We start from the raw sequence: 113,279 nt of genomic DNA, 5'->3' as shown, positions 1-113,279 counted from the left end.
AAGCGTCTCGTGGTGACGCAACCCGTCGCCGGGGACTACCGGGCGTTCGTCGCGCTGTGCACCCACTCGGGCTGCAACATCACCGGCGTCGAGGCCGACGAGATCGTCTGCGACTGTCACGGCAGCCGGTTCCGTCTGGACGGGACCGTGAGCAAGGGTCCCGCCCGCAAGCCGCTCAAGGCACGTCCGGCCGCGGCCCGCGGTGCGGACGTCGTCGTCGACTGATGCGGGCGATTCGCTGAGCGGGCGGGCGGCGGCGGAGTAGATTCGACCGCGACATCATCATTGAAGTGCGGACCGGCGAGGGGACCCGATGGTGCGCAGGGGGCCGTTGATCACGTTGGCGGCGGTGGTGGTGCTCGCCGCGGTCCTGCTCGCGGTCAACGTCTCCAAGGAGGACGGCGGCCCCACGCCGCCCGCCCCCGGGCCGGCCGCCACGTCCGCGCCGGCCCCCACCACGACGGCTGCGCCCTCGACCGCCGTGGCCTTCCCCGCGCAGGCCACCTACGTCGCGCAGATCCCCGTCGCCACCGGAACCCTCACGCTCGCGATCGCCGTCGAGGGCGAGGACGCCGTCGCGTACGCGTGCGACGGCAGCGCAGTCGAGTCCTGGCTGTCCGGCGACGCCGAGGACGGCAGGCTCGAGCTCGAGGGCCGCGACGATGCCCGCCTCGACGGCGAGTTCGACGGCACGACGGTGCGCGGCACCCTGTGGCTCGGTGACCGGAGCTGGACCTTCGACGCCGCGCCGGCCGAACCCCCGGCCGGCCTCTACCTCGCGAACGTGGGCGACGTCCGGGCCAGCTGGATCGTCACGCAGGACGGGACGGTCACCGGTGTGCGCCGCGCCGGCGACGGCGGCACCGCGCCCGCCCCGGCCCTGGCGCCGGACGGGACGGCGGTCGTCGACGGGGTGGTCGTGACCGCCGACCCGGTGTCCGGCAGTGACACATTCTGACGGTGCCACCGCGCGGTGACACCGGGAGGAGGACGGATGAGCACACCGCAGGTCCATCCCGTCGCACCGCCGCGAACGGCCCCCGTCGTGGTCGCGTTCCTGGTGGGTGCCCTCGTCGCGGTCGGGCTCGGTGTGTACGGCAGTGTGCACGAGCCGACCTTCTTCTCGATCAACGTCGCCGGGTTCTCCAGTCCGACCGCCGTCAAGGCCTGGCTGGCGACCCTCGCCGGCGTGCTCGCACTGGTTCAGCTCGCCTCGGCGGCCGTGATGTACGGACGGATGCCGGGACTGCGGGCGCCGAGCTGGATCGGGACCCTGCACGTGTGGTCGGGCCGCCTCGCGGTGCTGGCCACCGTCCCCGTCGCGGTGCACTGCCTGTACGCGCTCGGTTTTCGCACCGGCGAGCCGCGGGTGCTGTGGCACTCGCTCGCCGGATGCCTCTTCTACGGGGCGTTCGTGGCCAAGATGCTGCTGCTGAGCCGGCGAGGCCTGCCGGGATGGGCGGTTCCGGTGGCCGGCGGCGCCCTGTTCACGGCGATCGTGGTCGTGTGGTCGACCTCGGCGCTGTACTTCTTCCGCACGACGGGCCTCACGTTCTGACGGCCCACCCCTACTGTCTTTCCCACCCCTACTGTCCCTCCCGTGATCGGAGCCGGAAAATGGATCTCGAGCAGTTTCCCGTCAGCCGTCGTTCGGTGCTCCTGGGTGCCGGCGTTGCCGCCGTCGCCGCCACGGCGGCCTGCAGCACCTACGGCGACGAGCCGGCCTCCGGGCAGACCTCCGCGGCGGAGGACGCCGGCACCGGGGCGGCCGCGGGACAGCCCCTCGCGGCCGTCGCCGACATTCCCGTGGGCGGGGGACGGATCTTCCCCGATCAGAAGGTCGTGGTGACCCAGCCGGCCGCGGGCGAGGTGCTCGCGTTCAGCGCGATCTGCACCCATCAGGGCTGCACGGTCGCGGCCGTGCAGGACGGCACGATCAACTGTCCCTGCCACGGCAGTCGTTTCAACCTCGACGGCACCGTCGCGAACGGACCCGCCGCGCGTCCTCTCGAAAGCAGGGCCGTCACCGTCGAGAACGGCGAGATCACCCTCGCCTGACCGGGTTCGCCGTCCCACCTCGACGGTCTCATCGGACGGCACCGGGATAGGGTCGACGGCGTGACCAGACCTCTGCGCGACTGGCGGCCGCGGGCGTTGCGTGAAGGCGCCGAACCCGACGCCCGCTTCACCCTCGCGAACGAACGCACGTTCCTCGCGTGGATCCGCACCGCGCTCGGCGTCATCGCGGCGGCCGTCGCGCTCGAGACCTTCGCCGGCGACGTCGTGGGGCCGGTGGTGCGGACCACGCTGTCGTGCACGTTGCTGGTGTTCTCCGCGCTCCTGGTGATCGCCGCCCTGCGGCGCTGGCTGCAGATCGAGGCCGCGATGCGCACCGAACGTCCCCTGCCGCCGCCGCGGATCGCCTTCCTGCTCGCGGCGATGCTGGCGGTCGGGGCCGTGGCCCTCGCCGCGGCCCTCCTGATATGACCGCGCCGCCGCGTTCGGGCCGACGATGAGACACGACGATCCGGGCCTGCAGCCCGAGCGCACCACGCTCGCGTGGCTGCGCACGGCGACCGGGCTGGGAGCGGTGGTCCTGCTGTTCCTGCGCCTGGCGCCCGGCCCGGCGCCCGTGGTGGTGGTGATCGGCCTGCTGTGCCTGGTGCCGGCGCTCGTGCTGCTCGTGACGAGCGGGCGCGAGCACCGGGCGCGCGTGAGGCGCTTCATCGAGGGCCGCGCGAGGCATCACTGGTGGCGCAACATCGTCCTGACCGTCACGGTCGTCGTTCTGGCCCTCGCCGCCGCCACGCTCATCGTCACGTCGCAGGCGTGACCGCCGCACCGTCGCCGTTCCAGCCGGGCTGGACGATCTACTCCTGTGTCAATCGGGCGCGGAGCCGTGGAAGGCCCACGCCCGGGCGGTCAGCGCGATCCGACCGGCTCGGTCGCGGCGCAGTCGGGCATCGAGTACCGTCCGCAGTTCGGCTCGGCGCCGTGCCGGCAGCGACATGCAATATCCGGGGGCGGGTCCCTGACCGCCGAGGAACGGCGCCCAGAAATCGTCGAAGTCGGCGAACACGGTGGGAACCTCGAGCGGCTGGATCCGCACCCCGGTGAGACCTGCAGACGCGAGCAGGTCGTGGAGGGGATCGGGCCGGCAGAGCGGGAAGCGGACACCCTCGTCCCGGTCCCGCGCCGCCTCGTCCAGTTCGACGGCCGCATCCCAGAAGGCGCGAATCATCTCCATGCCCTCGGCGTAGTCCCACACGTAGCCGCCGATCGTCCCGCCCGCTCGGGTGACGCGGCGCATCTCGACAAGACCCTCGATCGGATCGGGAAGAAAGTTGAGGACCAATCCGGATACGACGCGGTCGAACTCGCCGTCCACGGCCGGGATCGCCGCAGCGGTACCCGGCCGGACCTCGAAGCGGGGATCGTCGACCGTAGTGCGGGCCGCCGCGGCGAAGCCCTCGGAAGGTTCGACCCCGACGACCCGGGACGGTTCCTCGGCGACAAGGACGGCGTGTGCGAGAGCGCCGGTCCCGCACCCCACATCGCACCACGCGGCGCCCGCGCCGGCAGGGGGCAGCCATTGCAGGAACTTCGAGGCGACCGGGCGGCTCCAGCGACCTACATAGCGCTCGTACGCCGCGGCGATCTCCCAGGCGTCGGCGGTGTGATCCGTCATCGCGGTCTTCCTCTCTCCGGTCCCCGGTCAGTCGACCTGTCCGGGCCGGCGCCGTTGCCTACGAACCGGATCCGGGCTCACGGCCGGAACGGCGGTCGAGGTCGATCACCCGGGCCCCGCCCTGCGCCGCGGCCACCCGTGTCTCGGTGCCGTCCTCGGTCACGGCGACGATCTCGCACCGGCACAGCGCCTGTCGCCGGCTCGAGTCGACGACCGTCGCCGCGGCCCGCAGCAGCGTGCCGCGGCCCGGGCGCAGGTAGTCGATCGTGAACCCGGTGGTCACGATCGACGATCCGAGCACGGTTCCCGCCGCGAAGGTCAGGGAGTTGTCCGCGGCGTAGGCCAGCACGCCGCCGTGCACGAACCCGAACTGCTGCAGCAACTCCGGACGCAGCGGGATCTCGAGCACCGCGCGGCCCGGCTCGTACGCGGTGACCCGGGCGCCGACCAGCACGCTGAACGGTTGGGCCGCGAGCACCGCCGCCGCGTCGTCCACCCCTCGAAGTTCCACGGCCTGCAGTCTGCCCCACACCGCCGGGTCGTGGGCGGACATATCATTCGCGCATGACGCGGTCACCTCATTCGCCGACGGTTCGCTGGCCGGACCTCGCCGCTCTGGAGCTGCTCGTCGGCATCGACGACCACGGCGGCCTCGGCGCGGCCGCCCGGGCCGCCGGCGTCGCGCAGCCCAATGCCAGCCGGGCGGTGCGCCGCCTCGAGAAGCAGCTGGGGACCGTGCTCGTGCGCCGGGGGCGGGCTGGTTCCGCGCTCACCCCGGAGGGCACCGTGGTCGCGCACTGGGCGCGGCAGACCCTCGCCGACGCCCGTCGCCTGCTCGACGCCGCCGCGGCGTTGAGTGCCGACCGGCAGGCCGAGCTGACCGTGGCGGCCAGCATGACGGTCGCCGAACACCTCATCCCGCGCTGGCTGGGCCGCTTCCGCGGGCTCCGGGACGACGTGCAGATCCAGCTGCAGGTCCACAACTCGCGGCAGGTCTGCGACGCGGTCGCGGAGGGCCGGTGCCACGTCGGGTTCGTCGAGGCTCCCACCGTCCCACCGGGACTGCACAGCACCCCCGTGGCGCGGGACCGGCTGGTGGTGGTCGTCACGCCGGCGCACCCGTGGGCGCGGCGCCGGCGTCCGCTCACCGTCGCCGAACTGGCGGCGACGCCGCTCGTCGTGCGCGAGGAGGGCTCCGGGACGCGGCACACGCTGGATCTGGCCCTCCGGGAGTTCGCGCGGCCGGCGCCGCTGCTCGAGCTCGGCAGCGGCGCCGCGGTGCGCACCGCGGCCCTCGGCGGCGTCGGCCCGGCCGTGCTCAGCACCCTCGCCGTGGCCGATCACCTCGCGTCCGGCGAATTGCGGACCGTCGAGGTCGAGGACCTGGATCTGGCCCGCACGTTGCGGGCGGTGTGGCGCCCACCCCGTAAGCTCGCCGGCCCGGCCGGGGACCTGGTGCGGATGATCATCCGCGGCGCCTGATCGCGTACCGGTCGTCGCAATCGGCCCGAATCCGGCGCTCGGTGCGTCATCATGATCGTCGAGGACGCTGCTCGCCGGGGGTACGAGCGAACGCGGCGGGCGCCGAGCCGGCACCGGGAGTGGGACATGGACGCATCGCGGTACGACGGGTCGCGGCCGTGACGGCCGTCGAGGTCGATCGCAGCCCCCGGCGATCCGGGGCCGTCCTCGCGACGTTGATCCTGGTCGCCGCCGTCGCGAACCTCAATCTCTCGGTTGCCAACATCGCACTGCCGGCGATCGGCCGGGCCTTCGACGCGAGCCAGACGGAACTGAACCTGGTCGCCGTCGGGTATTCGCTGGGCCTGGCCGCGTCGGTGCTGTACCTGGGGGCGATCGGCGACCGCTACGGGCGCAAGCAGCTGCTCGTGCTCGGCGTCGCGCTGTCGATACCCGCGTGTCTGGTGGCGGCCTTCGCGCCGAGCGTCGAGGTGCTGTTCGCGGCCCGGCTGGCCGGTGGTCTCGCCGCGGGGCTGGCGTATCCCACCACGCTGGCGCTGATCACCGCGCTGTGGTCGGGAGCCTCGCGGACCCGCGCGATCGCGTTGTGGTCGGCGACCGGCGGTGCGGTCGCTGCGCTCGGACCGCTGCTGTCCGGCCTGCTCCTGGAGTACTTCTACTGGGGCTCGGCCTTTCTGATCACCGTGCCGCTCGCCGCCGTCGCCCTCGTGGCGGCGGCCGTGCTGATTCCCGCGCACGTCAACGAGACCTCCGGGCCGGTCGATCATGTCGGCGGTGTCGTGTCGGTGCTGTTCGTGGCGGCGCTCGTCCTGACGGTCAACCTCGCACCCGAGAGCGGCCGAGGCACGGCGGCGCTCGTCTGCGCCGCCGTCACCGCCGTGGCGGGCGCGGTATTCGTGTGGCGGCAGCGGCGGGTGCCCGAGCCGCTGTTCGACCTGAAGGTGGCCGCGCGGCCGACGTTCTGGGTGGCAGCGGTGGCGGGCATCATCGTGTTCGGCACCCTGATGGGGACGATGTTCGTCGGTCAGCAGTTCCTGCAGAACGTGCTGGGCTACTCCACGCTCGCCGCCGGGTCGACGATCCTTCCGGCCGCCGCGTGCATGCTCGTGGTGGCTCCGTACTCGGCCCGGATGGTGGAGAGCCGGGGTGCGCGCACCACCCTGCTGCTCGGCTACGCGTTCATCCTCCTCGGGCTCGCGGTCGCGCTGACGATGTGGGACGAGACCTCCAGTTACTGGCAGATCGCGCTCGCGTACGGCCTCGTGGGGATCGGGGTCGGTTTCGCCGGCACGCCCGCCTCCCGCTCGCTGACCGGCTCGGTCCCGGTGACCCGGGCCGGGATGGCGTCGGCAACGGCCGACCTGCAACGCGATCTGGGCGGGGCCGTGATGCAGTCCATCCTCGGGGCGTTGCTCACCGCCGGATACGTTTCGTCGATCTCGGCGGCGATCGCCTCGTCGCCGGAGGCGGACGAGATCAGCGACCAGACGCAGGCCGCGCTGACCAAGTCGTTCGCGAGCGCCGCCGACCTCGCCGAGCGGTACCCGCAGTACGCCGACGCCATCATGTCCGCCGCGCGCACCGCGTTCCTGGACGGGGACACGAAGGCGTATGCCGCCGCCATTCTCGTCGTCGCCGCCGGTGCGGTCCTGGTGTTCTTCGCCTTCCCGAAGCGCGACGCCGAAAGACGGCTCCTCGCGTCGTACCGCGCGCAGGACGAACGCGCCGAGCCGGCGGAGGACGAGCGGCAGGGGGCCGCGCCCGGGGACACGGACGGCTAGCGTTGGTCGCCGCTGCCGCGCAGGGCGCCGACGCCGGCGACGATCACCAGCGCGATGCCTATCGCCGCGACGGGCTGGACCCACTGGCCGAGCACCAGCGCGCCCGCCAGGGCCGCCGCCGCCGGTTCGAGAGCGATGAGGATCGCGAACACGTTCTTCGGCAGCTCGCGCAGCGCCCGCATCTCGAGGCTGTAGGGGACCACGGAGGACAGCAGGGCCACCGCCGCTCCGGCGGCCAGGATCGCGGGATCGGCCAGGCCGGCGCCGGCGGTCCCGAGGCCGAGGGGCAGCACGAGCGCCGCGGCGACGGTGGTGGCGACGGTCAGGCCCGCCGCGCCGGAGACGGTGGTGGCCACGTGCGAGCCCGCGACGATGTACCAGGCCCAGCCGGCGGCGGCGAGCAGCGCGAAACCGACCCCGGCCGGGTCGAGGGCGCCGCCGTCCCCGCCGAGGCCGCGTGCCCCGAGGAGCACCACCCCGGCCAGGGCGAGCGCCACCCACAGCGCGTCCCGCGGGCGGCGGGAGAGGACCGCGGCGAGGGCGAGCGGTCCGAGGAACTCGATGGTGACCGCCGCCGCGAGCGGCAGCCGGGCGATCGCCACATAGAAGAAGCCGTTCATCGCGGCCAGGCTCGCCCCGAGCGCGACCACGCCGCGCCACTGCGCCGGGCGCCAGTGCCGCACCGACGGCCGCACCACCGCCCACAGGATCACCGCGGCGAGCGTCAGCCGCAGCGTGACCGTGCCGAGGGCACCGACGTCGTCGAACAGGGTGCTGGCGAAGGCCGCGCCGAACTGCAGGGAGAGCACCGAGCCGAGCACGGCCGCGACGGGCACGGTCCGGCTGCCGCCCCGTGGCGCCGGTGCTGTGCCGCTCATCCGTCCTCCGAGGCCTGGGGGATCCGCCGTCCCGCGTGCGACGAATGTTGCCGCACGGGAGCACGATCGGCAGCACGCGCCACCTCAACCAGAAAAACAATCACGAGTGCTTGATTTTTTGCGCCCCGGGTGTGACTCTGGTCGCATGACGGAGCTACAACCGCTTCTCGACGACCTGCGTGCCGAGGGCGAGTCCCTCGACGCCCTCGTCGCGGACCTCCCGGACGAGCGCTGGGCGACCCCGACCCCCGCCGAAGACTGGACCATCGCCCACCAGATCGGACACCTGCTGTGGACCGATCGCGCCGCCCTCACCGCCGTCGAAGACCCGGAGGCGTTCGTCGCCGGGCTCGGCGAGATCACCGATCCGGACGGGTTCGTCGACGACGGGGCGCGGGCACAGGCCCGCCGCCCCCCGGCCGAGTTGCTCGCCGACTGGCGTGCCGCCCGCCGCGCCCTCGCCGACGCCCTCGCGGCCGTCCCCGCCGGAACCAAGATCGTCTGGTACGGCCCGCCGATGAGTGCGGCCTCCATGGCGACGGCACGGCTGATGGAGACCTGGGCCCACGGCGGCGACGTGGCCGACGCGCTCGGCGTCACCCGCCCGCCCACGCACCGGCTGCGCCACATCGCCCATCTCGGCGTCCGCACCCGCGACTTCGCCTTCGCCGTGCACGGCCGCACCCCGCCTGCCGAGCCGTTCCGCGTCCGCCTCACCGCCCCCGACGGGCAGGAGTGGACCTGGGGGCCCGACGCCGCCACCCAGACAGTCACCGGATCCGCCCTCGACTTCTGCCGGCTGGTGACCCAGCGGATCCACCGGGCCGACACCGACCTCGTCGCCACCAGACCCGACGCCGAGGCGTGGCTCGGCCTCGCGCAGGCGTTCGCCGGACCGCCCGGCGGCGGCCGCGCCCCGGAAGGAGCCACCGCGTGAGCGCCCCCACGGCCGGACGTGCGGTGCGCATCGGGAACTGCTCCGGCTTCTACGGCGACCGGCTCGCGGCCATGCGCGAGATGCTCGAGGGCGGGGAACTCGACTACCTGACCGGTGACTACCTCGCCGAGCTGACCATGCTGATCCTCGGCCGGGACCGGATGAAGGACCCGGCGCTCGGCTACGCCAAGACGTTCCTGCGCCAGCTCGAGGACTGCCTCGGGCTCGCTGTCGACAAGGGCGTGCGGATCGTCGCCAACGCCGGCGGACTCAATCCCGCCGGGCTGGCGACGGCCGTGCGCGAGCTTGCCGGCCGGCTCGGACTCGACGTCACCGTCGCGTACGTCGAGGGCGACGACCTGATCGCCCGCGCCGCCGAACTCGGCCTGGCCGCCGATCCGCCGCCGCTGACCGCGAACGCCTACCTCGGGGCGTGGGGCATCGCCGAGTGTCTCACCGCCGGCGCCGATATCGTCGTCACCGGCCGTGTCACCGACGCCTCCGTGATCGCCGGCCCGGCCGCCGCCCACTTCGGCTGGGCCCGGGACGATTTCGATGCCCTGGCCGGTGCGGTCGCGGCGGGCCACGTGATCGAGTGCGGTACCCAGGCCACCGGCGGCAACTACGCGTTCTTCACCGAGATCGCCGACCTCGACCGGCCCGGCTTCCCGATCGCCGAGATCGATGCCGACGGCAGCTCCACCATCACCAAGCACCCCGGCACCGGCGGCGCGGTCACCGTCGGCACCGTGACCGCCCAGCTGCTGTACGAGGTGACCGGTGGCCGCTACGCCGGACCCGACGTGACGACGCGCCTCGACTCCGTCCGGCTCACCCAGGACGGACCGGACCGGGTCCGCATCACCGGGGTCCGCGGTGAGGCGCCCCCGCCGACGCTGAAGGTCTCCCTCAACGCTCTCGCCGGATTCCGGAACGAAGCGGTGTTCGTCCTCACCGGACTCGACATCGAGGCCAAGGCGGCGCTGGTGCGCCGGCAGATGGAGGCGAGCCTGCCCGCGCGTCCGGCCGAGCTCGAGTGGACCCTCGCCCGCACCGACCATCCGGACGCCGACACGGAGGAGGCGGCCAGCGCCCTGCTGCGCTGCACCGTCCGCGACCGCGACCCGCAGGTCGTCGGCCGCGCCTTCTCCGCGGTCGCCGTCGAGTACGCGCTTGCCAGCTACCCCGGCTTCTCGCTGACCGCTCCGCCCGGCAACGGCCAGCCGTACGCCGTGTTCACGCCCGGCTACGTCGACGCCGCCGAGGTGCCGCACACCGCGGTCCTGCCCGACGGCAGCCGCGTCCCGATCCCGCCCGTCACCCCGACGCGCCCACTCGAACCCGTCGCCGAGCCCGAGCTGCCCGCGCCGCTCCCCGCGGGGCCCACCCGGCACGCGCCGCTCGGGCTCGTCGCCGGCGCCCGCAGCGGCGACAAGGGCGGCGACGCGAATGTGGGGGTGTGGGTGCGCACCGACGACCAGTGGCGCTGGCTGGTGCACACCCTCACCGTCGACGCGCTGAAAACCCTTCTGCCCGAGTCGAAGAACCTCGTCGTGACCCGCCACGTGCTGCCGAACCTGCGGTCGGTGAACTTTGTGATCGAGGGCATCCTCGGCCGCGGCGTCGCCTCACAGGCCCGCTTCGACCCGCAGGCCAAGGGCCTCGGCGAGTGGCTGCGCAGCAGATACCTCTACATCCCCGAGACCCTCCTGGAGGACCCCGAGATGGAGAACCCCGAGATGGAGAACCCCGAGTGAGCATCTGGGACACCCCCGAACGCCGCGACCTGCGCTCGACCGTCCACTCCTTCGTCCAGCGCGAGGTCCTGCCGCACCTCGCCGCGTGGGAGCGCGACGGCGAACTGCCCCGCGAACTGCACAAGAAGGCCGCCGCCCTCGGGCTTCTCGGCGCCGGATTCCCCGAGGCCGTCGGGGGGTCCGGCGGCGACGCGGCGGACACTCTCACCGTGTGCGAGGCATTCCACGAGGCCGGCGCCTCCGGTGGTGCCTTCGCCTCCCTGTTCACCTGCGGCATCGCCCTGCCGCACCTCGTCGCCGCCGGCGACGAGGTGCAGATCGCGAAGTGGGTCGAGCCGACCCTCGCGGGCGCGCTCATCGGCTCCCTCGCGATCACCGAACCCGGCGGCGGCTCCGACGTGGGGCACCTGACCACCACCGCCGTCCGCGACGGCGACCACTACGTCGTCAACGGCGCCAAGACCTACATCACCTCCGGCTGCCGCGCGGACTTCGTGGTGACCGCCGTGCGCACCGGCGGCAGCGAACGTCCCGGCGCTGCCGGGATCTCGCTGCTGGTGATCGAGAAGGGCGCCGAAGGATTCACCGTCTCGCGCAAGCTCGACAAGATGGGCTGGCGTGCCTCCGACACCGCCGAACTGTCCTTCGTCGACGTGCGCGTGCCCGTCGAGAATCTCGTCGGCACCGAGAACAGCGGCTTCGCGCAAATCGCCCAGGCCTTCGTCTCGGAGCGGATTGCCCTTGCGGCCCAAGCCTATTCGAGCGCACAGCGGTGTCTGGACCTCACCGTGGCGTGGTGCCGCGACCGCGAGACGTTCGGCCGGCCGCTGATCTCCCGGCAGTCGGTGCAGCGCACCCTCGCCGAGATGGCCCGGCGCGTCGACGTCGCGCGCGTGTACGGCCGGCGGGTCGTCGAGCGAGCCCTCGTCGGCGACGGCGACCTCGTCGCCGAGGTGTGCTTCGCCAAGAACACCGCCGTCGAGGCCGGCGAATGGGTCGCGAACCAGGCCGTGCAGCTGTTCGGCGGACTCGGCTACATGGCCGAGTCCGAGATCGAACGGCAGTACCGCGACATGCGCATCCTCGGCATCGGCGGCGGCACCACCGAGATTCTCACCGAGCTCGCGGCGAAACGATTGGGGTACACCTCGTGAGCATCCTGCAGACGACCCTCGACCCGGCCTCGGCAGAGTACGCCGCCGCGGCCTCGGCGATGAGCGCCGAACTGGCCGCACTCGAGACCGAGCACGCCCAGGCCCTCGCCGGCGGCGGGGAGAAGTACGTCCGGCGCCACCACGAACGCGGCAAGCTGCTCCCGCGCGAACGCATCGAACTGCTGCTCGACCCGGATTCCCCGTTCCTCGAGCTGTCCCCGCTCGCGGCGTGGGGCACCGAGTTCCCGGTCGGCGGCAGCACCGTCACCGGGATCGGCGTCGTCGAGGGCGTCGAATGCCTGATCGTCGCCAACGACCCCACCGTCCGCGGCGGCACCAGCAACCCGTGGACCCTGCGGAAGGGGTTCCGCGCCAACGACATCGCGATGCAGAACCGGCTGCCGGTGATCTCCCTCGTCGAGTCGGGCGGCGCCGACCTGCCCACCCAGAAGGAGGTGTTCATCCCCGGCGGACGCATGTTCCGCGACCTGACGCAGCTGTCCGCCGCCGGCATCCCCACCATCGCGCTGGTGTTCGGCAACTCCACCGCGGGCGGCGCCTACATTCCCGGCATGTCGGATCACGTGGTGATGATCGAGAAGCGCTCGAAGGTGTTCCTCGCCGGACCGCCGCTGGTGAAGATGGCCACGGGCGAGGAATCCGACGACGAATCCCTCGGCGGCGCGGAGATGCACGCCCGCACCTCCGGGCTGGCCGACTACTACGCGGTCGACGAGCCCGATGCGATCCGGATCGGCCGGGGCATCGTCCGTCGCCTGAACTGGCGCAAGCAGGGCCCCGAACCCCACCCCGACGTGCGCGAACCGCGTTACGACCCCGAGGAACTGCTCGGAATCGTGCCCGCCGACCTCAAGGTGCCGTTCGACCCCCGCGAGGTGATCGCCCGCATCGTCGACGATTCCGACTTCGACGAGTTCAAGCCGCTCTACGGGTCGTCGCTCGTCACCGGCTGGGCCCGTCTGCACGGGTACCCGGTGGGCATCCTCGCCAACGCCCGCGGCGTGCTGTTCAGCGAGGAATCCCAGAAGGCCACCCAGTTCATCCAGCTCGCCAACCGCGCGAACACGCCACTGCTGTTCCTACACAACACCACCGGCTACATGGTCGGCCGCGAGTACGAGGAACGCGGCATGATCAAGCACGGCTCGATGATGATCAATGCCGTCTCCAACTCGACGGTGCCCCACATCTCGATCCTGCTCGGCGCCTCCTACGGGGCCGGCCACTACGGCATGTGCGGCCGAGCCTTCGACCCGCGGTTCCTGTTCGCCTGGCCCAGCGCCAAATCCGCGGTGATGGGCGGCGCCCAGCTCGCCGGTGTCATCTCCATCGTCGGACGCGCCGCCGCCCAGGCGCGCGGCCAGGCCTTCGACGAGGCCGCCGACGAGGCGATGCGTGCGGCGATCGAGAACCAGATCGAGGCGGAGTCGCTGCCGATGTTCCTGTCCGGCCGGCTCTACGACGACGGGGTCATCGACCCGCGCGACACCCGCACCGTGGTGGGGATGTGCCTGTCGGCCATCGCCAACGCGCCGATCGAGGGCACCGACAGCTTCGGTGTCTTCCGGATGTGAGGCAGCAGTGAACCACACCGATACCGTCACCACCGTGCTCGTCGCCAACCGCGGCGAGATCGCCCGCCGGGTGTTCGCCTCCTGCCGGCGCGCCGGCCTCGGCACCGTCGCGGTGTTCTCCGACGCGGACGCCGGCAGCCCCCACATCGCCGAGGCCGACGCCGCGGTGCGCCTGCCCGGCACCGCCCCCGCCGACACCTACCTGCGCGGCGAGGCGATCATCGCCGCCGCCCGCGCGGCGGGGGCCGACGCGATCCACCCGGGTTACGGGTTCCTCTCGGAGAACGCCGAATTCGCGCGGGCGGTCCTCGACGCGGGGTTGACCTGGATCGGGCCGGGCCCGGACTCGATCGCCCGGATGGGTTCGAAGGTCGAGGCCAAGAAGATCATGGCCGACGCCGGTGTGCCGGTGCTGGCCGAGCTGGACCCTGCCGCGGTGACCGAGGCCGACCTGCCCGTGCTGATCAAGGCGTCCGCCGGGGGCGGCGGCCGCGGCATGCGGGTGGTCCGCGACCTGGCCGAGCTGCCCGACCAGCTCGCCGCGGCCCGGCGCGAGGCGCAGTCCGCGTTCGGCGATCCGACGGTGTTCTGCGAGCGCTTCCTCGAAACGGGCCGGCACATCGAGGTGCAGGTCCTCGCGGACCGGCACGGGACCGTGTGGGCGGTGGGGGAGCGGGAGTGCTCGATCCAGCGCCGCCACCAGAAGGTGGTCGAGGAGGCGCCGTCGCCGCTCGTCGAGGCCACGCCCGGGATGCGGGAGCGGCTGTTCGCGGCGGCCCGGCGCGCCGCGCAGGCCATCGACTACGAGGGCGCGGGCACCGTCGAGTTCCTCGCGACCGGGGCGAGCGGAGCGACGGGGAATGTCACCGGGGCGAGCGGAGCGACGGGGAATGTCACCGGGGCGAGCGGAGCGACGGGGAATGTCACCGGGGCGAGCGGAGCGACGGGGAATGTCACCGGGGCGAGCGGAGCGACGGGGAATGTCACCGGGGCGAGCGGAGCGACGGGGAATGTCACCGGGGCGAGCGGAGCGACGGGGAATGTCACCGGGGTGAGCGAAGCGACGGGGAGCTCGGCGGACGGCGAGTTCTTCTTCCTCGAGATGAACACCCGCCTGCAGGTCGAGCACCCGGTCACCGAGTGCACCACCGGCCTCGACCTCGTCGACCTGCAGTTGCAGGTCGCCGCCGGCGCCCGCCTCGAGCCCGAACCCCCGCCGGCGAGCGGACATTCGATCGAGGTGCGGCTCTACGCGGAGGACCCGGCGCAGGACTGGCGGCCGCAGTCCGGCACGGTGCACCGTCTCGCGCTGCCCGGCCGCGTCGCCGCGTTCGAGGTGCTGCGCGAGCCCGGGCTGCGCCTGGACTCCGGCGTCGAGGACGGCTCGGCGGTGGGCGTGCACTACGACCCGATGCTCGCCAAGGTGATCTCGTACGCCCCGACCCGGGGCCGCGCGGCGCGGATGCTCGCGACGTCGCTGGCCCGCGCCGAGGTGCACGGCCTGCGCACCAACCGGGACCTGCTGGTGAACGTGCTGCGGCATCCCGAATTCCTCGCCGGCAACACCGACACCGCCTTCTTCGACACCCACGGGCTCGACACGCTCGCCGCGCCGCTCGCCGACGCCGGGGCCGAATCGCTGTCCGCGCTCGCCGCGGCCCTGGCGGACGCCGCCGCCCACCGCGCGGCCGCGACGGTCGCCCGCGGCCTGCCGAGCGGCTGGCGCAACCTGCCGTCGCAGCCGCAGGTCAAACGGTACGAGGGCGATCGCGGTGCACACGAGGTGCGGTACCGGCTCACCCGGTCCGGCCTGATCGCCGACGACCACCCCGGCGTCGTCCTCGTCGCGCACACCGAGCGCCGGGTGGTGCTCGCGATCGACGGCGTGCACCGGCAGTTCGACGTCGCGCGGTACGGCGACGCGGTGCATGTGGACTCGTCGCTCGGCCCGGTACGGCTGCGCGCGATCCCCCGGTTCGTCGAACCCTCCGCCCACGTCGCCGCGGGTTCGCTGCTCGCCCCGATGCCCGGCTCGGTGATCCGGATCGGGGCCGCGGTCGGCGATGCGGTCACCGCCGGGCAACCGGTCCTCTGGCTCGAGGCGATGAAGATGGAACACATTGTCAAGGCCCCCACCGCGGGCGTGCTCACCGAGCTGCCCGTCGCCGTCGGCACCCAGGTCGAACTGGGCGCCGTGCTGGCCGTCGTCACCCCCGCCGAGTCCGGCGAACCGTCCGCCCCGGCCGACATCGAGGAGTAACCATGAGCGTCATCGAAACCGACGAGCAGAAGCAGCTACGCGCCGCGGTCGCGGGCCTGGCCAAGCGCTACAACAACATCGACTACGTGCTGCCGAAGGCCCGCAAGGGCGAACCGCTGACCGAGCTGTGGCGCGAGGCCGCCCAGCTCGGCTTCCTGGGCGTGAACCTGCCCGAGGAGTACGGCGGCGGCGGGGCCGGCATCTACGAACTCGCCCTGGTCCAGGAGGAACTCGCCGCGCAGGGCTGCGGGCTGCTGCTGGTGGTGGTCTCGCCGGCCATCTGCGGCACCATCATCGCCAAGTTCGGCACCGACGAGCAGAAGCAACGCTGGCTGCCCGCGCTCGCCGACGGCTCGAAGATCATGGCGTTCGGCATCACCGAGCCCGACGCCGGCTCGAACTCGCACGAGATCACCACCGTCGCGCGGCGCGACGGGGAGGACTGGATCCTGCGCGGCAGCAAGATCTACATCTCCGGTGTGGACCAGGCCGACGCGGTGCTCATCGTGGCCCGCACCGAGGACGCGAAGAGCGGCAAGCTGCGGCCGGCGCTGTTCATCGTCCCCACCGACGCGGACAACTTCGTCAAGACGCCGATGGAGATGGACATCGTCGAACCGGACCGCCAGTTCACCCTGTTCCTCGACGACGTGCGCCTGCCGGCGGACGCGCTGGTGGGGGAGCCGGACGCCGCGCTGATGCAGCTGTTCGCCGGCCTGAACCCCGAGCGGATCCTCGGCGCGGCGATGGCCGTGGGCATGGGCCGCTACGCGCTGGACGCGGCGGTGCGGTACGCCAACGAACGGACCGTGTGGAAGTCGCCGATCGGGGCGCACCAGGGCATCGCGCATCCGCTCGCGCAGTGCAAGATCGAGCTCGAACTGGCCAAGCTGATGATGCAGAAGGCTGCGGTGCTGTACGACAGCGGCGACGACTTCGGCGCCGCCGAGGCCGCGAACATGGCCAAGTACGCCGCGGCCGAGGCCAGCATCAAGTCGCTCGACCAGGCGATCCAGACGCACGGCGGCGGTGGGCTCACCCGCGAGTACGGGCTTGCCGCGATGCTCGGCGCGGCGCGGATCGCGCGGGTGGCGCCGGTGAGCCGGGAGATGATCCTCAACTTCGTGTCCCAGCACTCGCTGGGCCTGCCCCGGTCGTACTGAGGGGAGCGCCGGTGTCCGAGACGTTCGTCCGGTACGACGTGAGCGAGGGATTCGCCACCCTGACCCTCGACTCGCCGCACAACCGCAACGCGATCTCCGCCAGGCTCGTGGCGCAGCTCCGGCAGGGCCTCGCCGACGCGGCCGCCGACGGCGGGGTCCGCGCGGTCGTGCTCACCCATGAGGGCGGCACCTTCTGTGCCGGCGCCGACCTGAGCGAGGCGAGCACCGCGGAGGGCGGCGCCGCGGCGGCGGCTGCCGCCCGGACGCGGGAGATGACGGCGGTGCTGCGGTCGATCCTGGAGCTGCCCAAGCCGGTGATCGGGCGGATCGACGGGCACGTGCGCGCCGGCGGCATGGGGTTGGTCGGCGCATGCGACCTCGCCGTCGCCGGGCCCCGGTCGACGTTCGCGTTGACCGAGGCCCGGCTGGGGCTGGCGGCGTCGATCATCTCGCTGACGGTGCTGCCGCGGCTCACCTCCCGTGCCGCGAGCCGCTACTTCCTCACCGGTGAGCGGTTCGGGCCGGAGGTGGCAGCGGCGATCGGCCTGGTCACCGTCGAGACCGACGATCCGCAGGCGTCGGTGGGGGAGATCCTCGCCCAGCTGCGGGAATGCTCGCCGCAGGGGCTCGGCGAATCCAAGCGGCTCACCACGATGCGGATGCTCGCCGACTTCGACCGGTACGGCGACGAGCTGGCGGAGCAGTCGGCGCGGCTGTTCGGCTCCGCGGAGGCGGTCGAGGGGATGACCGCGTTCCTGCAGAAGCGGCCGCCGTCGTGGAGCCGGTCGTGACACGGTCCGTAAAACGGTCAGGGTTGACTGGATAGTGGTGGGTGTACGACAGTGGCTGTCATGAAACTCGGCATCCAGCCCGACTACGCGGGTGACTTCCGGCAGGTCGTCGACGAGATCGTCGAACTCGAATCGGTGGGGCTCGACATCGCGTTCGTCGCCGAGGCGTACAGCTTCGATGCCTTCAGCCAGCTCGGCTACCTGGCCGCGCGCACCTCGACGGTGCAGCTCGGCACGGGCGTCGTGCCGATCTACACCCGCACGCCGTCGCTGCTCGCGATGACGGCCGCCGGCATGGACTACGTCTCCGGCGGCCGCTTCGTGCTCGGCCTCGGGGCGTCCGGCCCGCAGGTGATGGAGGGCTTCCACGGCGTGCCGTACGACGCGCCCCTGCAGCGGACCCGCGAGGTCGTCGACATCTGCCGGGCCGTGTGGCGGCGCGAGAAGCTCGAATACGCCGGCCGCAAGTACACGATCCCGCTGCCGGCCGACCGCGGCACCGGGCTCGGCAAGCCCCTCAAGCTCATCAATCAGCCGGTTCGCGAACGCATTCCGATCATGATCGCCGCGCTCGGCCCGAAGAACGTCGCCCTCGCCGCCGAGATCGCCGAGGCCTGGGAGCCGGTGTTCTTCTTCCCCGAGCACGCGCACCGGGTATGGGGCGACGCGCTCGCCGAGGGCAAGGCGAAGCGGGACCCGGCGCTCGGGGAGCTCGAGGTGGTGGTCAACGTCCAGGTCGGGATCGGGGACAACGTCGCCGAGCTGCGCGACCGCGCCCGGCCCCACCTGGCGCTGTACCTGGGCGGAATGGGCGCCAAGGGCAAGAACTTCTACAACCAGCTCGCCCGCACCTACGGCTTCGAGCGCGAGGCCGAGACCGTTCAGGACCTCTACCTGGCCGGGCGGAAGAAGGAGGCCGAGGCGGCGATCCCGGACGAGTTGATCGACGGCGTGTGCCTCGTCGGCCCGCGCAGTCACGTCGCCGAGCGCCTCGCCGCGTTCGAGGCCGCCGGAGTCACCACGATCAACATCATGGCCCTCGAGGACACCCGGGCCGGGCGCCTCGCCTCGACGGTCACCCTCCGCGAGCTGACGCGCCGGCCTGCCTAGTCTGATCGCCATGAGCAGCCCGTCCCCGGATGTCCGCCGTCGCGGCGAGCAGGAGCGCAGCCGTGCCACCCGCAAGCGGATCCTCGACGCGGCGGTGGCCGTGCTCGTCGAGCACGGTTACTCCAACGCCACCACCGTGCGCATCCAGGAGGCGGCCGGCGTGTCCCGCGGGCGGCTGCTGCACCATTACCCGTCGCGGGACGCCCTGCTCGTCGCCGCCGTGCACCACCTCGCCGCCCAGGGGGTCCAGGGCCTCGACGGCGACCATCCCTGGCCCGCCGACCCGGTCGAACGTATCGCCGCCGCGGTCGACCGGATGTGGTGGAACTTCCGGCAGCCGTACTTCTGGGCGTCGATGGAGCTGTGGCTCGCCGCGCGCGGCCACGAGGAACTTCGGGCCGAGCTGCTGCCGCTCGAACGCCTCCTGGGCCGGATGATCAAGGAGCAGACGACCGCGAACTTCGGTCCGGAGATCGCGAACCGCCCCCGGTTCGCCGAGGTGCGCGACCTGATCTATCAGGCGATGCGCGGGGCGGCCCTCGGTTACGCCATCGACCCCCGCGACCCGCTGACCGAACCCCAGCTGGCGGTGTGGCGTCGCCAGATGGAACGGGTCCTGGTGGACGACGAACCCGGGGATTCCGCCGCCGGGGGCGCGCTGCGATGACCCGGCAGCCCAAGCAGGATCGGAGCCGGGTCACGCGCCGCCGGCTGCTCGAGGCGAGCATCGACTGCCTCGCGGAGCTGGGGTGGGGCGCGACCACGGTGGGGGTGGTCGCCGAGCGGGCGGGCGTGTCCCGCGGCGCGGCCCAGCACCACTTCCCGACCCGGGAGGACCTCATCACCGCGGCGCTCGAGTTCATGTTCGACAGCCGTATGGATCTCGCCCGCCGCGACACCGTGGACCTGCCCCTGGGGGCCGCCCGCACCGAGGCCGTGGTGCGCCGGCTCGTCGACTACTACACCGGCACCCTGTTCAAGGCGGCGCTGCAGGTGTGGACGGCCGCGGCGGCCGATCCGGAACTGCGGGCCCGCATCGTCCCCCTCGAGGAACACTTCGGCCGCGTCGCCCACCGCGTCGCCGTCGAGCAACTCGGCGTGGACGAGTCCGACGCGACGGTGCACCGCATGGTGCAGGCCACCCTCGACCTCGCACGTGGCCTCGGCCTCGCCGACGTCCTCACCGACGATTCGCGGCGCCGGGCCGAGATCGTCCGGCACTGGGCCGCGCAGCTCGACACGGTGCTCGACGCGGCCCGGCAGCGTTCGGCGGCGCAGCACCCGGCCGGTTAGGTTTGTGGCATGCCTCCCAAGCTGGCCACGGTCGCGGTCCTCGGACTCGTCGGTGCCGTCGTCGCCGGGTGCGGCTCGGACCCGGCCGAGGGCCCGGCCGGCGCGTCGCCCACTCTGCAGGTGACCGAGCCGGGCCCGTTCTTCGGCGCGTGCGGGTCGGTCACCGACGACGAGGTGGCCCGGGCCTTCGGGCTGGGGTCGTTCGTGCAGGTCACCCGCAACTCGGTGGGATGTGAGTGGGAACTCGTCGGGGCGGGCGGCCCGAGCGTGACGTTCTCCTGGTACCGCGGCAGCCCGATCGGCCGCGAACGCGCCGGTTCCGACCTGATCGGCCGGCCCGCGATCGACGTGGAGATCGACGGCAACCCGGGCTTCCAGGGCTCGGCGCAGAACGACTTCGGGCAGACCGTGCTGTGCGAGATCGGCGTGCAGTTCGGGGGCGACTTCGTGCACTGGTCCGTCACGTACGGGCTCTTCACGCCGGCCGCGGACGCGTGCGTGGTGGCCCGCGACCTGGCCGAGCTCAGCGCGGAAAGGGCACAGCGGTGAAGCGGACGACGCGGACGACGCGGGTGGCGACGCTGCCGTCGCTGCTGGCCCTGGCCGCGGTGCTCGCCGGGTGCGGCAGCACGATCGAGGGGCAGGCCGTGCCGGAGGGGGCCGGAGCGGGCGGCGCCTCCGCCGAGTTCACGCGCCTGCTCACCGAGTGCGATGCCGTCACCGACGAACAGATCGCGGAGGCGGTTGGCGTCGAGGCGATCGAGCGCGGGTTCTTCGGGGCGATCTGCCGGTGGGACACCGCAGGTGCGGGCGCGACGGCGAAGGTCACCTTCAACTGGTTCGAGACCGGGTCCCTCGACACCGAGCGGGGGACGGCGCAACGGCTGGGATACGCGGTGGAGAACACGACCGTGGAGGGCCGGCGGGCCGTGCTGATGCGCCCGCCCGACGACCCGGCGTCCTGCGGGATCTCCGCCGGAGCGTCCACGACGGGGATCTTCGGCTGGTGGGTGCAGTACGCGCCCGGTTCGGCGCCTCCCGATCCGTGTGCGGCGGCCGTCACGCTGGCCCGACTGACCCTCGACCTCAGCAGTTGAGCCACGAGCGGACCCCCGCAGCTCGCTTTGACCTTGCGCCGCGCCGCCGGGTATCGTTGTGGGTCGTGTCCGGCATGCCCGGGCCGATCTGTGTGCCTATGCGAGGTAGTGCCGTGCGCGCGGTCTGTGGAATCACCGCAGGAGCGAGCCCCCGGCTGCCTGTGTGGGGGTACGCGACACGCCCGACCTCGTGTGCACACGAGGGGTGGGTGCGGGGCAGCGGCTCTCTTGCCCCAACCGATGGATCCCTAATTTCAGAACAGCCAAGGTTGCTCGTGCGAGCAGTCTTCAGACAACGAGAAAGCCGGTAGATGCCAACCATCAATCAGCTGGTCCGTAAGGGCCGCCGCGACAAGGCCGCCAAGGTCAAGACCGCGGCCCTCAAGGGCAGCCCGCAGCGCCGCGGTGTGTGCACTCGCGTGTACACCACCACCCCGAAGAAGCCGAACTCGGCGCTCCGGAAGGTCGCCCGCGTGCGTCTGACCAGCTCCGTCGAGGTCACCGCCTACATCCCGGGTGAGGGTCACAACCTGCAGGAGCACTCGATGGTGCTCGTGCGCGGTGGTCGTGTGAAGGACCTCCCCGGTGTCCGCTACAAGATCATCCGCGGTTCGCTCGACACCCAGGGTGTCAAGAACCGCAAGCAGGCGCGCAGCCGCTACGGCGCGAAGAAGGAGAAGGGCTGATGCCACGTAAGGGTCCCGCTCCGAAGCGTCCCCTGATCGCCGACCCGGTCTACGGGTCGCCGCTCGTCACCCAGCTGGTCAACAAGATCCTGCTGGACGGCAAGAAGTCCACCGCCGAGCGCATCGTCTACGAGGCACTCGAGCGCGCGCGCGAGAAGACCGGCACCGATCCGGTCGTCACCCTCAAGCGCGCTCTGGACAACGTCAAGCCTGCCCTCGAGGTGCGCAGCCGCCGTGTCGGTGGCGCCACCTACCAGGTGCCGGTCGAGGTTCGTCCCGGTCGTTCGACCACCCTCGCCCTGCGGTGGCTGGTCACCTTCTCGCGTCAGCGTCGTGAGAAGACCATGGTCGAGCGCCTCGCGAACGAGCTCCTCGACGCCAGCAACGGTCTGGGTGCGTCCGTGAAGCGTCGCGAGGACACCCACAAGATGGCCGAGGCCAACAAGGCGTTCGCGCACTACCGCTGGTGAGTCGATGCCGGTCGGGAGGAACCGGTATTCCCGAAATCCTCCCGGCCGGCCGTTCGCACAACTGTGTCGGTCCCTGAAGGCCGGCTGAACATCCGAGAACACTGGTCCGCACCCTAGGACCGACACGAGCTACGAGCGGGGTTACCTGTGGCACAGGAAGTGCTGACCGACCTGAACAAGGTCCGCAACATCGGCATCATGGCGCACATCGATGCCGGCAAGACCACGACGACCGAGCGCATCCTCTTCTACACCGGTGTGAACTACAAGATCGGTGAGACCCACGACGGTGCCTCGACCACCGACTGGATGGAGCAGGAGAAGGAGCGGGGTATCACCATCACCTCCGCCGCCGTGACCTGCTTCTGGAACAAGAACCAGATCAACATCATCGACACCCCCGGCCACGTCGACTTCACGGTCGAGGTCGAGCGGTCGCTGCGCGTCCTCGACGGCGCGGTCGCCGTGTTCGACGGCAAGGAGGGCGTCGAGCCGCAGTCCGAGCAGGTCTGGCGGCAGGCCGCCAAGTACGACGTTCCGCGCATCTGCTTCGTCAACAAGATGGACAAGATGGGCGCGGACTTCTACTTCACGGTCCAGACCATCATCGACCGCCTCGGCGCCAAGCCGCTGGTCCTGCAGCTCCCGATCGGCGCGGAGGACGCGTTCGACGGCGTCGTCGACCTGGTCGAGATGAAGGCCATCACCTGGCGTGGCACCGTCGAGATCGGCGCCGAGCCGACGATCGAGGAGATCCCCGCGGAGCTGGCCGACAAGGTCGCCGAGTACCGCGAGAAGCTGCTCGAGACGGTCGCCGAGAGCGACGAAGAGCTCATGGAGAAGTACTTCGGTGGCGAGGAACTCACCGTCGCCGAGATCAAGGGCGCCATCCGGAAGCTGACCGTCGCCTCCGAGCTGTACCCGGTGCTGTGCGGTTCCGCGTTCAAGAACAAGGGCATCCAGCCCATGCTCGACGCGGTCATCGACTACCTGCCGAACCCGCTCGACATCGGCGAGGTCGAGGGCCACAAGCTCGGCGACGAGGAAGAGACCCTCACCCGCAAGCCGAGCAAGGAAGAGCCCTTCTCCGCGCTGGCGTTCAAGATCGCCGCGCACCCGTTCTTCGGCAAGCTGACCTTCGTGCGCGTCTACTCCGGCCGCATCGAGCCGGGTGCCCAGGTGCTCAACGCCACCAAGGGCAAGAAGGAGCGCATCGGCAAGCTGTTCCAGATGCACGCCAACAAGGAGAACCCGGTCGACGAGGCGGTGGCCGGCCACATCTACGCGATGATCGGCCTGAAGGACACCACGACCGGTGACACCCTGTGCGCGCAGGACGCCCCGATCGTGCTCGAGTCCATGACCTTCCCGGATCCGGTCATCCAGGTCTCCATCGAGCCGAAGACCAAGTCCGACCAGGAGAAGCTGGGCACCGCGATCCAGAAGCTGGCCGAGGAGGATCCCACCTTCTCCGTCGAGCTGGACGAGGAGACCGGCCAGACCGTCATCGGCGGCATGGGCGAGCTCCACCTCGACATCCTCGTCGACCGCATGCGTCGTGAGTTCAAGGTCGAGGCCAACGTCGGCAAGCCGCAGGTGGCGTACCGCGAGACCATCACCAAGAAGGTCGAGAAGCTCGAGTTCACGCACAAGAAGCAGACCGGTGGTTCCGGCCAGTTCGCGAAGGTCATCATCGCCCTCGAGCCCTTCGTGGGCGAGGACGGCGCGACCTACGAGTTCGAGAACAAGGTCACCGGCGGCCGCGTGCCCCGCGAGTACATCCCCTCGGTCGACGCCGGTGCGCAGGACGCGATGCAGTACGGCGTGCTCGCCGGGTACCCGCTGGTGAACGTCAAGGTCACCCTGCTCGACGGCGCGTACCACGACGTCGACTCGTCGGAAATGGCGTTCAAGATCGCCGGTTCGCAGGCCCTGAAGGAGGCCGCGCGCAAGGCTGCGCCGGTCATCCTCGAGCCGCTCATGGCTGTCGAGGTCACCACCCCCGAGGACTACATGGGTGAAGTGATCGGCGACCTCAACTCCCGCCGTGGCCAGATTCAGGCCATGGAGGAACGCAGTGGTGCCCGTGTCGTGAAGGCGCTGGTTCCGCTCTCGGAGATGTTCGGTTACATCGGTGACCTGCGGTCGAAGACCCAGGGTCGCGCGAACTTCTCCATGGTGTTCGATTCCTACGCTGAGGTTCCCGCGAACGTCTCGAAGGAAATCATCGCCAAGGCGACCGGCGAGTAACCTCGGTTCCGACCCGGTCGGCTGCACGACCAAGTAAGTAACAACCGCACTGCTGCATACTGCAAGCAACAACAGTCCAGGAGGACCCTCAAGTGGCGAAGGCGAAGTTCGAGCGGACCAAGCCGCACGTGAACATCGGCACCATCGGTCACGTCGACCACGGCAAGACCACTCTGACGGCGGCGATCACCAAGGTGCTGGCCGACAAGTACCCCGAGCTGAACCAGAGCTTCGCGTTCGACCAGATCGACAAGGCTCCGGAGGAGAAGGCTCGTGGTATCACGATCAACATCTCCCACGTCGAGTACCAGACCGAGAAGCGCCACTACGCGCACGTCGACGCTCCGGGTCACGCCGACTACATCAAGAACATGATCACCGGTGCGGCTCAGATGGACGGTGCGATCCTGGTCGTGGCCGCCACCGACGGCCCGATGCCGCAGACGCGTGAGCACGTGCTGCTCGCCCGTCAGGTCGGCGTGCCCTACATCCTCGTCGCGCTCAACAAGTCCGACATGGTCGACGACGAGGAAATCCTCGAGCTCGTCGAGATGGAGGTCCGTGAGCTCCTCGCTGCGCAGGACTTCGACGAGGAGGCTCCTGTCGTCAAGGTTTCGGCCCTGAAGGCACTCGAGGGTGACCCGAAGTGGACCGAGAGCATCCTCGAGCTCATGAGCGCCGTCGACGAGTCGATCCCGGACCCGGTCCGTGAGACCGAGAAGCCGTTCCTCATGCCCGTCGAGGACGTCTTCACCATCACCGGTCGTGGCACGGTCGTCACCGGCCGCATCGAGCGCGGTGTCATCAACGTGAACGAGGAAGTCGAGATCGTCGGTATCAAGCCGACCTCGACCAAGACCACGGTCACGGGCATCGAGATGTTCCGCAAGCTGCTCGACCAGGGCCAGGCCGGCGACAACGTCGGTCTGCTGGTCCGCGGCATCAAGCGCGAGGACGTCGAGCGTGGCCAGGTCGTCGTGAAGCCGGGCACCACCACCCCGCACACGGAGTTCGAGGGCCAGGCCTACATCCTCAACAAGGAGGAGGGTGGCCGCCACACCCCGTTCTTCAACAACTACCGTCCGCAGTTCTACTTCCGTACCACGGACGTGACGGGCGTTGTGACCCTCCCCGAGGGCACCGAGATGGTCATGCCGGGCGACAACACCGAGATGTCCGTCAAGCTGATCCAGCCGGTCGCCATGGACGAGGGCCTGCGCTTCGCGATCCGCGAGGGTGGCCGCACCGTCGGCGCCGGTCGCGTCACGAAGATCATCAAGTGAGCTAGTTCTCGCTGACGTCGAACGGCGTCCACCCTTCGGGGTGGGCGCCGTTCGGCGTTTCCGTCCCCCGGGAACGAGCGAATGTATCGTTCATCTCCGTACGCCGACGAAATGCCACGTTCGCTCGGCGGCCTACCCCTGTCCGCCGGATTCGGGGTGGGCCGGATCCAGGTGCAGCAGAACCTGCGTCGCCACGCAGGCCCCGCCCAGCGCCCGGGCGGCCCGCTCGGCGGTCTCCTCGGCGCGGGCGGTGAAGTCGGCGACGTCGATGTTCGGGTCCGCGTACACCGTGACCGACAGGGTCGGCAGATGGCGTTCCACCACGGCCCGGCTACGCGTGGCCCGCACACCGGGCAGGGCCGCAAGCTCACCGGCGACGCCGTCGGCCACCGGCCCGAGCTCCACGGCCAGGGTGGCCTCGGTGACCTCGTCGTAGAGCTGCACCCGCGACGTCCGGCGCCGGGAGAAGTTGACCGCCAGGAGCACGATCCCGATCGTCACCCCCACCGCGACGGCGGTCCACAACGCGCCCTCCCACCAGGACTGGTCCGGGATGTCGATGATGCGCGGCCGGTCCAGGCGGGCCAGCCATTCCCGGGCGAAGCGCACCTGCCACACCCAGGCCAGTGCGAAGGCCCCGGCGCCGAGGAGCGCGGCGCCCACGGCGAACGTGAGCATCCGGTTGACCAGGACGGTGCGCAGCTTCATCGCGCCGTCCTCGGCCGGTGCACCTGCACCACGAGAGCGATCGGCTCCGCGAGCAGAGCCAGATTCGGCGCCACCGCACCCCGGACCGCGGCGACCAGATCGGCGGTCGACTCCTCACCCGAGCCCACGACGCTGACGAGCGCGCGACGGCGATCGACGACGGTGCGGGCCGCGTACACACCGGGCAGTGTGGACGCGTGCGCGCTGCACATCCGGGCCAGGTCGGTCCGGCGCATCCACACCGTCGGGACCGGACCGGACACCTGCAGGGGCACGTGGGTGCGGCGCCGCGGCTTGACCGCCACCACTACGAGCACGACCCCCAGCAGCACGAGGACCGCAGCGACGGGTGCGATCCAGCTCTGCCAGTGCAGCCGGCCGAACCACTCGAAGGAGTTCCGCAGCCACGGCGCGCCCGCGTAGGTGCCGCGGACGATGAGCAGTTCCCGGGCGGCGGCGAACGCGAGCGCCAGAGCGCCCACGGCGATGAGCGCGGCCGCCGGGGCCGCGGCCGGGTGGGCCAGGGGCGGCAGCGGCGAAACGACCGGTACGGGGGCCCGGTACTCCGTCCGGGCGACGATGTCGGCCTCGGTGTACTCGACCGGCACCGCCGGCTCGCTGCGCTCGGCCGGCCCGGCGACGGACGTGGCCGCGACGAGCACGTTGAGTTCGTGCACCGGCAGGCCGGTCAGCTCGTGGAGCTGCCGGTCCACCGCGTCGTGCACACGCCGGGTCAGGGCGGCGGCGTCGTAGGGCCATTCCGCGGCGATGTACAGGTTGATCGCGACGGCGCCGCCGCCGGTGGTGACGTCGGCGCGGGGCAGGTCCCGCCCGGTGAACAGGCTCAGGCCACCGCGTTGACGAACCACACCGGGCACCTGGAGGGCGGCGGCCGCGGCGATCCGTTCGACGGCGCGGTCCTTGATGACCAGTTGGCCGCGGTGCCCGACGGGGTCGACCGTCTCGGTGGCGACCGCGTCGGCGCCGGCCTGGGCCGGCAGGGTCCTCGGGCCGGTGGGCGTAGGGTCAGCCACGGCCCCGGCTCCGCAGCAGAGCGCCCAGGTCGAGAAGCCCGTCCCGGTGGGCACCGATCGCCATGCCGAGGGCGCCGAGCAGGATGCCGAACAGCAGGCCGCTGAAGCCCCCGAGGATGCCCGCGAGGGCCAGCAGCAGTCCCGCGAGGAGTCCGACGGCGGTGTTGCTGACAGGGGTGTGGTTCACTGGGTCACCTCACTGGTCGGGTGCTCGCCGTCGGGTGACGGGATCCGTATGTCTTCGATGGTCACATCCACGGGGACGCCGAGCAGCGGCTCGAGCCGGGCGCGGACGGCGGCCGCCACGGCGTACAGGTCGGCCGGGTACTCGACGACGATGTGCACCGCGCACGTGTCGGAGCCGAGGCGGATCCCGGTGACGCGCCGGCCCGGCAGATAGGTCGCGACCTCGCCGAACGCTCCGCCGTGGAGGTCGGCGACGCCGGGCACGGTCCGGGCGGCGGCCGCGGCGAGTTCTGCGGGCTCGGCGGGGGTGGTCATTGGACGCGGGGTTTCAGGTCGTCGGCGACACCGGTGGTCTCGTCGAACAGCACGACGTCGAAGACGGTGATATTGACCTCGGTGACCTCGAGGCCGGTCATCCGTTCGACGGCCGCGATCACGTTGTGGCGGATCGCGACGGCGAGTTCGTGCAGGGCCACGCCGTATTCGGCGACGATGCCGATGTCGATCGCGGCCTGTTTCTCCCCGACTTCCACCGCGACGCCCTGCCCGTGGTTGATCCGCGCGCCGGGAATGCGGTCCCGCAGGGCCCCGACCACGCGTGCGGTGCCCGCGCCGACGTCGTAGACGCCGCTGATCTCGCGGGTCGCGATTCCGGCGATCTTCGCCACGACCGCGTCGGCGATGATGGTGCGCCCCTGGGTGTCGACCGGTCCCGGCGCGATTCCGTTGCCGAACTGCACGCGGCTGACGCCTGCGCCGCTGTCGCTGGTCATGGGGGCTCCTCGTCGGCCTGCCGGATGAAGGTCTGTCCCCTCCGACTGTAGTAACTCCAGGCCGCCCCGGGTGCGGGGCACGCGGCTCGCATGAACGGCGCCCTGTCCGGAGGTCCCTGTATTTGGTAAAACAGTTGCACGGATTACGGTGGCGTGGGTCACTGCTGGCGGAGAGGGTGGAGCGGGTGGGTGAGACGGGAACACAGCGGATCGTCGTGGTCGGGGCGGGGCTGGCGGGGGTGCGTGCCGCAGAGGAACTGCGCCACGGTGGATTCGACGGCGAGCTCGTCCTGATCGGCGACGAGCCGCATCTGCCCTACGACCGGCCCCCGCTGTCGAAGGACGTCGTCCGTGGCGGGACCGACGACACCACCCTGCGGCCGCGGGAGTTCTTCGACGACCAGCGCATCGAGCTGCGCCTGGGTGTGCGGGTGCAGGCGCTGGACGCGGCGGCCCGCACCGTCGCGCTGTCCGACGGGCAGAGCGTCGGGTTCGACGAGTTGATCGTCGCGACCGGGTTGCGGCCGAGGCGGCTACCCGGCACGGCCGGGCTAGCCGGGGTGCACGTGCTGCGCTCCGTGGACGACAGCCGGGCCCTGCGCGCGGCGGTCGTCCCGGGCGGGCGGGCGCTGATCGTCGGCGCCGGGTTCATCGGCTGCGAGGTCGCGGCGAGCCTGCGGGCGCGGGGCATGGACGTGGTGCTGGTCGAGCCGCAGCCGACGCCGCTGGCGTCGGTGCTCGGCGAGCGGGTCGGCGCGCTGGTGGCCCGGTTGCACACCGACGAAGGTGTCGACGTGCGGGCCGGCGTGGGGGTGCGCGCTCTGCGCGGCGACGGGCGGGTCACCGGCGCGGTCCTGAGCGACGGCACCGACCTCGACGTGGACCTGGTGGTGGTGGGGATCGGCTCGGTGCCGGTCACCGACTGGCTCGACGGTTCGGGGGTGCGGGTGGACAACGGTGTGGTGTGCGACGGCGTGGGCCGCACCTCGGCCCCGCACGTGTGGGCGGTCGGGGACGTCGCGGCCTGGGAGGTCTCGGACGGTCGGTGCGCGCGTCTCGAGCACTGGACGAACGCGGGGGAGCAGGCGAAGGCGCTCGCCGGTGCGCTGCTCGGGTCCATCGTCGCCGACGCCGCGCGGGTGCCGTACTTCTGGAGCGACCAGTACGACGTGAAGATCCAGGCCCTCGGTGCGGTCCGCGCCGACGACACCGTGCACGTGGTGCGTGACGACGGCCGCAAGTTCCTCGCCTACTACGAGCGCGACGGTCGTCTCACCGGTGTGGTCGGCGCGGGACTGGCCGGGCCGGTGATGAAAATGCGAGGCAAGATCGCCGAGGGCGCGCCGATCACGGAGATCCTCGCGCCCACGTCCTAGCCGCCGGGACGGCGAGCGCTAGATTCGTGTGGTGATCGTTGCGCTCATCGACTCGGGTCTCGGCCTCCTGCCGACGTCTGCATGGCTGCGCCGATTGCGTCCCGAACTGGATCTGATGCTCTCGATGGACCCGGACGGCGCCCCGTGGGGACCGAAGCCCGGGGACTGGGTGATCGAGCGGGTCGTGAGCACCGCGGAGCGGGCCGTGACCCGGGGCGCCGAGGTGGTCGTGCTGCCGTGCAACACGGCATCCGTGACCGCGCTCGAGCACGTGCGCGAGACGCTCGGTGACGAGATCCCGGTGATCGGAACGGTGCCGGCGATCAAGCCGGCCGCCGCGGCGTGCGAATCGGTGGCGATCTGGGCCACCGCCGCGACCACCGCCAGCCGCTACCAGGCCGATCTGGTCGCCCGGTTCGCCGGGGACCGCGACGTGGTGGGGGTGGCCTGCCACGGGCTCGCCGATGCCATCGACCGCGGCGACACGACCGCCGCGGCCGCGGCGATCGCGGCCGCGGCGCAGCGAACCCCGCCCGACGTGGGTGGCGTCGTCCTCGGCTGTACCCACTACCCGCTGGTGGCCGACACCATCGCCGCGCACCTGCCGCCGGGTGTGCGCCTGTTCGACAGCGCCGAGGCGGTCGCGGCCCAGACCCTGCGCCGCATCGACGCCCTCGGCCGGCCGTGGGCGGGCAGCGGGCGGGTCGAGGTGTTCCTCAGCGGGCGGCCGGGCGAGCTGCCCCCCGGCGCCCTCAGCTTCCCGGCGGGCCGGCAGCTCGTCGACGGCATCGGCGACCCGACCGCCGGTCTGCCCGGCGACGAGGCTCCCCGGGCCGAGACGCGCTGATCCGCCGCCCTGCTCAGCCCATCCCGGTCATGCCCGCGGCGACGAGCCGCGCGATGCCGCCGAGTTCGTCGGGGGAAGGCCCGTCGAGGCCGAACAGCCGGTCGACCGTGGCGGCGGAGAACATCGCCGACACCCACGTCGTCGCGCAGGTGCGCAGGGTGCCCGGCTGTATCGGGCCGGGCACGCTGGCCTGCAGCACCCGCATGGTGGCCTCCTGCAGGGACGTCCGCAGCCGGCGCAGCGGGGTGCGCAGGCCCGGATGCGTCTCCGCCTCACGCCAGATCACCCGGAGCAGCGAGGAGTGGTGGGTGCGCAGGTCGAGGGCGGCGTCGAGGTTGACGAGGCTGGCCGCCGGGTCGCCGGGGGAGACGAGGCCGGTGACGTCCTGGATCGGTTCGGCCGGCAGCCGCTCGGCGACGAGCGTCTCGAGGATCGACTCCTTGGTCGGGAAGTAGTAGAAGATCAGTCCTTTGGGCACGTCCGCGGCGGCGGCGATCGCGGTCGTCGAGGTGGCGTCGAAGCCGTGGGCGGCGAAGAGGGTCTCGGCGGCGTCGAGGATGTGGACACGCGCGGCGTTGTCCCGCCGCGCGCGACGGCGCGGCGGTGTCGAGCCCGGGGTGCTCATGGCGCTCACTTCCGGGTGCACCGGCAAGGGTGTGAAGGCGCCGGGTTGTGGGACGGAGGGCGGTGTGGACGGAGGGCGAGGGCCTCGGCTCCCGCCCTCCGCGTGCGGAAGGCCGCTGTCGCGGCCTTCCGCACCGTGATCAGTGGTGCGTGGCCAGTCCGCCGTGTCCGTGCATCCGGGCACTCATCACGGGCAGTGCCGCCACCGCGACGACCACGGTGAGCACGCCCACCACCCAGGCCGTCCAGGATGCACCGCTGTACTCGGTGAAGCCCATGACCCAGGGGGAGAGGAACAGCAGCACGCCGAAGACGCCCATCGCGTAGTCGATCGCGGCCATGGTGGGCCGGACGATCTGCGCCAGTCCGGTCAGCGCGATCAGCACGCCGAGGACGATCAGGGTCCACATCGTCGTGTTGTCGTTGGCGACCCACAGCGGGGAGAGGGCGGTGAAGACGCCCAGGATCACGGCCACGTAGTCCTGTAGCCGGCTGTCGGAGAACATGTCGAGCCTCCTAGTGGGGATTGTGTCCTGACTTCGGTATAGACCTGATCGACCGGTCGGTCAATGGTGTGGGGGATTGCACTGCGGTAACGCTCCGGTGCAGTTGGGAGGGGTTTTTTGCGGATCGGTGACAGAGGGGGGAATGATCTCCGCGGTGCGTGTGTTCCACTAGATCGTTGCCTTGGCCAACGAACTGTCGGCCTTCCCGCACGAGTTCTCAGGAGGTCCGATGCCGGAGCCGACGCCGGGCCGCACCCTGCCACGCCGTTGCGGTTTCGCGGCGGTGGGCACGGCCAGCTTTCTACTCACCGCGTCGTCGTCCGCGCCCTCCCCGCTCTATCCGCTGTACCAGCAGCAGTGGGGTTTCTCCGCGGGAATGCTGACCGCCGTCTTCGCCGTCTACGCGCTTGCCCTGCTCGCCACGCTGCTGACGATCGGCTCGATCTCCGATCACGTCGGCCGCCGGCCGGTCCTGATCGGGGCGCTGCTGCTGCTCGTGGTGAGCATGGGCGTGTTCGTCCTCGCCGACGACGTGGGCTGGCTCGTGCTGGCCCGCGTGCTGCAGGGTCTCGCGGTCGGCGCGGCGACCGGCGCCGTCAGCGCCGCCGTGATCGATCTGCAACCGAACCCGCGCCTCGGATCCTTCGTCAACAGCGTGGCGCCGTCGCTCGGGCTCGCCCTCGGCGCCGCGGGGGCGGGCCTGCTCGTGCAGTTCGCGCCCCTTCCCACCGTCCTCGTCTATGCCCTCGTCGTCGTGATCGCGCTGGCGCTGTCCGTCGTGCTCGTCTTCGTCCCCGACCGGGCACCCGCGCCGGGCTTCGCGTCCCGCCGGGCCGCGCTGCGCAGCCTGCTGCCGAGCGCGTCGGTGCCCGCGGACGTGCGGGGCCCTTACCTGGTGATCCTGCCCGGTCTGCTGTCGGCGTGGTCGCTCGGCGGCCTCTACATGTCCCTCGGCCCGTCGATCGTGGGCACGGTCTTCGGTATCGGCAACCGCCTCGTCGCGGGGCTGGCGATCTTCACGCTCTTCGCCTCCGGTTCGGTTGCCGCGACGGTGCTGCGCGGCTCCGACCCGCGGCGCGTCGTCGTCGCGGGGACCGCGATCCTCGCCACCGGCGTCGGCGTCGTCGTGACCGCCGTGCTCGGTGGCTGGGCCGTCGCGTACTTCGCCGGTACCGCCGTCGCGGGCTTCGGCTGGGGGGCGGCGTTCCTGGGCGCGATGAACGTCATCGGCGCCCTGGCGGCGCCGCACGAGCGCGGGCGCCTGTTCGCCACCACGTTCGTCGTCTGCTACCTCGCGTTCTCCGTGCCCGCGGTGCTCGCGGGCCTGGCGACGGGCGCGTTCGGGCTGACCGCGACGACGCTGGGCTACGGCTGTGCCGTGATCGTGCTCGCCCTCGGGGCCGGGGCGGGCGTGGCGCTGCGCGGCCCGCGGCAGCCGGTCGCACAACTCGCGGAGGCACCGGTTCTCGTCCGCTGAGGCGGGGATTGCCGGCGCGTACACGCAGGGACCCTCCGTCCGGACGAGCCGGACGGAGGGCCCCTGCGCCGTCTCAGAAGACGATCTTGACCGTGTCCGTCACCGGGTGGGCCTGGCAGCCGAGCACGTAGCCGGCCTCGATGTCCTCGGGGTCGAGGATCTCGCAGTTGTCCATCTCGACCTTGCCCTCGAGGACGGTGCAGGCGCACGAACCGCACTCGCCCTCCTGGCAGGAGTAGGGCACGTCGATGCCCTTGGCGAGCATGATGTCGACCAGGGTCTGGGAGCGCGGCCACGGGATCGTGTGGGTCTCGCCGTCGAGCTCGACCTCCACGGTCGCGGCGTCGGCCGCCTCCTCGTCGCTCACCTCGACGGGGGTGTGGTCGGCGAACGGGTCTCCCGCGAGGGAGTTGAACACCTCCGCGTGCACCTGGGAGCGCGGCATGCCTGCGGCCTGCAGCGCCCGGTGCACGGCGTCCATGAACGGACCGGGTCCGCACATGAACGCCTCGTGGCTCGTGTACGGGGTCACCAGGGTGGCGAGCTGGTCGGCGGACGGCAGGCCCTGCACGGACTCGAGCCAGTGCACGACGGTGAGCCGGGTGGGGTACTTCTCCGCCAGCGCCCGCAGCTCGTCCGCGAAGATGATCGACGCCTCGTCGCGGTTGGCGTAGACCAGCACGACCGTGCCCGAGCCCTGGGTCAGTGCCGACTTGAGGATCGAGATGACGGGAGTGATGCCGCTGCCGGCGCCGAACAGCAGGAAGTCGTGGTCGAGGGACTTCGGGGTGAACACTCCCGACGGCGGCAGTACCTCGAGTCGGTCGCCGGCGGAGATCCGGTCGCACAGCCAGTTGGACCCGTATCCGTCGACGGTCCGCTTGACCGTGACCTTGGGGGCGTCGTCGGTGTACGGGGAGCTGGCCAGCGAGTAACAGCGGGCCACGGAGCCGGTCTGCTCGCTCGGGATGCGCAGGGTCAGGAACTGTCCGGGCTTGTACGCGAACTTGTCCTGGAACTCGGCCGGCACGTCGAAGACGATCGAGCGCGAGTCCGGCGTCTCCTCGATGACTGCGGAGACGGTCAGGATCGCGGATCGCGAGCCGTGCGGCACCTCGACTGTCGTCATGGCCAGGTCGGTCCTTCCGTGGAGCGGGCGAAGCAATCTAGAACGCGTTCTAGTTTCAGGGTATCAGCAAGACGACGCTACCGGGACGGGGTGCACCGGGGTCCGGTCGGCTCCCGATCAGCGGGAACCGCACCTGCCCGATCGGGTAGGCCCGCGCGCTCGACCGGACGGCTTCGGTCCCGCGACCGGACGGTTCGGGCTCGAACCCCTTTCCGGGAGCGTGATCGGGCCCGAGAGTGGGGAAGGGAAGAGACGCCGGTCACACCGGCCGCCCCCTTCGAACCACCACTTCCAGCCGACACACCAGGAGAAACGCGATGGCCATCGAACTCAACCAGATCTGGGACTTTCCCATCAAGGAGTTCCACCCCTTCCCCCGGGCGCTGATGGGTGTCGGCGCCCACGACATCATCGGTGTCGAGGCGAAGAACCTGGGCTTCAAGCGCACCCTGCTGATGACGACCGGCCTGCGCGGCTCGGGCATCATCGAGGAGCTCATCGGCAAGATCGAGTACCAGGGTGTCGAGGTCGTCCTGTACGACAAGGTCGAGTCCAACCCCAAGGACTACAACGTCATGGAGGCCGCCGCCCTCTACCAGCAGGAGAAGTGCGACTCCATCATCTCCGTCGGCGGCGGCTCGAGCCACGACGCCGCGAAGGGCGCCCGCGTGGTCATCGCCCACGACGGCCGCAACATCAACGAGTTCGAGGGCTTCGCCAAGTCCACCAACAAGGAGAACCCGCCGCACATCGCCGTCTCCACCACGGCCGGCACCGGCTCGGAGACCTCCTGGGCGTACGTCATCACCGACACCTCGGACATGGAGCACCCGCACAAGTGGGTCGGCTTCGACGAGGCCACGATCGTCACCCTCGCCATCGACGACCCGCTGCTGTACTACACCTGCCCGCAGCACTTCACCGCCTACTGCGGCTTCGACGTCCTCGCCCACGGCTCCGAGCCGTTCGTCTCGCGGCTGGACTTCGCGCCGTCGCTCGGCAACGCCCTGTACTCGATCGAACTCGTCGCCAAGCACCTGCGCGAGGCCACCTTCGAGCCGCGCAACCTCAAGGCGCGCGAGGGCATGATGAACGCCCAGTACATCGCCGCGCAGGCCTTCAACTCGGGCGGCCTGGGCATCGTGCACTCCATCTCGCACGCCGTGTCCGCCTTCTTCGACAGCCACCACGGCCTCAACAACGCCATCGCCCTGCCGCGCGTGTGGGAGTACAACCTGCCCTCGCGCTACGAGCACTACGCCCGCATCGCCACCGCGATGGGCGTCGACACCCGCAACATGACCACCGTCCAGGCCGCGGACGCCGCGGTCGAGGCCGCCATCCGGCTCGCCAAGGACGTCGGGATCCCCGACAACTTCGGTCAGGTGCGCGTCGACTCGTACGAGAAGAACCGCATGAACACCGGCAAGTACGCCGGCCGCGGCGACGTCATCAAGGGCGACGAGAAGACCGTGCGGGCCATCTCCGAGCACATCCAGGGCGACTGGTGCACCCCGGGCAACCCGCGCGAGGTGACGGTCGAGTCGATGATCCCGGTCGTCGACCACTGCATCAACCGGTCCTACTGACCCACCTGCTCGACCGATCCCGTGCCCGGGGCGGGGCGACCCGCCCCGGGCACACCCACCTCCCTCGAGTGCCGACGACACAGGAGCACCGATGACCAGCTTCGCCAGCGGACCGGAACTCGCCGACGCGCTGCGCCGCCACGACTACATCGCCGACGACGAGTTCGCGGTCGTCGTTCACCTCGCCACCGCGCTCCAGCGGCCCCTGCTGCTCGAGGGCCCGGCCGGCGTCGGCAAGACCGAGCTGGCCAAGGCGCTCGCCGCCGCCGGCGGGCGCAGGCTGGTGCGGTTGCAGTGCTACGAGGGCCTCGACGACAGCCGCGCGCTGTACGAGTGGGACTACGCCAAGCAGCTGCTGCACGTGCAGATGCTGCGCGACCGCATCGGCGAGCAGCTCGCCGCGTACCCCGACGTCGCCGAGGCGTCCCGGTTCCTCGCCGCGCAGGACTTCGGCCTGTACTCCGAGAAGTTCCTCGCCGTGCGCCCCCTGCTCGAGGCGATCCTCTCCCCGGAACCGGTGGTGCTCCTCGTCGACGAGGTGGACCGCACCGAGGAGTCCATGGAGGCGCTGTTGCTCGAGGTCCTCGCCGAGGGGCAGGTCACCATTCCCGAGGTGGGCACCTTCACGGCCCGGTCCTCGCCGTGGGTGATCCTGACCTCCAACGACACCCGCGAACTCTCGCCCGCCCTCAAGCGCCGCTGCCTGCACTACCACGTCGGTTATCCCACCCCCGAACGTGAGCGCGAGATCGTCACCGCCCGGGCCCCCGAGGTCGACACGGTGACTGCCGCCGAGGTGGTGGACCTGGCCCGCACCCTCCGGGACCTGCCGTTGCGCAAGAGCCCGTCCATCTCGGAGGTGATCGACGCCGCGCGCGCCGCGACCGTCCTGCGGCGAGGCGGCGGCGACCACACCTCCCTCCGGCAGATCCGCGACATCCTGCTCGCGACGCTCCTCAAGTACACCGGCGACGCCGACCTGGTCCGCGCACGTCTCGACGGGAGTCCGGCCGAGGCCGCCCCGGCCCCGGCCGAACCGGCGGGGGAGCGGCCCGAGCGGGCCACCGTCGCGTCCCGGCCGGCCAACACGACCACCGCGGTGTTCCGGGGGCGCGGCGGTGGCGGCGGCCGCGGCGGCGTCGGCATCGGCGCGCGGCGGTGACGCGATGCCCGTGACGCCGCTGGCGACGATGCGCACCTCGTATCCCCTCGACGTGGTCGCCGCCGTGTTCGGGCGCCTGCTGCGCCGGCACGGGGTGTCGGCCTCGCCCGCCGAGACCATCGAGGTGCGCCGCGTGCTCGGCCTGGTCGGGGCCCGCGACCGCGACGTCCTGCGGGCCTGCCTGCGTGCGGTGTGCGCGAAGTACCCGCACGAGCAGCCCGGCTTCGACCGGGCCTTCGACGCGCTGTTCGCGGCGACGGATGCGGCCGGGGCCGCGGGCGAGAAGTCCACGCCCCGGGCGCAGTTCGCCGAGGCCCTGCCCACCGCGCTCGAACTCGACGACGATCCGGAGATCGCCCGCTACGCCGAATACAACGATCGTGCCGCGGAGGTCGGCGACCACTTCGACACCCCCGAGGCGGACAAGGGTTTCAATCCGCACAAGGACGACGACGATGTCTCCATGACGTCGTCGGACGCCGCCCTGTCCGTGGACACCGGAGCCGACTCGGGGCGGCGCGGGGTCACCTACACCGTCGACGTGGATCGGGCCGGCGCCGCCGCCGTCGGCGAGCTGGCCGCGAATCCCGGGGCCGCCGTGGTCGGCTCGCTGTCCTGGGACGATCCGGAATCCATCCTCGCGTGGCTCGACACCTACGATCCGCGTCGTGCCTACGGCGACGACGAGGCCGACGAACCGCTCACCGCGGCGCAGCTGAACCGGCTCGTCGAGGCCGTCGAGGCGTTCGTCGCGGCACTGTCCCAGGCCGGACTCGGCGGCCCGCTGCCGGACGGCGAACCCGACGCCCCCGACACCGCCGGTGACGTCGCGTCCCGAGCCGAGATCGAGCTGGCGTGCCACGAGGTGCTGCGGCGGATGCGCGGACCGGCCCGGCCGGTGCCGCGCGAGTTCAGCCGCGGCCGCCTCGACATGCGCCGCACGGCCCGCGCCGGGATGCGCACCGACGGCGTACCGTTCCACCTGATCGTCCGCGCCCCGCGTCCGGACCGGGTCCGGCTGCTGATCCTGGCCGACGTGTCCCTGTCGGTGCGCCCGATCACCGCGTTCACGCTGCGCCTGGCCCAGGCCATGCACGGCCGGGCCCACCGCTGCCGGGTCCTGGCCTTCGTCGACCGGCCCGTCGACGTGACGCGGGAGCTGCTGGCGAGCACCGGTGACGGCGCCCTCGCCGCGGTCCTGGCGCACCCCGGCCTCGACCTCGAGGCGAGCAGCGACTACGGCCGGGTCCTCGACGAGCTGCTCACCGAGCACGCCGGGATCGTCGACTCGCGCACCAGCGTGCTCGTCGTCGGCGACGGCCGCTGCAACGGCCTGCCCTCCCGCGCCGACCGTCTCGCGGACCTGCGCCGTCGCGTGCACCGGCTCGCCTGGGTCACCCCGGAACCGCAGCGCTACTGGGCCCAGGCAACGTGCGCGATGCCCGAGTACGCGCCGGAATGCGATCGCGTCGTCGTCGCCCGGGACGCCGCCCAGTTGCTCTCCCGCGCGGCGGAGCTCGGGCACGCACTGCGTTGAGTGCGCGGCCCGTGCCGGCCGCCTCCGGCCCCGCTCCGGCGGGGGAACGGCCGATGGTTACCATGGACCGGTAAATACCCCCCGGGGTGTGTGTGCCGTCCGCCCACGCCACCGCCGGCGGACCGGCCGGCTTACGGGAGAGTGCTCCGGCACATCGGAATCCCGGGCACAGTTGAGGAAGACGACGATGCAGTTCGCGAAGAAGCACTATTCGATCCGTGAGGCCTACTGGATCTTCTACCGGGGCGTTCGATCGATGAAGCACCTGATCGGTGCCAGGAAGCGCGCCGAGCTGAGCCCCGAGTTCGTCGAACGGATCATGCTGGCGGTGACCGAGGTGAACGGCTGCGGCGCCTGCTCCTACGCCCACACGAAGATGGCCCTCGAGGCCGGAATGAGCAGCGCCGAGATCCGGAACATCCTGTCGGGGGTCCTCGACGACGTTCCCGACTCCGAGGTCGCCGCGGTCCTGTTCGCCCAGCACTATGCCGACACCCGGGGCAACCCCACGCCCGAGTCGTGGCACCGTCTCGTGGATGTCTACGGGAAGTCCGCCGCCGAGGGGATACTCGGGGCGGTGCGGGCGATCATGGTCGGCAACGCCCACGGAATCGCATGGACCGCGCTCCGCGGCCGGTTGAAGGGCAATCCGGATCCGCGCAGCAGCGTGGCGTACGAGGTCGTCATGTTGCTGATCGTCCTTGCGTTCCTGCCGATGTCCGTCGTGCACGCCTCGATCTCCGGCGTGCGCCGCGCGCCGATCGTGGAGTTCGCCAGGTAGGCCGGCGGGGGATCAGTGGTCGCGCTTCGTGAGCCGGACCCGGTCGGGGCGGAAGTGCTCGAGGGCCTCGTCGTAGTTCGCCCGTGCGAGCCGCTCCGACGTCCACCCCTGCGAGATCCACCGGTCCACGCCGAGCGGGTACCGGATCTCGACCCGGTGGGTGCCGCGGATCGCCAGGCGGCCCTCCGCGTCCTCCCGCGCCCTGACGTACGCGGCGAACTCACTGCCCAGCACCAGGGTGCGGTTGGGGCGTTCGATGACCGGATCCCCGACCCGCCGATCGGAGTGGAGCGCCCGGTACGCCGAGTCGAGCGCCGCGGTCTCGGTGTCGTGGACGTGCCATGTGACGCCGTCCACCTCGTGCCACCACACGATCCATCGGCCGTCGATGATGCTCTCCCAGGGTTGTTTCCGCCGGTGTGCAGCCCGTTTCCTGCGTATCCGGTCCACCCCTGCGACGTGCATCCTATATGTCCCGTTCCGGCGTGGTACGCGGTGGTGGCATTCACTTCGTATTCACCCCGCGGTCGGCGTCCGGAGGCTCCCGGGCACTCGGGCGTACCTACCCGATCGGGCAGGTACCGCACCTGCCGTTCGGCCCGGTGCCGCCCCGTCGTGGAGGGGCTAGGCTCGAAGCCACGTAAGCTGGATCACAGCAATCGGGATCGTCAGGAGTGCGTAGTGGCCGTCGCATCGGAGCACACCGCGACGACGCTGGCCAAGTTCCACGCCCCGGAGATCGTGTTCGGGATCGGTTCACTGGTCGAGGCGGCGCACGCGGCGGTGCGGCTCGGCGCGGTCCGGCCCCTGCTGGTCACCGACCCGGGCCTGATCGAGGCCGGCTGGGCCGACGAGCTTCGCGGCCACCTCGTCGAGCAGGGCCTCACCCCGATCGTGTGGGGTGACCTCACCCCCAATCCCAAGGACCACGAGGTCACGGCCGGGCACGAGACCTACCGGGCCCACGGTTGCGACGTGCTCGTCGCGCTCGGCGGCGGCTCGGTGATCGACGCCGCCAAGGGCATCGCGGTGCTCGCCGCCAACGGCGGCAGCATCCTCGACTACGAGGGCGTGGACCGGGCGGCGGCCCCGATCCCGCCGATGGTGGTGGTGCCGTCGACCTCGGGCACGGGCGCCGATGTCTCCCAGTTCTGCGTCGTCACCGACACCGTCCGCGGCACCAAGATCACCATCATCGGTCGTTCGCTGGTCCCGGACCTGACCGTGATCGACCCGCGGCTGCTCACGACCATGCCGGACGACCTGAACGCCGCCACCGGGCTGGACGCCCTGACCCACGGCGTCGAGGCCTTCGTCTCCCGCGCCCACAACCCGCTCACCGACCACCACGCCCTGCGTGCCGTCGGGCTCGTCACCGACACGCTGGTACGCACGATCGAGGACCCGCAGGAGATGGCGGCCCGATCGATCATGGCGCAGGCCAGCCTCGAGGCCGGCCTGGCTTTCACCAACGCGATCCTCGGCGCCGCGCACGCGATGAGCCACCAGGTCGGGGGCCTGCTCGACCTTCCGCACGGCGTCATCAACGGGGTGCTGCTCCCGCACGTCATCCGGTTCAACGCCGCGTCCGATCCCGAGCCGTTCGTCGCGATCGCCGCCGCTCTCGGACTCGAGGAGCACCGCGGCCCGGCCGTCGAAGCGGCACTCGCCGTCGCGGACCGGGTCGAACGGCTCGCCCGGGAGGTCGGGGTGCCGCGGGGGCTGCGGGAACTCGGGGTGCAGGCGACCGACCTCGAACGCCTGGCCGCCGGCGCGCTGCGCGACGCGTGCATGTCCACCAACCCGCGCGAGGCCACCCACGAGCAGATGGTGGCGCTGTTCCGGGCGGCGCTGTGACCGGGGCGGGCGGTGCCCGGTGACCGCGCCCGACCTGTCCCGGCTGACCGGCCTGCGCTCCGGCAAGCCCACGTTCTATCCCCAGTACCGCGGGGCTGCCGAACGCCTCGAGCGGGTCGTGCATGCGCTCGAGCTGATCTCGCGTGCCCTGGTGCGCACCGTCGAGGGCCCCGAGACCCTGATCTGCGCCGTGGCGGAGGCGGCACGCGCCCACCTGAGCGCCCGATGGGTGGTCTTCGCCCTCACCGACGGCACCCTGCCCGACGCGGGGCCGCGCCGCCTGGTCCTCGGCCCCGACGCCACCCCGTTCCTCGTCGACAACGTCGAGGGACCGCCCCTGCCGGACGACGTCGTGCGCTGCCTCGAGGACATCCGGTCGGGGTCGATCGGCCGGGACGCGGCCGTCGACACCCATCACGCGTTCGTGCCCATCGTCCTCGGCGGCGGAGTGGCCGGCGCGATCGCCGCGTGGACCCCGGAGCACCGCACGCTCGACGGCACCGATCACGCCGTGCTGTCGATCCTCGCCAGCCAGACCGCGGTGGCGCTGCAGAATTCCGCGCTCTATCAGCGGGGCCAGTTGTTGCTCGAGCGCGCGGAGCAGGCCTACCAGGAGGCGAACCGGGCGGCGGCGGACCTGCAGGCCCGTAACGCCGAACTCGAGGCCACGCTCCGGCAGTTGGAGCTGACCCAACGGCAGCTGGGCGCCGCCCACCGGCACCAGGCGCTCGACGAGGAACGCCACCGCATCGCGCGGGAGCTGCACGACAGCGTCACCCAGGCCGTGCTGTCCGCCGGCATGCAGATCGAGGTGTGCCGCAGCGACATTCCCGACACCGAGCGCGGCGAGCGCCTCGACCTGGCGAAGGAGCTCACGCGCCGCGCGGTCGAGCAGCTGCGGTCGGCGATCTACGCGCTCAACCACCCGTCCGACTCGGATCGCACGTCGCTGCCCGAGATGCTCGAGCAGCTCTGCGTCGCGCACACGCCGGGCGAACTCGACATCACGGTCCGGGTGGGCGGCACGCCGGTCGAACTGCCGGGCGAGGCCGAACACTCGCTGCTGCGCATTGCGGGGGAGGCGCTGTTCAACGCCGCGGTGCACGCCAACGCCCGGCGCGTGGTGCTGCGGCTGACCTACCGGCCCGACTCGGTGCTGTTGGCGGTCGCCGACGACGGCAACGGGGACCCGGCCCGGATGCGGCTGATGCTGCGCCTGGCCGCGGACAACGACTGGGACGGTCGGCATCGCGGTCTGGCCAACATGCAGGCCCGCGCACACGAGCTCGGCGGCACTCTCGAGGTGCGCCGCGCCCGCCTCGGCGGGGTACGGGTGGCGGTGCGCATCCCGGTGCCAGAACCGGCCCTCGATGCGGAGCGGGGCGCCGACGAGGCGACCGGAAACAACGGGAACAGTGCGGCGTCGGCACACGCGGCGCGGACAGGAGCACAGCGATGAACGTGGCAACCCCTCCCGGGACGGTGAACCGCACGGTCCGCATCGTTCTCGTCGACGACCACGCGATCCTGCGCCAAGGGCTGCGCTCGATTCTCGAACGGGAGCCGGACCTGGCGGTGGTGGGCGAGGCGTCGCACGAGGCCGAGGCGGTCGCGCTGGTGGACCGGGTCCGGCCCGACATCGTGCTGATGGACCTGAAGCTCTCGGCCGGCTCCGACTACGAGGGGCTGGCGTTGTGCGGGCAGCTGTCGGCGGCCCGCCCCGGCCTCGGGTTGCTGGTGCTCACCACGTTCCTCGATGAGCAGCTGGTCGTGCGGGCCGTGCACGCCGGGGCGCGCGGCTACGTCGTCAAGGACGTCGACACCACCGAACTCGTGCGCGCCATCCGCGCGGTGTCGCGCGGCGAGAGCGCCTTCGACTCGCGCAGTGCCGCGGCGGTGGTGCGGTCCCTCAACGGGCAGACCACGCCGCAGGAACAGCTCACCGATCGCGAGCTCGAGGTGCTGCGTCTGCTGGCCGCGGGCCTGTCGAACTCGAAGATCGGTGAGCGCCTTTTCATTTCGGGCACCACCGTGAAGTTCCACGTGAGCAACATCATGCGCAAGCTCGGGGTGAGCCGTCGCGCCGAGGCCGTGTACGCCGCCAGCAAGCGCGGGCTCATCTGACCGGTCCCTTCCGGGCGTGCCGGCGCACGGGCAGCGCGGGCGGGCGTGGACGCAGCGTGCGGTGCCCGGCCGGACGAGTCCGCGGCCTGCACCGGTGATCGGTGCAGGCCGCGGGTCGGGGCGAGTGGTCAGCTGCTGCCGAAGATCGGCGGGGTGCTGGGAACGGTGACGACGGGCGAGGCCTCCTGGACGATGTAGGCAGTGACGGGCAGGGGTGCCAGGTGTGGCAACCCCGCCGGGAGCACGCGGCGTGGGGTGCGGTGACTCGGTTCAGTCGAGGACTGCGGTGGCTTCGACCTCGACGAGGTGCTCGGGAGAGGACAGTGCTGCGACACCGATCAGCGTGCCCGGCGCTACGGGAGTGACGCCCAGCTTCGCGGCTGCCCGGGCGACGCCGTCGACGAACCCACTCATCTTGTCCGGAGTCCAGTCGACGACGTAGACGGTCAGCTTCGTCACGTCGGCGAAGGTGGCACCGACCGCGGCCAGGGCGGCTCCGACGTTGAGGTAGCTCTGCTCGACCTGGGTGGCGAGGTCGCCTGCGCCGATCGTGTTGCCGTCGGCGTCCCAGGCGACCTGCCCGGCGACGAAGACCAGCTTCGAGCCGGTGGCGACGGATACCTGGCGGTAGGCGTCGATCTTCGGCAGTTCGTTCGGGTTCACCAGGGTGATGGACATGCTGCCCACTTTCTCTCGGTCACTTGTGGTTACTCGGTAACCGTAGGAGAGTGTTGCCTGACGTGGAAGAACGCACTTTTCAGTAACTGGGGAACTCGATGGTGACCAAGCAGCTCAGCGGCCTGCCAGAAGATGCGGACCTGACGCGAGCAGACTCGCTGGCGCGGGAGATCTTCTCCGACGTCGCCAACAAGTGGGCGCTGTTGATCATCGAAACGATCGGTGACGGCACCCTGCGCTTCAGCGAGTTGCGCAAGGGCATCGACGGCATCAGCCACAAGATGCTCACCCAGAACCTGCGCATGATGGAGCGCAACGGCCTGGTCGAGCGGACGGTGTATCCCACGGTGCCGCCGCGGGTCGAGTACTGCCTCACCGAGCCGGGTCGGGCGCTCCGTGCGACGGTCGACGGAATGTGCGACTGGACGCAGCGATACCTCCGCGACATCGAAGAATCCCGCCGGCGCTTCGACGCCTGACCCGCCCGCGGGGGTGGCCCCGACCGTTGCGTCGGGCGGGGGAGGCGGGAAGCCCGGTGCGTAGTTCAGCAGGTCCCGGTGACGGCCACTCCGTCGAACCGCTCGCCGAGGAACTCGAACGCGTCCGGCAGGCCGAGCACCGCCGCCGACATGTGGTCGGGGCTCGGTGTCTCGACACGGCGTACCGGCGCACCCGCGGCGCAGTAGCGGTCGAGCGTGGCGTCGATGGCGCCCACCGGGATGAGTGCGTCGGTGGGGCTGTGCCATTCGAACACCGGCACGGTCGGCACGCCCGGATACAGCTCGAGGCTGTTCTCCTCCGCGATGGCGACCGCGTCGGCGTCGTCGGCCAGGCGGGCGTTGGTGCTCACCTGCCGCAGGCTGCCCCCGGCGCCGCGCGCGAGGATGTCGTTGGTGCAGGCATTGGCCAGCGCGTCACGCATCTCCACGCCCGCCGGGGTCAGGTCGGCGCTGATCCGCATCCGTTCGGGATACTCGCGTTCCAGACCCAGCGCGGCGGCGAACGCGAGACCGAAGGCGGGGTGCGGGTTCTCGCCGAGAGCCTCGGCCATCTTGCGGATGTTCATCGGCACGCCGCCCATCGCCGCACCCACCAGGTTCAGCTCGGGGGCGTAGGTCGGGGCCAGCGCCGCGGCCCACCCGGTGGCCATCCCACCGCCGGAGTAGCCGGCCAGCGCGACAGGGCTGTGGGCGAGCTGCAGTTCGGGGACCCGCTGCACGGCGCGGATGCCGTCGAGGGTGATCTGCCCGCCGAGGCGCGCCGCGCCGTAGGCGCTGTTCGGCCCGAGATGGTCCGGGATCGCGACCGTCCAGCCCCGCCGGAGAACGAGGTTGAGGGCGGGGGCTTCCCGGACGGCGAGGTTCGGGTCGCTCGCCCACAGCGTCTGCGACGGTGCGCAGTGCGTGCCGAGGGCGTTGATGACGTGCTGGAACGACAGCAGCGGGCCGTCCGGGGCCTTGCCGACGGGGGCGAGGACCGTCGTCACCGCGGGGATCGGGTGACCGGCCGAATCCGTCGACCGGAAACGCACCTGCCACGCCTCGACGTCGACGATGCCTGGCGGCGCGGGCACGCGCCGCACCTCGAGCGCATCGCCGGTGGGGGCGACGGCGATGTCGGCGGCCGCGCGGTAGAACGGGTCGGTCGGTGGCGCCGGGTAGACGGGTGCGGCCACCGCGGTTCCGGCACCGGCGAACGCGGCGCACGCCGCCACCGCGCCCGCCACCGCATTGCGGATTCCCCGACCGAGCCGTCCGGCCACGTCCCCCACCTCTCCAGCGCACCGACCGGTGCCGTTCCTCGAAACCAGTGATCCCGGCGAAGCCTAGGCGACCGATTTGCGAAGGTTCACCCGACCCCGCCCTCTCCGCGATTCGTCGCCACACGGACGCCGGTAGGGGCGTAGCCTCGGCAGCATGTCGGCGGCGATCTCCGTGGAACAGCTCGTCAAGTCGTTCGGAACCACCCGCGCTCTCGACGGCCTCGACCTCGAGGTCCGCCGGGGCGAGGTACACGGGTTCCTCGGCCCGAACGGCTCCGGGAAATCCACCACCATCCGTGTCCTGCTCGGGCTGCTGCGCGCGGATTCCGGCCGGGCCGAACTGCTCGGCGGCGACCCGTGGCGCAACGCGGTGGACCTGCACCGGCGGCTCGCCTACGTGCCCGGCGAAGTCAATCTGTGGCCCAATCTCACCGGTGGCGAGGCGATCGATCTGCTCGCCGGCCTGCGCGGCGGCATCGACGAACGCCGCCGAGCCGAACTGCTCGAACGCTTCGAACTCGACCCCACCAAGAAGGCCCGCACGTACTCGAAGGGCAACCGGCAGAAGGTCGCGATCGTCGCCGCGCTCGCCTCGGACGTGGAGCTGTTCCTGTTCGACGAGCCCACCTCGGGCCTGGACCCGCTCAAGGACGAGGTCTTCCGGGACTGCGTCCGCGAGGCCGTCGCCGACGGGTGTTCGGTGCTGCTGTCGAGCCACGTCCTCGCGGAGGTCGAGGCGCTGTGCGACCGGGTCACCATCATCCGGCAGGGCCGCACGGTCGAATCCGGCACGCTGACCGAACTGAGGCACCTGACCCGCACCTCGGTGGTGGCCGACACCGTGCGCCCGGTGGCCGGGCTGGACACGATGCCCGGGGTGCACGACCTGCAGGTGGACGGATTGCGGGTGCGGTGCGAGGTGGACACGGCGTACATGGACCCGGTGCTGCGCGAGCTGCTCGGCTTCGGCATCACGTCGCTCACCAGTACCCCGCCCACCCTGGAGGAGCTGTTCCTGCGGCACTACGGCGACGAACTGCCGGGCGAGCACATCCACCTGCCCGGCGAGCGGCTCGCGCACGGCCGGCCGGCCGCCGGCGAGGGAGCCGGCGCATGAATGCCGCCTTTGTCGGCACCGGCCGGCTGGTACGCCTGGCGGTGCGCCGCGACCGCGTGCAGCTGCCGGTGTGGCTGGCTGCGATCGCGATCGTCTACGCGATCTCGGTGTCGAGCCTGAAGGGGCTCTATCCGGCGCAGGAAGACCTGCACCTCATCGCCGTCAGCTCCGCTGTGTCCCCGGTGGTGCTGGCCACCAACGGCCTGGTCTCCGGCGACAGCCTCGGAGCGGTCGTCGCGGCCCAGACGCTGCTGTTCCTGGCGCTGGCGGCGGGCCTGATGAGCACCATGGCCGTGGTGCGGCACACCCGGCAGAACGAGGAGACCGGCCGCGCCGAACTGGTCGGGGCCAATGTGGTCGGTCGGCGGGCCCTGCTCACCGCCGCCCTGATCGTTGTCGCCGCGGCGAATGTCGCGCTCGCGTTGCTGCTCACGGTCGTCTCTCTCGGTTTCGGACTGCCGCTGTCCGGATCGCTGGCGCTCGGAGCGGCCACCGGGGCGGCCGGTGTCGCGTTCGCGGCCGTCGCGGCCGTGACCGCGCAGGTCGCCGAGGGCGCCCGGGCCGCGAACGGGCTGGCCGGCGCGGCGCTGGGGGTTGCGTTCCTGCTCCGCGCCGTCGGCGACAGCGCGGGCACCGTAGACCCGGGCGGGGTCAGCGTCACGAGCATGTGGCTGTCGTGGCTGTCACCGATCGGGTGGGCGCAGCAGATCCGGCCGTACGACGTGGACGCGTGGTGGATCCTGCTGCTGTTCGCCGCATTCACCGCCGCGACGACGTGGACCGCGTACGTGCTGACCGGCAGGCGGGATCACGGAGCCGGGTTGGTGCAGCCGCGGCCGGGGCCGGACCGGGCGGCGACGTGGCTGCCCACCGCCGCGGGCTTCGCGTGGCGGGTGCAGCGCACGACGCTGATGTGGTGGGCGCTCGGCATTGCGGTCCTCGCCGCCACCTACGGCAGTGTCGCGAACGAGATGGACAACTTCCTCGACGAGGAGGGTGCCGTCGCCGACATGATGAAGCAGCTCGGCGGCGGGGCCGAGGCGATCACCGACGCGTACTTCGCGATGATCTTCCTGATGATGGCGTTGTTCGCCAGCGGATACGCGGTGCAGGCGGTGCTGCGGATGCACGGGGAGGAGACGTCCGGCCGGGTCGAGCCGGTGCTGTCGACGGCCCTCGGGCGGGTGCCGTGGATGCTCGCGCACATCGCCGTGGTGACGGTGGGAGTGATTGTGCTGCAGGTCGTCACGGGCGTCGCGTTGGCCGTCTCCTACGGAATGACGATCGGCGACATCACCGGTCCGCTCGGCAATCTGCTGCCCGCCGCGCTGGCGTTCGTGCCGGCCGTGCTCCTGGTCGGCGCGATGGCGGTGCTGTGCGTCGGGGTGGCGCCGCGCCGGGCGTCGAGCGTCGCATGGGGCGTCTTCGCCGTGTGGTTGATCATCGGGCAGCTCGGCGCCCTGCTGGACCTGCCCCAGGCGGTGCTGGACCTGTCGCCGTTCGTCCACGTCCCGGCCCTGCCGGCCGCGGACATGCGCCCGCTGCCGCTGCTGGTGCTGCTGCTCGTCGCCGTGGCGACCGCGACGGCGGGTGTGAGCGCGATGCGCCGCCGCGACCTCGTCGTCCAGTGACCGCCCGCGGCGGCGACCGAATGTCACATCGCGGCGATCCGACTGCCGCGATGTGACATTCGGTCACTGCGGAGGAGGCCGACTCGGGATCAGCGCGCGTCGAGCACCAGCCAGCCGCCGTGGTGCTCGAACGCCTCGAACGCGAGACCCGTGGATTCGCCGAGTGTGCGCAGGGCGGGCAGGTCGAAGGTGCGCACGTGGCCGTGGCAGGCGGTGGCCTCGTCCTCGAACGGCACCGCGATCACCACGCGCTCCCGGGCGATGCGCAGCGCCTCCGCGACGACGGCCGCACCGGTCGCGGCGTCGACGTGTTCGAGCAGATGGATTGCGGTGACGGTGTCGGCGCTGTCGTCGGGAACGGGCACGTGGGCCGCGTCGCACACGACGGTGTCCACCTCGAGGCCCAGTCGCGGCGCGACGGCCTCGAGCAGGGTCATGGTGCCGGGCAGGATGTCGGTGGCGGTGACGGCGATCCCGGCGCGCGCCAGGCGCAGGGGGAGGAATCCGAAGCAGGAGCCGAGATCCAGCACGCGGCCGCGGACGAGTTCGGCGGCCTTGTCGTGGATCGGGGCGAACCCGGCGGTGCCGTCCAGCAGTTCGGTGAGCGAGTTGCGGTAGTAGGTGACCCACGCGTCGAGGGCGTCGGGCAGGGTGGAGCGCACCAGCCCGACCATCGTCAACTCGAACTCCTCCTGTCCGAGGTCGCTGTCGGCGATCGACGCGGTGACCCCGGCGACGAGACGTTCACTCAGGTCGTCGGGCCCGAGCGAGTGGGTCACGTGCAGCCGGTCGCCCTCGCGGCGCAGGGCGATCGGGCCCGAGCTCACCTTCTCGACGGTGACGTGGGCGTGGGACCACCGGCCGGGCGGGCAGGGGGCGAGTGAGTCGAGCACAGTCATTGCAGCGCAGCCTTTTTCGAGGAGGGGGAGGCGTCGGGACCGTCGAGGGACGGGACGGCCGCGTCGAGGCCACTGTAGAGGGCGCGCATGCCGGCGGACAAGAGTTCCGGCAGCGCGAGCGAGTCGTCGGCGAGCCACTGCTCGTACGCCGCCATCGCCACGCCGAGCACGAGATAGCCGACGGTGCGCGGGAAGTGGTCGTCGGCGGCGGCGCCGACGCGACGCGCGACGTACTCGGCGATCACCCGGCGCCAGCCCTCGTACATCACCACCGAGTACGCCTGCAGCGCCGGTACCCGCAGGATCAGGTCCATGCGATCGCGGTGCAGCGCCGCCTCGGACTCGGGGAAGGTGTTGAAGTCGAGCAGCGCCGAGGTCAGCGCCTCGGCGAGGGGGACGTGGCCCGGCAGCGCGTCGAGGTGGGCGCGCATCTGTTCGAGGTGGCCGTCGAAGTCGCCCCACGGCACCGCGTTCTTGGACGGGAAGTACCGGAAGAAGGTGCGGCGGGCGATTCCGGCGGCTTCGGCGATCTGGTCGACGCTGGTCTCGTCGAATCCCCGGGCGCGGAACAGTTCGATCCCGATCGCGCTCAGCCCCTCTCTCGTGGTGGAGGGGCGGCGACCTATCCGAGCGGACGGTTTCCGGCGGCTACGCATGGTGTGAGCCTTCCATGGGTGACATTGTGCACTCGATGCCATTACAGTGGTGAACCGAGTCACAGCGCAACGGGTCTGTGACGCCGGGCTCCGCTCGTGGAGTCCCCATCCGAGGAGGTAGTTGATGTCCGATCGTGACAACACCGTCGTCGAGTCCGACCTGGTCGAGGAGTCCCTCGTGGAAGAGGTGTCCATCGACGGCATGTGCGGCGTGTACTGATCGTGTCCGCCGACGCCGCCACCACAGTGTTCGACTCGCAGAAGGTCGACTCGGCAGGGTTCGATCCGGATACGACGTGGAGGCTGCACCCGCAGGTAGCGCTTCGCCCCGAGCCGTTCGGGGCGTTGCTCTACCACTTCGGGACCCGCAAGCTCTCGTTTCTGAAGAACACCACGATCGTCGAGATCGTCGAATCCCTGCACCAGCATCCGTCCGTGCGGGCCGCGCTCGCCGCGCACGGAATCGACGAGTCGGCTGCACGTCCGTACCTGCGGGCGCTGGCCACCCTGGCCGACTCCCACATGATCGTGCCGGCCTAGACCCCGCCGGTCCCCCTCCCGCCCGCCCCACCGACGAGGACGCAGCCCATGACCTCTGTGCTCGAATCCGCCGCAGTACGAGAAGCTTCCGGCCCGCCCAAGGTCGGCCGCCTGGTCGACCAGTTCGAGAAGGGTCTCGACGCCCCGATCTGCCTGACCTGGGAGCTGACCTACGCCTGCAACCTGTCGTGCGTGCACTGTCTGTCCTCGTCCGGCCGGCGTGATCCGCGCGAGCTGACCACCGAACAATGCAAGGCGATCATCGACGAACTGCAGCGTATGCAGGTGTTCTACGTCAACATCGGCGGCGGAGAGCCGACCGTGCGCTCGGACTTCTGGGAGCTGGTCGACTACGCCACCGAGCACCAGGTGGGCGTGAAGTTCTCCACCAACGGCGTCAAGATCGACAAGAAGGTCGCCGCGCGTCTCGCGGCCTCCGACTACGTCGACGTGCAGATCTCCCTCGACGGCGCCACCGCCGAGGTCAACGACGCCGTGCGCGGCCCCGGCTCGTTCGCGATGGCCGTGCGTGCCCTCGAGAACCTCGCCGAGGCCGGATTCCGCGACGCGAAGATCTCCGTCGTCGTGACCCGGCACAACGTCGACCAGCTCGACGAGTTCAAGGCCCTGGCCGACCAGTACGGCGCGACGCTGCGCATCACCCGCCTGCGTCCCTCCGGCCGTGCCGTCGACGTGTGGGACGACCTGCACCCCACCCACGAGCAGCAGCGGCAGCTCTACAATTGGCTCGTCGCACACGGCGAGGGTGTGCTGACCGGCGATTCGTTCTTCCACCTGTCCGCCTTCGGTGGCAGCGACGGCGCCGGTGCGCTGCCGGGGCTGAACCTGTGCGGCGCGGGCCGGGTGGTGTGCCTGATCGACCCCGTGGGCGACGTGTACGCCTGCCCCTTCGCCATCCACGACAAGTTCCTTGCCGGGAACATCCTGTCCGACGGCGGTTTCCAGCAGGTGTGGCAGCACTCCGAGCTTTTCACCGAACTCCGGTCGCCGCAGACCGGCGGGGCCTGCAGCAAGTGCACCTTCTACGATTCGTGCCGCGGCGGCTGCATGGCCGCGAAGTTCTTCACCGGTCTGCCGATGGACGGGCCGGATCCCGAATGCGTCCAGGGCTACGGCGAATCCGCGCTCAGCGCCGACCGCACCGTGCCCAAGTCCAGCGTCGACCACTCGCGCACCGGTGAGCGCCGCACCCCGCGCGCGCCCGTCCCGTTGCAGCTGATGGTGCGCCCGCCGTCGCGGGCCTGCGACGAAAACCCGCTCGCCGGAATGCAATAGCCGGCCCCGTTCGTGCAAGTAGGAGAGGCAGATCCATGTCCAAGGAATGGTTCGAAACCGTTGCGGTCGCGCAGCAACGGGCGAAGAAGAAGCTCCCCAGGTCCGTCTACGGCGCCCTCGTGGCCGGCTCCGAGAAGGGCATCACCGTCGAGGACAACCTGACGGCATTCGGCGAGCTCGGCTTCGCCCCGCACGTGGCGGGGTTGTCCGACAAGCGGGAGATGGGCACCCACGTGATGGGTCAGGACATCGCCCTGCCGGTGGTGATCTCCCCGACCGGCGTGCAGGCGGTGCATCCGGACGGCGAGGTCGCCGTCGCCCGTGCCGCCGCGGCCCGCGGTACCGCGATGGGGCTGAGCTCGTTCGCGAGCAAGTCCATCGAGGAGGTCGCCGCGGCCAACGACAAGACCTTCTTCCAGATGTACTGGGTGGGCAGCCGCGACGTGCTGGTCCAGCGGATGGAGCGGGCCCGCGCCGCCGGCGCGAAGGGCCTGATCATGACCCTGGACTGGTCGTTCTCCAGCGGCCGCGACTGGGGCAGCCCCGCCATCCCGGAGAAGATGGACCTCAAGGCCATGTTCCGGTTCGCCCCCGAGGGCATCCTGCGGCCGAGCTGGCTGCTCGACTGGGCGAAGACCGGCAAGGTGCCGGACCTGACCACCCCGAACCTGACCCCTCCCGGCGGCAGTGCCCCGACGTTCTTCGGCGCCTACGGCGAGTGGATGGGCACCCCGCTGCCTACCTGGGAGGACGTGGCGTGGCTGCGGGAGCAGTGGGGCGACGCGCCGTTCATGCTCAAGGGCGTCATGCGGGTCGACGACGCCAAGCGCGCCGTCGACGCGGGCGTCACCGCGATCTCGGTGTCCAACCACGGCGGCAACAACCTCGACGGCACGCCGGCTCCGATCCGGGCGCTGCCGGCGATCGCCGAGGCGGTCGGCAAGGACATCGAGGTGCTGCTCGACGGCGGCATCCGCCGCGGCAGTGACGTCGTCAAGGCCCTCGCCCTCGGCGCCAAGGCCGTGATGATCGGCCGCGCCTACCTGTGGGGCCTCGCCGCGAACGGGCAGGCGGGCGTGGAGAACGTCCTCGACATCTTCGCCGGCGGCATCGGGTCCGCGCTCATCGGCCTCGGCAAGACGTCGATCCACGAGCTGACCCCCGACGACATCGTCGTCCCGCCGGGCTTCCGGCGGGACCTCGGAATCTGAGCGGTCCACCTGCCGATGGGCACCCTCACCGAACCGATCACCCTGGCCGGACGCCACGCGCCGGCCAGGGTGCTCTTCGGGCCGCACGAAACCAATCTCGGTGTGGGGAGGACCTTTTCGTCCGAACACGTGGCGTACTACGAGCGCCGAGCGCGCGGTGGCGCGGGGGTGCTCGTGACCGAGGTCGCCTCCGTGCACCCGCACGACCAGCCCTACGAGCGGGCGCCCCTGGCCGCGGAGTGCGGTCCCGGATGGGCCGCCGTCGTCGCCGCCTGCCGGCCGCACGGCACCCTGGTGCTGGCCGGCCTCGGCCACGCCGGGCTGCAGGGCTCGAGCGCGTGGACCCAGGCACCGCTGTGGGCCCCGTCGCGGGTGGCGGACCCCGCGGTCCGGGAACTGCCCATGGAACTCGGCGACGACGAGATCGATGCGGTGATCGAGGGATTCCGCGCCGCCGCCGCGGTCGCGGTCGCCGCCGATGTCGACGGGATCGAACTGGACGCCGGGCCGACCGCGCTGCTGCGCCAGTTCCTCTCGGGCCTGACCAACCGGCGCACCGACCGCTACGGCGCCGACCGGTCGTTGCTGTTGCGGCGGGTGGTCGCGGCCGTGCGCGCCGAACTCGGCCCCGGGCGGATCCTGGCGCTGCGCCTGAGCTGCGACGAGGAGGCGCCCTGGGCCGGCATCACCCCGGAGCACGCCGCCGCCCACGCCCGCGACCTCGCGCCGGACCTGGATCTGCTCACCGTCGTGCGAGGCGGCCTCTACGCCCCCGGCGCGTACCGGCCCGACGCGCACACGCCGGCCGGGTTCAACGCCGGACTGTGCCGCGCCGTCCGCGACGCGGTGGCGGGCGCCGTCCCCGTCGTCCTGCAGGGCAGCGTCGTCGACCCCGCCGCCGCGCAGCGCGCCCTCGCCGAGGGGGTGGGCGACCTCGTCGAGATGACCCGCGCGCAGATCGCCGATCCGGACCTCGTCACAGCCGTGCGCGAGGGCCGCTCGCCCCGGCCGTGCGTGCTGTGCAACCAGGCCTGCCTGGTGCGCGACTTCCGCAATCCCCGGGTCGGCTGCATCGGCAACGCGGAGGCCGGGCACGAGACGCGCGCGCCGCAGCCTCCGGCCGCCGCCGCGCGGGACGTCCTCGTGGTCGGTGGGGGTCCGGCCGGGCTCGAGGCCGCCCGGGTCCTCGCGGAGCGCGGTCACCGGGTCCGCCTCGTCGAGCGCGCCGGACGCGTCGGCGGGATGCTGCGCACCGCGGCGGTGGGCACGGGACGCGACACGCTCTCCGCGCTCGTCGACTGGCTCGAGGCCCGCTGCCGCGCGCTCGGCGTGCGGATCGACACCCGTCGTGCCGTCACCGCCGGCGAACTCGAGGACGCCGTGGCCGCGGGCGAGGCCGTCGTGCTTGCCACCGGCAGCCGGGACCGGCCCCCCGAGTACCCGGCCGAGGAGGGCCACTACGTCACCGCAGCCGGCCTGCTGGCCGGTGGCCCGATCGCCGTGCGGCCGGTCGTGGTGTGGGATCCCGTCGGGGGTCCCGTCGCGGTGGGCATCGCGGAACAGCTTGCCGCCCAGGGCTATACCGTCTCGTACGCCACGACGGACCCGATCGCCGGGTCGCGGCTCGCGCCGACGGGCGACCTGGTCGCGGCGAACACCCGGCTGCAGCGGGCCGGGGTCGCCCGGCACCTCGGGGTCACGGTGCGACGGGTCGGCGCCGACGCGGTCGAACTCGAGCACCGGCTGACCGGACGGCGCACCGACGTCGCCGGCGCGCTGCTCGTCGACTGCGCCCCGGGGCTGCCGGAGGACACCCTGTACCGCACCGGGCTGACACGGATCGGCGACTGCCTGGCGCCGCGAAGTGTCCACCAGGCGGTACGGGAGGGTCACACGCTCGGATCCGAACTGTAACCTGTTGCAGACTGCTACGGATCGGAAGGATCGACGAATGGGCGAGTTCGACGGCAAGGTCGTGTTCATCACCGGCATTGCGCGCGGTCAGGGACGCAACCACGCGATCCGGTTCGCGCGGGAGGGCGCGTCGATCATCGGCGTCGACATTGCCGGTCCCGTCTCGGAGTACAACTCCTACGCGCCGGTCACCGAAGCCGACTTCCACGAGACCGTCCAGCTCGTCGAGGCCGAGGGGGCGAAGATCCACGCGCGCATCGCCGACGTGCGCGACAGCGCCGCCCTGAAGTCCGTCGTCGACGACGGCGTCGCCCAGTTCGGCCGCCTCGACGTCGTCGTCGCCAACGCGGGCATCTGCAACTGGAACCGCTTCTGGGAGATGCCCGACGAGCAGTTCGAGGAACTGATCGACATCAACCTCACCGGCGTCTTCAAGACCCTCAAGGCCGCCACGCCCGCCATGATCGAGGCCGGCAACGGAGGGTCGATCATCGTCGTGAGTTCCGTCGCCGGGCTGAAGGCCATGCCCGGCCAGGCCAACTACGCCGCCGCGAAGTTCGGCCTCGTCGGCCTGACCCAGAGCGCCGCCAAGGAGCTCGGCGAGTACCGCATCCGGGTCAACTCCATCCACCCGTACGGCGTGAACACCCCGATGGGCACCGACCAGGGCGCGCTGACACTCTTCGAGAAGTACCCGCACTGGCTGCCGAGCTTCGCCCCGATCCTCACCGAGAAGCCGATCGCCGACGTCGACGACATCACCGAGGCCGTGCTGTATCTCGCGAGCGACCGCGCCCGGACCGTCACCGGCAGCCAGATGGCCCTCGACCAGGGGAACTCGAAGGTGTGAGCGAAACCTGCTCCGCCGGACCGCACCCACGGCTGGCCGCCCCGCTGCGGCTCGGCCCGGTCACGCTGCGCAACCGGGTGGTGTTCTCCGCGCACCTGACCAACTTCGCCGAGGACGGGCTGCCCACCGCGCAGCACGCCGCGTACTACGCGGCGCGGGCCGGCGGTGGAGCCGGGCTGATCGTCTCGGAGGAACACACCGTGCACCCGACGGACCGGCCCTACGAGAAGCTGATCCGCGGGTACGACCCCGCGGTGGTGTCTGGGTACCGGCGGATCACCGACGCCGTGCACGCCCGCGGCGGGCGAATCTTCGCCCAGCTCAACCACAACGGCGCCCAGGGCTGCGGCATGTACACCGGCCTGCCGCTGTGGGCGCCCAGCGCCGTGCCCGACCCGCTGTTCCGGGAGGTGCCCAAGGCGCTCGAGGAGCACGAGATCCGCGACCTCGTCGAGGGGTACGCCCGCGTCGCCGAGCACTGCCGTGCCGGCGGATTCGACGGGGTCGAACTGCAGTGCTCGCAGGCGTCGATCGTGCGGCAATTCCTGTCCCCGGGCACCAACCTGCGCACCGACCGGTACGGCGGACCGCTCCGGAACAGGGCGCGGTTTCTGCTCGAGGTCGTCGGGGCGCTGCGCGCGGCGGTCGGGTCCGACCTGGTCGTGGGGGTCCGCCTCAGCGGGCACGACGGCACCGACGGCGGGATCACCCTCGACGACGCCGTCGCCGTCGCCGCCATGATCGAAGACAGCGGGCACGTCGACTACCTGAACACCTCGATCGGCGTGGCCACCGAGACGCTGCACCTGATCGAGGCGTCCATGGCCACGCCCCACGGCTACGCGTTGTTCGTGCCCGACGCGATCCGGCGGCGGGTGCGGCTGCCGGTCGTCGGCGTCGGACGCTTCACCACCCCCGCCCAGGCCGAGGCGGCCCTCGCCGAGGGGCGCTGCGACCTCGTCGGCGTCGTCCGCGGCCAGATCGCCGACCCCGACTTCGCCGCCAAGGCTCTCGCCGGCGACGACGAGGCCGTGCGTCCGTGCCTGGCCTGCAACCAGGAGTGCATCGGCCGGGTAGGGCTCGGCCGGTGGATCGGTTGCGTGGAGAACCCCCGCGCCGGCCGCGAGGCGCAGCTGCTACCCGATCCGGCGGTCCCCGGCCGGCGCGTGCTGGTCGTCGGTGGCGGACCGGCCGGCCTGCGCGCCGCCGCGACCGCCGCGCAGCGCGGGCACCGGGTCACCCTGTGCGAGCGCACCCCCGCCCTGGGTGGTCAGATCCGCACGGCCGCCACCGCTCCGGGCCGCGGCGAACTCGCCGGCATGGTGGACAGCCTCGAGGTCGAATGCCGCCGCGCGGGCGTCGATGTGCGTATCGGCGTGCACGTCGACGCCGCCTTCGTGCAGGAGCACCGACCGGACGCGGTCGTCGTCGCCACCGGGGCGCGCCCGCGGCGCCCGGACTGGGCCGGCGACACCGCGCTCGTCGTCGACGTCCGCGACGTGCTCGACGGCCGCGTGTCCCCGCAGGGCGACGTCCTCGTCGTCGACGACCTCGGCTTCCACCAGGCGACGTCGGTGGCCGCACTGCTCGCCGGCCGCGGCGCCGCGGTCACGGTCTGCACGGCCGGGATGATCGTCGGACAGGACCTCGGCCTGACCCTCGACATGGAGGACTGGACCCGCCGGGCACACGCCGAGGGCATCGCGCAGCTCACCGACACGCTCGTCACCGCCGTCACCGAGACCGGCGGCAGGCTCGACGTCGCGCTGTGGCACCACCCGACCGCCGTCGCGCACACCCGCACGGTGGACGCGGTGGTCGTGGCCACCCATCAGGACCCCGTGGACGATCTTTGGGTAGCGCTGCGCGACGGTGCCTTCCACGTCGTGCGGATCGGCGACGCGGTCACGCCGCGACGGGCACACGCCGCGATCGTCGAGGGGGAGCGGGCGGCGGTGGGGCTGTAGCCCGGTGCGTCCTTTGGGCGGCAGGAGCAACCCAAAGGACGCACCGGCCGCGCAGCGGCCTATCGGCTCGCGCGCTTGGTGGCGTCGGCCCACGACTCCACCGCCGCGTACCCGTCGCCCACACCCTGGGTGAATGCGACCAGCGCCCCGTACATCCGGGAGCCCTCCACGGCCAGTTCCGTCTTCGCCACCCAGTCCGCGGCGCGGGCCATGACGTGGGCCGAGATGTCGGCACCGTCCTGGGTGCCGCGCGAGGCGTGCAGGAACGACTCGTCGGCGATCTGAAAGGTCTGCACCACGGCGCGCCAGTAGTACTCCGCATCCATCGCCGCGCGGACCTCGTAGTAGTCCGTGGCGTTCTGCCGCGCCACCGACTCCTGCAGCGTCGCCGCCGCCTCGGAGATGCTGCGCAGCGGAACGTACACAGGGTCCTCGGACGCCCCCCGCGTGGTTCGTCTACCCGTCACCGGCACGATGCTTTCAGACAATGGCACCCCCTCGATGGTCCACAAGATCATCGCACGCGCAAGTGCCGGCACGGGTCAGCAGGTGAGCGCACCGCCCGGGGACGCCGGCGCGTGCCGCCGCGGATCGAACGGCTCGAACCAGGCATCGACGGTCGCGAACAGGGCGCGCTGAGGAATCCGGAAATCGCCGAGCCGCTCCTGTTCGGGCAGCGGCCCGTCGGGGCCGAGGTCGACGCCGCCCACCACCGCGGCGAGGGTGCGGGCGGACCACAACCGGCGCGGTGCGGCGCGGAACCACTGTCCGTTCGGCACGTTGCCGGTGAGCCGGATCCGGCCGGCGCCCAGGACCGGGCCGGCGACGCGCGCCACGGCGGCCAGGACCGCGGGGTTGTGCCGCGCCGCGTCCGGCAGCAGCCGGCCGGCCAGGGTCGCCAGGGTGGTGGCCGGCGACGAGAACACCCGTACGTCCCAGACGACGTCGTCGCCCGCCGTGATGTGCAACCGGGACGAGCCGGTCCACTCGGCGGCGACGTCGGTGCGCACCGTCCGGGTGAGGGCGGCGCCGAGGTAGCGGGCGCATCCGTGCTCCGGCGCGGCATCGCTGTAGACGGTCCAGTGGCCCTGCGGGTCGCGGTGCCAGACCGCGGTGAAGGCGGGGCCCACCGACCCGGCGGTGAACCGGCGCAGCGCCAGACAGTGCCCGCTGGCGAACGGCGCCCCGATCACGGCATACCCGGTGAACCGCTCGCCGGCGACCCGGGGCAGGGCGCGGGGCTCCTCGGCGGCTTCCTGCGGTGTGGTCTTCATCTCGTCCTCCCTCGGCGTACGAATACGGTCCTCCCGATCGTGCGCCGCGTCGTGACCGGAAGCATGGGGCCGATGCCTCATCTTCGGCATCCGTCCGGCCGGGCGCCCCGGCCCCGGCAGCGGAGGACAATGGGGCCGTGCAGCGCAGGAGCGAGTCGTCTCCGGGCCCGCAGGACGGGCCGCGGCGCGCCGAGCTGCTCGCCGCGCTGTCCCTGGCGATCGACCTGGGCCTGGGGCAGCCGATGGAGCACATGCTGCGGTCCGCCGTGCTGGCCGGACGGATCGCCGAGCGCATGGGCCTGGACGCCCAGCAGCAGGCCGTCATCTACTATGCGAACCTCGTCGCCTGGATCGGATGTCACGCGGACTCGCACGAGTTGGCGCAGCTGTTCGGCGACGACATCGCACTCCGCGCCGATACCTACGGGGTCGACATGAGGGGGCTGCCGTTCCTGCGGATGCTGACCAGCCACGTCGGGCGCGGGCTCGACGGCGCGCGTCGCGGGGTCGAGGTCGTCGCGTTCCTGCTGACCGCCCGCCGTCGCATGGCCGAGCTGATCGGTTCGCACTGCGCCTCGGCGGGGACGCTGTCCGACCGGGTCGGGCTCGACCGGCAGGTCGGCGCGGCCCTGGCCTACGCGTTCGAACGGTGGGACGGCGCCGGGCTGCCCGCGGGTGTGCGCGGCGACGACATCCCCCTCGAGATGCACATCGTGCACCTCGCGGAGGTCTCCGAGGTCCATCTGCGGGCCGGCGGACCGGGGCGGGCCGTCGAGGTCGCGCGGGCGCGCAGCGGGACCCAGTTCTGTCCGCGGGTGGCGCGGGTGTTCCAGGAGGCCGCGGGCGAACTCACCGACGGTCTGCTCGAGCAGGACGCGTGGGCGGCGGCGCTGGATCGGGCGCCCGACCGCGCGCGAGTCCTCGCCGGCGACGAACTCGACGCCCTGCTTCGTGCGATGGCAGACTTCGTCGACCTGAAAGTTCCCTGCCTGCTCGGGCATTCGCGGGCGGTGGCCGACCTGACCGCGGCCGCGGGCCGCCTGCGCGGCCTGCCGGCGACGGACGTCGAGGTGCTCTACCGGGCCGGGCTCGTGCACGGTCTCGGCCGGATGGGGGTGTCCAACCGGATCTGGGAGAAGCCCGGTCCGCTCACCGGCGCCGAATGGGAGCGGGTCCGGCTGTACCCCTACCTGACCGGGCGGATCCTCAGCCGCGTCACCGGCATGGAGGACGTCGTCGCCGTCGCAACCACGCACCGCGAACGCCTCGACGGCTCCGGGTATCCCAACGGCGTGCGCGGACGCGACCTGAGTGTCGCCGATCGTCTCCTCGCCGCGGCGGAGACGTACCAGCGCTTCGGGGAACCCCGGCCGCATCGCGGTGCGCTCACCCCCGAACACGCGGCGGGCCGCCTGCGGCAGGAGGCCCACCGCGGGCGCCTCGACGCCGAGGCGGTCGAGGCGGTGCTGACGGCGGCCGGGCACCGGCGGGTGCGGCGCGCGCCATGGCCGGCCGGGCTGACCGCCCGCGAGGTGGAGGTGCTGCGGCTCGTCGCCCGGGGCCGGTCCAACCGGCAGATCGCCGACGAGCTGTGCATCGCGGAGAAGACGGCCCGCAACCACGTCGAGCGCGTCTACGCCAAGCTCAGGGTGGACAACCGCACGCGGGCCGGCCTGGCCGCCGTCGATCTCGGGCTGGCCTGGTGACCCGCCGGCCCGCGGCGGGGCGACGGGAGCACCGCGGCCGGACCGGTCGTCATCGAACCCGGTTCGCTCGTCGAGGTTTTCCCGGCCGGCCCGTAGCCTCTGCGCACGGTTCAGCGGGTCGGGCGGGCCGGTACGCGTCGTTCACCCGGCAACTCGGTCACCAACACCGGCAGGTGGATTGGTGGACGCCACTGCTTGTGATGATCCGCCACCCCGTCGGATTGCCTGATGTGGTTCTGCCGGAAAGGTTTTCGAGGCTGGCGCGGAGACGGGTCGACGCACTGATCATCGTCGGCGACCTACCGGTCGGGGATCCGCAGGCAGGGCACGGCTGGACGGTATTGGGGCCGGCTCCGGGCCGGCCCCAATACCGTCGAGGACAGGCGAATGGATCAACTCGCATTTCCGCCGCCCTGTGCTACCACTCGGAGGGTCTCCGGCGGCAGCGGTTTCATGGTGCAGTGCTCACTTCGCAGAAGGTTCGGCCTCGTAGGTGACCCAGCTCGTTCGCGTGGCGAGGGTGTTGTAGAGCGCCTGGGCTTGGTGGTTGTCTTCGGCGGTCACCCACTGCACCACGGCGCGACCCTCGGCGGTGGCCATCTCGGTGAGACGGCCGATCAGTGCACGTCCGACGCCCCGGCCTCGGGCTGCGGGGTCGGTGAACAGGTCGTCGAGGAAGAGGCCGGTGGTGCCGGTGTAGGGCGAGGAGAACCGGCGATGGTGTGCAAACCCGAGGATCTCGCCGTCCGCTTCCGCAACGAGAGCCTTGCATTCGTGTCGGGGATCCATGAACCATCCCCATGCGCGGGAGACGATGTCCTCGGACTCGGGCAGCTTGTAGAACTCGCGGTACTCGCGGAAGAGGACACGCCAGCGGCACTCGTCGGCAGGGGCGAGCGGCCGGATCGTCGGAATGGTGGTCGTTGCCATGGGTGGCTCCTATCGGTGGTTGAGGTCTCGGCAGAGCGGTACTGCCAGGTACTGTCCGAGCGTTCTCCGCCCGCGAGGATCGAATATCCGATGCGGGATGCGCCGCGCTCAGGCTTCGGTCACGTCATCACTGCGTTCTCCTTTCTTTCCTTGCCTGTTCGGGTTCCCGGCTGGCGTGGGGCCAGCAGGAGGTACGCGGCGCTGCCCGCGACGAGGCCCCAGAACGCGGCACCGACGCTGAAGAACACGACGCCCGACATGGTGACCGCGAGCGTGGTCAGGGCCGCGATCCCGGTGCGGGTATCGCCGCCCATTGCCCCCTTCAGTGCGGTGAGGGCAGAGCCCAGCAGGGCGACGGCAGCAAGAACCGAAACCGTTTCGCTCGGGATCGCCTGGAACCCGGCCACGAGCACGCCCCCGAACGAGCCGACGAGCAGATAGGTGAGGCCGCCCGAGAGGCCCGCGATGTAACGCTGTGCGCGATCCGGATGCGACTCGGGGCCGAGCGCGATCGCCGCCGTGATCGCGCCGAGGTTGATGCCGTGGCAGCCGAAGGGCGCGAGGATCGCCGAGACCGTCAAGATGGCACCGACGAGCAGGCGGTCGTTCGGCTCGTACCCCTGCGAGTGGAGCAGTGCGAGCCCGGGTGCGTTCTGCGAGGCCATCGTGACAATGAACAGCGGCAGCGCGATGCTCACGAGCGCGGCCGGGGTGAATGCCGGCATCGTGAACACAGGGCCGCCGAGCGCGAGCGACGGCGCGACCTCGCGGAAGGATCCGGTCGCCCCGGTCGCCGCGAGCCCGGCGACGAGTCCGGCGAGCACTGCGTATCGGTCGAAGACGCGCTTGCCGAGGAAGAAGGCGACGACGATGCTCCCCGTGATCAGCGGCGCGCTCGTGAAGGCGCCCGCTGCGGTCACGACGAAGGGCAGCAGGATCCCGGCGAGCAGAGCCTGTAGCACCGGGCCGGGCACCCTGGCGAGTAGCCGGCCGAACCAGCCCGTGTACCCGACCACTGCGGCGGCGACCGAGGCGACGAGGAACGCGCCGACGGCCTCGGTGAACGAGAAGCCGCCGAGCGAGGCGATCAGCAGCGCCGCTCCGGGCGTCGACCAAGCGACGATCACCGGGATACGGGTGAACAGGCTCAGCGCGATGCTGCACACGCCGTTGCCGATCGCCACCGCCCAGACCCACGACGCGGTCTGCGCCTCGTTCAGACCCGCTGCGCGAGTGGCTTCGAGCACGATCAGGAACGGGCCTGCGAAGTTGATGAGCGCCGAGAGGAAGCCCGCGACGACCGCGGAGACTGAGACATCCCGCAGTACAGAGGAAGCCCGGCTCATCGGTGCGCCGCCGAGACTGCCGACGTCGCGCCCGCTCGATGGCGTAACAATCTTGCGGAAATTTGAGTAACGTTATTCACTATCGTCATGTCGAATGATAACAGAGCGTCGGAAATTGCGGCACGCCTCCGCCAGCGGATCGCGACGATGCATATCGGGGAGAAACTGCCGGGTGTCCGCGAACTCTCCGGAGAGTTCGCGGCGAGTGCAGCCACCGTCTCGGCAGCTCTCTCGGAACTGAGCGCATTCGGGCTGGTCCGGGCTGAGCCCGGACGGGGAACGTTCGTGGCGGGCCGCGAACGACTACCGGAACCGGACTTCTCCTGGCAGTCTCAGGCGCTCGGCCGCGCCAGAGTGGACGCCGACCGGGCCGCTCGCCTGGGCGGCTACGGTACTCCCGACCACATCCCGCTCTCCTGGGGATACCTCGCCCCCGAACTACAGCCGAACGAGGAACTGCATCGCATCGGCTCGCGTGCGGCGAAGAGCGGTCGTACCTGGATGATGACGCCGCCAGCGGGATCGCCGGAACTGCGGCGGATCCTCGCCTCCGAATACCGCGCCGACCCGAACGACGTGCTTGTGGTCTCCGGCGGGCAGCAGGGCCTCGTCTTCACGATGCGCACACTCGCCGAGCCGGGGTCGGCGGTCATCACCGAGAGTCCGAGCTATCCGGGCGCGATTCTCGCTGCGCAGAGCGCGGGCCTGAACCTCTCGTCGGTGCCCGCCGACGCCGACGGGATCCTGGTCGACCGTCTCGCCGACGAACTCGAACGCACGCGAGCGCGAGTGGTCTACCTCCAGCCGAGCTACGCGAACCCCACCGGAGCGGTCCTCGGTGCAGAGCGCCGGAAGAAGGTGCTCGAACTCGCCGCCCGACACGGCGCGTTCATCATCGAGGACGACTGGGCCAGACACCTCGGCATCGACGGACAGGCCCCACCCCCCCTCTTCACCGAAGACCCCCACGGACACGTCGTATCGATCCTCACCCTTTCGAAGCCTGCCTCCCCAGGTCTCAGGCTCGGCGCGGTCATCGCGCGCGGCCCGGCAGGCGAACGGCTCCGGGCCTCCCGCACCGCCGACGACCTCTGCGTCGCGCCGCTGGTGCAGGAAATCGCCTGCGGTCTCCTGACTTCGAATGCGTGGCCCCGGCACCTGAAACGCCTGCGCGCAGAGCTCGCGACGCGACGCGACGCACTTGCCTCCGCGATCCACGCCACGACGCCCGGCATCCGCATCCCGTGCGTCCCGCACGGTGGCATTCACCTCTGGGCCAGGCTGCCCCAGGGCGCAGATACCCGCGAGATCTGCACCGCCGCGTACGCGGCCGGGGTACTCATCGGAGACGGGAGTCACTTCTTCGTGGACGAACCACCCGCACCGTTCCTGCGCTTCTCCTACGGGGCCGCAACCGAAGCCCAGATCGCCGAAGGCATCAGGCGGCTCTCCGAAATCCTCCAGCGGTGAGGTTCGGTGGTGCGAAGCAGCGTCCCGCGCCGGGAATTGCGCCCGGTTGGTTGTTGATGTGTTGTGCAGCTCGGATCGCTCAACGTGGTGGCCGGCGGATGATCGACGGTGCCGGACTCTCCGCCGCCCGCAGGTGAGATGTTCCACGGGAATCTACTGGGGGTGCCTCGGTCCTGTCTCGACGAGGGTGTTGACGAGGCCGGCGGCGGTCGCGGCATCGTCGACCACGACCAGGGTGCGCGCGCCGTCGTGCCGGTGCAGCACCAGCGCGGGGCCGCCGCGCAGGACGAACCCTCGGGCACCGCGCAGCGGGCCCAGTACCGCCATGCGGTATCCGTAGCCACCGAAGTGCTTCAGCGGTGCCACGTCGGTGACGGAGGCGGAGGCGATGGCGTTGAGCGGGGTGTGCAGGTGCGGCCACCCGAACAGGCCCGCGACGGTGACCCCGCGGACGTCGACGGTGACGCGGATCGAGCAGGTCAGCGCGACCAGCACGGCGAGCAGCACGGCCAGGCCCAGCAGGATCCACAGGCGTGTGAGCACGCCGAGGGCGGCGACGATACCGATCGCCGCGACGAGCACGATCGTTGTGACGTTGCCGGTGGCCACCGATCGGGTCCACGCGACGAGTTCGTCTGCGCCGAGGGGAATTCGCGGTGCATCGGCGGCCGGGGGAGAGGCAGGTCCGCGCGACCACCGGGGCACCGCCGCGGCGGCAACGGCCCCGAGGGCGACGCCGATGCCGAGTGCTGCGAGGAGAGACGCCCCCGGCGGCGAGGCTGCGGCGGCGTCCGCGAGTCCCCGCTGAGAGCCGGTGACCAGCACGATCAGGGCGGTCACGAAAGCGACCGTCCCCGTGACGGTCGCGGCGACCGCGCGGGTGAGGGCAGGGTCGGTGTCGGCGGCCCGGGTGAGACCGAAACCGAGGGCGGCGAACAGGACACCGAACCCGAGCAACAGTGCGATCGTCGCAGGGAGGCCGGCGAATCCGTCCGCGGTGCCGTCGAGGTTCCAATGTGTTGCGATCGGATCCGGTAGCTGCGCATGCCAGCTCCGGAGCACGAGTGCGCCCGCGGCGGCGACGGCCAGGGGTGCGGCCGTGGAGCTGAGGAGGATGCGGCCGGTGGGGCGCCGGTCGGTGCCGGGATCGTCTGTCATCGGTACTCCGTTCTGATCAGGTCGACGAGATCGTCGGCGCTCAGGCCGACGCGTTTGGCGTGCGCGACGGCCTGAGCGACGGCGGAATGCAAAGCGGCATGCCCGGTTTCGGCGCGGTCGGTGACGACCGCGCCGCGTCCGCGGCGCAGCTCCACCAGGCCTTCGTCGCGCAGTTGCTGGTACCCCCGCAACACGGTGTGGACGTTGAGGCCGAGCGATGCAGCGAGGTCGCGCGCGCCGGGGAGGCGCTCGCCCGCCCGGACCTCGCCCCGGGCCACCGCGCCGCGCACGGCCGCGGCCAGTTGCACGAACAACGGGTCCGGCGAGTTCGGGTCCAGTCTGATGAGCACGGGACAAGCATATTGTTCTATTTGAAATAGAACAAGTCGGCTAACGGCGGCATCGGACCGGTGCGGTCACCGGCGACCCGGCGGCGACGGGGAAGACGGGTCCTGTCCCGGGATCCCGGCCGAGTCGCCGGCCTGCCAGCCCCGGTGGAGCACGTCGACGGCCTCGTGCAACAGGCCGTCGCGGTCGCCGGGGACCGACGCGGGGATCTGGTGCAGTGTGGTCAGCCGGGCGATGCCGTAGACGGTGCCCCACGTGGCAGCGCACCGCCGCAGCACCTCGGCCTCCTCCACACCCTCGGGCTGGCAGGCCGCCACGGTGCCGCGCAACAGACGCCAGTAGTCGGCGGCCGCCTGTTGCAGGCGCGGGTGATCGGCCTTGTCGACCGTGGGCCCGTAGGCCAGGTCGTGCACGTGCGGGCGCTCCCGGACGAACCGCAGGTAGGCGTCGGTGAGCGCGTGCAGCCGGCACCGTGGATCGGATCCGGCTGCCTCGACGGCGGCGGCCGCCTCTGCCGCGGCGCCCTGCAGCCCGGTGCCCGCCACGGCCGCGAGGAACCGGCGCTTGTTCCCGAAGTGCACGTAGGGCGCCTGGTGGCTCACGTCCAGCTGCTGCGCCACCCGGCGGAGGCTGAGGCGTTCGGCCGGCTGCTCCCTCAGCAGTTCGAGCGCGGCTCGGAGCAGCCGTTCGTCGAGCGTGTCGGTCATCCGTCCACCAGCCCTTCCCGGCGTGCGCGGCTCCGCCCATTGACAGTGTCAACCTACCGCGGGACCATAGCAATTGACAGTGTCAACCCGAGTCGCACCGGAGGTGGTGGCGGTCATGACACGGATGCAGAAGATCTCGACCGAGGTGGGTCCACTCGCCGTCCGCGTGCACGGGGAGGGCCGGCCCGCGGTGCTCTGGCACAGCCTGTTCGTCGACGAAAGATCCTGGAGCAGAGTCGAAGACGCGCTGGGAGTCGACCGGCGCCTCGTCGTGGTCACCGGTCCCGGGCACGGGGCGAGCGGTGACCCCGGCCGGCGCTACACCACCGGGGAATGCGCCGCGGCGGCCGTCACCGTGCTCGACGCCCTCGGTGTCGACGAACCAGTCGACTGGGTCGGCAATGCCTGGGGCGGCCACGTCGGCATCGTCTTCGCGACCGACGCGGCGTCGAGGTGCCGGACGCTGGTGACGCTGGGGACGCCCGTCCAGGCGCTGAACCGGCCGGAGCGCGCACGCACGCTGTTCCTCCTCGCCGCCTACCGGACGCTCGGCGCCGCCGGGTTCATCCGGTCCGGCGTGACGAACGTATTGCTCTCCGCCGCAACGAGGGAGCGCGACCCGCAGGCGGTCGCACTCGTCGAGGACTGTTTCGTCCGCGCGGACCGGGCCGCGCTGCGCAACGCCGTCGTCTCCATCTCGCTGCACCGGCCCGACCTCACCGAGCGGCTCCCACGGGTGTCGGTCCCGACCCTGTTCGTCACCGGCAGCGATCACAAGGGCTGGACGCCCGAGCAGGCACGCGCGGCGAGCCTGCTGCTACCCGACGGGTCCTGCGCCATCGTCGACGGCGCCGCGTACCTCGTACCGCTCGAGGCGCCGGCCGAGACGACGGACCTGGTGCGGCGATTCTGGGCCGCCGCGGTACCGCGCCGTACGTGAGACGTCTTGCAGAACTTCAGAGTTCGCGTCGCATGGCCGCGCGGGGCCACCGGTCCATACCCCCGGCGGCCTCGTCGCGCCGGATCTGCCGCAGCCCCGGGCCGAGTTCGTCGTCGCGCAGGTACCGGAAGCCGAGCCGCCGGTAGTACGGCCCGTTCCACGGGACGTCGGCGAAGGTGGTCAGCGTCAGGGCGGGCAGTTCGCGGACACGCGCCCAGCCGGCGAGATGGTCGATCAGGGCCCGGCCGAGCCCGCGGCGCGCATGGTCCGGATGCACCGACACCTGCTCGATGTGGGCGGTGCCGTCGACGACATCGGCGAGCAGGTATGCCACCGGGCGGTCGTGGCCGTCGAGGCACACCCAGGCGCGCCCGCCGGTCACATACTCGTGCAGCTCCTCGAGCGTGGGCGGCGGGTCGGCGGCGACGGCGTCCATTCCGAGGTCCGCGAACGCGCGGCCGGCCGCGCGCTCGATGTCCTGAAGAACCGGCAGCTCCGCCGCGAGTGCGGGACGGACGCGGGGCGCGTCGTCGCCGGGCAGCGCGAGGTCCTTGAAGAAGTACAGCGACGATGCGGAGTACGCGTACTTGCCGAACCGTTCGGGCAGCGGCTCGTATCCGGCGGCGGCATACATGGCGAGAGCCTCGGGCTGCTCGGTGCCGGTCTCGAGCACCATCCGACGCCGGCCCGCCTCGACGGCGGTGCGTTCGAGTTCGGCCAGGATCCGTCGGGCCACGCCCCGGCGGCGGGCGCCTTCCCGCACGTACATGCGCTTGATCTCGGCGTCGCCGTCGCGCAGTCCCGGATGCGCCGAGTCGCGGGCGCGCCAGCCACCGATCCCCGCCGGCGAGCCGCCGCCGTGGGCGAGCAGGAAGACGCCGTGCGGCGGGGTGAACTCCTCCGGATGCAGCGACGTGTGGTCCGGTCCGCCGTAGCGACGGACGTACTCGAGCTGCACCTCGTCGATCAGGGACTGCACCTCGGCGTCGTCGATGGGACGCGGTTCGATCTGCACGGCCGGAGGGTACCGCGCGTTCGCGGCGCCATACTGGGAAGGTGGGTTCTGCCGCCGGAACGGACTGTGGTGATTTCGCGGCCGCCCCCTGGCTCTATCCCGGGACGGCCGCGCCGGGCAGTGGCCTGCTCCGGGGGGACGGCTATCACCGGGCACGTCCCCGGCCGGGAGCCGGCCTCGGTGCGGCACGGCTGGACGGGCGCGAGGACTCGACGCTCGACGAGGCGCTGCGCCGGGCCGGCGTCGCCGGCGTCGGCGACCGGCACCTCGTCGTCGCGGTGGGCTCGAACGCGTGCCCGGCGGTCGTGCGGCGCAAGTTCACGGCCGGAAACGTCGACACCACCGTGCCGTTCCTGCGCGCGACGGTCGTGGGCATCGCCGTCGGGCACAGCGCCCACGTCAGCGTGGCCGGCTACGTCGCGGCGACCGCGTTCCGGCGGCCGGGGACCCGCACCCCGGTGTTCGCGTCGCTGCTCGACCGAGACCAGCTCGCGTGCCTCGATGCGACGGAGCCGAACTACACGCGACGTACCGTGACCGCGGACGAGTGCCGGCTGGAGATCGACGGCGGACAGCGGCCGGCGTCCTTCGGCGTGTACGTCTCGAAGTGGGGCGCCCTCGCGCCGCCGGGGGCGCCGCCGCTGCCGCTGCAGTCCCAGGAGGCGCTGTTCGCCGCGCTCCTGCGCCACTGTGCCGGGTTCGCCGCACTCGTCGGCCGGCGCCCGCACGAGTACCGGTCCGCGATGAAAGCCCTTGCGGGTGAAGCGGACCTGCGCGCCGCCCTGCGACAGTCGTTCGCCGCGTCGGGCTGGGCCGCCCACAGCGGCTTCGACGGCTAGCGGCAGGAGCAACGACTTCCGCGACAGCCGGGTCGACAACGGTGAGAACCCGGCGTTGACTGGAGAGATACATACTCCCCTGGCCATGGAGGCCGTCATGCTCATCATCTTCGGACTCGTCGTTCTCCTCGCCGCCGTGATCATCGGTGTGGCCGGGGTGTTGGGCAACACCGGCGCCGCCCATGCACTGACCGACGACAGCTTCGTCGTCTTCGGGTACCACGTCACCGGTTCGACCGGGGCACTGTTCCTCTACGGCATCGTCGTCGGTGCGATCGGAGCGGTCGGGCTGAGTCTCCTGCTCGCCGGTGCGCAGCGGACCTCGCGTCGAGGTCGGCTCGCTCGCCGCGAACTGAAAGAATCCCGCCTCGAGACCACCGCTGCGAGGCACGAGTACGACCGGTCTTCCGCACCGCAGCCCGGCAGCGCCGCCCCGCCGCCGCCCGGGGGCTCGCCGTCCAACTCACCCGATTGGCGCCATCCGTTCGGCAATCGATCCGGTGGGTCGACCGCCGCCCCCCACTGATCGTCCTCCCCGGCCCCCGAGGCGATCGGGGGCGGACCGCCGGCACCAGCGCCGGTTCGATGCTCGGGCTGTGATGTTCGGCCGGCAGCGGGCCGAAGTCACTGCACCGGCGGTGCCGGTGTGGGCGGTGTCGGCGCCCGAAGGTGGGTGGGGGTGCTGAACCGGGCTGCGCGCCGGTGGATCCGGTGTTCGTGACCGCGCCACCGCACTGCCGGCAGATACCGCATCGGTTCGGCGTAGAACACGCGCTTGGCATACTCGATCAGCACCAGATAGCCGATCACCAGCACGACCAGGGTGAGGAAGAACCCGATCGGCAGGGGCGTGAACCCCAGGTCCGCGCCGAGCGGGGAGACCGTGATCGCGATACCGACCGCAAGCACCCCGGCGACGGTGAGCACCAGTCCCAGGCTGGGCCGGCTGCGCAGGAACGGGACGCGGCGGGTGCGGATCGCGAACACGATCAGGGTCTGGGTGGCCAGGGATTCGACGAACCAACCGGTGTGGAACAGCTCCGGCCCGGCAGCGAACACCCCGAGCATGATCCCGAAGGTGATGAAGTCGAACAGCGAGCTGATCGGGCCGAAGAACAGCATGAACCGGCGGATGAACGCGATGTCCCAATGCGAGGGTGCGTGCAGTTGTTCCTCGTCGACGCGATCACCGGGAATCGCGAGCTGGCTGGTGTCGTAGAGCAGGTTGTTGAGCAGGATCTGGCTCGGCAGCATCGGCAGGAAATCCAGCACCGCCGAGGCCGCCGCGGCGCTGAACATGTTGCCGAAATTGCTCGACGTGCTCATCAGCACGTACTTGATCGTGTTGGTGAAGGTACGCCGCCCTTCCGTGACGCCGTCCGCCAACACTCCGAGATCCTTCTCGAGCAGCACCACATCCGCGGCGTCCTTGGCCACATCGGTGGCGGAATCGACGGAGATGCCGACGTCCGCGGTTTGCAGGGCCAGCGCGTCGTTGACGCCGTCGCCGAGAAATCCGACAGACCGGCCGTGGGTGCGCAGGGTCTCGACCAGTCGCGCCTTCTGCTCCGGGGAGACCCGGGCAAAGATGGTGGCCCGCAATGCTGCCTCGCTGAACTGCGCGTCGTCGAGACCTGCGAGGTCGGAGCCGGTCAGGCTGCCGCCGGAGACGAGCCCGAGGTCGGCGCAGACCTTCTCGGCGACCTGCGGGTTGTCGCCGGTGGCCACCTTGACGGTGATGCCGAGGGCGGCGAGCCGGGTCAGCGAAGCGGTCGCGGAGGTCTTCGGCCGGTCGAGGAACACGAGGAAGCCGGTCAGGATCAGGCCGTGTTCGTCGTCGGGGACGAGCCGATCGGCGTGGCCGGGCGCGGGTTTGGAGGCCACGGCGACGACGCGGCTGCCTTGGGCGAACAGGCCGTTCAGCACCGTGTGCGCGGCGGTACCGACGTCGGCGCAGCGATCGAGCACGGTCTCGGGCGCGCCCTTGACCACGATCAAGGACTCGCCGTCGGGACCGCGCACCAGCGTCGAGGACATGCGTCGCTCGTGGTCGAACGGCAGGGTGGCCAGCCGGGTGTACCCGTCCGCGACCGGGCCGGTGGGACCTGCCGCCGCCCACAGGGCGGTGTCCAGCGCGTTCGAACCGAGACGGACACCGCCGGCGGTGTCGGTGTCCGTCTCGGTGGCGAGCAGGCCGTGCAACAGCGCCGCCGAGCTGGGAGCACCGGAGGGGGCCAGCGCCTCGCGGAAACCGATCCGTCCGTCGGTGAGGGTGCCGGTCTTGTCGGTGAGGAGGATGTCGATGTCACCGAGGTCCTCGATGCACACCAGACGTTTGACCAGAACCTTGCGGCGGGCCAGGCGTCGGGAACCTTCGGCGAGGGAGGTGCTCACCACCGCCGGCAGCAGCTGCGGGGTGATGCCCACCGCGATGGCGAAGGCGAACAGCAGCGACTCGATCAGCGGGCGCTGCAGCACCAGGTTGGTGACCACGATCGTCGCGGTCAGAGCGACGGCGACCTGCAGCAGCAGCACCGAGAAGCGCCGCAGCCCGATCTGGAACTCGGTCTCCGGCTCGCGTTCACCGAGCCCGACCGCGATGCGCCCGAACTCGGCGTCCGCGCCGGTGGCGACGACCACCCCCCGTCCCGGTGCCGGCATGGACGACGGTGCCCATGAATGCGCACCCGGCCAGATCTGCCAGGGCCGTTCCCGGCGGCACCGGGTCCACGGACTTGGCGGCCGGCTCCGATTCACCGGTCAGGACACTCTCGTCGCATTCGAGCCCGGTCGCGCTGAGCAGGCGCAGGTCGGCGGGCACGAGCTCGCCCAGGACGAGGTGCACCACATCGCCGGGCACCAGTTCGGTGACGTCGATCGTGGCAGCGGCGCCGTCGCGCAGCACCACCACGGTGTGCCGTTGCCTCGAGTGCAGTGCGGCGCTGGCGCGTTCGGCGCGGTACTCGTTGACGAAGCCCAACCCGATGCTCGCCAGCAGGATGACCCCGATGATGACGGCGTCGTTGCGGTCGCCGAGAAAGAACGATGCAACCGCGGTCGCGGACAGCAGCAGCAACAGCGCGCTGCGCAGTTGCCGCCCCACCACCGCCAGGGCACTCACGCCGTGGCTGCGCACCGCGTTCGGTCCGGCCACCGCCAGCCGGGCGGCCGCGTCGGCGCTGCTCAGACCGGTGGACGAACTCTGCAGACGGGACAGCACGTCGGTGCTCTCACCGGCCGCGGCGTCGGCCGCGGCGATGTGCAGGACCGGGAGGCCGGTCATCCGGCCATACCGATCGGTGCCGCGACTCGCCCGTGCAGTGCGACGACAACGGACATCCTGCCCCTGCTCAACCGCGCAGGCACGTCACCCGCACCGCCGCACCCTGTGCGGCACAGCATCCGCCTCGCCGCTGCCTGCATGGCCGCAAACTTAACTGGTCCCGGCTACGTTCGGAGCGGTCCGCGTACAGACGCGGGCAACCACGGGTTCGTCCCGGTCACGACCTGCCGGTCTCGTCCAGCCGCCGGCGCAGGTGCTCCCGTTCGGGTTCGGTTCCGGCCTGCTCGAGCGCCCGCCGGTAGGCGACGGCGGCCTCGTCGTCGCGGCCGAGCCGGTGCAGCAGTTCGCCGCGCGCGGTGGAATACGGGTGGTAGCCGCGCAGCCGGGGCTCGTCGGCGAGTGCGTCGAGCAGCGCCAGGCCGGCCTCGGGACCGTCACGCATCGCCACCGCCACGGCGCGGTTCACCGCGACGACCGGCGACGGTGCCAGGGCGGACAGGACGTCGTAGAGCGCGACGATCTGCGGCCAGTCGGTGGATGCGGCGCCGGGGGCCTCGTCGTGCAGCGCCGCGATCGCGGCCTGCACTCCGTACGGACCCGGCGGGCCGCCGGTCAGCGCCACGGGCACGAGGGCGGTGCCCTCGGCGATCAGGGCGTGGTCCCACCGTGCGCGATCCTGATCCGCGAGCAGAACGATCTCGCCGTCCGGGCCGGTCCGGGCGGCGCGTCGCGCATGGATCAGCAGCATCAAAGCGAGCAGCCCGGTCACCTCCCGCTCGCCGGGCAGCAGTCGGCGCAGGATCCGGACCAGCCGGATCGACTCCTCGGCGAGGTCGAGACGTTGCAGGTCCGGCCCCGAGCTGGCTACGTATCCCTCGGTGAAGACCGAGTAGAGCACCTGTAGCACGCCCGGCAGTCGCGCCGGCAGCTCGTCCGGATCCGGCACCCGGAACGGGATACGGGCCTGCCGGATCTTCTTCTTCGCCCGTACGATCCGCTGGGCCATCGTCGCGGTCGGGACGAGAAAGGCGCGCGCCACCTCGGGTGTCTCGAGCCCGGCCAGGCATCGCAGGGTCAGTGCCATCCGGTCCTCGGCCGGCAGCGCCGGGTGGGCACAGGTGAAGAACAACTGCAGGCGTTCGTCGGGCATCTCACTGCCGGAGTCCGGGGTGTGGGAGGGGGCGGCCCGTTCCGAATCCACCTGCAGAACGGCGAGCCGGGCGGCGTACACCTGATCCCGCCGGAGCCGGTCCACGGCCTTGCGCCGCGCCGTCGTCAGCAGCCAGGCCCCCGGCTTGGCCGGTACGCCCCGGACGGGCCAGTGCACCAGCGCCGCCTCGATCGCCTCGGCGGCGACGTCCTCGGCCAGGTCGAGGTCGCCGAAGCGGTGTACGAGCGCGGCGAGCAGCCGACCGCGCTCCTCCCGGAACACCGCTTCCACGGCGGCGTCGACCCGGGCGCCGGCGCCCGGCCCGTCCGTCGCGGTCACTGCCCGAAGTCGGCGATCGGCCGCACCACCACGGATCCGCCGCCGCGCGCCCCGGGACAGCGGGCCGCCCAGTCCAGCGCGACGTCGAGGTCGGGCACGTCGACGACGTAGAAGCCCCCGAGGACCTCGCGCGTCTCGGCGAACGGCCCGTCGGTGGTGACGGCACGCGCACCGTCGGGGCCGACCCGCACGGTCGTCGCGGTGGTCAGGTCCGCGAGCGACTCCGAGGCAACGACGATTCCGGTCTCCTGGATCTGCTTGTCGTAGACCATCCACTCCTCGACGCTGCACTGGTCGCCTGCGTCGGCCGATGCGGCGTTGATCAGCAGCATGTACTTCATGGTGAGCACCTCTCGTTGGGTGAGTGTCCTGTGCGGCAGGGTTGCCGTACGACATGACGACGAACGGGACGGCGGCGGATCGACAGGGGTACCGGTTCATTGTCGACGGCGACCCCGACATCCGGTGGCACGTCCGGGCGCGGTCGCCGGATCGTCAGCCGGCATACCCCACGGTCGCGCCGGTGCGCTCCCGGGCGCGGGCCAGTCGCTGTGCCTCGGCCTCGAGTTCGTCCCGCGTCCGCACGGACAGCGGCTCGAACGGCTCGACCAACACCGCGAGCGTGTCCCGGGGCGTGGCCCTCGCCCGCCAGATCCCTCGTATCTCCCCGTCGACGAGGACGACACCGGGGCTGCCGATCGGGCGCCAGATCGCCTTCCGGCGCGCTCGGTCCGGGACCAGGAACTCTCTGTCCCGGGCCTGCAGCCACGGATCGCCGGGCGGCAGCAGGCGGGTCGCTCGCACGTCGGCGGCCCCGTCCAGGTCAGCGACCGCCGAGGCCGGCACCAGGCCCTTCCCGGCCGGGCCGTTCACCGGAACCAGATCGTCGGGCAGGACCGCGCGAATCGTTGCGATGTCGGTGCCCAGGAAGGCCGCCAGCCCGGCCGGTGTGACCGGCGCCAGCACGTCGGCGTACCGGTGCAGGGCGGCAGCGGTGCCCTCGGCGCGGTCGGGCACCGCATCGGGTCCGATCCCTTCGGGCAGGACGTCGAGGTGGGTGCTGCGGCCCTGTGGGCAGACCCGCACGCGCGCCGCGAGACCGACCTGCTGGAACAGCGCACCGGAGATGTGTCGGGTTCTGCACGAGGGGCAGTGATAGGTGAGGTCGGCGGGAACCGCCGCGCTGACCGCCGCACTCAGCTCTCCCTTGGTCATCGGGCCGGTGAGCGCGGCGCCCATGGCCTCGGCCGCCTCGGTGAATGCGCGCAGGCCGCGCTGGGCGCCCTCGCGGATCTGCCCGGTCCCGATACGTGTCGTGGCGTCGGTGTCGTTCACCGGCCAGAGGGCCGCGGCGAGAAACGCGAGATCCCCGGGCCGATGCAGGTGCGGCGCCCCGCGCCACGACCATACGAGGACGAGTGAATCATGTTCTGCCGCGGCGTCGTCCGATCGTGCGGCGAGCGCGTCGCGGGCCGATCCGTACGGGGTGTCCTGGACCCCGAGCGCAAGCACCCGATCTCGCCCGGCGGAGGTCCGGTCGAGTCCCTGGGCCGCGGCCCGGTAGCCGAGGATCCGACGTCGGCCGAGTGTCGTGACAACCACTTCCGGCCCTCCGATCCTGTCGTCGCCGTGGTGTCCCCGGACGCGCCGGTGCGGGCGATCCCGGCAACGACGATCCCGACCACGACATTGTCGGCGACCGCGGCCCGCCCGTGGTGCCGCGCGGACTACCGGCGAGTCCAGGGTCCGCCCAGAATATGTGGGCTCCGTTCCTCTGCGACAGCCCCGCTGCCTGCTCTATCGTTGTGACGGGTGACAGGGCGGGCGGGCGCCGACTCCGGGATGTGTTGCAGGGCCACGTGCCAGGCCGGTCCTGGCAGGGGACCGGGACCGGAGGGTTGCGATGGTGCTGTTGTACTCGCGCACGGGCCGGTGCGGACCCCGGCGGGGCGCTCGGTGAGTTCTCGAGCACGAGCGGTTCGATTCGGCGGTGGATCGACGAATCGGGCGGCCTCCGCCGATCCACGTGCGCGGCGACATCGGTACCGCCACCTCTCCGGTCTTGAACTCGGTCTTGCCCCAGCAGTTTCCGGGTGGCAACGGGGTGGCCGGCTTACCTCGGATCGGCTTCCCGGGACAGGGGGATCGATCGCGGTTGCGGGGTGAGGTGACGGCGCTGAGAAGGGGCAGGGGCTCGCGGTTCACAGGGGGACAGGGCGAGGAGCGGTCGAATGCAGGGGAAAGCTGTCGGTGACGAGGACGCGCTGGTGCTGCAGCCGTTGTCGATCGCGGTGCTCGACGGCCTGTGGGTGGGCAGCGGGATCACCGTCGGCATATGGGTGTTCGGATCACTGCTGTGGACGGTGGTCGTAGTGCTGGTCTGCGCCGGCACACACGCCGTCGGTTGCCGTACCCGCGGCGGTGGCGGCGCCGACAGGGTAGAGGCGACCGGTCCGTAGGAATTCGTCGCGGCCTCCGAATCGAATCTCGGCACTCGTCGAACAAGGGAGAGAAAGCATGGTCCGAGCAGTGATCTTCGCCGCCGGGACGGCCGTAGGCTTCGTCCTCGGTACCCGTGCCGGGCGGCAGACCTACGAGAAGATGAGGGATCAGTCCCTCGGCCTCTGGCACAACCCCGCGGTGCACGAGAAGGTGAGCGGTGCGACGCAGACCGCGAAAGACAAGGTGCCACAGGTGCAGCACAGGGTCGAGGCGCTGGCGAAGAAGGCGGCCCACCGCGGTTCGGGCACGGGCACCGGCACTGCCACCGGTGTACCGCTGACCGAGGCTGCGGCATCCGCTCCGGCGGCCATGGAACCGACTGTTCCTCCGACGACGGACGACCGGCCGAGCCTCGGTCCGAACAACTGAGCCCGCCGATGAGGCCCTCGGCGACGCGGCCCCCCGCGCGCCGGAATCACGGACGCGGGTGTGTTCGGGGCGCGGACGTCGCTGCGCACTCCCGCCCCGGAGGGAGGCCCGCGATACCGAGGATCTCCGGCGGAACGCCGGCTTTGCCCGGTCACGGTGCCGGCGGGTGTCCCGGATCGGGGTCGGCAACTCGGCGCGGTTGCGGCATGCGAGGTTGTGATGATGGTGAGCGAAGCAGATCGCGAACGCCGCCGGGCGCGCCGGACCGCGGCCGAACGGCTGCATCCGGACGTCGGTGGGGACGCGGAGGCGTTGGCCACCGCGCTCGAGGCGATAGATCGTGCGCGTGCGGTCCCTGACTCGGAATCGGTCCCTGCCTCGGAGCCGCCGCCTGCGGCGGTGGTGGTGCAGGGGCGCCGAGCCCTGTGGCGGCGGCACCTGCTGCGGGTACGGCCCCGCCGCAGAATCCGGCCCTACCGTCACGCCGGATGGTGAGGCCGCCGCCGGCGCGACGGATCGCCGTCTTCTTCGCGGTCGTCACGACGGCGTCAGGGCTCACCGCGCTCATGGCCTTCGCGTCGGACGTGGAGAACAACGCCGTGATCGCATGGGCGTCGTTGGGTCCGTACCTGCTGCTCGGGACGGTGGCGGGCGCGATCGCCGCCGCGCTCGCCCGGCGACCGGTACTGCTGGCGTCGGCACTCGTCGTCGTCGCGGCCGGCGCATGGACCCTGGGACCGCTGTACCTGCCCGGCGTCCCGGGCGACGGGCCGGACGCCGCATCCGGTCCCACCATCCGCGTGATGCAGGCCAATCTCATGGTCAGGCAGGCCGACTCCGATGCGCTGGTCCGGACGGTGCGCGAGCGACAGATCGACGTCCTCACCGTGCAGGAGCTGACCGACGGCGCGGTGGCCGCGCTGCAGGTCGCGGGGCTCGACGACCTGCTACCGCATCGCTTTCTGGCCCCGACGCCGACCGGCGGTGCGGGCGCCGGGATCTACAGCAGGTTTCCCGTCTCGGCCGGCCGGACGCTCGACGGGTTCGGGCCGACGAACCTGACCGCGACTCTGGACACCGGTCCCGGACGCCCGCTGATCCTGTACGCGGTGCATCCCGCGCCGCCGTACCTGACACCCGCTCCGGCGTGGGCGGCCGAGCTGGAACGACTGGACGCGGAGCTCGAGTCGGTGTCCGGCACGGCCCCGGTCGTGGTCAGCGGGGACTTCAACGCGACGTACTCGCACACCCGCTTCCGCGACCTGCTCGACGACGGGTACGTGCACGCCGCGGACCGGGTCGGCGGCGGGCTCGTGCCGACGTATCCGGCGGACCGCCGCTACCCGGCCCTCGTCGGGATCGATCACATCCTCACGCGGGACGCCACGGCGACCGCCCTCGAACGGATCGAGCTGCCCGGCTCCGATCATCACGGCCTCGTCGCCGGGATCCGGCTCCCTCCGCCGTCCGGTGACGAGAGTTCCGTCGAAGGTGGATAGCGACCTCACCGCACGACCCGCAGCCGGATGTCGGTCGCGACGGGCCCGCGGGTCGCGACGAGACGTTCCAGCGCGAGCGGGGTTCCGCCCGGGCGGTCGAACAGCCGGACGCCGTCGCCGAGCAGGACCGGCGCGATGCAGACGAAGATCTCGTCGAGCAGGCCGGCCTCGAGGCACTGCCGGGCGACGTCGGCGCCGAGCACGTTGACGTATTTCCCGCCCGCGGCCGTGGTGGCCGCGGCCACGGCCGCGTGGAGGTCACCGACGAACGTCACGCCCGGGACCGGCTCGGCCGGAGGGTGGTGGGTGAGCACGAACTGCGGTCCGCTCCAGCCGCCACCGAACGCCTCGCCCTCGGCGGGTGTGCCCTTGTGCGGGTCGTCGCCGCGGAAGGTGCGGTTGCCGACGAGGAGCGCGCCGATCTCGCCGACGAGTTCGTCGATCGCCGGATCCGGTCCGAGGTACGGCACCAGCCACGACATGTCGCCGCCGGGACCGGCGATGAATCCGTCGACCGACATCGTCGCCGAGTACAGCAGCTTGCTCATCGGCCTGCCTTCCGCTCGCGGTGTCTCGATTCTGTCCGCACCGACCGCCGAACGGACGGAAACTCCTCGCAAGGACGTGTAACTGGTTAATGTGGTTACGTGAGTCCGATCGACATGCGCTCCGCCGAGGGCACCGAGTTCGTCGTCGACACCGGAGCGCCGTGCCTGGATCTGCTCTACACCGGCGGCGAGGGGGAGCGGGCCCGGTGGGAGGCGCTGCACGCCCCGGGCGACCTCGCGCGCTGGGTCGCGACGCACCTGCTCGGGCGGGCCGTCGCCGCGGCAGCGGTCGACGTCACCGCCGAGGATCTGATCCGCGCCAAGGAACTACGCGAGGTGTTGTGGCGCACCGCGAACCGGTCTGCGGACGGAGACGGGCCGGCGGCCGCCGACAGCGCCGCCCTCGACGCGGCCGCCGCCCGGCCGGACATCGCCCCACAGCTGCGCCCGCCCGGCGTGGTCACTCCCGTCACCGGCAGTCAGGTGCTGTCGACGCTGGCCCGCGACGCGATCGGCCTGCTGACCGGTCCGTACGCCGAGCGCATCAAGCGGTGCGCCGCCGACGACTGCGCCATCGTCTTCGCCGACACCTCCCGCGCGGGAACGCGGCGCTGGTGCTCGATGGCGCGGTGCGGCAACCGTGACAAGGTTCGTGCCCATCGGATGAAGGAGAAGTGATGCCGGTCGGACAGACGAAGGACGCCGGATGGCAGATCGGGGTGTCGAAGACCGTGCCGCATCCGATCGACGCGGTGTGGCGGCTGCTCGTCGGCACGCCCGAGCTGTGGCTCGGCCGCGGCGCGACGGTCCCGCGCGCCCCGGGTGCCGAGTGGCGCAGCGACGACGGTGTCACGGGGGAGCTGCGCAGCCGCCACGAGGGGGACCGGGTGCGCCTGACCTGGCGGCCCGCGGGCTGGAACCACGACAGTACCGTGCAGGTGGCCGTCTCGGCCGCGCCCCGCGGCACCGTGCTCCGCTTCCATCAGGAGCGCCTCGCCGGCCCGGATGAACGCGCTGCTCAGCGCGCCCACTGGCAGGGGGCGCTGGCCCGGGTCGAGCGCGCTCTCGCCACCGCCGACGGCGACCCGGAGGGTGCACCCCTACCATCGGACCGGTGACCCGCGAACTCGCCACCGCCTACTGGCCCGACCTCGAACCGGGCCGGGCCACGGTCGCGGTTCCCGTCGGCGCGCTCGAGCAGCACGGGCCGCACCTGCCGCTCGACACCGACACCCGCATCGCCCGCGCGTTGACGGCCGCCCTACCGGGCGTGCTCGTCGCGCCGGCCCTCGAGTACGGGTCCAGCGGCGAGCACGAGGGCTTCCCCGGCACCGTCTCGCTCGGCGCGGAGGCGATGGAGACAGTCCTCGTCGAATACGGTCGTTCGGTGTGCCGGTGGGCCGCGCGCCTGCTGTTCGTCAACTGGCACGGCGGCAACGTGCACCCGCTGACCAGGGCGGTGTCCCTGCTGCGCTACGAGGGCCGCGACGTGGCGTGGCTGCCGTTCGCCGTGCCCGGCGGCGACGCCCACGCCGGGGTCACCGAGACCAGCCTGCTGCTGCACCTCGACCCGCGCGTGGTGGACACCGCCCGCGCCGAGATGGGCAACACCGGCACCCTCGCCGACTTGATGCCACGGATGCGCGAGGGCGGTATCGTCGCCGTGTCCGCGAACGGCGTGCTAGGGGATCCGACGCCCGCGAGCGCGGCGCAGGGGGCACGATGGTTCGCCGAACTCGTCGATCGAGCAACGGCACAGGTAACCCGGTGGGAGCCGGATGGGAAAGGAAGACTCCGTTGACGAGCACGGCCCGACTGCCCGACGGATTCGGCGTCCGTATCGACCCGCGGGTGCGCGCCTACTCCGACGGCCGCGTGCTCATCGGCGGCTCGCCCACCCGCATGCTCAAGCTCGCCCCGGCGGCCGCGGCGATGATCGGCGACGGCTACGTGAAGGTCGTCGACTCGCAGACCGCCGTCGTGGCGCGGCGGCTGCTCGACTCCGGCGTCGGAAACCCCCGTCCCACGGCCCTGCCTGCCACGTCCGACGTCACCGTCGTGATTCCCGTCAAGAACAACACGGCCGGGCTCGAGCGGTTGCTGGCGGCCGTCGAGGGACTGACGGTGATCGTCGTCGACGACGGCTCCGACGTCCCGGTGCCCGCCCCGGCCAGGGCGTCGGTCCGGGTGCTGCGGCACGAGCGATCCCGTGGTCCGGCCGCGGCACGCAACACCGGACTGCGCGCCGCCACAACGCCGTTCGTCGCATTCCTCGACTCGGACGTGGTGCCGCGGAAGGGATGGCTCGAGGTGATGCTCGGGCACTTCTCCGACCCTGCGGTGGCCCTGGTGGCCCCGCGCGTCGTCGCGCTCGAGCCCGACAAGGGCGCCCTGGGGCGCTACGAACACGCGCGCTCGTCGCTGGATCTCGGCCGCCGCGAGGCCGCCGTCAAGTCCGGCAGCCCGGTCTCGTACGTACCGAGCGCCGCGATCATCGTCCGCCGCGACGTGCTCACCGCGACCGGCGGCTTCGACGAGGCCATGCACGTCGCCGAGGACGTGGACCTGTGCTGGCGGCTGCAGGAGGCCGGCTGGCGGCTGCGCTACGAACCGGTGGCGCACGTGGCCCACGACCACCGCGTCGGATTCCGGAAGTGGTTCACCCGCAAGGCCTTCTACGGCACGGGTGCGGCGCCCCTCGCGAGCCGGCACCCCGGCTCGGTGCCCACCATGTCGATGTCGGGGTCGATGCTGTTCGCGTGTGTGGCCGCCGCGAGCCGCACCCGCCTCGGCGTCGTCGGTTCGGTCGCGTCGCTGTCGGTGACGATGCTCCGGCTGCGGCGGATGTTCACCGAACTCGACCAGCCGACCCGCATCGCGGCGGTGCTCACCGCGCAGGGGTTCGTCGGCGGGATGTGGCAGGTCGCCTCCGCGCTGTGCCGGCACTACTGGCCGGTCACGCTCGTCGCCGCCGTGGTCTCGCCGAAGGTGCGTCGCGCGGTCCTCGGCTTCGCCGTCGCCGAGGGGCTGTGGGACTGGTACGGCCACCGTGAGGAGGGCGGCCTCGACCCCCTGCGCTACGTGTTCTACAAGCGCCTCGACGACATCGCCTACGGCGCCGGACTGTGGTGGGGCGCGGTCGAGGCCCGGGATCCGGCGGCGCTCGCGCCCCGCATCCGGGGCTGAGCCGGGGCACCCGCATCCATGGCCGATCCGGTGCACGCCGACGTGGTCGTGGTCGGCGGCGGCAGCTGCGGCTGCGTGCTGGCCGCCCGGCTCAGCGAGGACCCCGACCGGACGGTCCTGCTACTCGAGGCCGGCCCCGGCTACCGCACGACCGCCGACACCCCGCCCGCGGTGCTCGACGCGACCGTCCTGCCGGTCGGTCCGGACAGCCCGTGGACCTGCGCCTACCCGGCCCGGCTGACCGGACGTCGTCGCTCCGTCGTCGCCCGCGGCCGGTTGCTGGGCGGCTCCGGCGCAGTGAACGGCGCGTATTTCGTGCGGGCCCGCCCGGACGACTTCGAGGCATGGCCGCCGTCCTGGTCGTTCGATCGGGTGGTGCCGCACTTCCGCGCCACCGAGACCGACGCCGACGCGGCGGACGCCGCGGAGACCGGAGTGAGCCGGCGATGGCACGGCGCGGCAGGCCCCGTGCCCGTCGCCCGCACGCGCCGGGAGCGGCTGCACCCGGCCAGCGCCGCGTTCCACGACGCGGCGCTCGCCGCCGGCCATCGCCGTGTGGACGACCTCAACGCGCCCGGCCCGGACGGGGTGGGCCCCGTCCCGCTCAACATCCGAGACGGGATGCGCGTCGGTCCCGCCCACGCGTACCTGTTGCCGGCGCTGGCCCGGCCGAACCTGACCGTGCGCACGGGAACGCGCGTGCGGCGGGTCGTGCTCTCGGGCGCGCGCGCAGTCGGTGTCGAGACCGAGGACGGCGAGACCGTCGGTGCCGGCCACGTCGTGCTCGCCGCCGGTGCGATCGGCTCCCCGCAGCTGCTCATGCTCTCCGGCATCGGCGACGGCGCTGAGCTCACCCGTCACGGCATCACCCCCCGGATCGAGATCCCCGGTGTGGGCACGGGTTACACCGACCATCCGGAGGTCGCCGTCCCCTACCGGTATCGCGCACCGCTGCCCGGGCCGGCCCCCGTGCTGCAGGTCGTCCTGCACGCCAGCAACCTCGAGCTGCGCCCCTACACCGCACCGTTCGCCGCGTCCGTCCCCGGTAGCGGCGTCGCCGACCCGGTCCTGGGGGTGGTGCTCACGAGGCCCCGCAGCCGCGGCGCGATCCGGCTCGACCCGGCCGACCCGTTCCGGCCGCCGCTGCTGGACTACCGCTACCTCGACGACCCGGCCGACCGTGCCGACCTGCGCGAGGGGGTGGCGCGCGCCGCGCACCTGCTCGCGGCGATGCCGGACATCGTCGACCGCACCGGCCTCGACCCGGACGCATTCGACCCCGGCGACGCGTGGCTCGAGCGGCACCTCGGGACGTCGCTGCACCTGTCCGGAAGCTGCCGGATGGGCGGCGACGCCTCGGCCGTCGTCGACGAGCGGTGCCGGGTGCACGCCGCCGAGGGGCTGAGCGTCGTGGACACGTCCGTGTTCCCGCAGGTGCCCAGCCGTGGGCCGCACGCGACGGCCGTGATGTTGGCCGAACGGGTGGGCACCCGGACGTGCTTGTGACTCGGGTTACAGTTGTTCGGAGGAGGAACCGGCAGATGAGCAGCAGCGCATGACCGACGAACGATCCGGCGCGGCCAACCCCTGGGTGGCGCTGCGGCCCGGCGACGACCCGTCGCAGCTGGCGCAACGCGCGTCCTCGGCGCACAGCTCGTTCCTCGACGCGGCCGACACGTCGGTCGTACCTGCCTCCGTGCGCTCGGTGGTCCGCGAATCCTGGCTGCGCAGCCGCAGGAACGGCATCAGTCCCGACGCCGTCGAACAGCCGAGCCTGCTCACGGGCCTGGACCTCGAGCGGTACCGGGCCGGGCACCCGATGGCGCTGATCCGCCCCGTCGTGCGCAAGCTGCTGGTGGAGGACGCCGCCGACAGCGGGCTGCTTGTCGCGATCAGCGACGAACAGGGCCGGCTGCTGTGGGTCGAGGGTGATCACGCCGCCCGTGACCGGGCGCTGTCGATGAGCTTCGTCGAGGGCGCCGACTGGAGTGAGGAGCGGGTGGGCACCAACGCGCCCGGCACCGCTCTCGCTGTCGACCACTCGGTCCAGATCGTCGCCGCCGAGCACTTCAACCGCACCGTGCACGAATGGAGCTGCTCGGCCGCGCCGGTGCACGACCCGAGCACCGGCCGGATCCTCGGCGCCATCGACATCACCGGTGGGCTCCGCGTCGCCGCGCCGGAGGTGTTGCAGCTCGTGCGGGCCACGGTCGCCGCCGCGGAGTCGGAACTGCGACTGCACCTGCTCAGCTCGCCGCGGCTGTTGTCGGCTGCCCGGACGAGCCTCGACACGTTCGGGTCGGGCCGGCCCACTCTGCACCGCGACGGCGAACGGATCCCGCTCTCCCAGCGCCACGCCGAGATCCTGCTGCTGCTCGCCGAACACCCCGAGGGCCTGAGCTCGGACCGGCTTGCGGTGCTGCTCGACGAGGCCGAGCTCGACTCCGTCACCATCCGCGCTGAGATGTCGCGCCTGCGAAAGGTTTTCGGACCCGAGGGGCTCGGCTCGCGCCCATACCGGCTCCTGGGCGAACTCGTCACCGACGTCGCGGAGGTCCGCGGCGCACTCGACCGCGGCGATGTGGCGACGGCGGTGCGTCTGTATGCCGGACCGGTGCTGCCCGGATCGGCCGCGCCCGGCATCGAGGAGATCCGGGACGAGCTGCGCGCCCGGGTGCAGGCCGCGCTGCTCCGGGCCGGCGACGCCCAGTTGCTCGCGCGGTGGACCGCGTCGGTGCACGGGCGCGACGACATCGCCGCGTGGGAGGCGTACCTGACCACCCTCGATCCGCATTCGACGCTGTTCGCCCAGGTCAAGGCCCGGATCGAGCTGCTGGACCGTCAGCTCGGGATCTGAGGTTCGGAGCTACGCAACGTAGTTGCAACCCACACGTTCGTAGTGTTCCGGATCACACGCCCCGCATGGGGGGTGCCAGACCATCCGAGGAGTGAACACCGATGACCGTGTACGCCCGTCCCGGCTCGCCCGACGCCCTGATGTCCTTCCAGTCCCGCTACGACAACTGGATCGGCGGCCAGTGGGTACCGCCTGTGAAGGGTCAGTACTTCGAGAACGTCACCCCGGTCACCGGTCAGCCGTTCACCGAGGTGGCCCGGTCCACCGAGGAAGACATCGAGCTGGCCCTCGACGCCGCCCACGCCGCCGCGCCGGCCTGGGGCAAGACGTCCGTCGCCGAGCGTTCCATCCTGCTCAACAAGATCGCCGACCGCCTCGAGGAGAACCTCGAGTCGATCGCCCTCGCCGAGACCTGGGACAACGGCAAGCCGATCCGCGAGACCCTCAACGCCGACATCCCGCTGGCGATCGACCACTTCCGCTACTTCGCGGGCGCGATCCGGGCGCAGGAGGGCTCGATCTCCGAGATCGACGCCGAGACCGTGGCCTACCACTTCCACGAGCCGCTCGGCGTCGTCGGCCAGATCATCCCGTGGAACTTCCCGATCCTGATGGCCGTGTGGAAGCTCGCCCCCGCCCTGGCCGCCGGCAACGCCGTCGTCCTCAAGCCGGCCGAGCAGACGCCCGCCTCGATCCTGTACCTGATCTCCGTCATCGGCGACCTGCTGCCCCCGGGCGTGGTGAACATCGTCAACGGCTTCGGCGTCGAGGCCGGCAAGCCGCTGGCCTCGAGCCCGCGCATCCGCAAGATCGCGTTCACCGGCGAGACCACCACCGGTCGCCTGATCATGCAGTACGCCTCGCAGAACCTGATCCCGGTCACCCTCGAGCTCGGCGGCAAGAGCCCGAACATCTTCTTCTCCGACGTGCTCTCGGTCAACGACGACTACCAGGACAAGGCGCTCGAGGGCTTCACGATGTTCGCCCTCAACCAGGGCGAGGTGTGCACCTGCCCGTCGCGCGCCCTGGTCCAGCAGGACATCTTCGACGACTTCCTGTCGCTGGCCGCGGTGCGCACGAAGGCCGTGCGCCAGGGCGACCCGCTCGACACCGACACGATGATCGGTGCCCAGGCGTCGAACGATCAGCTCGAGAAGATCCTGTCCTACATCGAGATCGGCAAGAGCGAAGGCGCGCAGGTGATCACCGGCGGCGAGCGCGCCGACCTCGGCGGTGACCTGTCCGGCGGCTTCTACGTCCAGCCGACGGTGTTCAGCGGCCACAACAAGATGCGCATCTTCCAGGAGGAGATCTTCGGACCGGTGGTCTCCGTGACGTCCTTCCAGGACTTCGACGACGCCATCTCCATCGCCAACGACACCCTCTACGGCCTCGGAGCCGGCGTCTGGTCCCGCGACGGCGGGGTCGCCTACCGGGCCGGCCGCGCCATCCAGGCCGGCCGGGTGTGGACCAACACCTACCACCAGTACCCGGCGCACGCGGCGTTCGGTGGCTACAAGCAGTCCGGCATCGGCCGCGAGAACCACCACATGATGCTCGACCACTACCAGCAGACGAAGAACCTCCTGGTGTCCTACGCGCCGAAGGCCCAGGGCTTCTTCTGATCCGAAGACCCGGCGCCTGTCACGTCATCCCCCCTGCGACGTGGCAGGCGCCGTTCCCATTCCGCCCTGCCCCGAGTCGAGCGAATGTATCGCCCACTCGATCAGTCGAGGTGAGCGATACATTCGCTCGGGGGAGGCGCAAGCCGACAACCGGAAGGCACCCCATGTCCGTCCCGCTCCGCCTCGTCGCCACCGCCGACGCGGTTGCTCTCCTGCGCCGTCTCGCCGAGCGGCACGGGCCGCTGATGATGCACCAGTCCGGCGGCTGCTGCGACGGGTCGGCGCCGATGTGCTACCCGGACGGCGACTTCGTCGTCGGCGACCTGGACGTGCTGCTGGGGGTGCTGGACCTGCGGCTGCAGGTGGGGGCGACGGCCGGTGACCTGCCCGCGGGCGCCGACGCCGTCCCGGTGTGGATCTCCGGGTCCCAGTTCGAGGCGTGGAAGCACACGCAGCTCGTTCTCGACGTGGTGCCCGGCCGCGGCTCCGGGTTCAGCCTGGAATCGCCCGAGGGGCTGCGCTTCCTCAGCCGCGGCCGCGCCTTCACCGCCGACGAGAACGACGCGCTCGCCCGCGACACACCCCTGCTCGGCAAGCGGTGGGCCGCCGGCGCCCGTCCGGAGCCGGCCGCCGAGCCGACCGTCGTGGCCGAGGCCGCCGACGCGTGCCCGGTGCCGACGCCCCGGGGCGCCTCCTCGTAACACTTCCGTGACCGCGTACTGACGCGGTGTGTACCTACCGCTCGTACCGTGAGTACGCGCGGTGTCCTCGACGTGCCCGCTCGACACGTCGCCATCCTCCGTCGAGAAGAGAGATCATGTCGTTGACCGACCCGCCCAGGACCGGGGCCGAGACCCCGGCCCACCACGACGGCGCGGACTTCCACGCCGAGAGTCGTGCGTATCTCGAAAAGCGCACTCTGAGAAAGGGTTCGGCGGGCTGGGTGCTGCTCGCGGGCCTCGGCGTCAGCTACGTGATCTCCGGTGACTACGCCGGCTGGAACAACGGCCTGGCCGAGGGCGGATTCGGTGGTCTGCTCGTCGCCTCGGTGGTCATCGCGGCCATGTACTTCGCGATGGTGCTCGGCATGGCCGAGCTGTCCTCCGCGCTGCCCGCCGCCGGCGGCGGCTACACCTTCGCGCGCCGCGCCCTCGGGCCGTGGGGTGGATTCGCCACCGGCACAGCAATTCTCATCGAGTACTCGATCGCCCCGGCCGCGATCGCCACGTTCATCGGCGGGTACGTCGAGTCGCTGAACCTGTTCGGCATCACCGACGGATGGTGGATCTATCTCGCCGTGTACGCGGTGTTCATCGGCATCCACCTCACCGGCGCCGGCGAAGCGCTCAAGGCGATGTTCGTGATCACGGCGATCGCTCTCGTCGGGCTCGTGGTGTTCGCCGTCTCCGCCGTCGGGCTGTTCGACACCGCGAACCTGACCGACATCGCCGTCGACGAGACCGCCGCCGGAGCGTCGTCGTTCCTTCCCTTCGGCCTGTTCGGCATCTGGGCGGCCGTGCCGTTCGCGATCTGGTTCTTCCTCGCCGTCGAGGGTGTGCCCCTGGCCGCCGAGGAGGCGACCGAGCCGGAGAAGAACGTGCCCAAGGGCATCATCGTGTCCATGCTGGTGCTGCTCGTCACCGGTGCGACCGTGCTGTTCCTGGCCACCGGCGCGCTCGGCGCCGACGCCCTGTCCACATCCGGTAACCCGCTCGTCGAGGCCCTCGGCGACACCGGCGCCGCGAAGGTGGTCAACTACATCGGGCTCGCCGGCCTGATCGCGAGCTTCTTCTCGATCATGTACGCGTACTCGCGGCAGACGTTCGCGCTCTCCCGCGCCGGGTACCTCCCCACGAGCCTGTCGCTGACCAACAAGCGCAAGGCGCCCATGCTGGCGCTGATCGTCCCCGGCGTGATCGGGTTCGCGCTCTCGCTCACCGGCGAGGGAGCGATGCTGCTCAACATGGCCGTCTTCGGCGCCGCGGTGAGCTATGTGCTGATGATGGTCAGCCACATCGTGCTGCGCCGGCGCGAACCGCACATGCCGCGGCCCTACCGCACCCCCGGCGGCGTCGTCACCACCTCCTTCGCGCTGGTCGTCGCCGCGGCCGCCGTCGTGGCCACCTTCCTGGTCGATCCCGTCGCCGCCCTGTGGACCCTCGGTGCCTTCGCCGCGTTCATGGCCTACTTCGGGCTCTACAGCCGGCACCGGCTGGTGGCGAACTCGCCCGACGAGGAGTTCGCCGCGCTCGCCGAGGCGGAGGCCGAGCTGAAGTGAGCGTCTACACCCAGCATCTCGCCGGCACCACCTACACCTTCGACGGCCTCGTCGACCTGCTCGCCAAGGCCACCCCGCGCCGCTCCGGCGACGAACTCGCCGGCTGCGCGGCCGAATCCGACGCCGAGCGTGCGGCCGCGCAGTGGGTCCTCGCCGACATCCCGCTCGACGTGTTCCTCGCCGAGCCGGTGGTGCCGTACGAGACCGACGAGGTCACCCGGCTGATCCTCGACGATCACGACCGCGACGCCTACCGGTCCGTGCAGCACCTGACGGTCGGGGGACTGCGCGACCTGCTTCTCGACACCGTCACGAAAACCGATGCGGCCGCGGCGTTCGCCGCCATGTCGCCCGGCTTGACCCCCGAGATGGTCGCCGCCGTCAGCAAGCTCATGCGCAACCAGGACCTGATCGCGGTGGCCCGCGCGATCGAGGTCACCTCGGCGTTCCGCACCACCGTCGGACTGCCCGGCCGGCTCGGCACCCGGCTGCAGCCCAACCACCCCACCGACGATCCACGCGGCATCGCCGCCGCGACCCTCGACGGGCTGCTGATGGGCTGCGGCGACGCCGTCATCGGCATCAACCCGGCCACGGACTCGCCACAGGCCACCGCCGACCTGCTGCACCTGCTCGACGAGATGCGGCTGCGCTTCGACATCCCGGTGCAGTCCTGCGTCCTGTCCCACGTGACGACCACGCTCGGCCTCATCGAGGCCGGTGCCCCGGTGGACCTGGTGTTCCAGTCCATTGCCGGCACCGAGGGGGCGAACGCCGGCTTCGGCGTGAACCTGGCTCTGCTGCGGGAGGCGAACGAGGCCGGTCGCGCTCTGGGGCGCGGCACCGTCGGCGACAACGTCATGTACCTCGAGACGGGGCAGGGCTCGGCGCTGTCGGCCGGCGCGCACCTCGGCACGGGTGGACGCCCCGTCGACCAGCAGACCCTCGAGACCCGCGCGTACGCCGTCGCCCGGGCGCTCGACCCGCTGCTGATCAACACGGTGGTCGGGTTCATCGGCCCCGAATATCTCTACGACGGCAAGCAGATCGTCCGGGCCGGCCTCGAGGACCACTTCTGCGGCAAGCTGCTGGGCCTGCCGATGGGCGTGGACGTCTGCTACACCAACCACGCCGAGGCCGACCAGGACGACATGGACACCCTCCTGACCCTGCTCGGGGTGGCCGGCGCCGCGTTCGTCATCGCGGTGCCCGGAGCCGACGACGTCATGCTCGGCTACCAGAGCCTGTCGTTCCACGACGCGCTGTACGTGCGTCGCGCGCTGGGCCTGCGCGCCGCCCCCGAGTTCGAGCGGTGGCTCTCCGGTCTCGGCATGGTGGACGGAGCCGGGCACATCCTGCCGGTGGACGCGGCGGCCTCCCCGCTGCGCGCCCTCGCGGGAGGTGCGGCGTGAGCGGGTCCGTCGACCGTGACTTCTGGGCACCGCTGCGGTCGGCGACCCAGGCCCGCATCGGGCTCGGCCGGGCCGGCGACGGCCTCCCGACCGCTCGGGTGCTCGAGTTCCGGGCCGCGCACGCCGCGGCCCGCGACGCGGTGCACCAGCCCCTCGACGTGCCGGCGCTGGCCACCGACGTCGAACGCGTCGGACTCGGCGCGCCGATCGTCGTCACCAGCCGGGTGAGCGATCGCGGCGAGTACCTGCGCCGCCCGGACCTGGGCCGCCTGCCCGAGGATCTGTCCGCGGTCCCCGGCACCGGCGCCGACGTCGGGGTGGTCCTCGCCGACGGGCTCTCGCCGCGAGCCCTGGCCGAGCACGGCGTCGCCCTGCTCGAGGCCGTCGTGGCGGCCCTGCCGCGGCACCTGTCCGTGGCACCGCCGGTGATCGCGACGTCGGCACGGGTGGCGCTGGGCGACCACATCGGCGCCGCCCTGGGGGTGCGCACGCTGCTGGTCCTGATCGGGGAGCGGCCCGGGTTGTCGGTCGCCGACAGCCTCGGGGTGTACCTGACCCACGAGCCGCGTCCTGGTCGGGCCGACGCCGAGCGGAACTGCGTGTCCAACATCCACCCCCCGGAGGGGCTCGGGTACGCCGCGGCCGCGCGTGTCGTCGCGGGGCTGGTCGACGGGGCGCGCCGGCTCGGGCGTTCCGGTGTGGACCTGAAGGACACGACGCGGGCGGACCGGCTCGATTCCACGACGGTGGGGGAGTTGTAGGGGCGAGAGTGTGACGTACCCGCGTGGGCGGTTGACATCGCGACCGGAAGCGCCAAATCATGTACTCCGCCCGACCGGGTGACACGTACCGCCCGCGACCGGGCGACGAGGAGAAGACACGATGGCGTTCGCTGGCAATGTCGACGAGCTGGCTCTGCTGCAGACGGTGCGGTTGAAGGAGACCGTCACCGCCGAGATGATCGCGGCGCATCTGGGGGTGTCGGTCGCGTCCGGGCGGGCGGCGTACGACGCGCTCGTCACGCAGGGCAAGGCGAAGGAGACCGGCAACGGCATCTCCCTGACCGACGCAGGGGTCGCGGAACTGACCGATCAGCTCGACGCGGAGCGCGTCTCGATCGACGAGGATTCTCTCGCGGAGCTGTTCGAGCAGTTCGGTCCGCTCGACGAAGAGCTCTCCGCGCTGCTCGCCGACCCGGAATCCGCCAACTTCCTCGACGAACTGATCGAGCTGGATCGCAAGGCGCAGAACCTCTTCGACGACGTGTCGGCGTTCGTTCCGCGTCTGTCGCGGTATCAGGACCTGTTCGCCGAGGCGCTCGGGAAGATCAAGTCCGGCGCGCTGGCGTGGGCGACGGCGCCGAACATCGACTCGTACGCGACCGTGTGGAGCGAGATGCGCGCCGAACTCACCGGCGCCGCCGGTCGCTGACCGGCGCCGCGGGTCACCGGAACGCGGCGACGAAGCGCCGCTGCCACGGCGTCTCCACCGCTCGGTGCGAATAGTGTTCGCGCACATAGGCGACGGCCTCGCCGGGCGGTACGCCGTCGAGGATTGCGAGGCAGGCCAGGGCGGTGCCCGTGCGCCCCCGGCCACCGCCGCAGGCGACCTCGACGCGTTCGGTCGCGCACCGCTGCCACGCCTCGTGCAGTATCCGGCGGGCAGCGCCGGGGTCGGTGGGGAGGCGGAAGTCGGGCCACCGGATCCACCGGGCGTCCCACGGGACCGCCGGCGGCGTCCGGCCCGCGAGGTACACCCCGAGGGCGGGCAGCGGTCCGGCCGGAAGGGGGCGTCGGACGCCACGGCCCCGGACGTACCGGCCCGACGGTAGTGCCAGGATCCCCGGGGCGTGCGGGTCCCAGGTCGTCGTCGCCATGAACGGAGCGTAGACGGCGTGAAAGTTGTTCGGCCACCGGGTGTCCCGGAATCCGAGCGGACGACCGCGCGTGGTGCAGGGTGGACGCCCCGCGACGATCAAGTCCTTCGTTCGGCGAACTACGTGATCCGGCTCACAGTCACCCCCCTTTCGGGGGTAGTGGGGGAGTGAGACGGATCACTACCTTTCCTTCCATCGCGCGGCGCAGGGCCGCCGCGGCTCGGACGGAAATACGGAGGACAGACGTGACCACAGTGTCGACACCGGGGGCCGAACCCCCCGTGGTACCGGCGGGACAGAAGCCCGCCGCGCCGACCGCCCCCGCCCCGGGCGGACCCGGCATCCGACGCGTCGCCATCGCCAGCTGCATCGGCACCACCATCGAGTTCTACGACTTCTTCATCTACGGAACCGCCGCAGCCCTGGTCTTTCCGACGGTGTTCTTCCCGGCTCTCGGCGCCACCGCCGGCACGGTCGCCTCGTTCGCGACCTTCGCCGTCGCGTTCATCGCCCGCCCGGTCGGGGCCATGCTGTTCGGGCACTTCGGCGACCGCATCGGCCGCAAGAAGACCCTCGTCTCCACGCTGCTGCTGATGGGCATCTCGACCCTGCTCATCGGGCTGCTGCCGGGCGCCGAGACGATCGGCGTCGCCGCCCCGATCATCCTCGTGCTGCTGCGATTCGCGCAGGGCTTCGCCGTCGGCGGGGAATGGGCCGGCGCGACGCTGCTCACCGCCGAGTACGCGCCACCGGGCAAACGCGGCCTGTACGCGATGTTCCCGCAGCTCGGCCCCGCCATCGCCTTCGCCCTGTCGAGCGCCACCTTCCTGTTCACCGGCCTGGCCCTCGGCGACACCAACGAGGCCTTCCTCAACTACGGCTGGCGAATCCCGTTCCTGTTCAGCATCGTTCTCGTGGCCATCGGTCTCTACATGCGCCTCGCCATCGAGGAGACCCCCGTGTTCCGGGCCGAGAGCGAGGCCCGCGCCGCCGCCCCGGCCGAGAAGCGCACCCTGCCGTTCCTCGACGCCCTGCGCTACCAGACCAAGGAGATCCTCCTCTCGGCCGGCGCACTGGCGATCATGTTCGCCTTCTTCTACATGGGCACCGCGTACCTGACCAGCTACGCGACCAAGACCCTCGGCTTCTCCCGGCCGTTCGTCCTCACCGTCGGCATCGCCGCCTCGTTCGTCTTCGGCGCCGCGATCGTGCTCTCCGCCCTCTACTCCGACCGGGTCGGCCGCCGGCGCGTCATCATGATCTCCTGCGGCTTCTCCGTCGTGTGGGCGCTGGCGCTGTTCCCGCTGCTCGACACCGGCTCGCCGGTCGCGTTCGTCGTCGGCATGATGGTCACCCTGGCCATCTTCGGCATCGCCTACGGACCGTGCGGCGCGCTGCTGCCGGAGATGTTCCACACCCGGTACCGGTACACCGGCGCCGGACTCGGCTACAACCTCGCCGGCGTCCTGGGTGGCGCGATTCCGCCCATGCTGGCCGCGCCCCTCGCGGCGTCCTACGGCGGCATCGCCATCGGCATCATGCTCTCCGTGCTCGGCGTGCTGAGCTTCGTGTGCACCAAGGCCCTCGTCGAGACCCGCGACCGAGCGCTCTGATCCCACCGGCGCCCTCCCCGACAACCCCGGGGAGGGCGCCTCGTGCTGCCACCGCACCGCCAACTGTCCAGAATCCGAACACCTGCGGCGCCGGATCGGCGAGCATGGTGGACGAGTCCACGAGATCCCCTCGCTCGCCCCGGGCCGCGCACACTGCAGGAGCACCCATGACCGGTTTCGCCACACCCGAACTGCCCAGCTACACCTCGGGGGCGTGGAACACCCCGCTGCTGGGGGACACGATCGGCGACAACTTCGACCGCACCGTCGCCCGCCACGGCGACCGCGACGCGCTCGTCGACCGCGCCGCGGGCCGGCGCTGGACCTACACCGAACTCGCCGCGGAGGTCGACGCCCTCGCGCTCGGTCTGCTGCGCGCCGGCATCGGCAAGGGCGACCGGGTGGGCATCTGGGCGCCGAACCGGGCGGAGTGGGTGTTCGTCCAGTACGCCACCGCGAAGATCGGCGCGATCCTGGTCAACATCAACCCCGCCTACCGCTCGCACGAACTGCAGTACGTGCTCACCCAGGCCGGGATCCGGATGCTGATCTCCGCGCCGAGTTTCAAGACGTCCGACTACGCCGCAATGATCTCCGAGGTGCGCGGCGACTGCCCGGACCTCGAGCACGTGGTGCTGCTCGGATACCCCGAATGGGACGAACTCGCCGAGTCCGGACGCGCCGCACTCGCCGACGACCGCACCCGGCTCGACGCCGCCCAGCGTGACCTGTCGGCCGACGATCCGATCAACATCCAGTACACGTCCGGCACCACCGGATTCCCCAAGGGCGCCACCCTCAGCCACCACAACATCCTCAACAACGGATTCTTCGTCGGCGAGCTGTGCCACTACACCGAGAACGACAAGGTGTGCATCCCGGTGCCCTTCTACCACTGCTTCGGCATGGTCATGGGCAACCTGGCCTGCACCAGCCACGGCGCGACGATGGTCATCCCGGGACCCGCCTTCGACCCGGCCCAGACCCTGGCCGCCGTCGCCGAGGAGCGCTGCACCTCCCTGTACGGGGTGCCGACGATGTTCATCGCCGAACTCGCCGACCCCTCCTTCGAGACCCACGACCTGTCGAGCCTGCGGACCGGCATCATGGCCGGCTCCCCGTGCCCGGTCGAGGTGATGAAGCAGGTCATCGAGCGGATGGGCATGACCGAGGTCTCCATCTGCTACGGCATGACCGAGACCTCGCCGGTGTCCCTGCAGACCCGCAGCGACGACACCATCGACCAGCGCGTGTCCACCGTCGGCCGCGTCGGCCCGCACCTCGAGGTCAAGATCGTCGACCCGGCCACGGGCCTGACCGTCCCGCGTGGTGAACCGGGCGAGCTGTGCACCCGCGGCTACTCGGTGATGCTCGGCTACTGGAACCAGCCCGACAAGACCGCCGAGGCCATCGACAAGGCCCGGTGGATGCACACCGGCGACATCGGCGTCATGGACGCCGACGGGTACATCTCGGTCACCGGCCGCATCAAGGACATGGTCATCCGTGGTGGCGAGAACATCTACCCGCGGGAGATCGAGGAGTTCCTCTACACCCACCCGGACATTCTCGACGCGCAGGTCGTCGGCGTGCCCGACGAGAAGTACGGGGAGGAGCTCATGGTGTGGATCCGGATGCGGGAGGGGGCGGCGCCGCTCGACGCGCAGTCGCTGCGCGAGTACTGCACGGGCAAGCTCGCGCACTACAAGATCCCCCGCTACGTGCACATCGTCGACGAGTTTCCGATGACGGTCACCGGCAAGATCCGCAAGGTCGAGATGCGGGAGCTGTCCACGGCCCTGCTCGGGGAGGCCGAGCGGGGGTGAACGGTCTGCGGCCGGAGATCGCGCTGTCCTGGAAACGCTCGCAGTTGAGCGGGATCGACCCGGGACGGCTCCCCGAGCCGACCCTGCTGGGCCCCTCGGACGCGGCCGGGCGGCTGCTCGAAGCCGCCCGGCCGGTGCTCGACGAGCTGCGCACGCAGCTCGCCGGCACGGGCTGCTGCATCCTCCTTGTGGACCGGGACTGCCGGATCGTGGCCCGGCTGTTCGACGCGGCACCCATGCAGCGCGCCATGGAGGAGATCGGCGTGGTCCCCGGCGCGACCCTGAGCGAGGACACCTACGGCACCAACGCTCTCGGCACCCCGTTCGAGGTGCGGCAGAGCCTCGTGGTGCACGGCGAGGAACACTACCTCGAGTCCCTCAAGGACTTCAGCTGCTACGGGCACCCGCTCGTGCATCCCGTCACCCGCCGCATCGAAGGCATCCTCGACATCACCGCCGCCGGCAAGATCGCCAATCCGCTGTTCGTGCCGTTCCTCGCCCGCGCGGCCCGCGACATCGAGGCGCGGTTGCTCGAGGGGGCCCGCGAATCGGACCGGCGGGTGGTCGATGCGTTCCAGCGGGCCGCGCAGCAGCGCGGCGTCGCGGTCGCGGCCATGGGTGAGGACATCATGCTCACCAACAAGGCCGCCGTGGAACTGCTCGTGCCCGCCGACCACGCGGCGCTGCGCGCGATCGCGGTCGACCTGCCGGCGGGGGAGTCCCGCACGATGGACTTCGCGCTGTCCGCCGGCGGGCGCACCCGATTGCGGATCGACCGCATCCCGGGCATCGGCAGCGGGGCGCTGTTTCTGCTCGACGCCGCCGCCGCGCGGGAACCCGTGCCCCGCAGCGACGTCGCGCAGGACGCGACGACGCGGCTGCGGCAGCGGCTCGGACGGCTGCGCGAGCGCGCCGGTGGCGTGGCGATCCTCGGCGAGCCCGGGAGTGGGCGGACCTGGGCCGCAAGGGAACTCGTACGTGACACCGTCACCTTCCTCGACGCCGCCCGGATCGTCGGCGAGGGCGAACACGAGTGGGCGGCCGGGCTGCTGTCGGTCGCCGCTGCGGCGGACGGCGGCGTCGTGGTCGTCGAACACGTGCACCTGGCGCCGGATCCGGTGCTGGCGCTGCTCTCGTCGATGCTCTCCGACCCGGCCGCGCCCCGCCTCGTGCTCACCGCGGACCCCCTGGACGACGTCCGCCCGGCGGTGCGAGAACTGTTGGCGCGCTGCCCCGGTCAGGTCCGGGTGCCCGCGCTGCGGCAACGGATCCGGGAACTCGGCGACCTGGCCTCCGCGCTGGCCCGGGAACTCGACCGGCCGGACCTGCGCCTGGGCCCCAGTGCCCTGACGGCGCTGTCGGAACGCTCGTGGCCCGGCAACCTCGCCGAGCTGCGGGCGGTGCTGGCCGCCATCCCGGAGCGGGAGTCCCCGCTGCCGGTGCGGGTGGAGGATCTGCCGGTCGAGTACCGCGCGACGAGCCGGGTCTCGCGCCTGGGCGGGCGCGAGCGCGCCGAGCGGGAGGCCATCATCGAGGCGCTGCGCGAGAGCGGCGGCAACAAGGTGCACGCCGCGGCGCGGCTCGGCATCAGCCGCACCACCCTCTACAGCAGGATCCGCGCACTCGGCATCGCCGGCTGACCGTCGTATGCGCATGTGCGCACTGTCCAATCCTTGAACAGTTCCCGCGGGCCTGCCCGAAGCAGTATGACCCGTGTCACACTACTTCAGGAGGTTGGGCATGACAGCTGTTGCCGAGCACACCGTCGCTCCGCGGGTCCGGGAGTTTCTCTCCGGGACCAGGCAGCTCTACATCGGCGGCGAATGGGTCGACGCCGCCTCGGGCCGCGTCTTCGCGACCTACGATCCCGCGACCGGGGACAAGCTCACCGACGTCGCCCACGGCGCCGCCGAGGACGTCGACCGGGCCGTGCGGGCCGCCCGCAAGGCGTTCGACGAGGGCCCCTGGCCGACCATGAAGGCCGCCGAGCGCGAGCGCATGATCTGGCGGGTCGGTGATCTGCTCACCGAACGCGCCGAGGAGTTCGGCCAGCTCGAGGCCCTCGACAACGGCAAGTCCGCCGTGATCGCCGCGGCCGTGGACACGGCGTGGTCGGCGGACATCTTCCGCTACTACGCCGGGTGGGCCACCAAGATCGAGGGCAGCACGGTCAACGTCACGATGCCGTTCGTGCCCGGCGGTGAGTTCCACGCCTACACGCTGCGCGAGCCGGTGGGCGTGTGCGGGCTCATCGTGCCCTGGAACTTCCCGCTGCTAATGGCCGCGTTCAAGCTCGCGCCGGCCCTGGCCGCCGGCAACACGGTCATCCTCAAGCCCGCAGAGCAGACCCCGCTCACGGCGCTGCTGCTCGCCGAGATCTTCGAGGAGGCCGGCTTCCCGCCCGGCGTGGTGAACATCGTGCCCGGCTTCGGCGACGCCGGCGCCGCGCTCGCCGCCCACGACGACGTCGACAAGATCGCCTTCACCGGGTCCACCGAGGTGGGCAAGAAGGTCGTCGACGCCGCCAAGGGAAACCTGAAGAAGGTCTCTCTCGAACTCGGCGGCAAGAGCCCGAACATCGTCTTCGCCGACGCCGATTTCGACGCCGCCGTCGCCGGATCGCTCGATGCGTGGCTGTTCAACCACGGCCAGTGCTGCGTCGCCGGCACCCGGTTGTTCGTCGAGCGTCCCATCTTCGAGAAGTTCACCGAGGCCGTTGCGGAGGCGGCGAGCAAGGTGAAGATCGGCCCCGGTCTCGACCCGGCCACCCAGCTCGGCCCGCTGGTCTCCCAGGAGCAGCTGGACCGGGTCACCGGCTACCTGCGCCAGGGCCTGACCGACGGGGCACGCGCCCTCACCGGCGGAAAGCGCTGGGGCGACAAGGGCTTCTTCGTCGAACCGACCGTGCTGGTGGACGTGCAGCCCGACTTCAGCGTGGTGCGCGAGGAGATCTTCGGTCCCGTCGTCGCCGCCATGCCGTTCGACGCCGACGAGGGCATCACCGCCGCGGCCAACGACTCGATCTACGGGCTGGCCGCCGGCATCTGGACCCGGGACCTGTCGAAGGCGCACCGCACCGCGCGGCGGCTCAAGGCCGGTTCGGTATGGATCAACCAGTACAACGGCTTCGACACCGCGATGCCGTTCGGCGGGTTCAAGCAGTCCGGGTGGGGACGCGAGCTCGGCGCGGGAGCGCTGGACCTCTACACCCAGACCAAGGCCGTGAACATCGCCCTCTGACCCCCGTCACCCGCCACCCTCAAGGAGAACAACGATGAAGACCAAAGCCGCAGTCCTGCTCGAGACCGGCAAGCCGTTCGAGATCATGGAACTCGACCTCGACGGCCCGGGCCCCGGCGAGGTGCTGATCAAGTACACCGCGGCGGGCCTGTGCCACTCGGACCTGCACCTGACCGACGGGGACCTGCCCCCGCGCTTCCCGATCGTCGGTGGCCACGAGGGTTCCGGCATCATCGAGGAGGTCGGCCCTGGCGTCACCAAGGTCAAGCCCGGTGACCACGTGGTGTGCAGCTTCATCCCGAACTGCGGCACCTGCCGGTACTGCTCGACGGGCCGGCAGAACCTGTGCGACATGGGCGCCACCATCCTCGAGGGCTGCATGCCGGACGGCTCGTTCCGGTTCCACTCCGGCGGCACCGACTTCGGCGCGATGTGCATGCTCGGCACGTTCGCCGAACGCGCCACCATCTCGCAGCACTCGGTGGTCAAGGTCGACGACTGGCTCCCGCTCGAGACCGCCGTGCTCGTCGGCTGCGGTGTGCCGTCCGGTTGGGGCACCGCGGTGTATGCCGGGGACGTCCGTGCCGGGGACATCGTCGTGATCTACGGCATCGGCGGCCTCGGTGTCAATGCCGTCCAGGGTGCCGTGCACGCGGGCGCCAAGTACGTCGTGGTCGTCGACCCGGTGGAGTTCAAGCGCGAGACCGCCCTGAAGTTCGGTGCCACGCACGCCTTCGCGAGTGCCGCCGAGGCGGCCGAGAAGGTCAACGAGCTGAGCTGGGGCCAGGGCGCCGACGCCGCCCTGATCCTCGTCGGCACCGTCGACGAGGAGGTCGTCTCGGCGGCCACCTCGATCGTGGGCAAGGGCGGCACCGTCGTCATCACCGGCCTGGCCAATCCCGAGAAGCTGACCGTGCACGTGTCCGGAACGGAACTGACCCTGTTCCAGAAGACCATCAAGGGCTCGTTGTTCGGTTCGGCGAACCCGCAGTACGACATCGTGCGGCTGCTGCGGCTCTACGATGCCGGCCAGCTGAAGCTCGACGAGCTGGTCACCCACCGCTACAGCCTGGAGGAGGTCAACCAGGGCTACCAGGACCTGCGGGACGGCAAGAACATCCGCGGCGTCATCGTCCACGACGCCTGATCGTGGGGTGCGCCTCGCCCGCCGGGCGGGGCGCACCTCCGGGACCGCGCAACTTTTTGCAGAAGATTCACCGGAATTCACCCGAAGTGCGCATATTCCGCGCACCCTGTGGCATACCGTCCCCACGGTTCGATGTTCCGAGAGAGGAGCCCGTGATGGGAGAAATCATCGGCACGATCATCTTCGGCGCGGTCATCGGTGTGCTCGCACGCCTGGTGATACCGGGGAAGCAGGCGATGGGATGGCTCATCACCATCGTCATCGGCATCATCGGTGCCCTGCTCGGCTACTGGATCTGGGGCATGATCAGCGACCAGGGCGACACCGAAGGTATCGACTGGATCCGCTGGATCATCAGTATCGCCGTGGCCGCGGTGCTGACGCTGGCCTACACCTCCATGACGAGGAGCAGGGTCCGGTAACAGCGGCGAAACGGGACCCCGTCCGGAGATCCGGACGGGGTCTCCGTGCCTGTTCAGGTCCCGGAGGCCGCGGTGCCCGGCCGATCGGCACCGAGCGCGGCCAGGGTCATGCGCCGCAGGACCGCCCGGGTCGCCGCGGGAGAGGCCCGGTCGGCGCTGTGCGGCGTCGAGTTGATGAGCCCGAACGCCGCGTGGGCCATGGTCCGAGCGTCGGACTCCCCCAGGGCGGGGTCGAGCCGGCGCAGCACGCCCACCCACAGCTCGACGTACCGCCGCTGGGTCTGGCGCACCTCCCGGCTGGCGTCCTCCGGGAGGGACTGCAGCTCCCGGTCCTGGACGCGGATCAGGTCCGGCTCCCCGAGCGCGAAGTCGAGGTGGAAGTCCACGAGCCGGTCGAGTGCGCGCCGGGGCTCGTCGGTGTGGTCGATCACGTCGGTACCGCCCGCCAGCAGGCGGCGGCTGATGTCGACCAGGAGCTCGACGAGCAGCGCGTCCTTGTTGGGGAAGTGCCGGTAGACGGCGGGACCGCTGATGCCCACCGCCGCGCCGAGATCCTCGAGGCGCACGCCGTTGAAGCCGCGCTCGGCGACGAGCCGTGCCGCGGCCTGCAGCAGTTGCCGCCGCCGGTCGGCCTTGGCCCGGCCGCGCGCGGTGAGCAGCTGCTCGTCGGTGTCCGGCTTCAGCTCGGTCATCGGCCGCACCCTTCCTTCCTGATGTGGTCTGGACAACTCAGTTAATCACAGCTAACCTTATTTTCAGTTATCGAGTATTAACTCAGGCGTTCACCCCCATGGCGAGGACGGTACTGTGACAACCCCCCCAACGACCGCTCCGCGGACCTATCGCGACCAGCACGTCCAGCTGGTCGCCGAGCTGCGCGACATGCTCGCGACCGCCGCCCTCGGCGGCAGTGAGAAGGCGCGGGATCGGCACGTCGCCCGCGGCAAGCTGCTGCCCCGGGACCGCGTCGACGCCCTGCTCGACCCCGGCAGCGCGTTTCTCGAGATCGCGCCGCTGGCCGCGAACGGCATGTACGACGACGAGTGCCCGGGCGCGGGCATCATCGCCGGCATCGGCCGGGTGTCCGGCCGCGAGTGCGTGATCGTCGCCAACGACGCCACCGTCAAGGGCGGCACCTACTACCCGATCACGGTCAAGAAGCACCTGCGGGCGCAGGAGATCGCGCTGCAGAACCAGCTGCCCTGCCTCTACCTGGTCGACTCCGGCGGGGCGTTCCTGCCGCGGCAGGACGAGGTGTTCCCCGACCGCGAGCACTTCGGCCGCATCTTCTACAACCAGGCCACCATGAGCGCCAAGGGGATCCCGCAGATCGCCGCGGTGCTGGGCTCGTGCACCGCCGGCGGCGCCTACGTGCCCGCGATGAGCGACGAGGCCGTCATCGTCCGCAACCAGGGCACCATCTTCCTCGGCGGCCCGCCGCTGGTGAAGGCCGCCACCGGCGAGGTCGTCACCGCGGAGGAACTCGGCGGCGGCGACCTGCACTCGAAGGTCTCCGGTGTCACCGACCATCTCGCCGAGGACGACCGCGACGCGCTGAACAGGGTGCGCGACATCGTCGCCACGTTCGGGCCCCGCAACCCCCGGCCGTGGGACGTGGCGCCGACCTTCGCGCCCGCCGCGGATCCGGCCGAGCTGTACGACGTGGTGCCCACCGACCCTCGCACCCCCTACGACGTGCACGAGGTCATCGAGCGCATCGTCGACGGCGACCCCGCCGGGCCCGGCTCGAGCTTTTCCGAGTTCAAGGCCGAGTACGGCAAGACCCTGGTTACCGGCTTCGCCCGGATCCACGGCCACCCGGTCGGCATCGTCGCCAACAACGGCGTGCTGTTCGGTGAATCCGCCCAGAAGGGCGCCCATTTCATCGAGCTGTGCGACAAGCGCTCGATCCCGCTGCTGTTCCTGCAGAACATCTCCGGCTTCATGGTCGGCCGGGACTACGAGGCCGGCGGCATCGCCAAGCACGGCGCCAAGATGGTCACCGCCGTCGCGTGCGCGCGGGTGCCGAAGCTGACCGTCGTCGTCGGCGGCTCCTACGGCGCCGGCAACTACTCGATGTGCGGGCGGGCGTACTCGCCGCGCTTCCTGTGGATGTGGCCCAACGCCCGCATCTCGGTGATGGGCGGCGAGCAGGCCGCCTCCGTCCTGGCGACGGTGCGTTCGGAACAGCTCGACGCGTCCGGCACCCCGTGGACCGCCGAGCAGGAGGAGGCGTTCAAGGCGCCGATCCGCGCGCAGTACGAGCACCAGGGCAACCCCTACTACTCGACCGCGCGGCTGTGGGACGACGGCATCATCGATCCCGCCGACACGCGGGAAGTTCTCGGCCTGGCCCTGTCGGCGTGCGCGAACGCACCCCTCGAGCCGGTCTCCTACGGCGTCTTCCGGATGTGAGGCACATGAACATGTTCGATACCACCGGCCGAGCCGGGATGTTCCATACCGTACTGGTGGCCAACCGCGGGGAGATCGCGGTCCGGGTGATCCGGACCCTGCGCCGCATGGGCATCCGGTCCGTCGCCGTGTACAGCGACGCCGACGCCGGCGCCCGGCACGTGCGTGAGGCCGACACCGCGGTGCGCCTCGGCCCCGCCGCCGCGCGCGAGAGCTACCTCGACATCGCCAAGGTGATCGACGCGGCCCGGCGCACCGGTGCGCAGGCGATCCACCCCGGTTACGGCTTCCTGTCCGAGAACTCGGGCTTCGCGCAGGCCTGCGCCGACGCCGGGATCGTGTTCCTCGGCCCGCCCGCCAAGGCCATCGAGGTCATGGGCGACAAGATCACCGCCAAGAACGCCGTCGCCGCGTTCGACGTCCCGGTCGTGCCGGGCATCTCCCGGCCCGGCCTGACCGACGACGAGCTGATCGCCGCGGCCGGCGACATCGGGTACCCGGTGCTGATCAAGCCGTCCGCCGGCGGCGGCGGCAAGGGCATGCGCCTGGTCACCGAATCCGGTCAGCTCGCCGAGGCGCTCGCCTCCGCGCGGCGCGAGGCGGCCTCCGCGTTCGGTGACGACACCCTGTTCCTCGAACGGTTCGTGCAGCGCCCGCGGCACATAGAGGTGCAGATCCTCGCCGACACCCACGGCAACGTCGTCCATCTCGGCGAGCGTGAGTGCAGCCTGCAGCGCCGCCACCAGAAGGTGATCGAAGAGGCCCCGTCGCCGCTGCTCGACGAGGCCACTCGCGCCCGGATCGGGCAGGCCGCGTGCAACACCGCCCGCAGCGTCGACTACACCGGCGCCGGCACGGTGGAGTTCATCGTCTCCGCGGACGCGCCGGACGAGTTCTTCTTCATGGAGATGAACACCCGCCTGCAGGTCGAGCACCCCGTCACCGAACTGGTCACCGGACTGGACCTGGTGGAGTGGCAGGTGCGCGTCGCCGCCGGCGAGGCGCTCGGCTTCGAACAGGACGACATCACCCTGACCGGGCACGCGATCGAGGCCCGCGTCTACGCCGAGGACCCCGCCCGCGGATTCCTGCCCACCGGCGGCACCGTCGTCGGGCTCGACGAACCCGCCAACCAGGCCGGCACCGGGGTGGGCATCCGCGTCGACTCCGGGCTCGAGGTGGGCACGGTCGTCGGCAGCGACTACGACCCGATGCTGTCGAAGGTGATCGCGCACGGACCCGACCGCGCCGCCGCGCTGCGCCGGCTCGACCGGGCCCTGGCCGAGACCGCGGTCCTCGGGGTGGTCACCAACATCGACTTCGCCCGCTTCCTGCTCGCCGATCCCGACGTGCAGGCCGGCAACCTCGACACCGGGCTGCTCGATCGCCGCCTCGACGACTACACCGCCCCGGACACCCCCGACGCGGTGCTCGTCGCCGCGGCCGCGCACCGCTGGCTGCGCCGCTGGCCCGCGACGTCCACGACGTCGGCAGTGGACCCGTGGGACCGGCCCACCGGCTGGCGGGTCGGAGGACCCGCGCCGACCACCGTGCGGCTGCAGACCCCCACCCGCACCGATCACGTGCACCTCACCGGCACCCCGGAGGCCGCCACCGCCCGGATCGAGGACGGCCCCGAGCGGGTACTCACCGCTCGGCTCGACGCCGGCCGCCTCGCCGTCACCCTCGACGGGGTGCGCTCGGAGTTCCTCGTCGCCGAGGGCGACGGGCAGCTGTGGCTCGCCGGTGACGGCGGCACCTGGCCGGTGCGCGAGGCCCGCGAACCGAACATCCGCGACGCCGACGCCCACGCCGGCGAGGCCGAGCTGACCAGCCCGATGCCCGGCACCGTCATCGCCGTCCCCGTCGAGAACGGTGCCACCGTCACCGCCGGCAGCACCGTCGTCGTCGTCGAGGCGATGAAGATGGAACACGCCCTGACCACGCCCGTCGACGGCACCGTCGAACTCCTCGTCGCCCCCGGCGACCAGGTCAAGGTCGACCAGCTCCTCGCCCGCGTCGTCCCCGGCAGCGGAGTTCCCACCCACTCCGTTCCCGCCCCCACCGACACCACCGACAGCTAGGACACCCCGATGACCGACTACCTCTCCACCGGACAGCTTCCCGAGGACTACCGGGACCTGAAGAACACCGTCGCAGACTTCGCGCAGACCGTCGTCGCACCCGTCGCCGCCGAGCACGACGCCAACCACACGTTCCCGTACGAGGTCGTCGCGGGCATGGCCGACCTCGGCCTGTTCGGGCTGCCGTTCCCCGAGGAGTACGGCGGGCAGGGCGGAGACTACTTCGCGCTGTGCCTCGCGCTCGAGGAACTCGGCAAGGTCGACCAGTCCGTGGCCATCACCCTCGAGGCCGGCGTCTCGCTCGGCGCGATGCCGATCTACCGCTTCGGCACCGAGGAGCAGAAGCAGAAGTGGCTGCCGCAGCTCGCCGCGGGACGGGCGCTGGGCGCGTTCGGCCTGACCGAGCCCGGCGCCGGCAGCGACGCCGGCGGCACCAAGACCACCGCCAAGCTCGACGGTGACCAGTGGATCATCAACGGCAGCAAGCAGTTCATCACCAACTCCGGCACCGACATCACCGAGATCGTGACCGTCACCGCCGTCACCGGCGAACGCGACGGCAAGAAGGAGATCTCCACGATCGTCGTGCCCACCGACACGCCCGGCTTCGTCGCCGAGCCCGCCTACAACAAGGTCGGCTGGAACGCCTCGGACACCCACCCGCTGAGCTTCACCGACGTGCGGGTGCCGGCGGAGAACCTGCTCGGCGAGCGCGGCCGCGGCTACGCGAACTTCCTGCGCATCCTCGACGAGGGCCGCATCGCGATCGCCGCCCTGTCCACCGGCGCGGCGCAGGGCTGCGTCGACGAGTCCGTCAAGTACGCGAAGGAGCGCGAGGCGTTCGGCCGTCCCATCGGCCGGAACCAGGCGATCGCCTTCAAGATCGCCCGGATGGAGGCACGGGCCCATGCCGCCCGCGCCGCCTACTACGACGCCGCGGCCCTCATGCTGGCGGGCAAGCCGTTCAAGAAGCAGGCTGCCATCGCCAAGCTGGTCGCGTCGGAAGCGGCGATGGACAACGCGCGCGACGCGACGCAGATCCACGGCGGCTACGGCTTCATGAACGAGTACGCGGTGGCCCGGCACTACCGGGACAGCAAGATCCTCGAGATCGGCGAGGGCACCACCGAGGTCCAGCTCATGCTCGTGGCGCGGGAGCTCGGCCTGTGAGCGCTCAGCGACGCGTCACCCAGCGGGGACTGTGGTTCGAGGAGTTCGAGGTCGGCACGGTCTACGAGCACCGCCCCGGGCGCACCGTCACCGAGGCCGACAACGTCGCGTTCACCACGATGACGATGAACACGCAGGCGCTGCACCTCGACGCCGCCTACAGTGAGGGCACCGAATTCGGTGAGCGCCTGGTGAATTCGATGTTCACCCTGTCCACCCTCGTCGGATTGTCGGTGGCGCAGCTGACCCAGGGCACGATCGTCGCCAACCTCGGCTTCTCGGAGATCAAGTTCCCCGCGCCGGTCCGCCACGGCGACACCCTGTACGCCGAGACCCTGGTCACCGACAAGCGCGAGTCCAAGTCCCGTCCGGGGCAGGGGATCGTCACGCTCGAGCACACGGCCCGCAACCAGCACGGCGACGTCGTCGCGGTCGCGGTGCGCCAGACACTTGTGCAATGCCGGCCCGCCGACGACACGCAGAAGGGATAGGGGACAAGCATGGGTTCCGTCGACTCCGTGGGTGGTCCGGCGTGGTTGTTCTGTCCGGCCGATCGTCCGGAGCGGTTCGGTAAGGCGGCCGCGACGGCGGATGTGGTGATCCTCGATCTCGAGGACGGGGTGGCGCCGGGGGACAAGGACTACGCGCGCCGGTGCCTGCAGGACACCCTGCTCGATCCGGCCCGGACGGTGGTGCGGCTCAACCCGGCCGGCACGGCCGACCACCTCGCCGATCTCGAGTCCCTCGCGAAGACCCCCTATTCCCGCGTGATGCTGGCCAAGTGCGAGTCGGCGCAGCAGGTGACGTCGCTGGCGCCGCGGGAGGTGATCGCGCTGATCGAGTCCCCGCTGGGGGCGTTGAAGGTCGACGAGATCGCCCTGGCGGCGGGCACGGTCGGTCTGATGTGGGGTGCGGAGGATCTCGTGGTCGGCCTGGGTGGGCAGTCGTCCCGCCGGGGCGACGGGACGTATCGGGACGTGGCGCGGCACGTGCGGTCGCAGGCGTTGCTGGCGGCGAAGGCGTACGGGCGGTTCGCCCTGGACTCGGTGTATCTGAACATCAGGGATCACGACGGGTTGCGGGCGGAGGCGCTGGACGCGGTGGCGGTCGGGTTCGATGCGAAGGTGGCGATCCACCCCGGTCAGGTGGCGGTGATCCGGTCCGCGTACGCGCCGAGCGCGGAGGATGTGGCGTGGGCGCGGCGGGTGCTGGCGGCGGTGCCGGAGGAGCGGGGGGTGTTCCAGTTCGAGGGCCGGATGGTCGACGCGCCGGTGCTGCGGCACGCGGAGCAGATCCTGCACCGCTCCGGGCAGTCGGAGGCAGCGGCCGGCGCCTGACGGATCCGCGCTCTTGCCGGTCGTCCGCGCGGAATTCCCGCGCGGACGACCACCCGTCCCGCGCTCGGGTCACGATTGTGCTGACAGTGCGGTGCCCGGGCCGCATCATCGAAGAGATCACCCGATCGAGGAGGTCTCTATGTACAGCGTCGGAGGGCCGGCGTGGTTGTTCTGTCCGGCCGATCGTCCGGAGCGGTTCGGTAAGGCGGCCGCGACGGCGGATGTGGTGATCCTCGATCTCGAGGACGGGGTGGCGCCGGGGGACAAGGACTACGCGCGCCGGTGCCTGCAGGACACCCTGCTCGATCCGGCCCGGACGGTGGTGCGGGTCAACCCCGTCGGCACCGACGAGCACGAGGCGGACCTGAAGGCGCTGGCGGCCACCGACTACATGCGGGTGATGCCGGCCAAGTGCGAGTCGGCGCAGCAGGTGACGTCGCTGGCGCCGCGGGAGGTGATCGCGCTGATCGAGTCCCCGCTGGGGGCGTTGAAGGTCGACGAGATCGCCCTGGCGGCGGGCACGGTCGGTCTGATGTGGGGTGCGGAGGATCTCGTGGTCGGCCTGGGTGGGCAGTCGTCCCGCCGGGGCGACGGGACGTATCGGGACGTGGCGCGGCACGTGCGGTCGCAGGCGTTGCTGGCGGCGAAGGCGTACGGGCGGTTCGCCCTGGACTCGGTGTATCTGAACATCAGGGATCACGACGGGTTGCGGGCGGAGGCGCTGGACGCGGTGGCGGTCGGGTTCGAGGCGAAGGTGGCGATCCACCCCGGTCAGGTGGCGGTGATCCGGTCCGCGTACGCGCCGAGCGCGGAGGATGTGGCGTGGGCGCGGCGGGTGCTGGCGGCGGTGCCGGAGGAGCGGGGGGTGTTCCAGTTCGAGGGCCGGATGGTCGACGCGCCGGTGCTGCGGCACGCGGAGCAGATCCTGCACCGCTCCGTCGAGGCCCGCTCGGGCGATCACCGAGGGGGTGCGACGGCATGACCGACACCCCGGTGCCGCCGCAGTGGACCCCCACCGAACAGGACGTCGCCGACGCCCGCATCACCGCCTTCACCCGGTGGGTCGAGCAGCGCCACGGCCTCTCTCTTCCCGACTACCACGCTCTGTGGCGGTGGTCCGTCGACGACCTCGGGCGGTTCTGGCAGGACGTGTGGGACTGGTTCGGCGTGCGGTCGCGCACCGATCCGGGACCGGCGCTGGCCGACGCCTCGATGCCCGGCGCGGTCTGGTTCCCCGGGGCGCGACTGAACTACGTGGAGCAGGCCCTGCGGCACGCGCGCGACGACCGCCCGGCAATCGTGTACGTCGGCGAGGACGGGGAACGCACCGAGCTGGGCTGGGCCGAACTGCGCAGGCAGGCGGCCGCGCTGGCCGCCACGCTGCGCGAGCACGGCATCGGCGTCGGTGACCGCGTCGTCGGCTACCTGCCGAACATCCCGGAGGCCGTGGTCGCGCTGCTCGCCACCGCGAGCATCGGCGCCGTGTGGGCGGCCTGCGGCCAGGACTACTCGGCCCCCGCAGCCCTGGACCGGCTCGGGCAACTCGACCCCGCTGCCCTCATCACCGCCGACGGCTACCGGTTCGCCGGCCGCACCCACCCCCGCGCCGAGGCGGTCGCCCGGCTGCGGGAGGGGTTGCCGTCGCTGGCGCTGACCGTCGTGGTGCCCCGGCTCGGTGGTCCGCGGCAGGACCTCGAAGGCGCGCTCACCTGGGAGGCGGCGACCCTCGGGGACCATCCCCTCGACCCCGAGCCGGTGCCGTTCGACCATCCGCTGTGGGTCGTGTTCTCCTCCGGGACCACCGGCCTGCCGAAGGGCATCGTGCACGGGCACGGCGGGGTGGTGCTCGAGCATCTCAAGGCGGTCTCGCTGCACACCGACCTCGGGCCCGACGACACCTTCCTCTGGTACACCAGCCCGAGCTGGATGATGTGGAACTTCCAGGCGGCCGGGCTGCTCGTCAGGGCCACGATCGTCTGCTACGACGGCAGCCCGTCACACCCGCAGGTCGACCGGCTGTGGCGGATCGCCGCGGAGGAACGGGTCACCGTCCTCGGCACGAGTCCCGGCTACGTGCTCGCCTGCATCAAGGCGGGCGTCGTACCCCGGCGGGACCACGACCTGTCCGCGTTGCGGGCCGTCGGGGTCACCGGGTCCACGCTGCCCGCGTCCTCGTCGCGGTGGCTGGCGGAGAACGTCGGCGAACACGTCCCGGTGATGTCCATCACCGGCGGCACCGACGTGGTGTCGGCCTTCGTCGGCGCGGTGCGCACCGTCCCGGTGTGGCCCGGCGAGCTGTCGGTGCCGTACCTCGGCGTCGCACTCGACGCGTACGACGAACACGGCCGCCCGGTCCGCGGCGACGTGGGGGAGCTCGTGGTGACCGCACCCATGCCGTCGATGCCGGTCCGTTTCTGGAACGACCCGGACGGGCACCGCTACCGCGAGGCGTACTTCTCCGTCTATCCCGGGGTGTGGCGGCACGGCGACTGGATCACGATCACCGGGCGCGGGACCGTGGAGATGCACGGGCGCTCCGACTCGACGCTCAACCGGCACGGCGTCCGGATGGGCAGCGCCGACATCTATCAGGCCGTCGAGAAACTCCCGGAGGTCGTCGAGGCGCTCGTGATCGGCGCCGAGCAGCCGGACGGCGGCTACTGGATGCCGCTGTTCGTGGTGCTCGCCGACGGGGTCGAGCTCGACGACGAGCTGCGGAAGAAGATCCGCGCGGTCATCCGGGAGCAGGCCTCGCCGCGGCACGTCCCCGACGACATCGTCGCCGCCCCCGGTGTGCCGCACACCCGCACCGGCAAGAAGCTCGAGGTGCCGATCAAGCGGCTCTTCCAGGGCGCCGACGCGGCGCGCACGGTGGATCGCAGCGCGGTCGACGCGCCGGAGCTGCTCGACTGGTACGCGGGGCAGCGGAAGGAGCCACGGTGACCCGCGTCACCGGACGGCGCATCCGGTGGGGTGAGCCTGATTGGACATCCGTCCTGCTCGGGTGATCCGATGGCCGCATGGACGTCGCGATCAAGATCTTCCTCATCCTGCACTTCATCGGCCTCGCCGGGATCATCGGCTCCTGGCTCGCCGTGATCAAGGAACCGCGCGTGGTGGCCGGCATGCTGCACGGCGCGATCCTGCAGGTGGTGACCGGTCTCGCACTGGTCGGGCTCAACGAGGCGGACGACGCCGACCTGAACCACATGAAGATCGGTATCAAGCTCGTCGTCGCCGTCGTCATCCTCGTCCTCGCGATCGTCGGCATGAAGAAGGAACGGCAGAACCCGGGCTCGACCGCCGCCCTCGCACACGCGGCCGGTGCTCTCGGTGTCCTCAACGTCGTCATCGCCGTGCTGTGGTGACGGCTCCGACACCCCCGGCGGCGAAGATGAAGCCGACCTTACCGACCCTGTAGATTGGTCCGGTGCGCAAGTCACGCGGCCGGAAGGCGACCGGCGAGTAACCTGCTCGGGCAGCTCCGCGCCGACAGGCGGGGGGGATCGTTGTCCCGGCGGGTCTCGCGGCGTTCGCGCCGTTGTCCGCCGTGTAACGCTCCTCCCCTGAACTGCAGATATACCTGAGCACGGTGCTCGCCCGGGCCACCGGGCGCGACGGTCGGGCCTGCGTCCGACGGTGAGAGAGAGGTTGGGGTTTGGACTCGCTGGGTGTCGGCGGATCGGGTGCGACGAACACGAACGCGGCGAACGTGCCGGACGGTGCCTTCCCCCTCTCCCCGGCGCAGCTCGGGATGTGGTTCGCGCAACACGTCGATCCTTCCGTGCCCGCGAACATCGCCCAGTACGTCGAGCTCGTCGGCGACCTCGATGTCGACCTGCTCCGGGAGTCCAGCGCCCGCGCCGCCCTCGAGATGGGGTCCGGCTTCCTGCGCTTCCTCGAGGTCGACGCGCAGCCCTACCAGCTGGTCGATCCCAGCCTCGAGGCGCCGCTCGGGTTCGTCGACCTGCGGGCGGCGGAGAACCCTCGCGAGGCCGCGCTCGAATGGATGCGCGCCGACCGCAGCACGCCGGTCGACGTGCTCAAGGACCGGCTCATCGTGGCCACCGTCCTGCAGATCGGCGAGCGCCGCTACTTCTGGTACAACCGCGTCCACCACCTCGCCCTGGACGGTTTCGGTGCCGCCACCTTCATGACGCGCATCGCGGAGCTCTACACCGCCGCCGTCGAAGGCGCCGAGCCCAGCCCCAACAAGGCCTCGGACGTGCGCACCGTGTACGAGGCCGAGATCGCGTACCGGAACTCACCCCGGTTCCACACCGACCGCGAGTACTGGTCGACGGTCATCCAGGGCATCGAGGAACCCACCAGCCTGGCCGGCCGCACCGCCCCGCCGGCCCCCGTCAGCCGGATCGACAGCGCCGCCCTCGGCGACCGCGTCGAGCGGCTCGTCGACAGCTTCACCGAACGCGAGAACACCAGCCTCGCGACCGCGGTCATCGCCGCCTTCGCCGCCTATATGGCCCAGATGACCGGCCGCACCGACGTCGTGCTCAGCCTGCCCGTCGCCGCGCGGACCACCGCGGTGCTGCGCCGGTCCGGCAGCATGGTCTCCAACGTGGTGCCGTTGCGGCTCGACGTGGACTCCGGCACCACCGTGCGGCAGCTCGTTGAGGCGGCCACCGCCGCGGTCTCCGGTGCGCTGCGGCACCAGCGGTACCGCCACGAGGACATCGTCCGCGACGCCGGCAACGCGGCCGGCGGCCGCTCGACGTTCTTCGGGCCGTGGATCAACATCATGCTGTTCGACAACGAGGTTCGCCTCGGCGACATGGTGGGACGGATCAACATCCTGTCCACCGGTCTCATCGAGGACCTCGGCGTCAACGTCTACAAGAGCGGCGGCACGCACACCCACATCGACTTCGAGTCCAACCCCAACCTCTACGGCGCGCAGGAGTCCCGTGCGCACCACTCCCGGTTCGTGGAGTTCTTCGACCGGTTCGTCGCCTCCGATCCCGACCGGCGCGTCTGGGACCTGCCCCTCGGAACGGGCACCGAGACCGCCCAGGTGCTCACCGAGTGGAACCGCACCGAGCACCCCCTCGACCACCGCACGCTGCTGGAGGCGTTCGAGGAGCAGGTGGCGCGCACACCGGACGCCCCGGCCCTCGTGTACGAGGGCGAGAGCCTGACGTACGCCGAGTTCGACGCCCGCGCGAACGCGCTCGCGCGGCTGCTCGTCGCCCGCGGCGTGGGACCCGAGTCCCTCGTCGGGCTGTCGGTGCGGCGCTCCCTGGAACTGCTCGTCGGCATGTACGCGATCGTCAAGGCCGGCGGCGCCTGGGTGCCGATCGACCCGGACCATCCCGCGGACCGGACCGCCTACATCCTCGAGACGGCCCTGCCCGTCTGCGTGGTCACGACCGCGCGCGACGAGGTGGACCTGCCTGCCGGCCTCGACGTGGTCGAGATCGACCGCCTCGACCTCACCGGCCTGG

The 113,279-nt window shown here is 71.5% G+C and carries 109 protein-coding genes and 1 pseudogene (2 of these 110 running past the window's edge); 79 read left to right on the top strand and 31 right to left on the bottom strand.

Annotation, left to right across the window (positions count from 1 at the left end; translation table 11 throughout):
* The 6 genes from ISO16_RS08590 to ISO16_RS08565 all read left to right on the top strand — a co-directional run.
* A protein-coding gene (locus tag ISO16_RS08590; protein WP_006931276.1) for a QcrA and Rieske domain-containing protein crosses the window boundary here: on the top strand, positions 1-225 show its 3' portion. The gene continues 264 nt to the left of window position 1, outside the view; the window shows 225 of its 489 coding nt (coding positions 265-489); its start codon lies off the left edge, out of view; the stop codon is at positions 223-225.
* Between the two features lie 88 nt (positions 226-313).
* The gene (locus ISO16_RS08585; RefSeq protein WP_072635732.1) at positions 314-958 is read left to right on the top strand and encodes a hypothetical protein; all 645 of its coding nucleotides are present in this window, start codon (positions 314-316) and stop codon (positions 956-958) included.
* A 36-nt stretch (positions 959-994) separates the two neighbouring features.
* On the top strand, positions 995-1,558 hold the full coding sequence (locus ISO16_RS08580; protein WP_072635731.1) for a DUF6529 family protein: 564 nt from the start codon (positions 995-997) through the stop codon (positions 1,556-1,558).
* A gap of 59 nt (positions 1,559-1,617) precedes the next feature.
* Positions 1,618-2,058: a QcrA and Rieske domain-containing protein gene (locus tag ISO16_RS08575; RefSeq protein ID WP_072635730.1), complete on the top strand. Its 441-nt coding sequence runs from the start codon at positions 1,618-1,620 to the stop codon at positions 2,056-2,058.
* Between the two features lie 60 nt (positions 2,059-2,118).
* Positions 2,119-2,487 carry a YidH family protein gene (locus ISO16_RS08570; protein WP_006931271.1) on the top strand — a complete coding sequence of 123 codons (369 nt, stop codon included), beginning with the start codon at positions 2,119-2,121 and terminating at the stop codon, positions 2,485-2,487.
* 25 nt (positions 2,488-2,512) lie between these two features.
* Positions 2,513-2,833, top strand: coding sequence for a DUF202 domain-containing protein (locus tag ISO16_RS08565; RefSeq protein ID WP_006931270.1), 321 nt, complete (start codon positions 2,513-2,515; stop codon positions 2,831-2,833).
* 48 nt (positions 2,834-2,881) lie between these two features.
* On the opposite strand, the gene ISO16_RS08560 is transcribed toward ISO16_RS08565, so the two are convergent.
* Complete coding sequence (locus ISO16_RS08560; RefSeq protein WP_072635729.1) at positions 2,882-3,688, bottom strand: class I SAM-dependent methyltransferase; 807 nt, start codon at positions 3,686-3,688, stop codon at positions 2,882-2,884.
* Positions 3,689-3,746: 58 nt separating this feature from the next.
* A complete protein-coding gene (locus tag ISO16_RS08555; protein WP_072635728.1) occupies positions 3,747-4,184 on the bottom strand; it encodes a PaaI family thioesterase in 438 nt (145 codons plus the stop codon).
* A 68-nt stretch (positions 4,185-4,252) separates the two neighbouring features.
* On the opposite strand from ISO16_RS08555, the gene ISO16_RS08550 reads away from it, so the two are divergent.
* Together ISO16_RS08550 and ISO16_RS08545 are read left to right on the top strand one after the other, a co-directional pair.
* Positions 4,253-5,170, top strand: coding sequence for a LysR family transcriptional regulator (locus ISO16_RS08550; protein ID WP_072635727.1), 918 nt, complete (start codon positions 4,253-4,255; stop codon positions 5,168-5,170).
* Between the two features lie 158 nt (positions 5,171-5,328).
* A complete protein-coding gene (locus ISO16_RS08545; protein ID WP_072635726.1) occupies positions 5,329-6,951 on the top strand; it encodes an MFS transporter in 1,623 nt (540 codons plus the stop codon).
* Here the strand turns inward: ISO16_RS08545 and ISO16_RS08540 are convergent.
* Complete coding sequence (locus ISO16_RS08540; protein ID WP_072635725.1) at positions 6,948-7,829, bottom strand: EamA family transporter; 882 nt, start codon at positions 7,827-7,829, stop codon at positions 6,948-6,950. The genes ISO16_RS08545 and ISO16_RS08540 overlap by 4 nt on opposite strands.
* A 145-nt stretch (positions 7,830-7,974) precedes the next feature.
* On the opposite strand from ISO16_RS08540, the gene ISO16_RS08535 reads away from it, so the two are divergent.
* The 16 genes from ISO16_RS08535 (at position 7,975) to tuf (ending at position 25,675) form a co-directional block, all read left to right on the top strand.
* On the top strand, positions 7,975-8,766 hold the full coding sequence (locus ISO16_RS08535) for a TIGR03084 family metal-binding protein (RefSeq protein ID WP_072635724.1): 792 nt from the start codon (positions 7,975-7,977) through the stop codon (positions 8,764-8,766).
* Positions 8,763-10,523, top strand: coding sequence for an acyclic terpene utilization AtuA family protein (locus tag ISO16_RS08530; RefSeq protein WP_072635723.1), 1,761 nt, complete (start codon positions 8,763-8,765; stop codon positions 10,521-10,523). The genes ISO16_RS08535 and ISO16_RS08530 overlap by 4 nt, the downstream gene beginning before the upstream one ends.
* Positions 10,520-11,677 (top strand): acyl-CoA dehydrogenase family protein, encoded by a 1,158-nt coding sequence (locus ISO16_RS08525; protein ID WP_072635722.1) that lies wholly within the window; start codon positions 10,520-10,522, stop codon positions 11,675-11,677. The genes ISO16_RS08530 and ISO16_RS08525 overlap by 4 nt, the downstream gene beginning before the upstream one ends.
* Positions 11,674-13,272 carry an acyl-CoA carboxylase subunit beta gene (locus ISO16_RS08520; RefSeq protein WP_072635721.1) on the top strand — a complete coding sequence of 533 codons (1,599 nt, stop codon included), beginning with the start codon at positions 11,674-11,676 and terminating at the stop codon, positions 13,270-13,272. The genes ISO16_RS08525 and ISO16_RS08520 overlap by 4 nt, the downstream gene beginning before the upstream one ends.
* 7 nt (positions 13,273-13,279) lie before the next feature.
* The gene (locus ISO16_RS08515) at positions 13,280-15,532 is read left to right on the top strand and encodes an ATP-binding protein (RefSeq protein ID WP_195886196.1); all 2,253 of its coding nucleotides are present in this window, start codon (positions 13,280-13,282) and stop codon (positions 15,530-15,532) included.
* A gap of 2 nt (positions 15,533-15,534) precedes the next feature.
* A complete protein-coding gene (locus ISO16_RS08510) occupies positions 15,535-16,695 on the top strand; it encodes an acyl-CoA dehydrogenase family protein (protein WP_072635719.1) in 1,161 nt (386 codons plus the stop codon).
* An 11-nt stretch (positions 16,696-16,706) separates the two neighbouring features.
* The gene (locus tag ISO16_RS08505) at positions 16,707-17,486 is read left to right on the top strand and encodes an enoyl-CoA hydratase family protein (protein ID WP_072635718.1); all 780 of its coding nucleotides are present in this window, start codon (positions 16,707-16,709) and stop codon (positions 17,484-17,486) included.
* A 60-nt stretch (positions 17,487-17,546) separates the two neighbouring features.
* A complete protein-coding gene (locus ISO16_RS08500; protein ID WP_006936209.1) occupies positions 17,547-18,596 on the top strand; it encodes an LLM class F420-dependent oxidoreductase in 1,050 nt (349 codons plus the stop codon).
* A gap of 10 nt (positions 18,597-18,606) precedes the next feature.
* On the top strand, positions 18,607-19,263 hold the full coding sequence (locus tag ISO16_RS08495; protein ID WP_006936210.1) for a TetR/AcrR family transcriptional regulator: 657 nt from the start codon (positions 18,607-18,609) through the stop codon (positions 19,261-19,263).
* Positions 19,260-19,889, top strand: a complete 630-nt coding sequence (locus ISO16_RS08490) for a TetR/AcrR family transcriptional regulator (protein ID WP_006936211.1) — start codon at positions 19,260-19,262, stop codon at positions 19,887-19,889. Before ISO16_RS08495 ends, ISO16_RS08490 begins: the two co-directional genes overlap by 4 nt.
* Before the next feature lie 9 nt (positions 19,890-19,898).
* Positions 19,899-20,438, top strand: a complete 540-nt coding sequence (locus ISO16_RS08485; RefSeq protein WP_006936212.1) for a DUF3558 domain-containing protein — start codon at positions 19,899-19,901, stop codon at positions 20,436-20,438.
* Positions 20,435-20,986, top strand: coding sequence for a DUF3558 domain-containing protein (locus ISO16_RS08480; RefSeq protein ID WP_006936213.1), 552 nt, complete (start codon positions 20,435-20,437; stop codon positions 20,984-20,986). Before ISO16_RS08485 ends, ISO16_RS08480 begins: the two co-directional genes overlap by 4 nt.
* Before the next feature lie 311 nt (positions 20,987-21,297).
* Positions 21,298-21,672, top strand: a complete 375-nt coding sequence (gene rpsL, locus ISO16_RS08475) for a 30S ribosomal protein S12 (protein WP_003937662.1) — start codon at positions 21,298-21,300, stop codon at positions 21,670-21,672.
* Positions 21,672-22,142 carry a 30S ribosomal protein S7 gene (rpsG, locus tag ISO16_RS08470; protein ID WP_003937663.1) on the top strand — a complete coding sequence of 157 codons (471 nt, stop codon included), beginning with the start codon at positions 21,672-21,674 and terminating at the stop codon, positions 22,140-22,142. Before rpsL ends, rpsG begins: the two co-directional genes overlap by 1 nt.
* A gap of 147 nt (positions 22,143-22,289) precedes the next feature.
* Positions 22,290-24,392 (top strand): elongation factor G, encoded by a 2,103-nt coding sequence (fusA, locus tag ISO16_RS08465; protein ID WP_043800567.1) that lies wholly within the window; start codon positions 22,290-22,292, stop codon positions 24,390-24,392.
* Positions 24,393-24,484: 92 nt separating this feature from the next.
* Positions 24,485-25,675 carry an elongation factor Tu gene (gene tuf / locus ISO16_RS08460; protein ID WP_006936215.1) on the top strand — a complete coding sequence of 397 codons (1,191 nt, stop codon included), beginning with the start codon at positions 24,485-24,487 and terminating at the stop codon, positions 25,673-25,675.
* Between the two features lie 132 nt (positions 25,676-25,807).
* Here tuf and ISO16_RS08455 read toward each other — a convergent pair whose 3' ends face one another.
* Genes ISO16_RS08455 through ISO16_RS08435 form a run of 5 tightly spaced genes read right to left on the bottom strand, consistent with a single transcriptional unit; the run spans position 25,808 to position 28,376 of the window.
* A complete protein-coding gene (locus ISO16_RS08455; RefSeq protein WP_072635717.1) occupies positions 25,808-26,383 on the bottom strand; it encodes a hypothetical protein in 576 nt (191 codons plus the stop codon).
* A complete protein-coding gene (locus ISO16_RS08450; protein ID WP_006936218.1) occupies positions 26,380-27,417 on the bottom strand; it encodes a DUF6286 domain-containing Asp23/Gls24 family envelope stress response protein in 1,038 nt (345 codons plus the stop codon). Before ISO16_RS08450 ends, ISO16_RS08455 begins: the two co-directional genes overlap by 4 nt.
* A complete protein-coding gene (locus tag ISO16_RS08445) occupies positions 27,410-27,604 on the bottom strand; it encodes a hypothetical protein (RefSeq protein WP_003937668.1) in 195 nt (64 codons plus the stop codon). The genes ISO16_RS08450 and ISO16_RS08445 overlap by 8 nt, the downstream gene beginning before the upstream one ends.
* The gene (locus ISO16_RS08440; RefSeq protein WP_029545019.1) at positions 27,601-27,918 is read right to left on the bottom strand and encodes a hypothetical protein; all 318 of its coding nucleotides are present in this window, start codon (positions 27,916-27,918) and stop codon (positions 27,601-27,603) included. The genes ISO16_RS08445 and ISO16_RS08440 overlap by 4 nt, the downstream gene beginning before the upstream one ends.
* Positions 27,915-28,376, bottom strand: a complete 462-nt coding sequence (locus ISO16_RS08435; protein ID WP_006936221.1) for an Asp23/Gls24 family envelope stress response protein — start codon at positions 28,374-28,376, stop codon at positions 27,915-27,917. Before ISO16_RS08435 ends, ISO16_RS08440 begins: the two co-directional genes overlap by 4 nt.
* Before the next feature lie 185 nt (positions 28,377-28,561).
* Between ISO16_RS08435 and ISO16_RS08430 the strand changes: the two genes are divergently transcribed.
* Together ISO16_RS08430 and ISO16_RS08425 are read left to right on the top strand one after the other, a co-directional pair.
* Positions 28,562-29,752 carry an NAD(P)/FAD-dependent oxidoreductase gene (locus tag ISO16_RS08430; RefSeq protein ID WP_072635815.1) on the top strand — a complete coding sequence of 397 codons (1,191 nt, stop codon included), beginning with the start codon at positions 28,562-28,564 and terminating at the stop codon, positions 29,750-29,752.
* A 31-nt stretch (positions 29,753-29,783) separates the two neighbouring features.
* Complete coding sequence (locus ISO16_RS08425) at positions 29,784-30,599, top strand: glutamate racemase (RefSeq protein ID WP_029545015.1); 816 nt, start codon at positions 29,784-29,786, stop codon at positions 30,597-30,599.
* 13 nt (positions 30,600-30,612) lie between these two features.
* Here the strand turns inward: ISO16_RS08425 and ISO16_RS08420 are convergent, their stop codons facing one another.
* Together ISO16_RS08420 and ISO16_RS08415 are read right to left on the bottom strand one after the other, a co-directional pair.
* Positions 30,613-31,224: a TetR/AcrR family transcriptional regulator gene (locus ISO16_RS08420; protein WP_029545013.1), complete on the bottom strand. Its 612-nt coding sequence runs from the start codon at positions 31,222-31,224 to the stop codon at positions 30,613-30,615.
* A gap of 139 nt (positions 31,225-31,363) precedes the next feature.
* Positions 31,364-31,729: an SPW repeat domain-containing protein gene (locus ISO16_RS08415; RefSeq protein ID WP_006939196.1), complete on the bottom strand. Its 366-nt coding sequence runs from the start codon at positions 31,727-31,729 to the stop codon at positions 31,364-31,366.
* Between the two features lie 229 nt (positions 31,730-31,958).
* Here ISO16_RS08415 and ISO16_RS08410 point away from each other — a divergent pair, with 229 nt between their 5' ends.
* On the top strand, positions 31,959-33,206 hold the full coding sequence (locus ISO16_RS08410; protein ID WP_072635716.1) for an MFS transporter: 1,248 nt from the start codon (positions 31,959-31,961) through the stop codon (positions 33,204-33,206).
* 73 nt (positions 33,207-33,279) lie between these two features.
* Here the strand turns inward: ISO16_RS08410 and ISO16_RS08405 are convergent, their stop codons facing one another.
* Positions 33,280-34,335 carry a ferredoxin--NADP reductase gene (locus ISO16_RS08405; protein WP_006932856.1) on the bottom strand — a complete coding sequence of 352 codons (1,056 nt, stop codon included), beginning with the start codon at positions 34,333-34,335 and terminating at the stop codon, positions 33,280-33,282.
* 317 nt (positions 34,336-34,652) lie between these two features.
* Between ISO16_RS08405 and mdo the strand changes: the two genes are divergently transcribed.
* The 4 genes from mdo to ISO16_RS08385 all read left to right on the top strand — a co-directional run bounded on the left by mdo (position 34,653) and on the right by ISO16_RS08385 (position 39,404).
* On the top strand, positions 34,653-35,924 hold the full coding sequence (mdo, locus tag ISO16_RS08400) for an NDMA-dependent methanol dehydrogenase (RefSeq protein ID WP_006932857.1): 1,272 nt from the start codon (positions 34,653-34,655) through the stop codon (positions 35,922-35,924).
* Between the two features lie 91 nt (positions 35,925-36,015).
* A complete protein-coding gene (locus ISO16_RS08395) occupies positions 36,016-37,086 on the top strand; it encodes a MadB family AAA-type ATPase (protein WP_006932860.1) in 1,071 nt (356 codons plus the stop codon).
* 4 nt (positions 37,087-37,090) lie between these two features.
* Positions 37,091-38,623 (top strand): MadC family VWA domain-containing protein, encoded by a 1,533-nt coding sequence (madC, locus tag ISO16_RS08390; RefSeq protein ID WP_072635814.1) that lies wholly within the window; start codon positions 37,091-37,093, stop codon positions 38,621-38,623.
* Between the two features lie 187 nt (positions 38,624-38,810).
* Complete coding sequence (locus ISO16_RS08385; RefSeq protein ID WP_006932864.1) at positions 38,811-39,404, top strand: carboxymuconolactone decarboxylase family protein; 594 nt, start codon at positions 38,811-38,813, stop codon at positions 39,402-39,404.
* Between the two features lie 12 nt (positions 39,405-39,416).
* Here ISO16_RS08385 and ISO16_RS08380 read toward each other — a convergent pair whose 3' ends face one another.
* On the bottom strand, positions 39,417-39,761 hold the full coding sequence (locus ISO16_RS08380; RefSeq protein ID WP_230304502.1) for a hypothetical protein: 345 nt from the start codon (positions 39,759-39,761) through the stop codon (positions 39,417-39,419).
* 324 nt (positions 39,762-40,085) lie between these two features.
* Here ISO16_RS08380 and ISO16_RS08375 point away from each other — a divergent pair, with 324 nt between their 5' ends.
* The 3 genes from ISO16_RS08375 to ISO16_RS08365 are packed head-to-tail and all read left to right on the top strand — an operon-like array spanning position 40,086 to position 43,385.
* Positions 40,086-41,261 carry an iron-containing alcohol dehydrogenase gene (locus tag ISO16_RS08375; RefSeq protein ID WP_006932868.1) on the top strand — a complete coding sequence of 392 codons (1,176 nt, stop codon included), beginning with the start codon at positions 40,086-40,088 and terminating at the stop codon, positions 41,259-41,261.
* A gap of 19 nt (positions 41,262-41,280) precedes the next feature.
* On the top strand, positions 41,281-42,720 hold the full coding sequence (locus ISO16_RS08370; protein WP_072635715.1) for a MadS family sensor histidine kinase: 1,440 nt from the start codon (positions 41,281-41,283) through the stop codon (positions 42,718-42,720).
* The gene (locus ISO16_RS08365) at positions 42,717-43,385 is read left to right on the top strand and encodes a MadR family response regulator transcription factor (protein ID WP_006932871.1); all 669 of its coding nucleotides are present in this window, start codon (positions 42,717-42,719) and stop codon (positions 43,383-43,385) included. The genes ISO16_RS08370 and ISO16_RS08365 overlap by 4 nt, the downstream gene beginning before the upstream one ends.
* 270 nt (positions 43,386-43,655) lie before the next feature.
* Here ISO16_RS08365 and ISO16_RS08360 read toward each other — a convergent pair whose 3' ends face one another.
* On the bottom strand, positions 43,656-44,063 hold the full coding sequence (locus ISO16_RS08360; protein ID WP_029545001.1) for a RidA family protein: 408 nt from the start codon (positions 44,061-44,063) through the stop codon (positions 43,656-43,658).
* Positions 44,064-44,161: 98 nt separating this feature from the next.
* Between ISO16_RS08360 and ISO16_RS08355 the strand changes: the two genes are divergently transcribed.
* Positions 44,162-44,542 (top strand): winged helix-turn-helix transcriptional regulator, encoded by a 381-nt coding sequence (locus ISO16_RS08355; RefSeq protein WP_006932876.1) that lies wholly within the window; start codon positions 44,162-44,164, stop codon positions 44,540-44,542.
* Between the two features lie 65 nt (positions 44,543-44,607).
* Here the strand turns inward: ISO16_RS08355 and ISO16_RS08350 are convergent, their stop codons facing one another.
* Positions 44,608-45,825 carry a lipase family protein gene (locus tag ISO16_RS08350; protein WP_170914104.1) on the bottom strand — a complete coding sequence of 406 codons (1,218 nt, stop codon included), beginning with the start codon at positions 45,823-45,825 and terminating at the stop codon, positions 44,608-44,610.
* Positions 45,826-45,979: 154 nt separating this feature from the next.
* Here ISO16_RS08350 and ISO16_RS08345 point away from each other — a divergent pair, with 154 nt between their 5' ends.
* Together ISO16_RS08345 and ISO16_RS08340 are read left to right on the top strand one after the other, a co-directional pair.
* Positions 45,980-46,942, top strand: a complete 963-nt coding sequence (locus ISO16_RS08345; RefSeq protein ID WP_006932880.1) for an ABC transporter ATP-binding protein — start codon at positions 45,980-45,982, stop codon at positions 46,940-46,942.
* Positions 46,939-48,573: an ABC transporter permease gene (locus tag ISO16_RS08340; protein ID WP_072635713.1), complete on the top strand. Its 1,635-nt coding sequence runs from the start codon at positions 46,939-46,941 to the stop codon at positions 48,571-48,573. The genes ISO16_RS08345 and ISO16_RS08340 overlap by 4 nt, the downstream gene beginning before the upstream one ends.
* 89 nt (positions 48,574-48,662) lie before the next feature.
* Here the strand turns inward: ISO16_RS08340 and mftM are convergent, their stop codons facing one another.
* Both mftM and mftR read right to left on the bottom strand, forming a co-directional pair.
* Complete coding sequence (mftM, locus tag ISO16_RS08335; RefSeq protein WP_006932884.1) at positions 48,663-49,472, bottom strand: mycofactocin oligosaccharide methyltransferase MftM; 810 nt, start codon at positions 49,470-49,472, stop codon at positions 48,663-48,665.
* Positions 49,469-50,128, bottom strand: coding sequence for a mycofactocin system transcriptional regulator (gene mftR / locus ISO16_RS08330; RefSeq protein ID WP_029544997.1), 660 nt, complete (start codon positions 50,126-50,128; stop codon positions 49,469-49,471). Before mftR ends, mftM begins: the two co-directional genes overlap by 4 nt.
* 124 nt (positions 50,129-50,252) lie before the next feature.
* Here mftR and mftA point away from each other — a divergent pair, with 124 nt between their 5' ends.
* The 7 genes from mftA to ISO16_RS08295 are packed head-to-tail and all read left to right on the top strand — an operon-like array spanning position 50,253 to position 57,906.
* Complete coding sequence (mftA, locus tag ISO16_RS08325) at positions 50,253-50,348, top strand: mycofactocin precursor MftA (RefSeq protein ID WP_065922321.1); 96 nt, start codon at positions 50,253-50,255, stop codon at positions 50,346-50,348.
* A gap of 26 nt (positions 50,349-50,374) precedes the next feature.
* Complete coding sequence (gene mftB / locus ISO16_RS08320) at positions 50,375-50,668, top strand: mycofactocin biosynthesis chaperone MftB (RefSeq protein ID WP_170914118.1); 294 nt, start codon at positions 50,375-50,377, stop codon at positions 50,666-50,668.
* Between the two features lie 48 nt (positions 50,669-50,716).
* A complete protein-coding gene (mftC, locus tag ISO16_RS08315; protein ID WP_006930977.1) occupies positions 50,717-51,964 on the top strand; it encodes a mycofactocin radical SAM maturase in 1,248 nt (415 codons plus the stop codon).
* A gap of 35 nt (positions 51,965-51,999) precedes the next feature.
* Entirely contained in the window at positions 52,000-53,175 is a 1,176-nt protein-coding gene (mftD, locus tag ISO16_RS08310) for a pre-mycofactocin synthase MftD (protein ID WP_006930976.1), read from the top strand.
* A 15-nt stretch (positions 53,176-53,190) separates the two neighbouring features.
* Positions 53,191-55,089, top strand: coding sequence for a mycofactocin system FadH/OYE family oxidoreductase 1 (locus tag ISO16_RS08305; RefSeq protein ID WP_006930975.1), 1,899 nt, complete (start codon positions 53,191-53,193; stop codon positions 55,087-55,089).
* 37 nt (positions 55,090-55,126) lie between these two features.
* Positions 55,127-55,939: a mycofactocin-coupled SDR family oxidoreductase gene (locus tag ISO16_RS08300; RefSeq protein ID WP_006930974.1), complete on the top strand. Its 813-nt coding sequence runs from the start codon at positions 55,127-55,129 to the stop codon at positions 55,937-55,939.
* Entirely contained in the window at positions 55,936-57,906 is a 1,971-nt protein-coding gene (locus ISO16_RS08295; protein WP_072635712.1) for a mycofactocin system FadH/OYE family oxidoreductase 2, read from the top strand. The genes ISO16_RS08300 and ISO16_RS08295 overlap by 4 nt, the downstream gene beginning before the upstream one ends.
* Before the next feature lie 59 nt (positions 57,907-57,965).
* Here ISO16_RS08295 and ISO16_RS08290 read toward each other — a convergent pair whose 3' ends face one another.
* Positions 57,966-58,373, bottom strand: coding sequence for a hypothetical protein (locus ISO16_RS08290; RefSeq protein ID WP_230304501.1), 408 nt, complete (start codon positions 58,371-58,373; stop codon positions 57,966-57,968).
* A gap of 75 nt (positions 58,374-58,448) precedes the next feature.
* Positions 58,449-59,180, bottom strand: coding sequence for a hypothetical protein (locus tag ISO16_RS08285; protein WP_072635711.1), 732 nt, complete (start codon positions 59,178-59,180; stop codon positions 58,449-58,451).
* Between the two features lie 137 nt (positions 59,181-59,317).
* Here ISO16_RS08285 and ISO16_RS08280 point away from each other — a divergent pair, with 137 nt between their 5' ends.
* Positions 59,318-60,886, top strand: a complete 1,569-nt coding sequence (locus ISO16_RS08280; RefSeq protein WP_072635710.1) for an HD domain-containing phosphohydrolase — start codon at positions 59,318-59,320, stop codon at positions 60,884-60,886.
* Between the two features lie 465 nt (positions 60,887-61,351).
* Here ISO16_RS08280 and ISO16_RS08275 read toward each other — a convergent pair whose 3' ends face one another.
* Both ISO16_RS08275 and ISO16_RS08270 read right to left on the bottom strand, forming a co-directional pair.
* Entirely contained in the window at positions 61,352-61,816 is a 465-nt protein-coding gene (locus tag ISO16_RS08275; protein ID WP_006930966.1) for a GNAT family N-acetyltransferase, read from the bottom strand.
* Between the two features lie 119 nt (positions 61,817-61,935).
* Positions 61,936-63,162 (bottom strand): benzoate/H(+) symporter BenE family transporter, encoded by a 1,227-nt coding sequence (locus ISO16_RS08270; protein ID WP_083662545.1) that lies wholly within the window; start codon positions 63,160-63,162, stop codon positions 61,936-61,938.
* An 87-nt stretch (positions 63,163-63,249) separates the two neighbouring features.
* Between ISO16_RS08270 and ISO16_RS08265 the strand changes: the two genes are divergently transcribed.
* Entirely contained in the window at positions 63,250-64,632 is a 1,383-nt protein-coding gene (locus ISO16_RS08265) for an aminotransferase-like domain-containing protein (RefSeq protein ID WP_072635708.1), read from the top strand.
* A 153-nt stretch (positions 64,633-64,785) separates the two neighbouring features.
* On the opposite strand, the gene ISO16_RS08260 is transcribed toward ISO16_RS08265, so the two are convergent.
* From ISO16_RS08260 to ISO16_RS08250, 3 genes are all read right to left on the bottom strand, one after another.
* On the bottom strand, positions 64,786-65,790 hold the full coding sequence (locus tag ISO16_RS08260; RefSeq protein WP_072635707.1) for a DUF1648 domain-containing protein: 1,005 nt from the start codon (positions 65,788-65,790) through the stop codon (positions 64,786-64,788).
* Positions 65,787-66,140, bottom strand: coding sequence for a GntR family transcriptional regulator (locus ISO16_RS08255; protein ID WP_006930948.1), 354 nt, complete (start codon positions 66,138-66,140; stop codon positions 65,787-65,789). The genes ISO16_RS08260 and ISO16_RS08255 overlap by 4 nt, the downstream gene beginning before the upstream one ends.
* 66 nt (positions 66,141-66,206) lie before the next feature.
* A complete protein-coding gene (locus tag ISO16_RS08250) occupies positions 66,207-66,845 on the bottom strand; it encodes a TetR-like C-terminal domain-containing protein (RefSeq protein WP_006930946.1) in 639 nt (212 codons plus the stop codon).
* Positions 66,846-66,960: 115 nt separating this feature from the next.
* On the opposite strand from ISO16_RS08250, the gene ISO16_RS08245 reads away from it, so the two are divergent.
* Entirely contained in the window at positions 66,961-67,785 is an 825-nt protein-coding gene (locus ISO16_RS08245; RefSeq protein ID WP_072635813.1) for an alpha/beta fold hydrolase, read from the top strand.
* A 16-nt stretch (positions 67,786-67,801) separates the two neighbouring features.
* Here ISO16_RS08245 and ISO16_RS08240 read toward each other — a convergent pair whose 3' ends face one another.
* Positions 67,802-68,800 carry a GNAT family N-acetyltransferase gene (locus ISO16_RS08240; RefSeq protein WP_072635706.1) on the bottom strand — a complete coding sequence of 333 codons (999 nt, stop codon included), beginning with the start codon at positions 68,798-68,800 and terminating at the stop codon, positions 67,802-67,804.
* Between the two features lie 41 nt (positions 68,801-68,841).
* Between ISO16_RS08240 and ISO16_RS08235 the strand changes: the two genes are divergently transcribed.
* On the top strand, positions 68,842-69,639 hold the full coding sequence (locus tag ISO16_RS08235) for a hypothetical protein (protein ID WP_072635705.1): 798 nt from the start codon (positions 68,842-68,844) through the stop codon (positions 69,637-69,639).
* A gap of 97 nt (positions 69,640-69,736) precedes the next feature.
* Complete coding sequence (locus ISO16_RS08230; protein ID WP_043800627.1) at positions 69,737-70,165, top strand: hypothetical protein; 429 nt, start codon at positions 69,737-69,739, stop codon at positions 70,163-70,165.
* A 98-nt stretch (positions 70,166-70,263) separates the two neighbouring features.
* Here the strand turns inward: ISO16_RS08230 and mgtA are convergent.
* The 4 genes and pseudogenes from mgtA to ISO16_RS08210 form a co-directional block, all read right to left on the bottom strand.
* Positions 70,264-72,922, bottom strand: a pseudogene (mgtA, locus tag ISO16_RS08225) (magnesium-translocating P-type ATPase).
* A gap of 217 nt (positions 72,923-73,139) precedes the next feature.
* Positions 73,140-74,411, bottom strand: a complete 1,272-nt coding sequence (locus tag ISO16_RS08220; RefSeq protein WP_072635704.1) for an RNA polymerase sigma factor — start codon at positions 74,409-74,411, stop codon at positions 73,140-73,142.
* Complete coding sequence (locus tag ISO16_RS08215; protein ID WP_043800623.1) at positions 74,408-74,752, bottom strand: YciI family protein; 345 nt, start codon at positions 74,750-74,752, stop codon at positions 74,408-74,410. Before ISO16_RS08215 ends, ISO16_RS08220 begins: the two co-directional genes overlap by 4 nt.
* Positions 74,753-74,906: 154 nt before the next feature.
* Positions 74,907-76,013 carry a DNA glycosylase AlkZ-like family protein gene (locus tag ISO16_RS08210; RefSeq protein WP_072635703.1) on the bottom strand — a complete coding sequence of 369 codons (1,107 nt, stop codon included), beginning with the start codon at positions 76,011-76,013 and terminating at the stop codon, positions 74,907-74,909.
* 629 nt (positions 76,014-76,642) lie between these two features.
* Between ISO16_RS08210 and ISO16_RS08205 the strand changes: the two genes are divergently transcribed.
* The 3 genes from ISO16_RS08205 to ISO16_RS08195 all read left to right on the top strand — a co-directional run bounded on the left by ISO16_RS08205 (position 76,643) and on the right by ISO16_RS08195 (position 78,781).
* A complete protein-coding gene (locus ISO16_RS08205) occupies positions 76,643-76,870 on the top strand; it encodes a hypothetical protein (RefSeq protein ID WP_051446102.1) in 228 nt (75 codons plus the stop codon).
* Positions 76,871-76,928: 58 nt separating this feature from the next.
* On the top strand, positions 76,929-77,282 hold the full coding sequence (locus ISO16_RS08200) for a YtxH domain-containing protein (protein WP_072635702.1): 354 nt from the start codon (positions 76,929-76,931) through the stop codon (positions 77,280-77,282).
* Between the two features lie 488 nt (positions 77,283-77,770).
* Positions 77,771-78,781, top strand: coding sequence for an endonuclease/exonuclease/phosphatase family protein (locus tag ISO16_RS08195; RefSeq protein WP_072635701.1), 1,011 nt, complete (start codon positions 77,771-77,773; stop codon positions 78,779-78,781).
* Between the two features lie 5 nt (positions 78,782-78,786).
* Here the strand turns inward: ISO16_RS08195 and ISO16_RS08190 are convergent, their stop codons facing one another.
* Positions 78,787-79,329, bottom strand: coding sequence for a dihydrofolate reductase family protein (locus tag ISO16_RS08190; RefSeq protein ID WP_072635700.1), 543 nt, complete (start codon positions 79,327-79,329; stop codon positions 78,787-78,789).
* 99 nt (positions 79,330-79,428) lie between these two features.
* Between ISO16_RS08190 and ISO16_RS08185 the strand changes: the two genes are divergently transcribed.
* The 12 genes from ISO16_RS08185 (at position 79,429) to ISO16_RS08130 (ending at position 92,118) form a co-directional block, all read left to right on the top strand.
* Positions 79,429-80,007: a CGNR zinc finger domain-containing protein gene (locus ISO16_RS08185; RefSeq protein ID WP_206003408.1), complete on the top strand. Its 579-nt coding sequence runs from the start codon at positions 79,429-79,431 to the stop codon at positions 80,005-80,007.
* The gene (locus ISO16_RS08180) at positions 80,007-80,447 is read left to right on the top strand and encodes an SRPBCC family protein (protein WP_072635699.1); all 441 of its coding nucleotides are present in this window, start codon (positions 80,007-80,009) and stop codon (positions 80,445-80,447) included. Before ISO16_RS08185 ends, ISO16_RS08180 begins: the two co-directional genes overlap by 1 nt.
* Positions 80,444-81,130 (top strand): mycofactocin biosynthesis peptidyl-dipeptidase MftE, encoded by a 687-nt coding sequence (gene mftE, locus ISO16_RS08175; RefSeq protein ID WP_006930905.1) that lies wholly within the window; start codon positions 80,444-80,446, stop codon positions 81,128-81,130. Before ISO16_RS08180 ends, mftE begins: the two co-directional genes overlap by 4 nt.
* Positions 81,127-82,515 carry a mycofactocin biosynthesis glycosyltransferase MftF gene (gene mftF / locus ISO16_RS08170; RefSeq protein WP_029544959.1) on the top strand — a complete coding sequence of 463 codons (1,389 nt, stop codon included), beginning with the start codon at positions 81,127-81,129 and terminating at the stop codon, positions 82,513-82,515. Before mftE ends, mftF begins: the two co-directional genes overlap by 4 nt.
* An 18-nt stretch (positions 82,516-82,533) precedes the next feature.
* A complete protein-coding gene (gene mftG, locus ISO16_RS08165; RefSeq protein ID WP_072635698.1) occupies positions 82,534-84,021 on the top strand; it encodes a mycofactocin dehydrogenase MftG in 1,488 nt (495 codons plus the stop codon).
* A gap of 49 nt (positions 84,022-84,070) precedes the next feature.
* On the top strand, positions 84,071-85,372 hold the full coding sequence (locus ISO16_RS08160) for a helix-turn-helix domain-containing protein (protein WP_065922335.1): 1,302 nt from the start codon (positions 84,071-84,073) through the stop codon (positions 85,370-85,372).
* A gap of 101 nt (positions 85,373-85,473) precedes the next feature.
* Complete coding sequence (gene exaC, locus ISO16_RS08155) at positions 85,474-86,997, top strand: acetaldehyde dehydrogenase ExaC (protein WP_006930896.1); 1,524 nt, start codon at positions 85,474-85,476, stop codon at positions 86,995-86,997.
* A gap of 164 nt (positions 86,998-87,161) precedes the next feature.
* Complete coding sequence (locus ISO16_RS08150) at positions 87,162-87,698, top strand: DUF779 domain-containing protein (RefSeq protein ID WP_006930895.1); 537 nt, start codon at positions 87,162-87,164, stop codon at positions 87,696-87,698.
* A 116-nt stretch (positions 87,699-87,814) separates the two neighbouring features.
* Complete coding sequence (gene eat / locus ISO16_RS08145; protein WP_029544952.1) at positions 87,815-89,275, top strand: ethanolamine permease; 1,461 nt, start codon at positions 87,815-87,817, stop codon at positions 89,273-89,275.
* The gene (locus ISO16_RS08140; RefSeq protein WP_029544950.1) at positions 89,272-90,687 is read left to right on the top strand and encodes an ethanolamine ammonia-lyase subunit EutB; all 1,416 of its coding nucleotides are present in this window, start codon (positions 89,272-89,274) and stop codon (positions 90,685-90,687) included. The genes eat and ISO16_RS08140 overlap by 4 nt, the downstream gene beginning before the upstream one ends.
* Entirely contained in the window at positions 90,684-91,448 is a 765-nt protein-coding gene (eutC, locus tag ISO16_RS08135) for an ethanolamine ammonia-lyase subunit EutC (RefSeq protein ID WP_072635697.1), read from the top strand. The genes ISO16_RS08140 and eutC overlap by 4 nt, the downstream gene beginning before the upstream one ends.
* A 121-nt stretch (positions 91,449-91,569) precedes the next feature.
* Entirely contained in the window at positions 91,570-92,118 is a 549-nt protein-coding gene (locus ISO16_RS08130; protein WP_006930889.1) for a hypothetical protein, read from the top strand.
* Positions 92,119-92,131: 13 nt separating this feature from the next.
* On the opposite strand, the gene ISO16_RS08125 is transcribed toward ISO16_RS08130, so the two are convergent.
* A complete protein-coding gene (locus ISO16_RS08125) occupies positions 92,132-92,563 on the bottom strand; it encodes a protein-tyrosine phosphatase family protein (protein ID WP_050036401.1) in 432 nt (143 codons plus the stop codon).
* A gap of 245 nt (positions 92,564-92,808) precedes the next feature.
* Here ISO16_RS08125 and ISO16_RS08120 point away from each other — a divergent pair, with 245 nt between their 5' ends.
* The 6 genes from ISO16_RS08120 (at position 92,809) to ISO16_RS08095 (ending at position 100,811) form a co-directional block, all read left to right on the top strand.
* Positions 92,809-94,176, top strand: coding sequence for an MFS transporter (locus tag ISO16_RS08120; RefSeq protein ID WP_373867436.1), 1,368 nt, complete (start codon positions 92,809-92,811; stop codon positions 94,174-94,176).
* A gap of 167 nt (positions 94,177-94,343) precedes the next feature.
* Positions 94,344-96,002 carry an AMP-binding protein gene (locus tag ISO16_RS08115; RefSeq protein ID WP_072635696.1) on the top strand — a complete coding sequence of 553 codons (1,659 nt, stop codon included), beginning with the start codon at positions 94,344-94,346 and terminating at the stop codon, positions 96,000-96,002.
* Positions 95,999-97,642 carry a sigma-54-dependent Fis family transcriptional regulator gene (locus ISO16_RS08110; RefSeq protein WP_072635695.1) on the top strand — a complete coding sequence of 548 codons (1,644 nt, stop codon included), beginning with the start codon at positions 95,999-96,001 and terminating at the stop codon, positions 97,640-97,642. The genes ISO16_RS08115 and ISO16_RS08110 overlap by 4 nt, the downstream gene beginning before the upstream one ends.
* 100 nt (positions 97,643-97,742) lie before the next feature.
* Positions 97,743-99,242, top strand: a complete 1,500-nt coding sequence (locus tag ISO16_RS08105; RefSeq protein WP_006947089.1) for an aldehyde dehydrogenase family protein — start codon at positions 97,743-97,745, stop codon at positions 99,240-99,242.
* Positions 99,243-99,276: 34 nt separating this feature from the next.
* The gene (locus ISO16_RS08100) at positions 99,277-100,389 is read left to right on the top strand and encodes an NDMA-dependent alcohol dehydrogenase (RefSeq protein WP_072635694.1); all 1,113 of its coding nucleotides are present in this window, start codon (positions 99,277-99,279) and stop codon (positions 100,387-100,389) included.
* Between the two features lie 155 nt (positions 100,390-100,544).
* Positions 100,545-100,811 (top strand): GlsB/YeaQ/YmgE family stress response membrane protein, encoded by a 267-nt coding sequence (locus ISO16_RS08095; RefSeq protein ID WP_006947094.1) that lies wholly within the window; start codon positions 100,545-100,547, stop codon positions 100,809-100,811.
* A gap of 53 nt (positions 100,812-100,864) precedes the next feature.
* Here ISO16_RS08095 and ISO16_RS08090 read toward each other — a convergent pair whose 3' ends face one another.
* A complete protein-coding gene (locus tag ISO16_RS08090; protein WP_072635693.1) occupies positions 100,865-101,503 on the bottom strand; it encodes an SACE_7040 family transcriptional regulator in 639 nt (212 codons plus the stop codon).
* 190 nt (positions 101,504-101,693) lie between these two features.
* Here ISO16_RS08090 and ISO16_RS08085 point away from each other — a divergent pair, with 190 nt between their 5' ends.
* From ISO16_RS08085 to ISO16_RS08045, 9 genes are all read left to right on the top strand, one after another.
* A complete protein-coding gene (locus ISO16_RS08085; RefSeq protein ID WP_230304576.1) occupies positions 101,694-103,226 on the top strand; it encodes a carboxyl transferase domain-containing protein in 1,533 nt (510 codons plus the stop codon).
* An 11-nt stretch (positions 103,227-103,237) separates the two neighbouring features.
* Positions 103,238-105,310 carry an acetyl-CoA carboxylase biotin carboxylase subunit gene (locus ISO16_RS08080; protein WP_083662556.1) on the top strand — a complete coding sequence of 691 codons (2,073 nt, stop codon included), beginning with the start codon at positions 103,238-103,240 and terminating at the stop codon, positions 105,308-105,310.
* Between the two features lie 9 nt (positions 105,311-105,319).
* The gene (locus ISO16_RS08075; protein ID WP_006947101.1) at positions 105,320-106,480 is read left to right on the top strand and encodes an acyl-CoA dehydrogenase family protein; all 1,161 of its coding nucleotides are present in this window, start codon (positions 105,320-105,322) and stop codon (positions 106,478-106,480) included.
* Positions 106,477-106,971, top strand: coding sequence for a MaoC family dehydratase (locus tag ISO16_RS08070; protein WP_006947103.1), 495 nt, complete (start codon positions 106,477-106,479; stop codon positions 106,969-106,971). Before ISO16_RS08075 ends, ISO16_RS08070 begins: the two co-directional genes overlap by 4 nt.
* 9 nt (positions 106,972-106,980) lie before the next feature.
* Entirely contained in the window at positions 106,981-107,817 is an 837-nt protein-coding gene (locus tag ISO16_RS08065) for an HpcH/HpaI aldolase/citrate lyase family protein (RefSeq protein ID WP_195886195.1), read from the top strand.
* Between the two features lie 139 nt (positions 107,818-107,956).
* Complete coding sequence (locus ISO16_RS08060) at positions 107,957-108,799, top strand: HpcH/HpaI aldolase/citrate lyase family protein (RefSeq protein WP_072635691.1); 843 nt, start codon at positions 107,957-107,959, stop codon at positions 108,797-108,799.
* Entirely contained in the window at positions 108,796-110,760 is a 1,965-nt protein-coding gene (locus tag ISO16_RS08055; RefSeq protein WP_072635690.1) for an acetoacetate--CoA ligase, read from the top strand. The genes ISO16_RS08060 and ISO16_RS08055 overlap by 4 nt, the downstream gene beginning before the upstream one ends.
* A gap of 77 nt (positions 110,761-110,837) precedes the next feature.
* Positions 110,838-111,185 carry a hypothetical protein gene (locus tag ISO16_RS08050; RefSeq protein ID WP_072635689.1) on the top strand — a complete coding sequence of 116 codons (348 nt, stop codon included), beginning with the start codon at positions 110,838-110,840 and terminating at the stop codon, positions 111,183-111,185.
* A gap of 290 nt (positions 111,186-111,475) precedes the next feature.
* Positions 111,476-113,279, top strand: the beginning of a protein-coding gene (locus ISO16_RS08045) for a non-ribosomal peptide synthase/polyketide synthase (protein ID WP_195886194.1). It continues 18,980 nt past the right edge of the window; only the first 1,804 of its 20,784 coding nucleotides appear in the window; its start codon is at positions 111,476-111,478; the stop codon falls past the right edge of the window.

Source organism: Rhodococcus sp. M8, from assembly GCF_015654185.1.
Classification (GTDB): domain Bacteria; phylum Actinomycetota; class Actinomycetes; order Mycobacteriales; family Mycobacteriaceae; genus Rhodococcus; species Rhodococcus aetherivorans.
Note: the sequence above shows the minus strand (reverse complement) of the source record. Positions and strands in the feature narration are given on the sequence as shown.

Bases quoted from the DNA above. Each gene is read 5' to 3' on its own strand.
- ISO16_RS08490 (WP_006936211.1), top strand. From the start codon at position 19,260: ATGACCCGGCAGCCCAAGCAGGATCGGAGCCGGGTCACGCGCCGCCGG.
- ISO16_RS08150 (WP_006930895.1), top strand. From the start codon at position 87,162: ATGTCCGTCCCGCTCCGCCTCGTCGCCACCGCCGACGCGGTTGCTCTC.
- ISO16_RS08340 (WP_072635713.1), top strand. From the start codon at position 46,939: ATGAATGCCGCCTTTGTCGGCACCGGCCGGCTGGTACGCCTGGCGGTG.
- ISO16_RS08090 (WP_072635693.1), bottom strand. From the start codon at position 101,503: ATGACCGAGCTGAAGCCGGACACCGACGAGCAGCTGCTCACCGCGCGC.
- ISO16_RS08205 (WP_051446102.1), top strand. From the start codon at position 76,643: ATGCAGGGGAAAGCTGTCGGTGACGAGGACGCGCTGGTGCTGCAGCCG.
- ISO16_RS08385 (WP_006932864.1), top strand. From the start codon at position 38,811: ATGCAGTTCGCGAAGAAGCACTATTCGATCCGTGAGGCCTACTGGATC.
- ISO16_RS08230 (WP_043800627.1), top strand. From the start codon at position 69,737: ATGCTCATCATCTTCGGACTCGTCGTTCTCCTCGCCGCCGTGATCATC.
- ISO16_RS08265 (WP_072635708.1), top strand. From the start codon at position 63,250: ATGTCGAATGATAACAGAGCGTCGGAAATTGCGGCACGCCTCCGCCAG.
- ISO16_RS08080 (WP_083662556.1), top strand. From the start codon at position 103,238: ATGTTCGATACCACCGGCCGAGCCGGGATGTTCCATACCGTACTGGTG.
- ISO16_RS08285 (WP_072635711.1), bottom strand. From the start codon at position 59,180: ATGAAGACCACACCGCAGGAAGCCGCCGAGGAGCCCCGCGCCCTGCCC.
- ISO16_RS08125 (WP_050036401.1), bottom strand. From the start codon at position 92,563: ATGGCGACGACGACCTGGGACCCGCACGCCCCGGGGATCCTGGCACTA.
- mftG (WP_072635698.1), top strand. From the start codon at position 82,534: ATGGCCGATCCGGTGCACGCCGACGTGGTCGTGGTCGGCGGCGGCAGC.
- ISO16_RS08300 (WP_006930974.1), top strand. From the start codon at position 55,127: ATGGGCGAGTTCGACGGCAAGGTCGTGTTCATCACCGGCATTGCGCGC.
- ISO16_RS08550 (WP_072635727.1), top strand. From the start codon at position 4,253: ATGACGCGGTCACCTCATTCGCCGACGGTTCGCTGGCCGGACCTCGCC.
- ISO16_RS08410 (WP_072635716.1), top strand. From the start codon at position 31,959: ATGCCGGAGCCGACGCCGGGCCGCACCCTGCCACGCCGTTGCGGTTTC.
- mftC (WP_006930977.1), top strand. From the start codon at position 50,717: ATGACCTCTGTGCTCGAATCCGCCGCAGTACGAGAAGCTTCCGGCCCG.
- ISO16_RS08050 (WP_072635689.1), top strand. From the start codon at position 110,838: ATGGACGTCGCGATCAAGATCTTCCTCATCCTGCACTTCATCGGCCTC.
- ISO16_RS08305 (WP_006930975.1), top strand. From the start codon at position 53,191: ATGGGCACCCTCACCGAACCGATCACCCTGGCCGGACGCCACGCGCCG.
- madC (WP_072635814.1), top strand. From the start codon at position 37,091: ATGCCCGTGACGCCGCTGGCGACGATGCGCACCTCGTATCCCCTCGAC.
- ISO16_RS08345 (WP_006932880.1), top strand. From the start codon at position 45,980: ATGTCGGCGGCGATCTCCGTGGAACAGCTCGTCAAGTCGTTCGGAACC.
- ISO16_RS08365 (WP_006932871.1), top strand. From the start codon at position 42,717: ATGAACGTGGCAACCCCTCCCGGGACGGTGAACCGCACGGTCCGCATC.
- ISO16_RS08190 (WP_072635700.1), bottom strand. From the start codon at position 79,329: ATGAGCAAGCTGCTGTACTCGGCGACGATGTCGGTCGACGGATTCATC.
- mftR (WP_029544997.1), bottom strand. From the start codon at position 50,128: ATGCGTAGCCGCCGGAAACCGTCCGCTCGGATAGGTCGCCGCCCCTCC.
- ISO16_RS08115 (WP_072635696.1), top strand. From the start codon at position 94,344: ATGACCGGTTTCGCCACACCCGAACTGCCCAGCTACACCTCGGGGGCG.
- ISO16_RS08065 (WP_195886195.1), top strand. From the start codon at position 106,981: ATGGGTTCCGTCGACTCCGTGGGTGGTCCGGCGTGGTTGTTCTGTCCG.
- ISO16_RS08360 (WP_029545001.1), bottom strand. From the start codon at position 44,063: ATGTCCATCACCCTGGTGAACCCGAACGAACTGCCGAAGATCGACGCC.
- ISO16_RS08495 (WP_006936210.1), top strand. From the start codon at position 18,607: ATGAGCAGCCCGTCCCCGGATGTCCGCCGTCGCGGCGAGCAGGAGCGC.
- ISO16_RS08245 (WP_072635813.1), top strand. From the start codon at position 66,961: ATGACACGGATGCAGAAGATCTCGACCGAGGTGGGTCCACTCGCCGTC.
- ISO16_RS08440 (WP_029545019.1), bottom strand. From the start codon at position 27,918: ATGACCACCCCCGCCGAGCCCGCAGAACTCGCCGCGGCCGCCGCCCGG.
- ISO16_RS08500 (WP_006936209.1), top strand. From the start codon at position 17,547: ATGAAACTCGGCATCCAGCCCGACTACGCGGGTGACTTCCGGCAGGTC.
- ISO16_RS08395 (WP_006932860.1), top strand. From the start codon at position 36,016: ATGACCAGCTTCGCCAGCGGACCGGAACTCGCCGACGCGCTGCGCCGC.
- rpsL (WP_003937662.1), top strand. From the start codon at position 21,298: ATGCCAACCATCAATCAGCTGGTCCGTAAGGGCCGCCGCGACAAGGCC.
- ISO16_RS08510 (WP_072635719.1), top strand. From the start codon at position 15,535: ATGAGCGTCATCGAAACCGACGAGCAGAAGCAGCTACGCGCCGCGGTC.
- ISO16_RS08455 (WP_072635717.1), bottom strand. From the start codon at position 26,383: ATGAAGCTGCGCACCGTCCTGGTCAACCGGATGCTCACGTTCGCCGTG.
- exaC (WP_006930896.1), top strand. From the start codon at position 85,474: ATGACCGTGTACGCCCGTCCCGGCTCGCCCGACGCCCTGATGTCCTTC.
- ISO16_RS08075 (WP_006947101.1), top strand. From the start codon at position 105,320: ATGACCGACTACCTCTCCACCGGACAGCTTCCCGAGGACTACCGGGAC.
- ISO16_RS08575 (WP_072635730.1), top strand. From the start codon at position 1,618: ATGGATCTCGAGCAGTTTCCCGTCAGCCGTCGTTCGGTGCTCCTGGGT.
- ISO16_RS08195 (WP_072635701.1), top strand. From the start codon at position 77,771: ATGGTGAGGCCGCCGCCGGCGCGACGGATCGCCGTCTTCTTCGCGGTC.
- ISO16_RS08105 (WP_006947089.1), top strand. From the start codon at position 97,743: ATGACAGCTGTTGCCGAGCACACCGTCGCTCCGCGGGTCCGGGAGTTT.
- ISO16_RS08435 (WP_006936221.1), bottom strand. From the start codon at position 28,376: ATGACCAGCGACAGCGGCGCAGGCGTCAGCCGCGTGCAGTTCGGCAAC.
- ISO16_RS08580 (WP_072635731.1), top strand. From the start codon at position 995: ATGAGCACACCGCAGGTCCATCCCGTCGCACCGCCGCGAACGGCCCCC.
- mftA (WP_065922321.1), top strand. From the start codon at position 50,253: ATGTCCGATCGTGACAACACCGTCGTCGAGTCCGACCTGGTCGAGGAG.
- ISO16_RS08130 (WP_006930889.1), top strand. From the start codon at position 91,570: ATGGCGTTCGCTGGCAATGTCGACGAGCTGGCTCTGCTGCAGACGGTG.
- rpsG (WP_003937663.1), top strand. From the start codon at position 21,672: ATGCCACGTAAGGGTCCCGCTCCGAAGCGTCCCCTGATCGCCGACCCG.
- ISO16_RS08585 (WP_072635732.1), top strand. From the start codon at position 314: ATGGTGCGCAGGGGGCCGTTGATCACGTTGGCGGCGGTGGTGGTGCTC.
- ISO16_RS08060 (WP_072635691.1), top strand. From the start codon at position 107,957: ATGTACAGCGTCGGAGGGCCGGCGTGGTTGTTCTGTCCGGCCGATCGT.
- ISO16_RS08085 (WP_230304576.1), top strand. From the start codon at position 101,694: ATGCTCGCGACCGCCGCCCTCGGCGGCAGTGAGAAGGCGCGGGATCGG.
- ISO16_RS08405 (WP_006932856.1), bottom strand. From the start codon at position 34,335: ATGACGACAGTCGAGGTGCCGCACGGCTCGCGATCCGCGATCCTGACC.
- mdo (WP_006932857.1), top strand. From the start codon at position 34,653: ATGGCCATCGAACTCAACCAGATCTGGGACTTTCCCATCAAGGAGTTC.
- ISO16_RS08565 (WP_006931270.1), top strand. From the start codon at position 2,513: ATGAGACACGACGATCCGGGCCTGCAGCCCGAGCGCACCACGCTCGCG.
- ISO16_RS08095 (WP_006947094.1), top strand. From the start codon at position 100,545: ATGGGAGAAATCATCGGCACGATCATCTTCGGCGCGGTCATCGGTGTG.
- ISO16_RS08270 (WP_083662545.1), bottom strand. From the start codon at position 63,162: ATGAGCCGGGCTTCCTCTGTACTGCGGGATGTCTCAGTCTCCGCGGTC.
- ISO16_RS08535 (WP_072635724.1), top strand. From the start codon at position 7,975: ATGACGGAGCTACAACCGCTTCTCGACGACCTGCGTGCCGAGGGCGAG.
- ISO16_RS08180 (WP_072635699.1), top strand. From the start codon at position 80,007: ATGCCGGTCGGACAGACGAAGGACGCCGGATGGCAGATCGGGGTGTCG.
- ISO16_RS08355 (WP_006932876.1), top strand. From the start codon at position 44,162: ATGGTGACCAAGCAGCTCAGCGGCCTGCCAGAAGATGCGGACCTGACG.
- ISO16_RS08160 (WP_065922335.1), top strand. From the start codon at position 84,071: ATGACCGACGAACGATCCGGCGCGGCCAACCCCTGGGTGGCGCTGCGG.
- mftD (WP_006930976.1), top strand. From the start codon at position 52,000: ATGTCCAAGGAATGGTTCGAAACCGTTGCGGTCGCGCAGCAACGGGCG.
- ISO16_RS08100 (WP_072635694.1), top strand. From the start codon at position 99,277: ATGAAGACCAAAGCCGCAGTCCTGCTCGAGACCGGCAAGCCGTTCGAG.
- ISO16_RS08415 (WP_006939196.1), bottom strand. From the start codon at position 31,729: ATGTTCTCCGACAGCCGGCTACAGGACTACGTGGCCGTGATCCTGGGC.
- ISO16_RS08250 (WP_006930946.1), bottom strand. From the start codon at position 66,845: ATGACCGACACGCTCGACGAACGGCTGCTCCGAGCCGCGCTCGAACTG.
- ISO16_RS08215 (WP_043800623.1), bottom strand. From the start codon at position 74,752: ATGAAGTACATGCTGCTGATCAACGCCGCATCGGCCGACGCAGGCGAC.
- ISO16_RS08420 (WP_029545013.1), bottom strand. From the start codon at position 31,224: ATGAGCACCCCGGGCTCGACACCGCCGCGCCGTCGCGCGCGGCGGGAC.
- ISO16_RS08260 (WP_072635707.1), bottom strand. From the start codon at position 65,790: ATGACAGACGATCCCGGCACCGACCGGCGCCCCACCGGCCGCATCCTC.
- mftM (WP_006932884.1), bottom strand. From the start codon at position 49,472: ATGACTGTGCTCGACTCACTCGCCCCCTGCCCGCCCGGCCGGTGGTCC.
- ISO16_RS08485 (WP_006936212.1), top strand. From the start codon at position 19,899: ATGCCTCCCAAGCTGGCCACGGTCGCGGTCCTCGGACTCGTCGGTGCC.
- ISO16_RS08540 (WP_072635725.1), bottom strand. From the start codon at position 7,829: ATGAGCGGCACAGCACCGGCGCCACGGGGCGGCAGCCGGACCGTGCCC.
- ISO16_RS08560 (WP_072635729.1), bottom strand. From the start codon at position 3,688: ATGACGGATCACACCGCCGACGCCTGGGAGATCGCCGCGGCGTACGAG.
- eat (WP_029544952.1), top strand. From the start codon at position 87,815: ATGTCGTTGACCGACCCGCCCAGGACCGGGGCCGAGACCCCGGCCCAC.
- ISO16_RS08200 (WP_072635702.1), top strand. From the start codon at position 76,929: ATGGTCCGAGCAGTGATCTTCGCCGCCGGGACGGCCGTAGGCTTCGTC.
- ISO16_RS08275 (WP_006930966.1), bottom strand. From the start codon at position 61,816: ATGGCAACGACCACCATTCCGACGATCCGGCCGCTCGCCCCTGCCGAC.
- ISO16_RS08055 (WP_072635690.1), top strand. From the start codon at position 108,796: ATGACCGACACCCCGGTGCCGCCGCAGTGGACCCCCACCGAACAGGAC.